Raw genomic sequence first — 115,343 nt, forward strand, 5'->3', positions numbered from 1 at the left:
GTACTGTCGGTGTTGGGACAACATCTACGATTACAATTTCCTTAATGCCGACCTCTGATGCATTTCAGACGGATAACAATCAAAGTGATCCAGAAACAACTTAGTAAAATGACGTGTACTATAGTAGCCGACTTGCTCGGCTACTTCTTGCACTTTTAGACCAGGGTTTCTCAACAGCAGTTCCTTCGCTTTGACCATTCGAATATGCGTGAGATACTTTGTAAAGGTTTCACCCATTTTTTTATGAAATAATGAGCTTAAGTAATTCGGAGTGACATCCATATCCATAGCAATTTGCCCAATTCCAATATCTTTCATATAATTCAAATTCACATAATGTAATACTCTTTGAACAAGATCCCCCTGCGTTAATTCAACTTGCGATTCTTCAGCCAAACGATTCTCTTGAACACTTTGGAGTACCTTCATACATTGATCTATTGGCATCGTAAATTCCAGTTTGCATCCTAAAGAAATGTTCAATGATTCAAGGAGATGCTCCAAAGCCTTAGGATCCTCATGAGCTAGAGATTTCATCAACGGCTCTAAATGCTTCAATTCATTCGTATATTGAAAAAAGTCCTTCATGCTCGCAAGCTTACACAGTCTATCAACTCGCGTACTAAGATCTCTATAGTAAGGTTTATCCGTAATTATCCGTACTTCCTCTTCCAACCGTAGTCTTCTGGAAGGTAAGACACGGAGTAATGGTTGCAGCCCCTGAAGTACCAGCAATCTATGTTCAAGATCAAATAACTCCATAAAGCTCTCAGACTGGATTCCCGATATTATACAAAGGTTTGTCTCAAAGTCCTTCATTAACTGATTCAGCACGACATTCAGCTGTGGCGAATAATCTTTCATTCGCTGTTCTACATCTTTATGCCATCCTATAATCTGAGCTATACTCCCGTTTGGAAACGTAAAGAAGGAAATTACATGTTCTAACTTAGAAAACGGTACTTGTCTGGCAAACGTTTCTTTGAGCGTTCGAATCCATTGTAAGCGAAGCTTTGCCTTTTCTTGTTCAGAGATAGGACTGTCTATTGAAAACAAAGTTAAAGAAAACAGATAATCTTGTATTGGGGATTTCAGACTAATCTCTTCTATGGTTCGGGTTTGATGCAACAATGAATTGATAGCGGTTTCAAAAAGATTAGATATTTGCTTGGCTTTTACTTCATGCTCCCTAGTAACCTTGTCCATAATATGCTTTAAATCATCTGGTCCAAGCGGTTTCAATAAATAGTCTACCACTCGAAGTCGTAAAGCCTCCCGAGCATATTCGAAATCCGAGAAACCTGTAAGGACAACCCACTGTGTATGAGGCGATAATCGGCTTCCTTGATCCATCGCTTCTAGTCCGTTCAATCCAGGCATTCGAATATCCACAAAGACGAGCTCAGGATGATACTCATCCACTAATCTTACTAACTCAATTCCGTTCTTTGCTTCAACAATCTGAATGTTTAAGGAAGTTTCCTCAATCATACTACGAAGCGCCAATCTAATTAATCGCTCATCATCAGCTATGATAACTTTCATCAGAGATACCTCCATTGCTATTTCAATCTATGATGTGGACAACCGTCATATGAATAATACCAAGAGTTAGGTTAAACAACAATTCACTTTAAAAGGATACGCAAAACAGCCTTGTTCAGTACGGAAAGAAACATACTGAATAAGGCTATTCTATTCTGGCGCTTACTCGATCACAAATCTTCCAACCGTCTCATTCATCATTTCTGCAATATTCGCCTGGTGCTCAGAAGAAGCAGCCACATCTTCAAACGCTTGTAATGTATCTGAAATGTGATTTCGAATGCCACTTACATTGTCCGCAGACTGTTGAGATACTGCGGCAACATTCGTCATCGCTTGATCTACCTCTGCCATTGATAGCTTCAGTCCGTGCATTGAAGATACCATTTCACCTGTGATCTCATGAAACATATCGGCATCATTTTTATATTGCATACTTACTTGCTCGAAACTCTCATAATCACTTATCACCGTCGAATCGATAAAATCCAGTAGCGCTTGTGATTGAAAGGACACATTCTCAAAAGCATCTTCCACTAGCAGTGTCATTTTCTGAATTTTCCCCACCGATTCCTCCGACTGTACAGCAAGTTTGCGTACTTCATTAGCAACTACAGCAAATCCTCTTCCCTCATCCCCAGCTCTTGCTGCCTCAATGGAAGCATTCAAGGACAATAGATTCGTTTGAGCTGCAATCTCCGAAATGTACCCGGCCATTTCTCTTACTTCATTAACAACTTTCCCAGCCTCGATCGCGTGCATAATGGAATTTTGTTTCTCAGCATACAAACTTGTCGCATATTGAATCGATGCTACAGCCTTTTCCTTCGCGGAAGCTGCCTGTACCAGAATTTCTTCGGAGGTATTTAGTGCTACTCCCGCCTTATTACTTAGCAGATCTGCATTGGAGATAATCTCTTGTACTGTTGCATTTACTTCTTCTGTTGTAGCACTTAAAGATTCACTTCCAGAAGCAACCTCTTGCGAGGAATTATAAATTTGATCCATTGTAGCATTTACTTCCTCAACTGTTGCAGATAATTCTTCACTAAGTGCACCTAACTCTTGTGCTGAAGAAGAAGCACTAGCTACGATGGTTTGTACTTGCTCTGCCGAATGATTAAGCGACTTCACGATTCGACCAAATTCATCTTCAGCATCAAACTTAGCTCTTTGAGTCAGATCTCCTCGACCAAACGCCTCTGAAAAGTTCAGGATAATGGTTACTGCTCGTGAGAAATATCTTCTCAAGGACAAATATGAACCGATTGAAATCAGGATAACGAGAAAAGCAACAATGATATTGACCGTAAGTCCTTTTTGAAATAGCTTCTTATTCTGAACATCTGCATTTTGGGCACTTCCTAAGTTCATTCCAACTAATTTTCCAAGGTCTTCATTTCGTTTCGTATTTAACGCTTCAAGATTTGAAGTGGTATCTTCACTAGGATCATATGTAGGTGTATTCAGCATCTTCTCAAGCATCGGAAGCTGAATTTGCCGATACTGTTTCGTTAATGATAAAACTTCAACATAAATCTCCTTTTCGTTTGGGAGGGAACGTGTTTCTTCATACTTATTCAAGATTCCATTGTTTTCAGCTTGAAGCTCAACAACTTTCTGATAACTCTCTTGAAGTTCGCTTGGATCATGACTAGCGATCATCTTATTCGTTAAGGTTACTATTTCATGATTATTTGATTCGAATTTCCCAAGTGCATAAACTGACGTAAGATCGTTCTTATACATACTTCTAGAGTTCGCATACATATTGCTGAAATACACACTACCAACGATCGCAATGATCAGAGCACCTAACAGTAATATTGAATTAGTAACAGTAATTTTGCCTACGATAGTCCAATTTCTCATTTTCCTCATGCTTTGCACTCCCTATGTACTTTTAATTAAGCTTTCATATTCTACTACTGGCATTGGTTTCGCGAAATAGTATCCTTGTGCGATTTCACAATCTATTTGTTTCAAAAAATCAATTTGCGCCTCTGTCTCAACTCCCTCTGCCACAACTTTCATATTTAAATCCCTAGCTAGCTTGACCATACTGGCAATTACTATCTTCCCTGTCTCATCATTTGACTTACTCATCAGAAAAGCCCTGTCTAACTTAATGACATCCGCAGGGAAATATTGCAATACATTTAAGGAACTATAACCTGTCCCAAAATCATCGATAGCTATGGAAAATCCTTTACGTTTCAACTCCAACAAAATATCTCTAACAAACTCTAAATTTTGGAATACAATAGACTCGGTCAGCTCTAACTCTATCAATCTAGCAGGTACCTGGTACCTGTTAATAATATTCGTCAAATGGAGCAGGAAATCATTATGGTATAGGGTTATAAGCGATATATTCACTGAAATCGGAAGTGGCTGGATTCCTTCCTGGATCCATTTACTCAACATGATACATACTGATTTAAACACCATTAAATCTAATTTCACAATAAAGCGATTCCTCTCAAATATGGGGATAAATACTGCAGGAGATATAAGTCCTTTCTGAGGATCATTCCATCTAACCAATGCCTCAGCGCCATGAAAACTGTTCACTCGCAGATCCATTTTCGGTTGTAAATATACTATAAATTCACCATTTGTCATGGCAGCATCCATCTTTCTTACGATGTCTTGCTCTTCGTGTATCTGCAATAACAATTGTTCGTCAAAGAAAGTGCATGAGCTCTTGTATCCACCTTTAATGGACTTACAAGCGATTCCTGCTCGGTCAATACATGTGAGGATATCGCTCTGACGATCATCTATACAGTAAATTCCACAATTAATCACTAGCCTAAAACCTTCTTCATTTCCAAATGTATAGTCGCTCATTTGTTCAGTAAGTACTTGTATACGGATGATTAATTCCGCCTTATTATCATACGAAGTGAAAAGAATAAAACGATCACCCCCTAAGCGTCCAATGACATCCTCGTCTAATGTGTTTGCTGTTAAGCTATTAGCCACTTGAATCAAAATGCTATTTCCTTCATGAAAACCGACAATTTCATTTATGTATTTAAATTGTTCAATATCAAATTGCAACACAGCAAACTTTGTATTCGGTTTCTCTTTAAGTAAATACTGAGCATCTTTAACAAATTTATTAGTTCTAGAAAGATGTGTTAACTCATCCTCAAAGGCAATCCTCTCCATCTGTTTCCTAATTTTGCTCTTATTTAATAGAATGTTTACAAATATGATCAATAATAAGACAAACATGATTACACATAATAGAAAAGTCGCCTGGCTCATTTGAGACGCTTTGGCCATGATCACATCTTTCGGTATCACGGAGAGAATATACCAGTCCTCAACCCCCTGGATGCCCGAATAGCCAACCATTTTGCTATCTCCGTTAATCCAAAATATTCCTACTCCAGATTTTTTTGCGGTTATGTTCTCTTTAAAGATTTGCAGTTGTTTCTTATTTCTAGAATCAATACTTATACTTTCGAATATGTTATCAATGGACTTATCCTCTTCGAGATTCTTCGATTGGATAATGACTTGTCCCTTTTGATCAATGATTTGAGAATAACCATGACCTTTAAAAAAAGAAACTGCAAGAGCATCATAAAGATCCTGTGTATATCTGCTGGCAGATAAAGCACCCTTCACTTCACCTTTAAACTTAAGTGGACTATTGATCGTAATAATTTCTTTATTGGAGATCTTATCTAAGAATGGATCAGAAATACTGCTAATACCCTGCAGAGCTTTTTGAAACCCTACTTCATCTGATACATCAAACATTGTCCCATCCGATGCGTAAGCTTTACCATCTGGGCTGTTGATGCTAATTCGAATAAAATTATATTTTTTATCAAAGTGATGCAGATATTTTTTGGTCTTATCCCAATCCATATAATTGATTTCCGAAATAGAATCAGCAATTCCATCTAATGAATCTAATCCACCCTGTATCATATTTCCAACCGATTTACTCGCATGTATCGTAGCTTCTGATGTAGCAGCAACCGCTTCTTGCTCATAAGAGTTAGCAGTCCATTTTATGAAATAGTAAGAACACCCCCAAAATATCAACGTTGCCATTATGACGAGGCCTATCATTCTCCATACTCTCAGTGGTTGTGTCTGATCCATGTACTATCATCCTTTTTCCGATTTATTACGTTTTTTTATTAGAAAACGAGCAAAAAAAAGCCGCTATCAGAATGATAACGGCTGCATATGCATCAAAAAATAAGAGCATGAAACTCCCACTGCATGCAACCGGCTGTCATATCTATAAATAGATTTAGACCCTATGGCTTTGTGTCCCTATTTTTCAATAGGTTTACCAATATTTTGTTTTCACTATTACTAGTCCTAAATACTCTATTAAAAATATGTTACCTCCAAAAGACCTATTTCCGCTGTGATTTAATTTTTTTGAATGGGAAATTTTTCACAAACGTCAATGTTAACTTTAATATAATATTTATTAATGTAAAGCAACAATTCTGCGAACAATTATAAAATTAGATACTAAAGCCCAATGTAACATATATATATGTCACATTGGGACTTACTTCTCAACACGAACTATGTTTGTCTTACAAACGCATAACGAAGAACAGCTTCTTCTAAAATATCAATCCCCATAATGATATCATCCAAGTCTGTATATTCATTAGGATGATGACTAAGTCCATCTACAGAAGGAACAAAGATAAGCCCTACTGGGCAAAGTTTGTTCATGTTCATGGCATCATGCCCTGCCCCACTAATCATCCGTTGACTCGATATCCCCTTCTCTTCACAAATGGATTCTAGAACATGAGTGATCTCATCCGATAATAGGACTGGTTCCTCGGAGATGATTTCCGTACTCGCAATTTCAAGTTGTCTGCTCTCTTGTACTGAGGCTATCGTCTGATACAAATGGTCTAACACACGTTGCCTGGATGCCACGGAAGTAGATCTGATATCAATTTTAGTTTCCACTTCTCCCGGAACCACGTTCATGGCTCCATTTAAGATTTCTATCACCCCGAGCGTCGCAACCGTTCCAAATTCTTGTTCGAGTTTGGCTGCTTTTTCAAGCTCTAACGCTATTTCAGAAGCACCCAGAAAAGCATCTCTTCTCATATTCATAGGTGTCGTTCCGGAGTGAGATGCTTTCCCTGATATTTGAATATGAAGCCTCACGGGCGCAGCAATTCCAGTCACAATTCCAATTCTTTTATTATTGTTTATTAAGACAGGACCTTGCTCAATATGTAATTCGAAAAACGCTTTTAATTCCTCATTAACTCTACTCGCCTGATCTATACTGTTATAATCAAGTGCACATAGCGAAAATGCCTTTTCCATTGTAATACCGTCTTTGTCCTTCAAAGACCTATATTTCTCCTTCTGAAATAACCCTGACATTATTTTGCTGCCTACTGTTGAAATACCAAAACGCGAGGATTCTTCACAGGCAAATGAGATAATTTCGATCGGATGATCCGTTTCAATCCCTTTTTCGTTTAGACGTTTGATCACTTCCAAAGCAGCCGTTACACCTACTACCCCATCGTACTTCCCACCTTGGTATACCGTATCCAAGTGAGAGCCCATTACAACGGGTGGGAGCCCTTCTATCTTTCCATTTCTTCTAGCAATCACATTTCCGCAATGATCCATCCGAATATCTAAATTTTCAGCCTTGCACATCCGCATAAAAGCACTCGTACATGTCTGCTCTTCATTTGTATAGGCAATTCTAGTGATGCCCTTCTCACCCGAGTTATATTGATTAATATTATCAAATAAAGCCTGATATCTTCTCTTTCTATCCATGCTAATATCTCCAATCCTGGGTATTCATGATTATGGTTTCATCAAAATTCGTGAATGATATACAATAGAGGTAGTGCTAATCTTTAAAAATTACTTACTTGATGAGGTGTATTGGATAGTGATGAAAAAGACCGTTATTTTTAAAGAAAATGATCAATTTACAATTAAAGCTGATTTTTATGAAACAAACCGTTCCCAAGCCCCTGCTATTGTATACATTCACGGAGGCGGCCTGCTTTGGGGTGATCGAGAAGATCTATCCGAGGAAATGATACAACTTTACACTAATAATGGCTTTGCGCTATTTTCGATTGACTATAGATTAGCCCCTAGGTCAACCCTATCTGACATCCTTGAAGATGTCCAAGATAGCCTTCTTTGGTTAGAAAAGGAAGGACCAAAACAATTCTCCATTGACCCCTCGAGGATCGCTGTAGTGGGAAGCTCAGCAGGTGGTTTCCTTGCACTAAGCACAGGAATGTTTACCCATAAGCCACGTGCGATTGTTTCCTTCTATGGATATGGCGATATTAGCGCTCCATGGGCACTCGAACCAAGTAAATTCTATTGTGAAAAGGATATCGTCTCCATGGAGATTGCAAAAGGTACAGTGTCCGATCAAATCATTACGAGCGCAAGCGTTGACGAGCGTTTTCTTCTCTATTTATATGCAAGACAATCCGGTCGTTGGATCGAAGAAGTGACAGGCTTGAATCCTTCTCTACATAAGGAAGAACTTCTCAAATTCTGTCCTATTCATCATGTAACTAAGGAATTTCCCCCTACATTGTTACTTCACGGAACGAACGATGTAGATGTGCCGTATGAACAATCGGTATTCATGAGAGCTGCGCTAGTGAAAGAAGGAGTACCGGCAAAGCTTATTACTATTCCAAACGGAGAGCATGTATTTGAAAAAGATTTCGATAACCCTGTTGTACAAAATGCTCTTCATCAGGTGATTGATTTCCTTCAGCTTCATCTTGCTGAGTAAGTCTGTAGAAGAACAGGAAAATCCGGCACTAAAATAGTGCCGGAAAATATAGGAGACCGCATGAATTATTTCTTGTTTAATTCGTGGAAATGCGTCCATAAATGATCGCAATCTTCTCTAGCTTCCACTTTAATCATATTAACAACACTCTCATCATGACCCACAAAATATTCGCGAAGGTGAATGTCAGAGAAGCCATGCTCTTTCGCATCATCTCTTGTGCTGCAATAATGAACTTCTTTAACACCTGACCAAATAATAGCGCCCATACACATTGGACACGGTTCACAGGTGGCATAAATTACACAATCCGATAAGTCCATCGTGTCTAGCTTTTTGCAAGCTTCTCGGATAGCTACCATTTCCGCATGTGCGGAAGGATCCGTGTCTCTCATCATTGTATTGCTGACCGCTGCAATCACCTCATCGCCTCGGACAATCGTTGCACCAAACGGGCCTCCAAATTTCTTGTTCATACCCTCGATCGTTGCGTCTACAGCCAATTTCATGTAATCCATTTCAAATTCCTCCTCTAGTTTAATTGGGATGATTTTAGTGTTTTGCTAAAGATGGTGTATAGAACAAACGAAACAATTAAGCCACTAAAGAAAGCAAAATCATTCATCCTAACTAGGAAGGGGATACCCTTAAGAAATGCACCAGACATAGGAAGGATGAAGCTGACTGCTAAAACAGCCATCGCAACAGGATTGTAACCATTCTTATATTCACCATTGCTACCTGCTGGAACATAGATATGGTCAAGATTTAATACTCTTTTCCGATGAATAAAGAAGCTTGAAAGCATAATACCCGCAATTGGACCAAAGATGGATCCAATAAAGCTATAGAAGTAAAATAAGGTCGTCGTACTTTCTACAAGCTTCCATGGCAAAATCAAAGTTCCAACAACGGCTGTTAAGACACCTGCAGTCTTTACAGTGAATTTTTTCGGGAAAAGAGATGACATTTGCAAGCCAGCTGGCAATAGGTTTGCAAACACTACGAAGGCGATTGCTCCTACGTTTAGCGCTAGAATCAATACAACAACCGCGAAAGTGTTTTCAATTTTATCAATGGCATGAACGATATTGAAAATCGGTTCACCAAACGCAATTTCAGTACCCGCGATTAAAGCCACACAAGTGATGGCAAAAAGAATATATGACAAGATAAACCCTACTGGCAATCCAATCATAGCCGCTTTTGGTGATTTCGCACGATGTGTGAAGTCCGACATATTCACAACAGGACCCGCCCAGTTAGATACCAATGCACTCACGCAAGCAATAAAGACTAATGGACTTGAGCTTGGGTTCGCTGGTACATACTCTAAAATCGGGCCAAACCCTCCAGCAATCTTGATCGCCCAAACAGCAGCACCAATAATAAACACATACACTACTGGGGAAGACCAGTTACCGAATTTACCTAATGTTTTCATTCCACCTAAGAACAACAGAACCGTTGCTGTCCAAAGAATCGCATAGGAGATCATTGTCGGGAATGCTAACCCGAATAGTGTGAAGCCACCGCCTAAATCCATATAATTCGGAATAAATCTAGCAAATATAACATTTAATGATTCTGCACCAACAACGGTAGTGGTTCCAAAGAATACTAATCCGGCAACAAGTCCTCGTATCAATGCCGGTATAATTGCTCCTTTTACCCCAAATGAATCACGAAGCAACATCGCGAATGGCAGCCCATATTTGGAGGCAGAATATCCGTTTAAAGCATAAAATGCGGAGACAATAATGGCCGAAAGCATAACGGCAAAGAGCACCTGTGTTGTATCCAATCCTAAGACGAAGAAGCCTGCAACTGTCATATACGACATAATATTATGAACAGCACCCATCCAAAGGGTTATATAGTTGGACATTCCCCAGTCTCTTTGCTCAGGCTTCTTGGGCAGTAATTCCTCACCGTAACCGTATGATTTGTACCTATCATAATTTTGTTCCAACTTTGCTTGATCCATATCTACACTTCCCCTCGCTTAAATTACTTCACGATATGAGTGCCTGCTTGTTCATTCATCGCATCCTTCAAGCTTTCCGGATTCGTAATAATAACTCGCGTTCCACTGTTCTCTAAGAAGCTTAAACTTGCCTCGATTTTAGGCAGCATACTTCCTGCCGGGAAGTGATTTTCTAGCACATATTGTTTAGTCTCATCAACCGTCATTTTGGAAAGCTCTTTTTGATTCGGCTTACCATAGTTGATGCATACTCTAGACACTCCTGTTGTAATAATTAAGGTCTCCGCATGAATTTGTTCTGCTAAAAGACTCGTTGCAAAATCCTTATCGATGACTGCATCAACACCTTTGTACGTGTTATCATCAGACTTCACGACTGCGATACCTCCACCGCCTGCAGCGACAACGACAAAGCCCCCGTTGATTAATGACTTAATCGCGTCTTTCTCCACAATATCTATAGGTCTTGGGGATGGAACTACTCTACGGTATCCTCTGCCAGAGTCTTCTACAAAGCTCCATTCCGGATGTTCTTTTTTCATTTCTTCCGCTTGCTCTTTGGAAAAGAAGGATCCTACTGGTTTCGTCGGATTCTTGAAATTAGGGTCTTCTGAGCTTACTTCGACTTGTGTAATCACCGTAGCCACATTCTTGTGGATCCCTCTAACTGCAAATTCATTAATTAAAGCTTGTTGAATTAAATAACCGATTCCACCTTGTGTATCGGCTCCACAATTCACTAGTGGAACAGGAGACATGCCGGCAATTTCATGTGCAATCTCAGATCTTCTTAGTCCAAACCCTACCTGTGGTCCGTTACCATGAGTAACGACGACATTGTAGCCCTCTTGCACCATATCAACAATATTGACGACAACTTCTTTTACTGCTTCAGATTGGTCATGAATCGAATCCAGGCCGTTTTCCTTGACCAATGAGTTCCCGCCAATAGCAACGATTACAGTCTCTTTCATCTGATGCCTCCTATGTTGCAATTTTTATGCGCTAACCGAGTAACTCAAGAGATTGCTTTTTGTGTGAGTGGTATAACGGATTCGTTGGATCATTCTTAATCGCGTTCTCGATAGCCTCAATGGCCTCTTTATGCTTACCAAGCGATCTTAGACTGTTCGCCTTATGGAAGGAGAAGTCATATCTATTCGGCTGAAGCGCTAGCAGCTTATCCATCTCGATAACTGCTTCTTGGTGTCGCCCAAGTTCTCTTAAATAATTGGATTTGTGGTAGCGATAGAACGTTTCATTAGGTGCCAGCTCACAGGCTTTATCATATTCCTGAAGAGCTTCCTCCGGTTTTTTCCACAGTCTCAAACAATTCGCTGTGTAGAAATAAAATTCTAAATTAGCTGAATCAATATAGATAGCGCTTTCATAGCATCGAAGTGCCTCTTCATATCTCTTTAGTTCTTGCAAGAAATACCCTTTATAATAGATGAAATCCAGGTTGTCAGCATCCACTTCTAGCGCTCTATTGATGATGGATATAGCTTCTTCATATTGATCGTTGTTAGCGAGAGCCTTTGCCTGCTTCACATATTCGTTATTTTCTTGGAAGCTTTGTTCTAGAATCTTCACGACTTTATGCTGACCGTTCTCTTCGGCACGTTGTAGGGATGAGAGCCCATCTCGATCAGGCAAATGCACATCTGCTCCTGCATGAACAAGCGCTTCAATAATGTCAGAATATAGTCGTCCGCCATTCCCCAATATGACTGCTTCAAGTAGGGCTGACCAGCCTAAGTCGTTGACATGATTCACTGGAACCCCAGCACCAATACACACTTCTACTGTTTTTAAATAGCCCTTTTCGCTCGATGGTAACAGCGCTGTACCTCCAAATCGATTCACGCTCTTCAAATCAGCTCCACCAGCAATCATGAGACGCAGGATTTCATAAAAGCCATTTGCTGCTGAGCAAATAAACGGTGAGAGTTGTGTAATATCTCTAGTGTTCACGTCACTTCCTGCTTCTATTAATCTTTTAGCAATGGCGATTTGATTGTTTTGAGTTGCCGCCATTAACGCTGTTCGCCCTGCAGCATCTTTATAATCAACACTGGCACCTTCGACTAATAGTTTCTCAACAGAAGCCAGTTCTCCCTGTTCACTCGCCTCAATAAGTTTTGTATTCAAGGATAGACTATCCAAAATTGTTCACTCCTTCACAGCCTAGCACGAAGATGTTCGTCTAGTTCGAAATAAGAATGGTGGGCTAAGCAAGCTAGCCCTCTTCTTATTTAATATTTTCACTTAATGCAAGTAATGCTTGTTCAAATGCTTCGATTGGAGGGTTAACGATACCTGCACCAATCATTCCAATCCCCGCATCTTTATGTGCAATGGCTGTATTAATAATCGGCATAATTCCTGTTTGGATGACTTTTTGAATATCAATACCTGTTGGAATCCCTATAAAGTCAAGCATTGGAATCGTCACGTTAGGATTTTCAGTGGTTGTGATTTCCGCCATTTTTGTGGTGTAGCTGATTGCATCATCAACGGTACCCCCCACAAGCGAAACAATAGCCGGTGCAGTTGCCATAGCAAATCCGCCAATTCCATAGGTCTCCGTAATCGCACTGTCACCAATATCAAGACCAGAATCCTCAGGTTTGTAACCAGCGAACATAGGACCAATTACTTGTTGTGCAGGACCTGTAAACCACACGTTTCCAGCGATTCCACTCACGCGGATACCGAATTCCACTCCGTTACGAGCCATTGTGGTAACAATGGTACTATTCTCAATACCATGCGCAGCATCAAGGGCACATTTACAAAGCGCCATCCATGTCGGACCCGAGAAATAGTCGCTGCTGCTAACGAATTCAAACACCTCTTTTTTCTGTTCAACAGTGAAATCGGTTTGGATAATATAAGGCGTTAGTGCTTGAATGAGCAGGGTTGTTCCAGCTACATTTCGGTTATGACACTCGTCCCCCATATGAAGGGCTTGTGAGAGCATTAGGCGCAAGTCAATCCCATTTGGATTAAGTTTCATCGCATCTCTTAAAATAGGACCCAATACATCTCGCATCCAAATCAAACGCTGGATAACACTCTCGTCATTGGCACCCATGCGAAGGATTTTGGACATTTGTTCACTTAAATTTGTATAGGCAATATTTCCATAAGTTTTATTCTCAACAATATGCATAAACATGGAAGCCGATGTTACACCAGCCATGGAACCAACACAGTTATGTTCATGACATGGCGAGAAAATAATCTCTCCTGACGCGGCTAGTACAGTTGCTTCGTCAATATTGGGGGCAAGTCCTTCAAATACAATAGCCCCTGTTACCGCACCTTTCATCGGACCATTCATTCGTTCCCAAGTGATTGGCGGGCCAGCATGTAAAATCGTATTTTTCGTCATACCAGGAACCACATTGATCGCTTGGTCAAAGCCAATCAGTACCGGTTGCGAGTTAATAATTCGCTCAACAGCCTCTTTGTTAGCAGCTTCAATCTTATCTGTAACACTTGGGTCTTCAAGCTTATCCAGCGCAGCAATTAATTCTGGATTCCCTCTGCCTGGCGGCGTCCACTCCAAGTGAGTTACATTCGCGTTTTGTTTTAACAAATCATCTCTAAAGTTCGCAATGCCTACATTTATGACATTTAGTTTATTCGTAAAAAGTTCATTGATTTTACTCATGACTATTCTCCTTTCACAACGAATTCTCTTGCTAGTAGACCTGCGTTCTGACTGCTGCTAGCATGTGTAGCACCAGAAGCTAACAATTTATTTATTTGACCTTCAATATTTTGACTATCTAGCTCTGTTCCAAGAATGTATCCAATAATCTCTAGATGTCTTCCTTCATCTTCAGCGGCTTGCTTCGCTTCGATAATCGCTGGAAGCATTGCGCCTACAGGATCTTCGTGCGCTCCGAAGCCTAGAACAAAGTCCATCACAATAACACCGACAGAAGGATCTTTTGCTTCTTGAATAAATCTTTCAATCCGAGTGGATGGATCTATCATTGGATGTGGTTTGCCTTGTGTAAATTGGTCGTCTCCGAAGTCAATAAAGGTATGATCTTGGCTTACTCTAACATCTTTTAAGCGATATTCAGGATCTCTCTGAATGTTACTGTAGACATTATCGAATTTCTCCATAGCAATGTGCATCGCTTCATCACAGAGCGTACCGCCACTGAATAGTCCACGGATATATTTTTGCTGAGGATTTAACTTCGCACGCACTTCTTCAATAAGCGGAAGATTTAACGCACGTTTGTTAAGCTTCGATTCGTCTGCTCCAGCTAAAAGTACCGCTTTAAGTGCCGCTTCTTTTGACATTTTTGCAAAATGACCGCCAGCTTGGGTGACCTTTTCTTCATTCCCACCCACAAACCAAACCACGACTGGTTTCTTACATTGTTTAATTTGTGCAAGTACTTTCTCTTCTACACTTGGTGCTGGTGGTTTAGATACGAGAACAATAACCTTTGTTGCATCGTCCTCTTCTAACGCTTTAATTCCGGCCAGCATCATAATGCCGCCAACCTCTTCACTTAGATCTCTACCGCCTGTACCTATCAACTGTGTGATTCCACCGCCAAATTCATGAATACGAACCGTTACCTCTTGGCTACCTGTTCCTGATGCGCCAACGATCCCTATATTGCCTTTTCTCACGGCATTCGCAAAGCACAAAGCGACATTACCAATAATCGCAGTTCCACAGTCTGGCCCCATCATTAGCAAGCCTTTTTCTTGGGCTAAAGTCTTTAATTCAATTTCATCTTCAATACTTACATTATCGCTAAACAGCAGGACGTGAAGATTATTTTCAAGAGCTTTTCTTGCTTCTCTAGGAGCGTAGCTCCCATTTACGGCAATAATCGCTAAGTTAGCTTCAGGAGTACCGTTTACAGCTGAGGTAATTGTTGAGTATTTAACCTCACTCTTTCCTTTAGAGGAATCTTTCTTTTTCGTTAACAAATCATTGATGCTTTCGAAAGCACCCTCACATAGTTCTTCAGAGGCAGCCTTCACAATAATCACTAAATCACTTGTTTTGGCACTTTCTACTTCAGGTGTCATCAAGCCCACATTTCTAATGACCTCTTTATTCATTTCAGTACCCATTGCAATAATGGCTTGTTCTACGATTTCGATCTGATTCGCTTTTGTTGAGAGTGACATCAAAGATACGGAATCGATATACGTGTTTGGTTTTACTAAAACTTGAACAGTCATACTTTTACCTCCCATTTACATGTTCATTTCCAGCCCTGCAATAATTCCTATGGCTATATCTGTACCTGACGTGGAGCCTATAGCCAATACCCTACGTAAAGAACAGATTAATTCTTCTTCACTACCTCTAAATAAAGCCTCCATTAAATCAATAATGGAATCTCTTACCTGGCCAGCGGCTGCTTTTGCTAATGCCATATAGCTGATATCATTGGTTAAAGCTTTCGCATGTAAGACGACTTCTTCACAAAACGAATGGTGTGAAAAGTATTGATGATTCTCGATGTTAAAGACGGTAAACAATCCCACCAAGAAATCATCGCCGGCTGGCGTTAAGCCTGGTCCAAGGCCTATGAGCGAAGCTGCATGTATGATTGCAGTAGCCATTCGCTTATTTTGCAATTCCGATACAAGTAACTGCGTCCGTTCATGAAGCATTCTAGACATTTCATCGTCAAAAGGATTGCCACTTTTGAAAGCCCTTTCAATTCTGCTGTTATTTCCGTGAAGTTTGATATATTGCTTCATGGTGGATAAATTCTTTTCTAAGACATCCGCTACTGAAGGGTATTCGGGCAATATACAAGTCCAATTCTTAATACCTTCTATTGTTATAGACATCTTATTAGCAATCGACAGAACCGAATGATCCGAACTTACAAGGTCATTCACCCTAATATCTGCTTCTTCAAAGTCTTCTAAGTCAATAATAAGTGTATTAGGCGCATTATCGATTCCCTTACACGCAATAGTATACAAATCACCACTATCCAAACATTGAATATTGAGTGTGCGATTAAACGTGCTATGAACAAAACCATGAAACTTATGATGAATGATTCGTTGAATAAAATCTCCATCACCGGATTTCGCAAATCTCACTAGAGTCACCTCTGTTTTAATTCCTTATATTTTCAAAAAGGTGATTGACCTCCTTTTCACTTCAACAGATGGATGAATGCATTGAATCATATGATTTGGTTACATCGTACAAAGGCAACGACGAGCGTAACTACCTTACGCACTTAATATATAATATACTGGTAGGGATCGTCATCGTTTAAGCGAACCAAAAAGAGTGCATCCTATTTGTGCATGTTATACAAGCGAATGTGTTAAAAGTGTGTCTGAGGAGCGTGCCAAAAATTGCTAACCGTTAAAGACTTAATGAAGATCAAGGCTATAGAGGGAATAAAAATTGTTGCAGGAGAACAAGGCATTGATAAATCCATATCCATCGTTAACATTATTGAGAATCCTGACGCCTTTGACTGGCTTTCACCTAACGAACTACTCTTATCAACAGGCTACATTTTTAAAAATAATGCAGAACTACAAAATCGAATTATTAAGGAACTTGCGGAGCTGAACTGTTCAGGATTGGTTGTAAAAATGAAACGGTACTTTGACAAGCTTCCTCAGAACATGATTGATGAAGCCAATAAGTATGGGTTGCCCCTTCTGGAACTGCCTTTTGAATATACACTCTCTAACATGATCTCGATCATTAATGAGAAGGTTTCCGGAAGATATGATCTGCTCAATAGAAAAACTTTAGATATACATAACTTGTTCTTCAAAATCACCCTTGAAGGCGGCGGTATTGAAAAGATAACCTCCATGTTATCTGAAACGATTAGTAATCCTATTATCATCGTAGACAAGGATTGGCGATTACTACATCACACAGAGCATGCGAAGAACAACAGCCCACTCGAGTATTATCTTGATTTTTCAAATCGACAGCCTGTTTTTAATAAAGCGTTCATCGATACCATTCCCACCAATCTAAATGAAATGAAAAAGTCTATTAAGAGGACCTATCGTTCAGAAGGTGCGGAAATAAAATGTCGGGTCATTCCTGTCGCTGCTTCTAACTATATTTATGGCTATATTGTGATTTGGCAGACAGTGCAAGAGCTATCCGAATTTGATTACATTATTTTGCAGCAAGCCTCCACCATCATGGCACTTGAGCTGATCAAAGCAAAGGAAATTAGCGAACTTGAAATAAGAATTAAGCAGGACTCCATTGATGATTTACTTTCGGGGAAAATATCATCCCATGAAGCGCTGCAAACCTTATGTTATTTACATGGATTAAATCCGAGCTATATGTATTACAGTATGGTGATAAATATTGAAATGAATGAAGCAGACAAGTTTGAAGATATGATTATCGGAAAGTACAAAATGGAGTCCATTGCAAAAAAATGTGTGGACATCATTTATGACTTGTCACATAAAGCGATTGGAGAAATAAAGTGCTTTTATAGAAATAATAGAGTCATCATTCTAGTAGGGCAAAATGAAGAAAGACCTCCTGTTGCGATTAGTGATGCCAAGTTATATGCAAATGAACTGCTTGAGGTACTTATTGAAAGAACGAAGGAAACACTCCTAATAGGCATTGGTCAGCAATACAGTACAATCAGCTCGCTGCATAATAGCTTTTCTGAGGCGAACGAAATGATTAAATTGATGCAACAAAAAAACCTTCAAAACAAGGTCTCACATTTCGAAGATTATTCGGTTTACCATCTGTTGGAAGCTAATATCAAAGTCGTTGCCTTAGAAGAATTTTTTCGGAAGTGTCTAGGTAAAGTGTATGATCATGATCAATTACATGGTACAAGCTACATGTTAACTTTAGAAAATTACTTTATTAACAATCTGAATGTCACCGAAACTTCAAAGGCTATGTTTTTACACAGAAACACACTTATCTATCGCATTGAGAAAATAAAGGAAATCCTAAATCTGGACCTAAAGCATTCAGAAGAATTACTACGAATTCAAATAGCGCTAAAGATATTTAGTATTTTAAATAAAACGATTTAAAAAAACTCCCCATACAGCAGCAGGGTTCATTATTTCACCTGTCTACTATATGGGGAGTTTTCTTAGACATACTTATCTCGGCCAGACAACATTCCAAACGTCATCACGAGTCCAGAAATAACGATCAGTGTGATCAGTGGAATCGTCCACACTTGGGTCATATCGTATAAATACCCGATCAATATAGGTCCTATGGCTGCAAGCATGTATCCAGTGGATTGAGCCATTCCAGATAATTCTGCAGCTTGATTTCCGTTTCGGGCACGAATTCCGATATAACTTAGCGCCAATGGGAAATTCCCTCCCAAAGCGATACCAATTAAGATAATACTTAGGATCATCATGGAGTAAGATGAGCCCATCCATAGGCCACCATAACCAACAATGGAGCACATGCCTAATGCGAATGCAATCCATACTTGAGAGCGTAGTCGTCCTGCAAGAATAGGAACAAGAAAACTAACAGGTACGCCAACAATTTGTGTGAAGGATAATAACCAGCCTGCTGTACCCCTACTTATGCCATAGTTATATAAGATTTCAGGTAACCAAGACATCGTTATATAAAATAATGAAGACTGAAATCCCATGAATAGCGCTATTTTCCAAGCGAGTGGTGAACGCCAGATTTGCTTAGCACTGATCCTTACACTTTTCACTGCGTTATCTTTGGCTGGATTTAATCTAATTAGAAGGATCCATACCACGATCGCTATGATTGTCGGAATTCCCCATACGATTAAGGCTCCGTCCCACCCAAGCTTTAGACCATGGGCTAGAGGAATACTAATACCTGATGCTAACGATGCGAACAATCCCATTGAAGTGGAATAGATACTTGTCATTAGACCGAACTTTTGTGGGAATTTCTCCTTCACAACTACCGGCAATAGAACATTTCCGATGGCTATACCTACTCCAATCAATAGCGTACCAACGAAAATAAAGAGTGTCATTGAAATGGAACGAATGCAAATTCCGACCAAAAGAATAACCAAACCTAACAATAGCGTCTTCTCGTTGGATAAACAAGCAGCGATTCTAGGAACGAGAGACGACATAACAGCGAAGGATATCAAAGGTATACTCATTAATAAACCTGCACTCCAGTGTGCAAGCCCCACATCTTCTTGAATAATACCCACTAATGGACCTACCGATGTAATCGCAGGGCGTAAATTAAAGGCTACCAGAACAATCCCCGAAATGAGTAAAATGATATATAACGAATTCTTGTTGTCTTGTGTCTGTGGTGAATGCAAAAACTAAATCTCCCCTCAACTAATCAAATGCCAAATGATCTTCAGAATGTAGCATTAGTTATAACATATAAGAAACGAGTTTAAAAGTATAAAGTAGCAAGGAGGCGTACCCGTTTCGCATACAAAGAGATAAAAGCGGAAGCGTTCACCTAAGCGAACACGTTAATCCTAATTAAAAGACAAAGCTGTACCAAGTAGCCATTTTCATGACTTTGGTACAGCTTCTTTGTGCTGATTTTATGTTTAGATTTCGTACCACTTGATCTCATTCGCTTCCAGCTTGAGTGAGAAGCTAGAGCCATCACCACGATAAACGACAGTTTCCTGTGGCTCATAAGTGTTGTTCACGACGCAGTATTTACCATTTTTAACATAGGCATGAACCTCAACATTATAGTTTTCACTGAACCAGCGATTTAGCTCGTGGTCGCTGTGAGTGCTCCAGAGAATTGCACGGTAAAGTAAGCGACTGTTCTCAAAACTATAAGGCAATCCACTGATGTAGACAGATCGTCCACTACCGAATTCATTCACTGCAAGTTGAACTTCTTTATCAACCTGACGAAGGACAGTGGTGCCTTCGAGAGCGAATATATTCTTCTTTCCTTCACCGAAATCGATAATCTTCTTTCCTTTATCATCTACTCCGAAGTCTTCAGTAATAAAATGATCCTGCTCTTCCCAGTTATATTTATCATAACCGAGAGTGAATCCTTTTTCTTGCTCTACACCGAGGATGCTTGCAAGCTGGAAGTACCTTCCGTTCGCTTGATGAGCTGCGGGTTCGCCCACTCCAATGAATCCTCCGCCCTCATGAACAAATTGCTTCACTGCTGTTACAATATCTGTATCCAGCCACCAATCCCCACCTGTGTAGGCCGTATCGCCATCCCCTACATTCAAAATGACATCGATTCCTTTAAGGATAGAGGGGTCATTCTTAATATCATCAAAGCTAATGAATTTGACATCAAAGGGTGCACCAGATAACGTCTCTATGATCCCTGCATAGCTATAATTTTGTTTTTGATAAAGGGCATGATGAACCATATGATTACCCCATGCACGCATTTTACCCCAGCAGTTGAGTACTGCAACGGTTTTGACACTGTACGGTGTTGTTCCGTGTACATTATCATACAAAGTACGGAATTCATCACACACACTCTCGATGTAGCTCATGAAATCCGGAAAATCCAGTGCCAGCTTCAAATATCCACCATAACCAATTCGGTCAATCGGCTTACGAAGGATCGCTCGTCTTGCTGTGACCCAGTTTACTTTGGCTTCACGTACAGGATCTCCACCCTCATAGAACGTATCCGGGAAGAAATACGGTAGGAAACGTCCCTCTGTATAATTCACACCAGGTATATCGCTAATCAGCCGAAGGGTGGAACCATTGCCTACACTACCGACAACAGCATCTACCCCAATCGATGAGAACTCTTCCATAAATGGCTCGGTACCAATCCAGTGATCACCAAGAAACATCATGGCTGTCTTTCCATATTCGTGAGTAATATCGACTAATTCCTTAGCAAGCACGGCGACCTCACGCCGCTGAAATGCCTGAAAGTCTTGGAACTCCTTGGTCGGAATGCGATAGTTATTATTATAGTAGCCCTGATCAATGATATATTCGGCTCTAAACGGATAGCCCATCTCTTGTTCAAATTGTTCAAGAATATAAGGACTAACCGATGCTGAATAACCATACCAATCCACATATTTCTCACGTGCAAGCTCATCGAAGACGAGTGTGAATTGGTGGAAGAAAGTCGTAAATCGAATGACATTGACATATGGATGTTCATCAATAAATTGACGTAGTCGTTGCATTGTGAACTCACGCGACTTCGGTTGGCGAACATCAAAGGTGATCTGAGGCTCAACATTTTCCCAACCATTCGTGACCGCATTGTACATATGAACGGGATCCCACATAATATAGGCTAGAAAACTAACCGTGTAATCGTGGAAGGGACTTGCTTGAATAATAACACTGCCCGTTTCTTCGTTATAGCTCCATTGCTCAGTCGATAGCACATCTCCTGTGGTACGATCGATAACTTCCCACCAGCGCTTGATATCGTCACGAGTATTCACTTTCAGCATATCTGGATAAAGTCCCTTCATTAAAGGGATAATTAGACTAGAGCCTTCAGCTGTATAAAAAGGCGTCATAAGATACATCTGCTGGATTTCATCCGAATTTGCTTTTGCCCATCCATTTTCTTTACGAGTGGTATAGTAAGTGGAATACACCTTAGCATCGATATCCCGTAATTCTGCGGGAAAGTCAGTACCATCGCAATCACGTACTGCATCCGCGCCCCAGCGCTTCATAACTTCTATCGTTTCAGGAATAACATCCAGATCTGTGGGTATCGTGACCCGTCCTTTGTTCATCTTTCATAACTCTCCCTTTACTTAAATTTCCGATTATAGAACCAGAGAAGACCTATTAGAAGTGCCAGCCCCAGTAGCATAATTCCGAGCCCGGGTGCACCAATATTTTTTTGCCCAATAATAACGAGTACTAGCGCGAAGATGAAGACAATCAGCATCAACAAATTGCGTAACGGATTACTCATGGTATCACCTTAACCTTTCAACCCGCCCATGGTCATGCCTTGGGTAAGCTTCTTTTGTACTAACATATAAAGAATAAGGGTTGGCAGCATGACTATTACTAGACCTGCATACATTTGTCCATATTCGACAGCTGATTTCTGAGCAGCCATGAGATTCATTAAACCAACTGGTAATGTTCGAAGTCCTGGCTTCGTCAGTAAAGTCATCGAAATGATATATTCGTTCCAGAAGGAGAGGAAATTAAACAAGATAACCGTTACAATGCTAGGTTTAGCCATTGGCATAATAACCTGCACCATCGTTCGGAAATAGCTTGCACCATCTACAGAAGCAGCTTCTTCAAATTCCCTAGGTAATGATTTAAAGTAGCCCCCCAATAGATAAATCGTGAACGGAAGCGCCATTGCAGCATAGACAAGTGCCAGAATGAATAAATTATTCAGGAGTATCGGCTGTCCAAATAAATTGCGAGCGACCTTGTCACCGTTATTGAGCATAAGGAAGATCGGAACAACAATATAATTCACATTGATAAATAATCCTGCCATAAACATCAAATTCAAGATGACGCTTCCCTTGAATTTATAACGTGCAAGCACATATGCAGCAGGTAAGGCAATGACCAGCAGAAGCGCGATCGCAATCACAGTTACGATTACGGAGTTGAACATGTAACTGCCCATCTTAGCTTTCTGCCAAGCATCCGCGAAGTTTTGTAGATAAATTCCTTTTGGAAGAGCCCAAGGATTAGCATAAAACTCTACATTCTGTTTGATGGAGGCCATAAACGCCCAAGCTACAGGGACGATGATGATAATTGCTAGTAGGATCAGCACAACATAGATGAGGACCTTATACAACTTATCGCCGGCTCCATGATGTGTGAGTTTATTATTATTCAAGTTGTCCCCTCCTTAATATTCCAAATGTTCACGTCTAGTGACTGCGTTTAGGATAGCAGCTAGTGCGAATGAGAACAGGAACACAATTACACCGATTGCCATACCGTAACCATACGAAGAGTTGGTATACGCCTCTTTGTACATATAGCTCAAGAATACCTCAGTAGAACCGTCAGGCCCGCCTCCGGTCATCGCCACAACAAATAGGAAGCTCATATTGATTGTGCTGATGACGAAAAAGGTAAGGGTTGTACGGATATTTGTCCAGATTAAAGGGATCGTAATAGTGAAGAATTGATGTATCCTACTTGCACCTTCAAGGTCAGCGGATTCATATAAGCTTTCAGGGATATTTGCCATACTTGCCATATACATAACCATGTAATAACCGATAGCCTGCCAGATCATAGCGCCTGCGAGTGAGAAAATAACGATTTTCTGATCACCCAACCAAAGTGTTGGGTCTGATGTTGCTTCGCGGAATAAATTTAAGAATGCATTTAGCAGTCCGCTATTTGGATCATAAATTGCAGAGAATATTGCACTGATAACAACAACAGATAGAATGTTCGGGATGTAGAAGATAACTCGTAATACATTTTGTCCTTTTAGATTTTCTCGTGAAAGCATGGACGCGAACACTAGAGCAAAAGCAAACGTAATGATCGTAACTAAAATGATAAGTAGAAGACTGTTCTGAAACGCTTGATAAAATTTATCACTTTGAAAAAGCTTCTCGAAATTTTGCAGCCCTACAAAGGTTTTGTCATCTGTGTATCCACCCCATTTGTACGTGGACATACGGAATACATTGATTGTAGGTATAATTAGAAAAACAACGAATAGGATTATGGCGGGAGCAATACAGAAGAAAATAAAACGCCCTTGTCCTTTCTTGATTTCCATTGGTCCATCTCCTTCTTAAGGTAAAAATAATGGTGGCAGCTTCGCGCATGCCACCATTGTTCACAGATTGAATTGGTATCCAGCATTGCCTTTAATTATTTCAACGCTCCACGTAACTGATCGCTTGCTTTCGTAATCGCTTCAACCCACTGTGCTTGTGTCTTAGCCTTAGTCACAAGGGAATCCACGGTACCAAATACGGTATCCGAAATACTTACCCCTTCAACCGGATCTGTTGTAGCAAATGCCCCCATAGCTGCCTTTGCACCACCATCATAGATGCTATAGAAGAGTTTATTGTCACCTTCCAATTTGCCTGCCATACCGTTAATAGGTTGGACTGCACCTACTTTAGCAAAAATGCCTGCTGCTTCATCTGAATAAAGATAAGCAATAAATTGTTTTGCAAGATCTGCATTTTTAGCTTTCGCAGGAACCCAGATTTGTTCAAAGAAGGTGTAGGAGTATCTATCACCACCAGCTTTTACAGCTGGTAGAGCAGTGAATCCCCATTTAAATCCTTCAGCACGAGGTGCTTGACCCATTTCACCAACAACCCATGTACCGTTTGGCATGAAGATAGCTTTGTTATCAAGAATAAGCTGTTGATTCTTAGTGAAGTTGTCTTTATTTCCATTCGCCGGAACTGTTTTTTCAGTATAGGAAGCTAACTTATTAATAATATCAAATGCTTGTGTTGCTTCTGGTGTTTGCCATATTCCTTCTGTGTAATGCGTCGCTTTGGTGAAGAAATCAGGACCCCCAACTTCGTTAAGCAAAGCATAGAAGAATGAATCGAAATAACCGGTCGTTGGATAGGAGAACAATGCAATTCCATCAGCCTTAGCTTTGTCTCCTAATGCCCACATTTCATCCCAAGTCGTAGGGACCGCCCAGCCTTTCTTCTCAAGTAAGTCAGCATTGTAGAACAGACCCGTTGGGCTATAGAACATTGGCATTAGGAAGGTTTTCCCATCACCATAAGGGTTCGTAATAGTTGTATCCGTAAACCCAGGAATAAGCTTGTCCTTTACGGTAGCACTCTCACCGGGAACAGTCATTGAAAGTACGTCTGTAAGATCAGTGAGGTTATTGTCCTTAATGAAGGTTTCTGTCAAACCTTTAGGCTGACCTACGGCAAGATGGATGACGTCAGGAAAATCTCCTGATTTCATACCAGGTCCGATAACATCTTCAAGGCTTTTGTCGATCGTTGATTCAACTTTCACACCAGGGTTAGCTTTTTCGAATCCAAAAATTACCTCTTTCCATACATCAGATCCGTAAGCGGTTTCTAAAGCGGCTAGCTTAAGAGTACGAGTTTCGGCAGTCGAATTAGAGTTCTTCGATGTGTTGGTGGCATCTGTAGATGTGGAACTAGAATTACTTTCAGTATTACCACCACAGGCCGCAAGACTTAGAGACAGTGCAGCTGTAAGTGCAAGGCTAAGAACTTTTCTCATAATAACCCTCCATATTTATCTTTTTATTGATGCTGTAAACCGCATACATAGGAGCTTTCTTACTCATTCATCTTATCCGATCGTTCGAGTTTCTTTCAACAAACATGTTGCCGTTCATTTTATATATCTTGCTTTATTAGAATTTTTTTATAAATTATTGACTATTTCAATTTATTGTTATGCAGTCTAGTAATTGTGGTAAAGTAAGCTTATATCAACGCAAAGGACTGACCTTATTTGGGAAATGTACGTTATTCGCTACCTGGTAAAGGACGTGGAGAAATTCCCGCCAAGTTAATCTATGTCAGTTCCTCTATTTATGAAGGTGATTGGTACAGCATGCGTCATTCTCATAATTTTTCCGAGCTTTTTTATGTCCGAAGCGGGCGGGGAAACTTCATTGTAGAGGATGAAATCTATCCAGTGAAGCAAGACGATCTAGTTATTGTGAACCCGAATGTGGAGCATACCGAGCTATCGGTTAGTAGTGATCCACTTGAATATGTCGTGCTTGCGGTTGAGGGGATGAGCTTTGACTTTGGCGATCGAAGTGCTAGCCGTAATCATGAGATCATCAATTATCGTAATCAGAGGGATGAGTTATTCTTCTATTTCAACGCCATGCTTCGGGAAACGGAAAATAAAGATGCAAACTATGAGGCCATTTGTCAAAACTTACTAGAGGTTGTAGTCACTATATTAATGAGAAACTCTGGCCATCCATTTTCCGTCGTGGCTACTCAAAAGGCTAACAAGGTATGTAGCAGGATCAAACGTTATATTGACTCTAACTATTCAGAGGAGATTTCACTTGACTATCTGGCAGAAAAAGCACATTTCAGCAAGTATTATCTGGTGCATACCTTTGCAAAATATTATGGGATGTCACCCATCAATTATTTAATTGATGTCAGGCTTCGTGCCAGTAAGGAGTTACTAGAAACCACGGATCTCTCCATCTCTCAAATTGCGGAATCTACTGGTTTTTCTTCCCAAAGCTATTTCTCACAAAGCTTCCGCCGAAGCTGTAATCTAACTCCACGCGATTACCGACTTCAGACCAAGAGACGAGTTCAATGACGGGCGTAGAATTGTTTAATAATTCCGCGAAAAAATCCTGAAAATCCAAACAAAAAATTTATATCCCTCATGGAACAGCGCGCACCGATTGAGTATCGGCACGCGCTGTATTTCTAAGCTAGATAAAGAGAAATATTTAATTGTTTGATTTTCTCAATCCACTCTTCTGATAAACCTCTATCGGTTACAATCGCATCAAAATCATTTAACGAAGCAAAGTAAGTGGATTTAACCATATCAAACTTAGAGGAATCAATCACTAAAATTTTCTCAAGGGCACAATTAATTGCCGCATTCTTTGTGTCCACTTCACAACTGTTCGTGCAAGTAATGCCTAATTTAGCATTAACTCCAGCAGCAGAAATAAATGCTTTTGTTGTTCGTGTTCTACTTATTAAATCCAACCCTTCTCTGCTTTCAAACATTTGAAGTTCTGGACGGTAATGACCACCAATAAGAATAAAATCCTTAAATCCTTTTTTATGAATCTCAATTAATGCGTTCATAGTACAGCAAACAATTTCCACAGAATGATTTGACGGAATATGTTCGATGATTTGAGCGGTTGTTGTACCAATATCAATAAAAATAATATCGTTAGGCTCGATTAGTGAAGCTGCTAACTTACCTATATTATATTTTTCTGATGCTCGATTATTTTTTTGAGTTGTCAAATCATATTCATCTTGTTTATTCTCATTAGGGTCAGAACCATTATAAATAACCGCACCTGAAACAACTTGAACGATTTTATTTTCTTTTAGATATTTAATATCTCGGCGAACAGTCATTTCTGTGACATCAAGTTGATGTGAAAGTTCTTTGATGGATGCGCCACTTTTATTTTTTAGGATTGATACAATTGTATTTACTCTCTCTTGCTTATCCATACCGGTTCATCCTAACTACTAATAATAAAGTATAATTATCAGAATTATACCATATCTAATACCCCAATACTTCCTGCCCTTTTACAATTTTAACTATGGCACTAGTTCCTAAACGGTCTGCACCCAAATCGATAAATGCTTTAGCATCATCCAAAGAGCGAATGCCTCCAGCTGCTTTAATCTTCACATTCTGACCTATGTTCTGTGCAAACAGGCTGACATCCTCTTTAGTTGCTCCAGCTTTTGAAAATCCAGTGGATGTTTTGATATAATCAGCACCAGCTTTTGTAACAAGCTCACATACTTTCACTTTTTCCTCTTGGGTGAGCAAACAGGTTTCAACAATAACCTTTAATACTCTACTTCCACATGCATTTTTAATGGCACGTATTTCGTCGCAAACTTCCTCATAACGTCCACTTTTTAAGAAGCCCACATTGATCACCATATCAATTTCCGATGCTCCATTTGTAATTGCGTCCGTTGCTTCAAATACTTTAACAGCTTGTGTACTATAACCATTCGGAAATCCGATAACTGTACATATTGCTATTTTGCCTTCAACATAATTTGCAGCTTCTCTAACATAAGCACTTGGGATACAAACACTGGCCGTCTGGTATTTCATCGCATCGTCACATAAATTCTTTATATCATCCCATGTAGCAGTAACATCAAGGAGGGTATGATCTACTTTTCCTAATATATCTTTAACATCCATTCTGTTCACTTCTCCCTTAATAATTAATTATAAAACATTTGAAATGTTAATATTCTAACAATTGTTATTGCACTACAAAGAACTAATTTTTCCATAGTTATTGATGGATGAATAACCGATCACTGGGTGCGAGCAACTGCAACTAATTAGTGCTCCTAATATGTATCGGTAAAAGTTGCAATTCCTCTGTTCCCGCTACAAATCAGGTTTTCCCCCAATAACTCACAAGAACAATTACTTGTTCTGAATCACACTCCTCCTTCTAATAACTCCAGGATATTTCATTTGTTATATTACCAATATATATTGTTATATTAATAACATATGTTTGAATTATAACATAATTATGAATATAGTCAATTATAGTAAAGTTGAAGCCCTTATTCGTGTCATACACCAATACATAGGCAGGAGCATAGACTTTAGGTATCTGTTAATTAGAGGTATCTAAGGAGGTTAATAAGTGGGATATTTTTACTTCAGAAATCCGTACTATGTGTGCCCATGTCGTAGTTTCCCCCCATTCCAACCAATGACTCCAGGTGGCATGCAATCAGGCGGACCCATGCCCATATATCCTGGAAGCGGCACCCAACAACCAGGAATGCAGACGCATTCTAGTGGTGGCCCAGTATTTGCATATCTAACCATCACTGATATTCAACCTTTCCTCGGAAAATGGGGGATTTTCACCTTAAGTAGTGGTCAAAAGGTTGTAGCCTATGTCAATACTGTTAATGCTGATTCAATTAGCGTGCTATTTGCAGATGGCAAAAGTGCTGTCATTGACGTAAAAATGATATCCATGGCTGAAGGGCCGTTTCCCACAATGCCAGCTACTCCTGGTAGTGGATCTGGCGGGGGACCTGGTAGTGGTTCCGGTAGTGGTTCTGGTAGCGGCCCTGGTAACTGCACTTGGAAAGAAATCCCCGGCCTTGGTTGGATTTGCATATAATAACTCACGATCCGTCTATGGAATTTTTCCTTCTGACGGATTTTTTGTGTTGTTTTACTAGATTACTTGTTGATATACGAAAAGGCCGCCGGATTATTTCCGACGACCTCTATAACTTCTCTTCAAGTTAAGTTATGATGCTGAGCAATAACCCCTTCTTGAGTTTGCTGATCCAACTTATAACATATCAAAGCAATCACGCATGCTGATATCGCCAGGATGGAAGCAGCTATAGGAAGGGAGATTAACCCTCCATGCTGGGCAACCACTCCACCAATTGCGGATCCTCCTGCGATTCCTAGGTTAGACGCTACTGGATTCAACGATGCAGCAAGGTCCTTCGATCTTGGTGAATACTGCTTGGCCAAATCTATCAAATAGAGCTGGGCTGGTGCGCTAACAATACTCGACATTACGGCTAGCATCATTAGTACGATCATTCCTAGAATCGAGATCGATGCGGTCAAACTAAAGACGATATAGACCACAGCTTGGATAAGAAATACGAATCTAAGCTTACTTACCGCATTTCCGGTTGCAACCTTGCCTCCAATCCAGTTGCTGACAATCGTGGCAATCCCGTATACAAACAGTACGCCACTAACCGAGCTCTTAGGAATATTCATCACTTGCTCCAGCAATGGTGTAATGTACGTGTACATCACAAACACCGCTCCCACTGCCGTAACTGGAATGAGAAACGCAAGAATAATGCGTCCATTCGTGAGCAGTTCGATCTGATCCTTAAGTGAGCTAGGTACAGGCTTCGGTAGTTTGCGTGGAATATAGGCATAATTTAGCGCTATGGCAATTCCGGCTAATACCCCATTTAGTACAAATGCTGCAGGCCAGTTGAAATACTGCCCTACAAAAGTGCCGATCGGTACACCAAATACATTCGCAACAGCGAAACCGCTCAAAATTGTAGCGATCGCTTTGCCTCTTTTCTCCGAGTCCACCGCTTCATTCGCTACCGTAATGGCTACAGAAAGAACAAAACCACATAGTACGGCAGTAACTATTCTAGTCACTAGCAGCATACTGTAGGTTCCAGTTATAGCACTCCACAAATTCAGCAGCAGAATCAATACAAGCGATACAAGAATCGTAATCCGTTTCGGGATACGGCTGAACAAAGACATCATAATGGGTGTGCCAATGGCATAAGCGATTGCGAAACCAGATACTAACCCCCCAGCTGTCGCAAGCGTTACTCCTAGGCTCGAGGATATTTCCGAGAGTAAACCAACAATAATATACTCCGTCGTACCCAAAATAAACGCCATAAAAGTAAACGAAAAAATCAATGCGTTCTGTCGTGATGTTGTCATGGTGCTCTCCATCCTATTTATCTCTATTTTTATATGAACATACTTACTCATAATACTCATTTAGACTATATTGAGCAATCCTATTTTCATAAAAAAAGAAGCTTCACACAAGTTCAAAGAACTCATGAGAAGCTTCTAGCTTTACATCATAGAATTATTTTGCTTCAAAGAGCTGTTCAAAAGGTCTCTAACTCATTTCACCTACAACTTTAACTCTTAATCGGGTTGCATTTTCCGGATGATAAGCAAGTGGTGTCTCTTCAACCTCAACCAATTTAATCGTCGTTGGATCGGCTCCTGCCATTACCGCTTGTTTCACCGCTTTTTCCTCAGCATCTCTTAATGACTGCTCTCGCGGCTCTCGTGAATAAATATATATTTGTTCATACTGTCCGCTAATTTGAGAAATTGATGCACCGATGGCATTGGCAACTCCACCGTTCTCTACTTTAATAATGCTGGCTACGCCTGGAATCTCATCTGGAATAATAACACCGCCCCCGCCTACGAGTACAATCTGTACATCCTCGGAAGAAGTTTTCATCTTATCAATCGCCTTGGCTATGATCGAAGAAATTACGGATAGGACTTGTTTGGAAAATTGTTCATCAATGTGACTTACTAAGCTTTTATCTCCCACATCAGCTAGCCCAAGGCGAACCGCAATATCCGTCGTAGTCAGGGTGCTTCCACCAAATACGAGTGCTTTTTCTGTGATCTTATAGCCCACGCTATCCGGCCCAACTGTAATCTTTCCATTGTCTACGCGAACAATACTTCCGCCGCCAAGTCCTACAGAGATAATGTCTGGCATTCTAAAGTTCGTGCGAATATCTCCTACTTCCACTGCTACAGAAGACTCTCTTGGAAATCCATCCTGTAAGACACCGATATCCGATGTGGTGCCACCAACATCGAGTACCATCGTATTTTTAATGTTCGCTAAATAAGAAGCTCCCCGGATGCTATTTGTTGGTCCACAGGCAATCGTAAGGATCGGAAATTGCTTTGCATATTCAATCGACATAAGTGTACCGTCATTTTGGCATAAGTACACCTCCGCGCCTTGAATCCCTTCTGCTTCTAACGCATTTTCAAAACCTGTGCTAGTGATCTCGATGACTTTGCATAAAGCCGCATTCAGTATAGTTGCATTCTCACGTTCAATCAGGCCAACAGACCCGATCAAGGAGGAGCAAGAAACCGGATAAGTTTTCCCGTATGCTTCCCAGATTAAGTCTCGAACCTTGAGCTCCTGATCATTTTTGATGGATGAGAACACACCAATGATCGCAATAGATTCTACTTTATTTCGCCATTCGACTAGAAGCTCTTTAATCTCCCCCTCATCAAGCTCACTGAGCAACTTACCATCATATTCATACCCACCATGAACTAATGCATAGTTTCCTGATAGTTTTTCCACCATGTCTTTAGGCCAAGCCGTATATGGCAGAACAGAAGCGGTAGCAGGGAATCCTAACCGAATCACACCAACTTTGGCTAATTTTTTCCGTTCCACAATGGCATTAGTACACTGTGTTGTCCCAAGCATTGCATGTGTGATTTTCGTTTTATCAATACTCGCTTCCTTTAATACATTACGCAGTGACATCTCAATCCCCGTTTTTATATCCAGTGTCGTTGGGGATTTAACGCTATGAATTAATCGGTTATGCTCGTCCAAAATAATGGCATCTGTATTCGTGCCACCTACATCTATTCCAATTCTAAACATGTTTAGCCACCGCCTTACTTACCAATTCTTCAATAGGAGCATAATCGTAATCATACCCAAAGTATCTCGGTCCTACCGTTTCGATTCCTTTTTCCGTTCTCCATTTGGGATGTGCTGGCAAGCCAATGACGCGTACGCGTTTTCCATATTTCAAACTTTCTGTTGTAACAGGCAATAAAGTTTCATAATCGACTAGGCATATTAAATCCGGTGTCATGGCTATAACCTGACCATTCTTCTCGGCAAGCAAATTCTCATTTTGGAAATAAACTTTCATTTGCTCATCTTTATTTCCTTCAATGCCCTCTAGGTTCATTTCCCCTAAATTAAAGCCACCCTTGGTTTCCCGGATGACATCTGTTATTTTCCCTTGGAACAGCTCGTGACCGGATGTCAGGTTTAGAAGCTCTTCAAGCTTCACTTTTGCATCTCTGTTGTTGGAAGAAATGATCTCTCCGATCTGCTCAGATAGCGTCACGATGTTATGGACACCGCTGTTCTTAATTTGAGCCCCCGTCGTTGGATACAGACTTACCAAAGCACTAGCGCCCATCTCCACTGTAGCTGTACGGGCTAACCGTTCGGTCCATTTATTATCGATCGTCTCAAAAATACCAATGTTTCCTTTTTCATCCGAAATTGCGAGCGGCGCAGCCGAAATACCATCCAGGTTAAACGTCACCATCTGCAATTCAGGAAATGCCCTCCCCATCCCATCGCAATCAATAAGCGGTAAATTCAGCTGTGCTGCAACGACGATCGGAATCATCGAATTGACTCCGCCTGCTTCCATCGGAAACGTGCCTGTAATTTTTTCTCTGCCTAAATATTTGGCCAGCATCTGAAATACCTTAACAAACTCATCGCCTTTCGGAAATTTCTCCACTAATACAGAAGGAGCACCCATCATGGCGGAAGGAATGAAAAAGTCTTCATCCTCGATTTCATCCACAGAATAAAGTCTTACAGGTCCGTACTTTTCAATAGCCGAAAGAGCCATGAGTTTACCGATGTAAGGATCTCCTCCTCCACCTGTGCCTAAAAATGCAGCGCCTACGGCAATATGTTCAATCGATTGTTCATCTAAATATCTCATTTATTTCCCTCCAATATGACAGTTTTTGAGGCAGTAAATCGGTAGCAGACAATATATAAGACAAATGAAATGACGATACCGAGTAATGGCTGATTTGATAATTGAGGTAAGCTTGGGAAAAAGGACAGCACAACGGGCATACAAGCAATAATGGATCCGACCAGCCAAGAAAATACCCCTAGACGATTAACTCCCTCTGTTTCCTTCCAACGGTTCTTATCGCCTTTATTCATGATCCAATAGGATGCAATCATTACCCCTGCTACCGGCGGAACCATAGCTGACAAGATCGACATCACTGGCGTGAAATAATTCAAGATACCAATCACAGCGAGTACAGTCCCGATGAGTCCAGCAATCCCTACTGCCCATTTTTCTTTTTCTTTAGAAATATGCAATACATTGGTAAGCGCAAATCCACCCGAGATTGCGTTGACCATATTCGTTTTCCAAGCAGCCAGAATCAAAACAGTACCCCCAATAAAAGGCGTTGTAATATTTATAAAGACGGCCGCAATATCGCTAGTCTGGTAAGCAATCGATAAAATAGCACCCACACTAATCATCAGTACGCCAGAAGGAACAATTCCGATTAACGCTGCTTTTAATACGTCAGAACGTTTTCTTGAGAACTGAGAGTAGTCGCCTGCAATGACAGCCCCTAAGGCAAATGAGCCTATTGTTACAGCTAAGCCATCCATGAAATTCATATGCTTCTCAGGCTGGTAGCTCCAAATGTTCTGCACGGAATCCATAGTGAACACTTGAACTAAACCAAATATGCAAATCACGATTAATAAAGGTACTGCAATATAACTAAGTACTCTCAGCACTTTCATTCCGTACATTGCTGAGATCACCATAACCAAACCGCTAATTAAAGAAGCAAGGGGAACTGGGACTATCACTCCATACTCCGCCAGCAGGTTCGCCAGTGCCGCCCCGCATACATTAGCCTGAATCCCGAACCAACCGAGGCAAGCAATAGCGAGAATAATGGATAAAATCGTTCGCGAGCCTTTTTTGCCAAAGACTTGGGCTGCGACTTGAACGGTTGTTTTCCCAAGATCCGTACTCTGAATCCCCTGAAGTATCATAAGGACAACGATAATGGCGTACCCTAAAAAAGCGATCAATAATGTCATAGGTAAGCTCATACCAGATATCAACGTATTCCCAACCAGGAGGCCAGGTATACTGATCACCGCTCCGGCCCATACCATCCCCAGAGTGAACCAAGACTGAGGTGCTCCGTCCTTTCTCATATTAGTTCTCCTCCTCGAAAAGTAATTTTTCTTATTATAGAAGGAACCATGGGATTACGTCTTTTTCTAAAATAAAAAAAAATCCGTGATTTTTGTCTTATTCGACAAAAACTACGGATTATACTAGCTATGTGTGAGTCGATAAATCATGCAAGCGATATACACATCGTAAGATTCGGAGTTGACGGTTACATCATAACCTATTAATTCACTGATCTTTCTAATACGATATTTTACTGTATTTTTATGAACAAACAGCATTTTCCCACAGTTATCAAAATTCCCCTTTGCATCTAACAAGAAGGTTATGAGTGTTTTTATCGACTCTGGATCACCTAGAATGGGATCAATCACAGACATCCATTCTTCAAGGATTTCTTCTCCCTGTTCACTTAACTCAATAGCTTGTTTCATAGAACGCATCTCGGCTGCTGTGTACAATTTACGATGCTCATACATCAGATGGACTTTCCGTCCCACACTGTTCACCAGCCGATACATGCGTCGTACGTCTTGTGTATTTCTCATTCGGGGAGCATAGACCATTTCGGATATAAGTGGAGCTGAATTCGTCGTGTCAATATACTCCGCTGCAATTTCATACTCATTGTACTTGTAAGAGCAATTTCCCATGAGGGCTATTATACAATGATCGATAGTTTGAATGACCGCCGTTTTATAATATTTGAACAAATGCTCTTCCAGCTCTTCACGAATTTGTTTCTCTTGCGATAAATCGTGAATATATACTAACCACATCATCTGAATGGAAGAGACATCAATGTGGAGAAAATGAGCCAGTCTTCGCATTTTTTCGCTTTCATCATTAATAATTGCTTTTACCAAGGCATATTCGCTAACCTCGTTATGCTTATCCCCCCACAAATTGATCGCTACTTGTACAACCTCGCTGATTTTATCGATGGTCTTCGCAGGTAATTTTGAGTTCTCTTTAATCAAAAATAAATGCAGCGCTTCTCCGTTTTTTTGATGAATACTCTTGTATTCCACATAGCAATTTGAAACAGGCTCTGCTTGTCCTTTCGTCATATTCATCAAATAGGGGGCGTAGGTCTCAATAATATACCCCACGTTTAACGATGAATTACGGGGCCACATTACTTGATTTACGATATCTAACTGGGTGTTCGTCAGGATGACGTTCGCTTTCAGCCGATCAGACAATATTTTCAGCGTAATTTCGACGCTCCGTGAGTGTTCTGGCAAAAGGGATACTTTCTCTAACGCTTCATTTACAAAATTATCATTGATCGTCTGATTGTTCAGAACAATCGCTTCCATCACTTCATAAATCACTTCGTTGTAACGAAGTGAAAAATCATTTTCCGGCATACAAATGATGATGAAATTTTTGGACTCTGCTAATTGCAGTACCTCGTCAGCTACTTCAGGAATGATAATTCCTACATAGTATAAGATCAACCCTACTTCTCCAAGCTCGTGCAAGTACTCAATCGTTTCACACTGTTTCTCTACACTGTCCTTAATGGAGTAAAAAGAGCTGATCACTATCTCTTCCGCATACCACTCTTCTTGAATGGAATGGACAATTCGAGAAGAATAATCCGCATTTGAAACCTCTAGTACGGATAAAGAAGAAATGGTGCGGTGTAGATTATTATTTCCAGTTAGCACCTTTGCTCCTCGAAAGGAAGGAAGTTGCAGCATATCTTTTACAGTTATCCCCATATCTTCACCACTTCTACTGTATTGTTATCTCATGTTGCCATTAATAAAGCTTTATACATCTTATTTTAGCACTTCAAGCTATAAGCTATGTATATTGATTTCGCTATATGTATTCTCCTTTCTTCTGTGCAATAAACGAAAAAAAATGATACTATGTATGTTGGGTAAAAGGTCTTTGCTATAACTTATATGTTTTTATATATCGCAACAAGAGGAGATAATATGAGTAACGAACAAAACTTTTGGCTTGATTTACCGAAGCCGTTTTTTATATTAGCACCAATGGAAGATGTCACAGATGTTGTATTTCGTCACGTCATTAGTGAAGCTGCCAAACCCGACGTGTTTTTCACAGAATTCACTAATACAGAAAGCTATTGTCACCCTATAGGAAAAGACAGTGTACGTGGTCGATTAACGTTCACAGAAGATGAGCAACCGATTGTCGCTCATATTTGGGGTGATAAACCTGTATTTTTTGAACAGATGAGTATTGATATGAAAAAACTTGGTTTTCGCGGTATCGATTTAAACATGGGATGCCCTGCACAAAACGTCGCATCCAATGGAAAAGGTGCTGGATTAATACTACATCCTGAGGTTGCAGCAGAAATTATTCAAGCAGCAAAAGCCGGTGGATTGCCGGTTAGTGTTAAAACAAGATTGGGTTACTCTGAGATTGATGAGTGGCGGGATTGGTTAACACATATATTGAAGCAAGATATTGCGAATCTTTCCATTCACCTTCGTACAAAAGAAGAAATGAGTAAAGTAGATGCACACTGGGAGCTAATCCCTGAAATAAAAAAATTACGCGATGAAATTGCTCCAAATACGTTATTAACTATAAATGGAGATATCCCGGACCGCGCAACAGGATTAAAGCTAGTTGAACAATACGGCGTTGATGGTGTCATGATTGGCCGCGGCATCTTCACCAATCCATTTGCTTTTGAAAAAGAACCTAAAGAACATAGTCCAAAGGATTTTCTCAATTTACTTCTATTACAGTTGGATCTTCACGATAAATATTCAAATGAACTCGAGCCACGTTCATTTAAACCACTTCTTCGCTTTTTCAAAATCTATGTTCGTGGATTTAGAGGCGCAGGCGAATTAAGAAACCAATTAATGGATACAAAATCAACAGATGAAGTACGTCGTTTAGTAAAAACTGTTTTAGAACAAGAATTAGAATGAGGCATATTAAACTGTGAGTTGCCCCGTCAATTAGACAGTACAAAACTATCTAATGCTTAACAGAATGAAAGGCCTCTCGTGTTCCTACGAGAGGCCTTTCATTTTTACCCTATACGGTCAGAAAGTAGTCCTCAATTCTAGTAAAATCAACTTACCCCCATATGGCAATGGAGATGATCCCACAGGTAATCACAGCCGACATGATAATCCTGCGCACTCCTTGCTTCTCTTTTAGTACAAGTATGCCAAGAATCGTACCTACAACCGTTCCAATTTCTCGTATTGGCGCAATTGAAGCTAGTGGAGCAAGCTTCATCGCCATCAGAAACATAAAATAAGAAGCTGGCGAGCAAATACAACCAATCAAGATCATTTTCCAGTTTTGTTGCCATTCCCTTATAATTTGTGCACGACCGGCTCTTATAACCATGAAGAAAGCGACGATTACATAATTAATATTGGATAATTCAAGCGTTGATAGTGGAGATAATTGCTGGACAATTAGTTTGTCCATTAATGTATAGCCCGCAACACACATCCCTACTACAATTGCATAAAGAATGGATATAGAATGAGTCGTTTTCCCTTGATTTGCATGACGATTAACGATTCCACTAATAATAAAGAGCCCTACTATGATACAACAAAAGCCTATCCAGCCTACTAGAGTTAAGGAATCCCCGAATAACACAACACTTAACAAGGTCACTAGCATGACACCAGTACCTCGCATGATTGGATAGGTCTGCGATAAATCACCATAGGAATACGATTTAGAGAGGAAAATGAAGTACGACCCTTGAAATAACGCAGATATCGCCATATAGCCAAGTGTCTCCGCATGAAGCTCAACTTGGAGCAGCTCAATAATAAAATAAGGTAATAGAGCAAGTGTACCAACAATATGAATCGACCAGAGAAATACGTATTTATTCAGACTTCTCTTTGTAAATAGGTTCCATACCGCATGGGTAATACCTGAAAATAAAACTAAAAAGAATGCCATTGAAATCATAGAAATATCCTCATTTCACTTATGCGCTAACTCATATGTCCAGTTGCATCCCATCAAATGCTACTGTAATCCCATTCGGTTCAAAAATATGAACCAAATCTTCATGCAACAGATGAGCATTATGAGAGAAATGAGTGACTACGATTCGCCCTTCTGCTTTCATAACAAAATTCTCGATTAACCATTCCCGTGTTTTTAGAGTATCTTCAACATTCATGTGAACTTCATAATTTGGGGCATTCCCAGTCGTACATTCTAGAATAGCAAGATCCAGTTTTTTTCCTTTCAACCAGTCCCAAGTCTGTTTGGGAAACCAACCGCTGTCGTGACCATAGAAAATGGCTTTTTCATCCTTTTCTATGTAATACAATAAACAAGTTTCTTTAGAATCATGATTGGCAAGCAATGGCGTAATCGTAGCTGTTTGTGTTTGTACGGTTTCAAAGGGCTTCAAGTTATGAAATTGGAAGCGATGCCTTTCCGTGGCAAGCAATTGACTACAGTGCTTAATAGGCAAATCATGACCGTATAGATGAAGTTCTTCCTCTTCATTAAATTGAGCATAACCAAGCGCACGAATCAGTAAATCTTCAGGATACAAATGATCGGAATGTGAATGTGTAAACAATAAATCGCGAACCTTATCCATATCTACAGAATCACGAATGGAATGATGTAAGGTGTCCGCCGGAAAATCAATCTTAAGTATTTCATCAATCAAGACCGAAGTGCGTGTACGAATATTTTTTCCACCACGTACTTTGGCATGCTTGCAAGTCTCGCAATGACAGAATAACGAGGGAATCCCTTCAAATGCAGCCGTTCCATGAAAAAGAACCTTCATAAATATTCCACCCTTGTAGTAGAGAACAATAGGATTATCGTCCTATTGTTCTCTCTGAGTAACTCTAGCCTTTTTTACTGAATGTTCGAATCATCCAAATACTTTATCCATTGCTTCGTGTATTCCGCTTGAATTTTATCGAGACCAGCTTTCTTGGCCTTTTCCATAAATAACTTCAGGCCACCTTCAACATCCTTAACCATACCGTCATTCAAAGGATATAAGTATTGCTTCTCAACTTGTAGAAGAGCTGCCTTCTCTGCTTGATAAGACGTCCAATCCTCTCCGAAGCCTTGGAAAATATTAGGTTTCGCTATTTTATCCATTTCATCGAACATGTCCAGTACTGCTTGATAGCTCTTATCAAATAACATGAACTCCGGATTTCTCCATGCCCATCCATTCATCCCTTCTCTTGTGAAGCCGTTTGATTGGGCATCACCAAGCATTTTATAATATTTTCCATCCTCAATCTCAAAATTTTTGCCTTCAATACCGTATTGCGTCAACACATTGTAGCGTTTATCCGTGACCAATTTCTCATAGAAAGCAAGAGCTCTCTCTGGATTTTTGCTGCTGCGTGGAATTGCAAAGCCATTATGAATCGGATGAACGGGTGAAGAGAATCCTTTCATATTTGGATATGGGGAATAGCCTAGCTCCCAATCCGGGTGCAGTGATTTCACTTTGACAACAGCATCACCAAAGCGGTTTGGATTCTCACCTCCCAATATTGCTGCGGCTTTACCGGCGGCAAATATATCAGTACCACTATCTTTAATGTTCAGCATATTCTTCATAAAGAACCCTTTTTCTTGCCAACTTCTGAACATTTTCAAATCTTCCAAATGCTGCGGAGAGCCCCAATAGCTGGTCACCTCTCTTGGAGTGTCATACATGATGTTAAGTCCATATGGAACCTTATCGTTAGTATTCACAGTTTTAGTTGTCATTTGTCGGACGGAATCTGTATGACTGACCTCAGTATCCGCCAGAGGCAGCATATCCGGTTCATTCTTGCGTATGCCCTCCAAATACTGCTCTAAAGTTTCGAGTGATTCCGGCTTTGGCAAATTATACTTTTTACGCAAATCTTCCCGATAGGCAATACCATCATTTACATATTCTTTCCAGATCGCTGGAACGGTGTAAATTTTCTTGTTAACCTTGACTGCTTCCCAGAAATCCTGTGGTACATATGCTTGTAGCTTAGGTGCAGCCTTCGGTAGGAGATCATCTAGCGGAAGGAAAGCCCCTTTCATCGCATATGACTGGTAATTTGTCCATTCTGCCGTAAAGATCAGGTCAATCGGCTGCCCTGAGGACAATAGAAGCTTATACTTCTGATCCCAGTCTGTCCAAGTTGTGAAGTTAAATTTGACGGTTGCATTCAACTCTTCTAATGCCATTTTGTTAACTTCATCTTCAATGATCTTTAAATCCTTTGGAGCATCACCCAGCATATAGAACTGAAGCTCCACTTTCTTGGATGTGTCGATTCCAGTCACTTCTGATGTTTCTGGTGCTGAGGTACTGGTATTTGAATTCGAATTCTTTGTTGGTTCTGACGATGCCTCCTTAGTATTCGTGCTGTTACTACTGCAGCCAGCAAACAAACTTGCAGTTAATAATAAAGAAGTGCCGATTGTTAACAATTTATTTCCTTTTCTCATACTAACCCTCCCCTTAATTAAATGATCTATGTCAGCCGATCGCATCCGAGCTTCTTTCGTTTGCTTTCGGTACTAACCCTTCACCGCACCAATCGTTAATCCCTTCACAAAATATCGCTGCACAAACGGATATAGGAAAATAATTGGTCCTGTAACGACGATTGCCATTGCCATTTTGGTCGACTCTGTTGGAATGTCACGTCCTAGGGATACCCCAGTTCCAGTGGCCATTTGAGAAACGAACATCATCGTATTTATCGTGTTATACAAGTAGTATTGAAGCTGATACATGCTAACGTCATTAATGAACAAGGAAGACATGAACCAGTCATTCCAGTACGTCAGAGCAAGGAACAAACCGACAGTCGCTATGCCAGGCATCGCTAGCTTCAGCACAACACTATAGTAAATCCTGAAGTCGTTCGCGCCATCGATTTTGGCTGATTCGAATAATTCTTCCGGAACTGCAGCTTTGATAAAGTTTTTCATTAATATAATGAGAAAAGGTGTCATAAGACCAGGTAATATCAGTACGGCATAGGTATCTGCCAGCCCAAAGTACGTAGTCAGCATGATATACCAGGGTACAAGTCCCCCTCCAAACAGCGTTGTGAAATAAATGAAGAAGGACAATGGATTGCGGTACTTGAAATCTTTCCTCTGCAGAACATAACCTGCCATCGTAATGAGGAATAATCCCAACAGCGTTCCAACCACGGTTACAAAAATCGTAACACCATAAGCCTTGATTAGCTGAGTTGGGAAGATAAACACCATCTCATAGCCTTCCAGCGAGAACACTTTAGGAATCAAGTGAAAACCATCGCGAATAATGGATTCATTGGCTGTCAATGAGCCAGATATAATCAGAAGAAACGGAAACAGACAGAGCAAAGAAAAAAATGTAATGATCAGGTAAGCCACCATGCGGAAAACCCTAGAACTTAGAATGTTGTCATCCAATTTAATTCCTCCTCCCTATGTTAGAACAATGCATAATCATCATTTATTTTCTTGATGATATAATTCACTGTCATAATCATTACAAATCCGAAGATAGACTGATACAAGCCAGCTGCAGTTGCCATACCAATATCAAAATTAACTTTCAAAGACCGATAAACATAAGTATCGACAATGTCCGTAACGTCGAAGAGCACTCCATTGTTCCCGACAAGCTGATAGAACAAATCGAATTGACCTTTCATAATACTTCCGAGAGCAAATAAGAGCAGAATAATAAATGTTGACTTCAGCATTGGTATGGTAATAAACCAGATTCGCTGAACAATATTTGCGCCATCAATTTTGGCAGCTTCGTAATACTCATCGCTAATTCCCATGATGGATGCAAGATAAATGACCATAGAATAACCCAAGTTTTTCCATATATAAAATGCTGTAATCAGAAATGGCCAGAGCCATGGTGTGTTGTATATGTCTACTGGATCAAGTCCTAACGATATTAATAACTGATTAACAAAACCGGAATCAGCATTAAACATGTTGAATGCTAAAACACTGACCAGAACAAACGAAACAAAATAGGGTAGAAACATAATGGATTGTGATAGTTTTTTAAATAACTTACCTCGTACTTCACTTAATAGGATGGCTGCCCCTATAGATATCACGTTACCTAAAATGATAAACACCACGTTGTATCCAAGCGTATTTATTGTCAATTTCAACAGAATTCCAGATTGCGTTAAAAATTTAAAATTATCTAATCCTACAAACGGACTTCCAAATAAACCACCTGCAAAATCATAACTTGTGAATGCATAATAGATGCCGACCATTGGAGCATAAGAATTAATTAAGAAAAAAAGCAGTGTCGGTGCTATCATCAAAAACATGATCTTATTCTTATTTAATTCATATAAAAATCCTTTCTTCTTAAACATGACTGACCTCCTTCTGAAATGGAATTCCTCGTGAATCTTTCCTCCAAATCATAGAAGGAGCCGATTGGATAATATACTGAACAATGACACAGATCGCTGTAATCTCAGTACTTGTGGAGTATGAACTTTCTGTACTTTTGTGAATATTCACTACATTTAGCCTAATTTAGGCTGCTGATTTATAAATTTGATTGAAAGCTCCAGACTGATGAATTATACTCAGACCACAATGAAAGGGGTTTCAAGAAATGGTAAACCAGTGGTCTAAAGAGCATAAAAAAGTTTACAGCCGCATACTGCTTGGCTCTATTGGATGTGTTGTTATTACCCTTTTGATAACTACAACTATTCTTTATATGGACTTCACAACCATCGCACTTAAACAAGTGTATCGTTCCGATTCTAATAGTCTGAATCAGATTAAAACAGAATTATCTGTTATGACAGAGACTGTTACCTCACTGTCCTCCCAGATTTACTATGATTCCGCGGTATCTAAATTGTTGTATTATCCGGACTTAAATATTTATGATGTCATTTTTGCACAGCAACAGCTTGATAACTATCGCGCATCTTTACCATTCATTGAATCCATTTATGTATATAATGCGAAATCTAATCAGTTCTATATTAGTTCCAATAATTCACGAAGCGGAATTCAACCGAAGAACGAACTTGATGATGATGGAATTCTAGACCTTTTTAAGAATTTCAAAGAACATCGTCCCTTTCAACCGATTCCTAGAACCTATAACATCGGTTTGACTGAGTCCACTCCAGTATCAAGCTACACTTACTTATGTTATAGCGTCATTGATGATAATAACGATTTAAACACAGCTGTTGTTGTCAATATCTCGGCATCATGGTTAGGCCTGCGAATGGATCAATCGGGGGAAGAGATATCGGAGAATAACACGTTTATCATTAATCAGGATGGAATATTATTTTCCAATAATGACAAGCAAGCGATGCTAACTGATCTATCCGATAAAACCTATATACAGAAAATTATTCAGGACACTTCAGAATCGACTTATTTTCTAGACACTGTAGATGGAGTTAAATCTTTAATAACATTTACTTCACCGGATTCATTAGGTTGGAAATATGTTCGAATTACCCCTTATAGCAATATCACTCAAGAAATAAATGAAATGAGATATCGAATACTCTTTATCTGTATTGGCATTCTTCTCTTAGGATTATTGGTATCGTTAACGCTGTCCCATAGTGTTTATCGCCCGATTGACAAAGTCATACGCAAGTTCAAAACCCTGGAAACAGAAAGACGTAATCATCAGCATATTCTCAAGCAGGATTTCCTTAGAAATACAGTTTTAGGTAGAGAAACGAATAATGCTGAGATGTTGCAGCAAAAATTACATTACTTCAATTCAGAGCTTATGGTTAATAATAATTCACTAATTATTTTGGTAAGGATCGATCAGTTCCCCTCAGTCCTTGAGAAATACAAAGAAGATATAAAATTGCTTAAATATGCCATAATGAACATTTGTACGGAAATTGCCTCACCGAAATTTCAAGTCGAAGCCATTGATATGGGGGATGATAGTCTTGTACTACTGCTAAACTTCCATGATCTGCTTTATTCAATGGAACGAGACTCGCTGATTGAACTGGCGGAGCTTATGCAGCTATCAATCACCAAACATTTAAAATTATCCATTACAATTACCTTTAGTCCTGTGAAGGAATCCATCGAGCAATGCATTTTAGTCTACAAGCAAGTACTTGAAGCTTCTTATCATCGACTATTCAAAGGATACGGCAGCATCCTCTTTTCGGTTGACATTATGAATTTAAAATCTAAAGAATATTTGTTTCCCGTTCACAAAGAAAAACAGTTCATTGAATCCTTAATGTCAGGAAATGTGGAGAAAGCACGTAGCATCTATATCGATATCGTAGGAGAAATATCAGAATATTCATTTACTGTTGTTCAACTTGTCATATCGCATTTAGCACTTACAGTTAATAACGTCTTGCGAACATTAAAAAAGAACAACGCAATTTTAACATTACCCGAATTCGATACAACTTTTTTACTACCCAATCATGTTGAAACCATGGAAGAAATCAATGCTCCATATTTCAAGATATTTGAAGAAATAAGTCAAAAGCTTGAAGAGAAACGAAATACAAAGCAAGAGGAACTCGTTAAAAATGTACATCATATTATTGAGCGAGATTATAGTAATTCCAACCTATGCATAAATTCAATTGCAGACGAGCTCTCGATGTCTCCAATTTATTTGAGCCGGCTATATAAGCAGTTAACAACAAACGCTTTATCAGATAAAATTAACGAACTGCGGTTGGATAAAGCTAAAGAGCTGCTGAAGACCTCTGAATACACCATTGTTGATATCGCCGAAAAAACTGGATTTACTAGTAGTTCATATTTTTATCGTTTATTTAAGAATAGTACTGGTATAACCCCGAGCGATTATAGAAAAAAGATAAAGGTCATCCTATAATTCTGTGCATTAAACGAAAAGAAATGATACTATGTATGATGGGCAAAATGTTGCAAAAGAAGGAGAACTTATGAGTAACGAACAAAATTTTTGGCTTGATTTACCGAAGCCGTTTTTTATATTAGCACCTATGGAAGATGTCACAGATGTTGTATTTCGTCACGTGGTTAGTTCAGCTGCAAAACCCGATGTGTTCTTCACGGAATTCGCAAATACAGAATACTACTGTCACCCTAAATTAAAGGTAAAGGAAAGTGTGCTTACTCGATTAAGGTTCACGGAAGATGAACAACCGATGGTCGCTCATATTTGGGGCAATAACCCGGAGTATTTTGAACGAATGAGCATGGATATGAAAAAACTTGGTTTTCGTGGTATCGATATAAACATGGGATGCCCAGTAAAAAACGTCGCAACCAATGGAAAAGGTGCTGGATTAATTCGACATCCTGAAGTGGCAGCAGAAATTATTAAAGCGACTAAAGCTGGTGGATTGCCGGTTAGTGTTAAAACAAGATTAGGATATAGCGAAATTGATGAGTGGCGCGATTGGTTAGGAAATGTATTGAGACAAGATATTGCGAATCTGTCCATACACCTCCGTACAAAAAAAGAGATGAGCAAAGTAGATGCACACTGGGAGCTCATCCCCGAAATCAAAAAATTACGCGATGAGATCGCCCCAAATACGTTGCTAACCATTAATGGGGATATTCCTGACCGTGCAACAGGCTTAAAATTAGTAGAGCAATACGGGGTTGATGGAGTCATGATTGGCCGCGGTATTTTCAAAAATCCATATGCTTTCGAACTAGAACCTAAAGAACATAGTGTGGAGGAGCTTCTTAAGCTTCTACTTTTCCATCTAGATCTTCACGATAAATATTCAAAAGAGGTTGAACCACGTCTATTTAATCCACTTCGAAGCTTCTTCAAAATCTATATTCGTGGATTTGACGGAGCCGACGAACTAAGAAATCAATTGATGGAGACGAATGCAACCGATGAGGTACGTCGTTTAGTACAACCTTTTCTGGATGCAGATTCTGAATAATATGTAATGCAAAATAAATGGCCTCAGTTCTGAATTTCATCAGACTGAGGCCGTTTTTATTAAAGATGTCTTACTTCCACTCCAGCTTTGGCAGTATTTCTTTTTGCAGCTCACACATTTCATCGATCATCGCACAAGCTTGATAGTAGGTTGGTGCTTGCGGATCAAGCAGGATCGCTTGCAGCAATTTTGTTCTCGACTCTTCAAGAAACGCCTCAAGTAACAGCTTATGGATTGTACCTTGAATATGGATCATTCCGATAATGGCAGTTGGCAGTTCAACCGTCATTGGCTTAAATACGATACCCTTTTTATTAACGATCGCTTGTGTTTCAACAACCATATCCTCTGGAAGTCCTTTAATAGCGCCGTGGTTTGGCATATTAACAGCATTCAACTCGATTTCATCGTCGAAGAAAATCGCTTCAATAATTGGTATTGCGTATTCATTACTAATTTGAACCTTATCTTTATCAAATAGATAAGCCTGCTCAGACCACTGCTCTTGATTCAGCGTATTCTCGAATAAGCCTTTATCCAAAGTACTGCCACTTGCACAGTATACAAATTCAGGTGTTCTGGAGTCCTTCTTCCACAGCTGCTCGCTCATTGGATTGTAACGGAACTGCAAAGGTAGTCCAGCATAGAAATCCTCTGCCCAAGAAATATACTCTCCACAATGGTTAGTCCCGGGGTAAGGGTAGTAGCCATACGTATGGTACAAGGTTCTGGACAATCCAATATGATCGAAATGTGCCAAACGGTTAGCTTGCTTTTCTTTGTCATGGAATAGAGGGTATAAATCCTCTCCCGTACTCTTGTTCCAGATCTTCGTAAAGAAGCCAAAGTGGTTTAATCCGCCGCCTTCAACTGCAATATCTTTACTATCCATCTCCAGGAATTCAGCTAGCTGATGAATCCCCATGTCTAAACCATGGCACAAGCCCACCACTTTGATTGAAGTTAATTTGGAGATGGCTTCCACTAGCTTCGCTTCCGGATTCGTATAGTTAATCAGCCAGGCATCTGGACATACCTTCTCCATTGTCTTTGCAATTTCCAGCATCGGACCTAAATTTCTCAAGGTGTGGAACATTGATCCTGGTCCGCCGTTTTCTCCATATAGCTGTTTGCTACCGTAACGGCGCGGAATGTGGAAGTCTTGTGACCAGTAATGATATCTTTCTACCTCAATCGCAACGATGGAGAAGTCAGCCTCTCTTAAGGCATCTTCCAAATTCGTCGTTTGCCAAATCTTCGCAGGATGAGAAAATGCCGTAAACATTTCGGTTGCATACTTGTACGTTCTATTCACATTCTCTTCTACAATATCCATAAGTGCGATTTCGATTTCTACTTGATTTCTCAAACGTTCTGATAACACGAGATCTTGAAGTGCTCCTAGTCCAAAGGAAACACTTCCTGCTCCGATTAACGCAACCTTCAACTTTTTCATGGTCTTCAAGCTCCTTTTGCCTTTTTATAAACGTTATAGCCGGCACCAATCATTCCGGCATCAGGTCCAAATTCAGTTAACACGATTTTAATGTTCTCTTTTAAGTGTGGAAGAACTTTCTTTTTAGCGCTTTCAATAACGCTATCAATCAGCCACTGGTTGTGATGAATGACCGCTCCTCCGACAACAATAATGTTCGGATCAATGATTTGCATCAAATTAACTATTGCGTTGGAAAAGTACTCCACCCACCTGTCAATCACTTCTATCGCTTGCTGGTCCCCCCTATGATAGCGTTCAAACAGCAAACCCGAGGTGGCATCGCTGCCATATAAAAGCTTACTTTCCGCTTCAAGAGCTGTGCCACTGCATAGAGATTCCAAAGTACCGTTATACAGCGTTGAATGATTTCTTTTGCTGTCGGAAATAATCATGCTTCCGATCTCACCCGCATATCCATGAGCTCCTTGTATGATTTTTTTATCAAGTATGATACCGCATCCAATGCCTGAACTAACCGTTATATATATGGATTGGCTATAAGGCTTGGCAGCTCCATGATCCGATTCAAGCACGGTGATCACGTTTACATCATTCTCAAAAGACACTTCATAATTCGGAAAGAACGCCCTGATAGTTTCGATACTCACATTCTCTAGGCAAGGAATATTGGTTATATCTCGAATAATCTGTGTTTGATCATTCCAAGGAATCGGCAATGCAATGCCTATCTTACTTGCTTGCTGTTCGTGGTTGACTTTAGCGATCATTTCCTTGACGGTTTTGAAAATTTCGTCAGCATCTTGGAAGCCTCTTGTTAATGCCGACTCCTTCTGAACAAGTTCAAGGTGCTCATTCACTAATCCAACCCTTATATTTGTACCTCCAATATCAACACCAATAACGAAGTTACCCATATTACGCTCCTCAACTATGATGACTGATCCATATATTTGGCGGCTGCAGCATCTAAAAAGAAATCTATATGATCATAGCCGAGCAATTGCTGAGCAGGCAGCCGTGCGTCAGAGTTTGTGAAAATCTCCTTCACGATATCAGCTTTGCGCTCTCCAGTTATGACGACAACCACTCTTTTACTACTTGCAATCTGTTCCAAACCTAATGTAATGCCTTGCTTTAATTCAGTCTGCTCATGAAAATATTTTTGAGCGACAGTCTTTGTTGTTTCCGACAGCTCCACAACACTGCTGTAATTTAATACTGGGCTACCAGGTTCGTTTAATCCGATATGCCCATTCATACCTACGCCCATCAAGCTGAATGTAATTGGGTGTTGTTCGATAAAGTGATCAATTCGCAAGCATTCCTGCTTCATATCCGGCGATGTTCCATCAAAAAACACAATCTGTCTGCTATCCAGTGAAATCTGCGAGAACAGATCTTGATTCAACATCTGATAGCAGCTTCCTTCAGAGCTTTTGTCAATGCCAACCCACTCATCCAAGCTAACAATGTTAAGTCTCTTGATTTTCAATTGGAGGTCCGCATCATTGGAAAATTTCTGATAGCTTTTTTGTGGAGTACTCCCTGAAGCCAGGCAGAACACGGGATGCTGATCGTTAAATAAACGATCTTTCATCTCTTTGGCAATTTCGTTTGCTACTTCTTCTTCGTTATCAAAGATTCTGATCATATTGTTCACTTCCTTGTTGTTTAATCCGAAATGACGTTCATCATCTCTTGCTGGAGAATAAGTATCGCTGCTCCCATTGCTGTTGATTGATGTAAGTCACTCACAGAAATTTGTGGAGTCCACTCCGTATATTGCTCGACATAGCTTTTCGTACGATCCAATATACGTTCCGGGAACAGTGCTACCGTTTTACCGCTAATAATGACCTGATCGATATCCAGAATGCTGATTATATTTGTAATCGTTAAAGCCAGATTCTTCGAAACATAATCGATGCAAGCTTCTACGTCATTAGCTGAATTCAAATCATATGCGCTTAGCAAGTACTTAATGGCTAATCTGCTTTCCAGCCAACCGACTGATGATGGAGTCCGCTTGTATTCTGAATCAAAGCACATATACTCCAGCTCGCCTGCTCTTGCATTAACACCGCGGTGTAGCTCTTTGTTAATGATCAAGCCGCCCCCAACGCCATCACCTGCAGCAACATGAACGAGACTCGTCAGTGCTTGATCTGAGTTTTCAAGATTCCGAAATTCCGCCACAGTCGCTGCGTTCACATCATTCTCCAGAAGAATAGGCAAATTCACTTCACGCTTGAGATTTTCAATAATAGACTCATACTCAAAATCGTTTTCTTTATTGTGATGAGTTCTCATCCGAATCGTTTTCTTTCTTATATTGATCGCGCCATCAACGCCAATACCAATCCCCAACACAACACTATTCGTTTCCTTCGCTTTATTCTTTAAATGTTCCACAAGCTTTATAAATACCGAAGTGAACTGTTGACTATGGAACGGAATATCTGTTTCAATCGAATACGAATCTATGATCTTGCCGTGTAGATTAATAAGTAACGCCGTAATCGTATTGCCAATAATCTGTATTCCGATTGTCGTATAGCTGTTTTCATTAAATCTGTAAACCGTACGTTTTCTTCCCAAGCCGCCAGAACCTTCTCGACTTTCACCAGTGGCAGTCAATAAACCAATCTGTTCAAAAAAAGTGACAATCTTGCTTACAGTAACAAAGCTCATTGCTGTTTTTTCTGAAATCTCGACTTTCGCTAGCTCAGGATGTTGAAGCAAAATATCGAAGACTATTTTCCTGTTCTCATCTTTAATATCATTGGGCAGAAATGATTTCATAGGTCCTCCTCGTTATATTATTAATATAATTAATAAATGAAGTTAAATAATTAATCAAAAAAATCAGGTCAGCACTGACCTCTTGAATTCATTATATATTCACTGTAGTGAACGTTCAAGTGTATTTATTTAACTTCCTTAAATTTATCTATTCTCTATCTTAATATCACCAACAAGGCATGCATTTGGTTACGCCACAAAAAGAAGCCTCTCATGAGTTCAATGAACTCACGAAAGGCTTCTAATCAATCCTATTTCAAGGCTTAATCAGCCTTATTACATCATGCCGCCCATTCCACCCATGCCGCCCATATCAGGCATACCTGGTTTTTCTGGTTCTGGCTTGTCAGCAATTACTGCTTCAGTAGTCAAGAACATAGCAGCTACGGATGCAGCATTTTGAAGCGCGGAACGAGTTACTTTAGCAGGGTCAACGATACCTGCTTCGAACATGTTCACCCACTCGCCAGTAGCAGCGTTGTAGCCGATGCCGATAGCTTCTTTTTTCAAGCGATCCACGATAACGGAACCTTCTTGACCAGCGTTAGCTGCAATGGTACGAACTGGTTCTTCGAGCGCGCGAAGCACGATGTTAACGCCTGTTTTCTCGTCGCCAGTTACATCTACAGCAGCAACAGCATTATATACGTTCACAAGAGCTGTACCACCACCAGAAACGATACCTTCTTCAACCGCAGCGCGAGTTGCGTTCAGGGCGTCTTCGATGCGAAGTTTACGCTCTTTCAATTCAGTTTCAGTTGCAGCGCCAACTTTGACAACGGCTACGCCGCCAGCCAATTTAGCCAAACGCTCTTGCAATTTTTCTTTGTCGAACTCGGAAGTTGTTTCTTCCAGTTGAGCACGAATTTGGCTTACACGAGCATTGATGTCCGCTTTGTCGCCGCTTCCGTCTACGATTGTTGTGTTTTCTTTAGTTACGCGTACTTGACGTGCGTTACCCAGTTGTTCAATGGAAGTGCTCTTCAGATCAAGACCGAGTTTCTCAGTGATCACTTGACCACCAGTCAGGGCAGCGATATCTTGCAGCATAGCTTCGCGACGGTCGCCAAAGCCAGGAGCTTTAACAGCAACAGCGTTGAATGTTCCACGCAGTTTGTTCACGATCAACATGGCTTGTGCTTCGCCTTCGATATCTTCAGCGATAATAACAAGCGGTCTAGCTTGTTGAACGATTTTTTCAAGCAATGGAAGGATTTCTTGAGTGCTGCTGATTTTTTTATCAGTGATCAAGATGTATGGGTTCTCCAGAACAGCTTCCATTTTGTCCGTATCAGTAATCATGTACGGGGAAATGTAACCGCGGTCGAACTGCATACCTTCTACGACTTCAAGTTCAGTAGCGAATCCACGGGATTCTTCAACAGTGATAACACCGTCTTTACCTACTTTTTCCATAGCTTCAGCAATCAATTGGCCCACTTCTTCGTCAGCAGCAGAGATAGCAGCTACTTGAGCGATAGCTTGGGAATCTTCGATTGGCTTAGCGATTTTTTGCAATTCTTCAACTGCTGCACGAACTGCTTTGTCGATCCCTTTGCGAATAACCATTGGGTTAGCGCCTGCAGTTACGTTCTTCAGACCTTCACGGATCATAGCTTGTGCCAGAACCGTTGCAGTTGTAGTACCGTCACCGGCTACATCGTTAGTCTTAGTAGCAACTTCTTTAACCAGTTGAGCACCCATGTTCTCGAATGCATCTTCAAGTTCGATTTCTTTAGCGATAGTTACACCATCGTTAGTGATAAGCGGGCTACCAAATTTCTTCTCAAGTACCACGTTGCGACCTTTTGGTCCAAGTGTAACTTTTACCGCATTTGCCAAAGCATCTACACCGCGCAACATAGAGCGGCGTGCTTCTTCACTAAATTTAATTTCTTTAGCCATTGTGTAATTACCTCCTAGAATTTTTTGTGTATCACGTTACTTTAAGTAGTTTAGATTTAGCTTATAATCGACTCTCGCTTAGTCAAGAATCGCGTGAATGTCGCTTTCTTTCATAATCAAATATTCTTTACCTTCGTATTTGATTTCTGTTCCTGCATATTTAGAGAAAAGAACACGGTCGCCTTCTTTTACTTCGAGTGCTACACGTACTCCATCTTTCAAAGCTCCGCTACCTACTGCAATAATAGTTCCTTCTTGTGGCTTTTCTTTCGAGGAGTCCGGAAGCACAATCCCGAATGAAGTGGTTTCCTCCTGCTCGCTCGGTAGCACCAATACGCGTTCACCTAAAGGTTTGATCATGAAAAAATAGCCTCCTTTAAAATTATGTTATTTTGCTTCAAAACATAGTTTAGAACTTACCTGTCTTACTTCAAAATCTCTGGTGTTTATGAAAAATATCAATTGGACGCTATGAATATCTGGTCCATCTCATATTTTCCATAAGCATTAGCACTCGACAGCTTGTAGTGCTAACAACAATTTTTATGATACTCAACTTGAGCCCGGATTTCAAGTCCTTTTACACAAATTCGCATTTGTTTTCGTAAAAAATAACGTTTCACTGGTTGTCCTAGGCACACACTCTATACATTCTATCCACAGGGTGTGAAAATATGCGTATGATTTCAGTAGTCTCAACTGTACCACCTACGCCCGAACATTTCAAAAAACGGGGGTTTAAAACAAAAGAACTGTCTCTTTCGTAGAAAAATCTACTTAGTGACAGCCCTCTTATCATCATTCCTCACTCTTGGTGTACTGAGCTTCCCTTGCCGCATCCGCAGCAAGCTGTTTGCGATAGACGAAGGCGGACAGGAATACGCTAAACTCATACAACACAAGCAGTGGGATCGTCACCAGAAAGTCTGAGATGAAGTCCGGAGGAGTGATGACTACAGCAATAAAGACAAGCGTGAAATATGCGTATCGACGCATTTTACGCAAGCGTATCGGGTTAAGAACCCTCAGTTTGGTCAGAAACATCACCAGCAGCGGTAGCTCAAACAACAGCGCTAAAGGTAGCACCAGACTGAACATGAAGTTGAAATATTGCGCAATTCCGTAGGTCTCTTCCAGTCCCATACTCCGGGTGATAGAGATTGTGAACGAAAGCGCCATTGGAAATACAACATAATAAGCAAAAGAAAGACCGATTAGAAAAAGAACAAAAACATAGGGTACATAACGTAGTGTTGCACTACGCTCTTCCGGTCGTAAGCCCGGACTAATAAACGCCCACAACTGGTAAGCAATAAAAGGAACTGAAATGACTAATGAAACCGCCATTGCGATCTTCATATACATTCCGATACCATCCCAGAATGAGAACGCATGCAGAACAAACCCTTGCGCTAGATCTGTACTAATTAAATAATCGTAGATTGGCTTGGCACAGAACAGCCCCCCTACCAATCCCAAAACAAATACAATCAGCACATAAATAATCCGTTTACGCAGCTCGGTGAGATGATCCACCACCGACATTTCTTCCGATTCGAGAGACATCCTGACACCATCCCATGACAAGAATAGAAACGCCACACCGACTTTATGTATAGCTGTGCCCGTTTCTGCAGAAAGCAGCAACCAAATTGAAAAAGGGACATCTCCTAAGTCTATTAGACTTGAGAGATTGCCCCATTGTTAAATCTTTTATTATTCCGGCAGGCGTTTGTCCTGAGGAATATCTGCAGCGACCGTCTGCGGGGCCGTCGGCACAGGAGCTTCGCTCTTCTTCACCGGATCACCATCACCAATGATTTCACGTGCGCCTTCTTTAAATTCACGGAAGGTTCGTCCAACTGCGCGGCCTAACTCTGGCAGTTTATTCGGTCCAAAGAGGAGCAGTGCCAGTATAACCAACAAGATAATACCCGGAGTACCAATTCCACTAAACATTATTATTCCTCCTTGTCCGTCTATCCGATCATGGTATCGATTACGATAATCTAATAATACCATAACTTATGTCACAGTTACATCCACTATCTTCTATAAATAGTTTATCCTTGTGACGTGACAAGAATATGACAATGTTATTGGCGGTATTGGCCAGTTACCATGAGTAACGCTTCAGGTAGTTGATCCATAATGGCTGCTAAATTCTCATGAACACCCTTCGGTGTGCCCGGTAAGTTGACAATCAACGTGCGTCCACGAATGCCGCATATCCCGCGGAACAGCATCACCGCACGGTTTTTTTGCATCACCGTACTTCGCATCGCTTCAGAAAGTCCAGGCACTTCCCGTTCGATTACACGCCGGGTTGCCTCTGGAGTCACATCGCGTATCGCTAAATCCGTACCTCCGGTAGTCAATACCAGATCTGCTTGAAAATAATCTGTGAGTTCTATCAAAGCTGCGATAATCTCATCCTGTTCATCGGGCACGATCCGATATTCAACGATCTCGCCTCCAAGTTCCTCTTCCACCAGCTCCCGAATAACCTGGGCGCTCGTGTCTTCCCGTTCGCCCCTGGCCCCTTTATCGCTGGCCGTTAGGATTGCTGTTTTCCACGCCATAGGTTTGTCCTCCCTCTCTATGTATAATTGGCTGTACAGTGCAGCCCACTTGCTTCAGCGCATCGAACGTCAGCTCTGATCATGGTTCAAGCGCGTAATCTCCATTCTTGCCCCCACTTTTAGACACTAAGAGCGTTGGTCCGATAATCATGTCCTTCTGAAGAGCCTTGCACATGTCGTACACCGTTAGTGCTGAGGCAGAAACAGCGGTCAATGCCTCCATTTCAACTCCGGTCTTTCCGGTAGTATGGACTGTTGCTTCTATATAAAGTTCATCTTCGCTGTTATCGGAGAAGCGGATGTCAATACCGGTAAGTGGGAGCGGATGGCACATCGGAATCCAGTCAGACGTCTTCTTGGCTGCCATAATTCCAGCAATCTGCGCAACGGCAAGTACGTCTCCTTTACTGATCTTGCCTTCCTTGATGGCACTAAGCGTCTCAGTTGCCATCTTGATCTTACTCCGCGCGACAGCTGTCCGCTTCGTAATCTCCTTTTCGCTCACATCCACCATACGAGCTCTTCCCTGCTCGTTAAAATGGGTCAATTCCACGGCTCACTCTCCTTTTCGGCAGTGCACTATGCCATTTTCAGTAATCAGCATGTCCATAAAGGCATCATGCTCATCCATGGGCACTTTCGGAACCAGTTGCATACCAAAGGCTAGCCCGATCCAGACAGGGGGCTTCGCAGCGGCATACTCTTCCGTCTCCCATGACGCACGCAATCGATCATAGTATCCTCGGCCGTAACCAAGCCTGCCTCCCTGAAGATCAAAAGCCAGCCCCGGAACAAACACAACATCCGGTAGTGTAACAACTTCAATCTCTTGTGAATCTTTGCCGGATACAATAGGTTCATGGATACCATACGCCCCCGGCTCAAGCTCACTCCAAGCGTTTACCATATGGACACTCATTGCACCACTTGCCGGAATGACACGCGGCAGCAGTACCCTACGCTGGTCCTTCCACGCCTGTGTAAGAAGCGCGTTGGTATCGAGTTCAGAACGGAAAGATACATAGGCCATCAGTGAGGCTATGTCTTTCCTCTTCAGCCACTCTGATGCATGCTTGCAGACCAGAAAAGACAATTCCCTTCTCTGGTCCGAGGAGAGCTCGTTTCGGGCGATGGTCTTCTCAGTTCTTAGTTGTTGCTTTGCTTTGGAGATCACCGACTCCTTGCTTGACATCGTCGGCCACCCCCATATATTTATCCCAAGCTTATCCTTGTTTGTAAATCCAGTTTACCACTCTTCTCCCCGGTTCGCCAAGGTGGATAGGACTGTGTTTCTGGGCCAGGTCGTTATTCTCTGCTTCCGATATATCGAGCTCTCGCTTGGGAAACGCTTTTCATGTAAACTATAGAATAAGTTGTTCATACGGCTGAGGTATAAATGCCAAGGCGAAATATGCAAGGGTGGAGGTTTCATCGTTATGCTTCTTCAAGCGACAGGAATTACAAAATCATATGGTATACAGAACGTACTAGACGGCATAAGCCTTCAGGTAAATGAAAAGGAACGTGTCGGACTCGTGGGTGTTAATGGTGCCGGCAAATCAACTTTTCTGCAAATTCTGGCTGGTGAAATGTCCTATGACAGCGGTCAAATTCATAAATCAAAAGAAACTACTATCGGGTATTTAGCCCAAAATAGCGGACTTCAATCTGACAAAACCATTCATGAAGAAATGATGGCAGTTTTCGCACCGCTGATCGAAGCCGAGGCTGAGCTAAGAGAGATGGAAGTAAGCATTGCCGATCCTAAGCTGGCAGAGGACCCAAAACGGTACGAAGAACTGCTCGAAAGATATGCCCGCCGATCAGATTGGTTCAAGGATCACGGCGGTTATGAAATGAATACACGAATCCGCAGTGTCCTGCACGGCATGGGCTTCGGCGAGTTCCCACCGGATACACCTATCTCCACACTTAGCGGTGGCCAGAAGACTAGACTCGCATTAGCCCGCATTTTGCTTCAGGCTCCCGATCTTCTAATGCTGGATGAGCCGACGAACCATCTGGATATCGAAACATTAACATGGCTTGAGGATTATCTTCGCAGTTATGCTGGCGGAATTCTGGTCGTATCTCATGACCGTTATTTCCTTGATCGGCTTGTAACTACTATTGTAGAGATCGAGCGTCATCAATCTCGGCGTTATACAGGCAATTACAGCCGATATGTAGATTTGAAGGCTGCCGAATATGAAACACGGATGAAGCAGTATGAGAAACAGCAAGATGAAATCTCAAGAATGGAAGATTTCGTTCAGAAAAATATTGTGCGAGCATCTACCACGAAACGTGCGCAGAGCAGACGCAAAGCGCTTGAGAAGATGGACCGTATTGATCGACCGATGGGCGATCTGAAGAAAGCCAGCTTCTCCTTCGAGCCTGACTTCATGTCTGGTAAAGAAGTGCTGCAAGTCCGTAATGTTGCGGTTGCCTTTAATGATGGTCCACCTTTGTTCAAGGACGCTTCTTTCGAACTGCGCCGGGGAGAAACTGCTGCACTCATCGGTCCCAATGGTATTGGCAAATCTACACTGCTGCAGTGTATGACCGGAACCCGCGAGCCTTCAACTGGAACTGTGAATTGGGGGACTAAGGTAAAGGTCGCTTATTATGATCAGGAACAGACTCGCCTCAATCCAAAGAACACAGTAATGGAAGAGCTATGGAGTGAATATCCAATGATTGAGGAAGCCAGAATCCGTACGATCCTTGGCAACTTCCTCTTCAGCGGTGAAGATGTTCTTAAGAAGATATCCGCGCTGAGCGGCGGCGAAAAAGCACGCGTTGCATTATCAAAGCTCATGTTGCGCGGCGCAAATATGCTCATCCTAGATGAGCCAACCAACCATTTGGATTTAGTCAGTCGTGAGGTTTTAGAATCAGCTTTAATTGATTTCGAAGGCACATTGCTCTTCATTTCTCATGACCGTTATTTCCTCAATAAAATGGCGGAACGGGTGCTTGAGCTTCATCCCGAGGGGATCGATCAATACCTTGGCAACTACGATGACTATATCGAGAAAAAACGAGAATTAGAAGAGATTGCGAAAGATGCCGCCGAATTAGCCGCCAAAAACGTCAACAAGGATGCTGCAGTTCCTGAAAAAAATGCTGTTTCCTCCTTCGAAGCGGACAAGCAAGCCAAGCGTGAAGAGCGTAACCGGAAGCGGCGCATTGCTGAGCTAGAGGAAGGCATTGCTTCACTAGAAGAGTCGATCGCTTTTATAGAGAATGAAATGACTAAACCTGAAGTTTATCAGGATTATTTAGCACTTCAAGGTCATGAAGAGGATCTGAAGAACAAAAAAACTCAGCTTACCGATTTATTTAACGAATGGGAAATCCTTGCTGACGAATAATGTAAAAGCCACTTCATAAATTTTTTTCATATTTCTTATTTTGTTCATAAACAGTTATCCACAGCTCTATACACAGGTTTCGTGTATAACTCCCTACTAAAAAAGCCCCTTAGGGGCTTTTTTTATGCGTTAAATCAGTATTTCCGAATTACAGGAATTATTATCCACCGAATTATCCACATTATCCACAATTCCCACAAGGTTTCATTGCGAATAAAAATGGTTATAAGGGCATTTTAAAAAGAGCTGACATTGCTGATTTTACGCACTTTTTACACAATTCGTAGAGAATATGTGGATAACGTTGTCCACAACTTGACAAAAGACATAACCCCACCTAAAACTTGTCATCATAAGCTAAAAAAGAACCCGCTATCTCTAAATCAGACAGCGGGTAGATGTATATTAAACGATTTGTGTAGAGAGCAGGGCAGCGTTACAGGCTGCAATATAGGCAATCCCTGCTGCCATGATAATATCTTGATGCGTAGCTGTGCCTCTAAATTTAAGACCTTCCCACTCTACCATCACAGCCGCCTCTGCCTGGGCGTTCTCTCCACTTCCAAGTGAATGCAGCTCAAGTCCCGCAAAATCGATGTCCTCTGAGATGCCTTGCCCAATAGCAGCGATAATGGCTTCAAGCGGACCATCTCCAGTACTAGTATGAGAAGTTTCCTGTCCAGATTTCAAATGGCGAACCGTAACCGCGGCTACCCGGCGCTGGGCACTGCCTGCCAATACCTGAACCTCACCCAGTTCATAGACCTGAGCTTGCTGTCCAGTTGTACTGCTCACCATTTGCAGCAACTGGTCATCACTGACTACCTTTTGGCGGTCAGCGGTCTCTTTAAACGATTCATAAAGTGCATCCAGCTTCGCAGGCTCCAGCGTAATACCATACTTCGCCGCCCGGTCCTTCAGCGCATGTCTGCCAGAATGCTTGCCCAGAATGATCATGCTACGCGGGATACCCAGCCGCTCTGGGTCCATAATCTCATAGGTGCTACGATCCTTCAGCAAACCATCCTGATGAATCCCTGACTCATGCTGGAAGGCATTTCTTCCGACGACTGGTTTGTTATAGGCGATTGGAAAATGCATCGCTCCGCTGATCAGCCGCGAAGTATCATACAGCTTATCAAGCACAATGCCTGTTTCTGCTCCAATCGCATCCCCGCGGGTTTCGAGCGCCATCACAAGCTCTTCCAGTGCGCAGTTCCCGGTACGCTCGCCGACTCCGTTCACAGTGACTTCGATCTGCGTCGCACCTCCATCAATTGCTGCCAGACTGTTGGCTACAGCCAGCCCCAAATCATTGTGACAGTGGGCACTGTAGCTTACCGTTTCTCCACCTCTTGCTCCAAGCCGCACACGTCGGAACATTTCCCCATATTCATGTGGCAATGCGTAACCGACCGTATCGGGCAGATTGATAATAGAAGCGCCTTCCTCAATAACAGCTTCAATCATTTCAATCAGATCATCGATTCCTGTTCGCGCAGCATCCATCGCCGTGAATTCAACGACGTCAGAGAATTGACGTGCATAAGCCGTCATCTCGCGGGCTTTGGCTACGACTTCAGCTCTGCTCATACGCAATTGATGCTGCAAATGAATATCAGAAGAGGAGATGAACAGGTGGATCCGCCGGCGTTCAGCATCTTGGGTTGCCCGGACTGCCGCGTCAATATCCCCTTTAACCGCCCGTGCAAAACCGCAAATTTCCACATTTTGCACCTTACGAGAAATTGTCTGTACTGCTGCAAAATCACCAGGGCTCGATATCGGAAATCCAGGCTCCATCACATCAACACCCAGATCCGCAAGCTTATAGGCCAGCAGTATTTTTTGCTCTGGGGTTAGACTTGCACCCGGAGCCTGTTCACCATCTCGCAGAGTCGTATCGAAAATTTGTATACGTTTCTTTACTGGAATAATCATCTGAATTCCTCCTGTTTTCCTCTTATTAGATTCCTTACCCTAACCTATGCTTCAGCGCAGATCCACACGTCGACTTGTGGTCCTGCTAAATTCCCCACCCACTGCTGCCGGCAGCTGATACGAATGAATCCTCTGCACAATTTGGAATGTGCAGAAGGTTCACTCTTGGCGTCTTATATAGCGCCTGAGTCCATAACCCGAGTCGCTTCAATAAGTACGCAAAAACCCGCCGTCTCTAATAAAGAGACGGCGGGTTACCCCTCCGCGGTACCACTCTTTTTGACGCATAGGCTATTCATATAATCAAGCCGTTAAGATGCGTCCAGCTCTTCTTCCCGGTCCATCCTGAGGGAGTCAGGATATTCTTGAAAGGTCCGATAACGGGGACAGCCGTAGGCAGCGTACTCTTATTTCCGCCGCTCCGCTCCCGGGCGAGATTCAAGACTTTCGGTGACTGCGTCGCACCACCCCGCAGCTCTCTGTTCACCGTCATTCCCTACTACTCCCGTTCTTAGCGTGTATTATATACATTCTCACTACTCAAAATCCATACAAAAAAGCCTGCCATCTCATTCAAGAGACGACAGGCTGTTAACCTTCGCGGTACCACTCTTGTTGATGCTCTGTACCGGTTAAGTTACTGCCGATTCCAATTGAACATCCACTCTACGGTCCAGTATGTTAGATACTCGACCACCCTTTCACGGAGGTTACCCGTAGACGGTGTACGAACGTTCCGGCGACAATTGCCGGTAATGCTTCCACCGTTCCGCTCCCAGACGAGTTCAGGTCCCCTTCGACTGCGTCGCACCTACCCGCAGCTCTCTTATCCCAGAGTATCCTTACTACTTCCGCTCATCGCGTTTCCTTGTATAATTGAACTGATTATACTCGTTAGCTCCAAATGATGTCAATAGGCGGATACAGACCATTGTTCCAATGAGAATCCAGGGTCTGCAACCATATCCAGCGGAGTACCGCCATCATGCTGCCACTTCACGTATGCAGCAGCTCCAATCATAGCTGCATTATCCGTGCAGTATACCGGAGGTGGAATAATAAGCTCAATGCCCTCCGCTTCACAGCGTGAGATCAAAGCCGAGCGCAGGCCAGCATTAGCAGCAACACCTCCACACAGCAATAACTGCTTGGAGCTAGTAGCTTTAACAGCGCGTACCGCTTTTTCCACCAGCACCTCAACCACAGATTCTTGGAACCCGCGGGCAATGCCTGCGACATCTGGCGTGAGACCCTTCATCTTGCTCTGATTCACAACGTTCAGCACAGCCGACTTTAAGCCACTGAAGCTGAAATCATAAGAACCCGGCTCCAGCCATACTCTTGGTAACGGTACAACCTCAGTCGCCTCGCGGGCCAGACGATCCACATGAGGTCCGCCGGGATAAGGGAACCCTAGTGCCCGTGCTACTTTATCATATGCTTCGCCTACGGCATCATCACGGGTGCGCCCGATAATTCGAAACTCACCCTCCCGCTCCATATGAACCAGTTCAGTATGTCCACCGGACACCACTAGTGTCATGCATGGATACTGTAACTCTGCCACTAAACGGTTAGCATAAATATGTCCTGCAATATGATGTGTACCAATTAGCGGCTTACCCCATGCGAGTGCAAGGCTCTTGGCAGCTACTACCCCGACAAGTAAAGCCCCCACCAAACCTGGGCCTTGTGTAACCGCCACCGCCGACAACTGATCTGGTTTAACCCCTGCTGTAGCGAGTGCTTCTTCTATCACCAGTGTAATTACTTCCACATGCTTACGGGAAGCTACTTCTGGTACTACGCCGCCGAAGGCGCGATGTGTCTCAATCTGACTCGAGATGATGTTGGATAACACTTCAGAGCCATCTTTGACTACAGCGACCGACGTTTCATCACAACTCGTCTCAATAGCAAGTATTAGTACAGGCTGAGCTGCGCCCGTTTCTGTCTTCATTTCAAGTCCACGCTTCCTTCCATATTCCCATGCTCCTCATACTCTGGCAGATCCGCCCACATAATGAGCGCATCTTCGCGATTATCGGAATAATATCCTTTGCGTGTGCCAGCAGATCGAAAGCCTTTTTTACGATATAAATTCTGTGCTACCTCGTTCGATACCCGTACCTCAAGTGTAATAGACTTCATCCCCACATAAGATGCCGTCTTCATCAGCTCTTCGAGCAAACGCTCGCCCCATTTACGTCCACGATAGGCTTCGAGCAGGGCTATATTCGTCACATGCGCCTCATCCACGATGGCCCACATACCGGCATAACCGATAATATGACCTGCCAGCTCCATAACCATATATTTTGCAAAATGATTATGCGTCAGCTCGTTGCGAAAAGCTTCCTCTGTCCAAGGCATCGTGAAGGCTTCCCGTTCAATGATAAGAATGTCAGGAATATCCGTAAGCTTCATCAAACGAAAAACAAGTTCAGCCTCTTGAGCTATCATTGATTCCGCTTCCGTCATGGTTTCTTTAAGCCCCCTTCTCTGCTTAACCGCAGATTGGCCTCCGCTTCTGAGATCTGAGTATAGTTAGGGATCAAGCTATGGATATCATCTTTCTCTACCTGAAGCCGCGCTTCTCCAAGAAATCCTGTCCAGCGGCCTTCCATTTCATAAGGAACTGCAATAGAAACACCAAGATCCTTCAATGGACGAAGCGATTCCTCACTGCCATGAACGGCAGTCTCCCCAACAAACCAAAGAACAGCGGGCTTATTGCCCTCGACTGAAGCCTGTCCTAAACGTTCAGCTAAGTACTCCACCCAATCTGCCATCAGGCGGATGGCATCAGGCTCAAGACGGCTAGGAGCATTATTTCCCTCAGCTGCGAATAATCCTGTATACACCTGTCCTCGGCGCGCATCCATTAGTGGAATGATCCAATCAGGCCCGTAGCTGCTATTCTCGGTAGTTTGTTCCGACGCTTTGGTCATCACGTTATTCTTGAGGGCTGTTTGATATCCGCCCCATGCTACTGCATGTAGACTCGAAATACCGACAACTGGGACATCCCATGCCCATGCCAGCGTTTTGGCAGCGGTAACTGCGATACGCGTCCCCGTATACGATCCAGGACCCACACCAACAGAAATCCCGCCCAGCATTGCAGCAGTAGTTCCTGTTGCTTGCAGCGCCTGCTCAATGATCGGGAGTAAATGCACCGAATGATTCCGTTCTCCAGAAGCATTTATTTCATGCAGTAGTTCCCCATTCTCTGTAACTGCCACGCCTAATACTGCAGTTGATGTATCCAGCGCTAAAAGCCGCTTGCGCGGCTCTGTATTCTGATTCGTCATAATCCTTAACCCCACTTCTGGATCAGCTGCCGGCAAAGCTCACCATACGGCTCCCCGATTCCGGTCACCGTAATCATTCTTTCATCTGGCCCCACTGTTTCCATGTATATATGCATATGCCGCGGCGGCATTAAATCCGTAATAATACTGCTCCATTCCACCAAGCAGACCCCTTGCCCGTAGAAATACTCATCAAGTCCAAGCTCGTCCGCTTCCTGAAGCGAAATCCGATATACATCCATATGATATAGGGGCAGACGGCCCTCGTACTCTTTAATAATTGTAAAAGTAGGACTGTTTACGATCCCCTTTACGCCGAGATGCCGAGCGTACCCTTGCGAGAATGCTGTTTTTCCTGCGCCCAGATCGCCGTCCAAACCGATAATCATCCCTGGCGTTGAAGCAGTAGCTAGAGCAGCTGCAAGCAACTCCGTATCCTGGAGGCTGTAAGAACGGTAAGTGAACACCGTTTCGTCTGTATTGTCCAACTACAACTACCACCTTTTAAAATATACCTGCCAAAAACCATTACTATTAATTATATCGGTATGCTCCATCCATCGCAACAACTGTCCCAATTCAATCTCCCATGCCAGTATGCCAACAATAGAAAAAGAGACCTCTACGCAAAAATAAGCATAAAGAGTCTCTTTTATAAAAGTGTAATTTAGCTTATCTCAGGTCTTTGAACAAACCTTGTTAATGATCTTGCTCCTCTAACCGTTCAACGCCTACCGTATGCGTATTCGTTGGTCGAGAGCCCACTTGAACCGTAGCCATTCCGTTCTGTGCATCCACATGCTCAATCCATACAGGTTCTCCATCCAAATGTACACTTACCGTCTCTTTAGAAGCATAAATATCCTGTGCTCGTTTGACGTCCACCACTGTTCCCCTCCTTTATTTTACCTAAATCTCACGATTCTAATGGCGAAGTTTCTTCGAGGGTTGATTCCGCATCAAGCTTCTCCGAGTCCGAGACCTGACTTGCTTCCGGTGGAGCTATAATGCTGTCCCAATCCACAACTGTCGCTGGAATATCCTGCTCGCTCAGCGCATCGATCCACTCATTTCCACGCGGTTCCATGACTTAGTATTCTCCTCCTCAGCTTTATTAGCCTGATTTTATATTTTCCCATGCTTCACAAAAAATGCACCCGGCTAGAAAAGCCTGTCCTGCCTCATACTAACCCAAAGCAAATAACTTAGATCAGGAGGCGTTTCTCATGCATACCGTTTGGAAAGGAGCCATCAGCTTCGGGCTAGTGCATGTTCCGGTTAAAATGTTCTCCGCTACGGAAGACAAGGACATTTCTCTGCGTTATATCCATAAGGAATGCGGCAGCCCACTGTCGTATGTACGTAAATGTCCGGTGTGTGACAAAGAGGTGGCTTGGGAAGAAATCGGCAAGGGGTATGAATATGAAAAAGGGAAGTTTGTTCTATTCGACAAAGAGGAACTGGATCAATTGACCGACGAAAGCAGCAAAAGCATTACCATACTCGACTTTGTTGATCTGACGGAGATCGATCCAATTTATTTTCAAAAAACCTATTACTTATCTCCGGATCAGGCTGGTACAAATGCATATCGGCTTCTTATGGAGGCCATGCGTCAAACTGGTAAAATTGGCATCGCCAAAATATCGATTCGTTCAAAAAGCAGTCTGGCTGCTATTCGTGTGCTGGAGGATTGCCTCGCCATCGAGACTATTTTTTATCCTGATGAAGTGCGACCGGTCTCGCAAGTGCCTGGCCTGCCCGAAGCAGGGACAGTGAATGATAAAGAGCTGGATATGGCCAAGCTGCTCATTTCACAGCTATCCACGCCTTTTGATCCGGCAAAATATACCGATGATTATCGCCAACGTATGCTTGATCTAATCTCACATAAAATTGCAGGCGAGGAATTTCATATCGCTCCTGCCAAACAGGAAAGCAATGTAATTGATCTAATGGCAGCATTGCAGGCCAGTATTCAGGCTGTACAGCATATCCCTACAGATCCGGGTCCTTCATTAACAGGTACTAAGAAAACAAAAACTAAAGCAGCTCCGGCTGCCAAAAGAAAAACAGCCAAGTCTAAAGCAGCAGCTGAGCCTGCCGATCAGCAAAACGAGTCTTCTGGAACTATTCCTGTCATCGCACCAAAACCGAAACGCCGCAGCCCAAAAAGTAAAACAACCGTATCTTAGGAGGCTCTGCTGATGAAGCTTCAGCCTATTATTCCTTTTGAACCCATACTGGCTGGGCAGCTTCCAGCAGGCAACCAGTGGATCGCACAGATTAAATGGGATGGCGTTCGCATGTTGTCCTATTACGACGGAAGCACTACTCAGCTTATTAACAGACGTGGAAATTACCGTACAGCGCAATACCCTGAGCTTACTGATGTAAATACTTATTGCAAGGCTCATTCCGTTATTCTTGATGGTGAAATCATTGCACTCAAGGACGGCAAGCCCTCATTTCACGAAGTTATGCGGAGGGATAGCTTAAAGAATGGCTCCACCATTTCCGTCGTTAGGTATCAGGTTCCTGTCATTTATATGATTTTTGATATTCTGTTTTATAATGGCCAATCGACGATGGATCAGCCTTTATTCTCACGGCAGCAGCTGCTAAACGATATTCTGCTGCCGCATCCCCATGTTCAGGCCGTACCCAGTTATACCGATCCCACAGAATTATTCGCCGCTGCTCAGAGTCAGAGCTTAGAGGGAATCGTCTGTAAGGATATCAACAGTACTTATGCTCCCGGTGGAAAAGATAAACGCTGGCAGAAACGCAAAATCATTTCTGATCTTACGGCAGTAGCCGGGGGTGTAACGTTCCGAGACGGCATCGTCAATGCGCTACTTCTTGGGCTGTATGATGATAAAGGAAATTTGCATTATATCGGACATGCCGGGCCAGGAAAATTGACTGTACAGGATAAACGCGACTTAACTGCAGAGGTACAGCATTTAAAAATAGATCAAATGCCCTTTACAGCTGATCCCCAGCGAGGGAAGGGTGCTTTTTGGATAAAACCGAAGCTTGTCTTCAAAGTTCATTTTTTGGAATGGAATACCTCAGGCACTCTTCGTCAGCCGGTTACTCAAGCTAGGGTAGATCTTCCTCCCGAATCATGTACTTTGGAGCAAAAAGGATAAACTCTTTCCAAAGAAACGTCCTCCCGAATTTATCGAGAGGACGTTTCTTATTGCGCTGTAAGATTCGTTACAATGGTCTCCAGCTCTGCTTTTGTCTGCGCAGTATTTTTCGTATTCGTAAGCTTGTAATCAATACTTCCATCCGCACTGGACCATACAAGCTGGACTTTTAGATCTCCATGGTGAGGACCAAACAGCGTGTAGACTGCTTCAACCCCGTTGATGGTCAAATTTTCATCCTGGTCACCAGGCAGCTGCGCTAAAGTAACCCCTTCCGGAAGCGTATATGCTGGAGCTGATTTTAGATTCAATCTCTCCCCATTTCGCAGATAAGTGATAGAGGTTTCTGTATCGCTCCATTTTAAGCTTTGTGAAATCACTTTTTTACCAGCAGCTTGTGCTTTAGCTTTTACCTGATCTCTGAGGGTCTTATACTCTGTACTGAAAAACTTCGGAAGCACTGGATTTAAAACGACATCCTGCAACTTATATTCGTCTGGTAGAGCAGCGGGTATCAGAAGTGAATTCCCAGTTAATGAAGATAGCTTCTGTGCTGCTTCGTTTATAGAGCTGAATCTGTATGGCATATAGCTTACACTCAAATCTTCCTCTGGATTAGATTTTTTGTCATTAACATAGAGAGCCTTAATTTCTCCCGCTTGTAGGGGAACAGCATATTCTTTGGCAATCAAATCCTTAATCGTTGGCGATACCGGTGGTGATTTCTGCTCAACCGGAACCGTACCTTTACTTTTATTATTGCTCCCCGCAGGCACTGCGCCTGCTGTTCCACTTACCGCACTCATTAACACTATCAGGCTCAAAGCCGTGATGGCCGCACTTTTTTTAATCATCTTTATAATATCCTCCTTTAACCCCTTGGTTATTTGATCATGCTTTTAGCTACAGCCAACATTTCATTTGTCGTCAGCTTACTGACCCGATTGTCTGAAAGGGTATATTGTATCGCGCCTGATTTATCCAGCCACACTAGCTTAGTGTTGAAACTTGCTTCTTTAGCCGAATCAGTTGTAAGAATTACTTTCCTACCGTTGACCGTCAGTTCTTTCTTAGTTTCCGAAGCTCGTACAAAAGGCACAGCTCCTTCGGGAAGTTTGGCGGGCGGCACTCCAGTTACAATGCTAAAATTGGCTTTTCCTTTGGCATACAGCTGCATAGACAAGTTCGTTTGGCTCCAGCTGATGATCTTGCTAAACAACTGTTTGTTGGGATCACCTGCCGCCGCTACTACCTTTAGATCCTGCTCTAATTTTAGATACAGCTCTGAATCGTTTGCTACAGACGGTGGATAAATGATGGCTGTCGCCAGAGCGAAGCCCTTAGGAAGATTTCCAGGCTGTGGAGTAGCTGGACCCTTCAACGCTTTGAATTTAGCAGCAAAGGATTTGTAGTCTTTAAAAACAAATCCTTTGCCAGAGAAGCTGATCGTATCCTGAGGGTTAGAGACTTTGTCACGTACGTAGTAGGCCAAGTACGTACCTTCCTTCAATCCCGCTACCAGGGCCTGCAGTTCCTTCTGGAGCTTCTGATCGGTTGGTACTGCAGTCTGCTGCCCAGAGGCAGCTGCGACCGAAAGAAACAAGCCAGGCGCAACCCCACTTACAACTACTCCTGTTCCTAACAAGGTTGCTGCCGAGAGCGCGATCAGTGTTTTTTTGAGTTCATCATTTAGCTTCAATTTCTAACATCCTCTCCTTCTAATAGGGTGAATGTAAGCTCACCCTGTTTTCAACTACACTTCTATAACACTCCAGCATGAGAAAAAGGGACTTTTTCTCACAAAAAAAAGAGGCCGCCCCAAGCAACCATCATGGCTTTTGGGACAGCCCCTTTTTTTGTTCTTAACATTACAAATGACGCGCCAAGTGATGCAATATGTGAAGCACCTATAGAGTAATTGGGGAATTTCTCCCTAAAATTCAGAGATTTCTGTTCATCGGACTTATAATTAGGGAAAACTTCCCTGAAATTTGGCCTATTCGGCAACGAATAAAGAAATTCCTATGATTATTAGGGAGGAATTCCCTGATTTCGTTCATTTAGAGCGAATATCGGTTATTTTTAGGGAGTTTTTCCCTAATTAGTTTAAAGCACGTAAATCACACATAGCACATCGCCCACCGCCCCAACCAGTAGCATAGAACACTACGCGTGGCATATCGTCACATAGCACAGTAAAATCCATTACTTTTCCTATTCCATAAAAAAAGCTGCCTCCCAAGTAGATTTCACTACTTTTGAGACAGCTTCTCATATTGTACGGATAGAACAACAGTAGCTAGCGAATAAAACTATTGGCAATCACTTGCCATTGTTCACGAGTTAAACTGTTATTCAATCCATCATTTAGACTACGAATCGTCTGGCTGGCTTCATCATACCAATACAAACGATTCTGGGAAGACCAACCTTTCGACCCTTTTTCAGTACCCGCCGCGATAAATACTGCCTCTTTCCCCGTGCCTGTCACAGACCATTTTTCGGCAGTCTGACCTTCCAAGATAGACACTTGCGTTATACCACCCATATAGGCGCTCTGACTTAAGGATAGTTCAATTGTTTGATCCTCCTTATGGTAGGAAACCTCAGCACTCTCTATGGCATTCACAGCGATCTTCTCTATAAATAGCTTTTGGCCTGTTTTATCGACCTTTGCTTTTTTTTGAAATTGTTCAAGCATTTCTTTATATTCCTTGTCTATCGGCCAGTAAGGAGGAGCGGCTTTAAAAGTGGCGTACTCAAATTCATAACCATTAGCGAGTATGGAAGGCAGCTCGGGCCAGAAATCGCCAGTCCCTTTTAATTTTTTTACGAAATCTTGATATTTAGAATACACCGGAGAACTGAAAGCGAACTGCAATTGATTTCCATAGCCTAAACCTTTGGCCAACTTAGTAAACTCAGTATCATTCACATAATAAGCAGCCATTTCTCCAGCATTCAAGTGAGCAAGCACCTGCTCATTATAAGTCGCTAATAAACTCAAATACTTCTCTATCGCAGGAGAGGTCGAAGGAATAGGGGTATTATAGTGCACCGTCTGTACAATAGCCTTCCCTCCGCTGTTCACTAGCGTAATAGCTCCATCCGGAGGTTGCGTGATATCAATTGTAGACTGGCTACCATGCTCCGTTAAACCTCCAAGTCCAGACAGCTGAAGGGCACCAAATCCGATCATCCCCAGCAATATAGCTGCGGAGACCCCTGAGAGAAGTCTTTTCCTAAATTTAGATGGAAGCGGGATAGTCTTCTCTTGCATCTGCATAACGGGAGCTCCCGGTTCTCCGAATGACTCCAGCTCGTCTCTGAGGTTCGTCATTTCTCCGTCCATCGTTTTCTGTTGATCATGAATTGCCATTACCCGATTCATAACTGCTGCTTTTACATCTAGTTCGTCGCAGTTCCCCAATGCGTCCATTTTCTTTATCATTTTCTCTTCAACACAGCTTCGTTGCCCCACCATTCCGTCCCCCCTTTTTGAGCATTCATCATTTTGCCAAGCTTCGTAATCGTACGCCTGTATTTCTTCTTCACAGCATCAGTATTCTTATCGAGGATCTCCGCAATTTCCGGGAAGCTCTGTTCCTCAAAAATTCGCAGCACTAACAAGTTTCGCTCCTCTGTCTTCAGCTTCGCGAGGGCAAAAGTCAGATGCTCGTTAAATATGTAACGGTCCATCAACTGTTCCGGGCTTTCTGCAGGAGGATCCGGTTGAAAAAGCGCCATAATCTTCAAATGTCTTTGACGTTTGCGGATCAGGCTGAGGCAATGATGATAGGCAATTTTATATAGCCAAGAAGAAAAGCTCGTGATAGGGCGATATGTGCCTATGTGCTGATATGCCTTCACTAGAATATCCTGTACCGCATCCTCCGCTTCTGTTCGACTCCCAAGCAGCCGGCAGCAATAGCGGTAAATCGGCTTTTGAAAAGCTTCGACGATAAGGGCATAGGACTCTACCTCGCCTGCCTGTACCCGAACGACGGTGTGTTCGATCCCGTCCAAAATCAGCAAACTCCCCTTTCACATAACCGTATAACCTTATAACTCTTATGATCATCCAAAAGGGACACTTTGGAAATATATTTTTCATGAAAAGGAACAGACTGGCACATAATACCCTCATTCCTATAACAGAGAGGAGGTTCAGGATGCCAGCAGCCATCAAAGGCACAATTACTGTAGACGGCCAAGAGATAACCATCACCAACCCAGAGAAGCTGCTATGGCCGGATTGCGGGATTACGAAGCGGATCTATCTGGAAAAGCTCGCCGCCCTCTCTCCCTACCTGCTGCGTTATTGTCGAGATCGGCTGCTAACCGTAATACGTTATCCGCATGGTATCTCTGGAATGTCCTTTTATCAGAAAAATGCACCTGATCCTCTTCCAACCTTTGTCCAGACCGCTGTTCACGAGAATATTAACTATATCAAGCTGCAAGGTTTACCTGAGCTGATCTGGCTGGGTAATCTGGCTGCTTTGGAGTTTCATCCTTCTTTGCATTATGTAGGTAGCGAGCTGCCTTGTGAATGGATGATTGATCTAGATCCGTCGCGTGAGGTCGAGCCCCGTATCATGGAAGCAACTGCAATCGTAGGGACGGTCCTAACCTCCCTTGGTTTATCCTCTGTGCCCAAAACCTCCGGGGCTACCGGGGTGCAGATCATCGTTCCTATCGAGACTGGTGTTACTTTTGATGGATTGCGAAAAATCGGACACTTTGTGGGGCGTTATGTCACTGAAAAGCACCCCGATTTATTCACCTTGGAGCGTCTGAAGAAGAATCGGGGAGATAAAATCTATTTTGACTACCTCCAGCATTACAGTGGCAAAACATTAGCTGCACCTTATACACCACGTGCCAGGCCGCTTGCTACAGTATCCACACCATTGCTCTGGAAAGAGGTTCAGCAAAACGTATCTCCTACTGATTTTCATCTGCTCAATATTGAGGAACGCCTGCAACAGATGGGAGATCTTTTGGAAAAAGTGCCACCGCAGCCCGTCAAACAACTCATTGCTAAGCTTCCATAGGGATGGAATGCCACGAATAATGAGCCCCAAAACAGCAATAAGCCCGCAGCATCATTTCATGCTACGGGCTTATCAGGCGTCCCACTCAAGGACAGAAGGTATATTGTATAAGAATACGGCATATCGAGTCTTGTTCACCGTATTTATTGCTCCATTATTCGTAAAAATACCTTCTTTCAGTTAATAGTACTAAAGTGCCAAGCTAAAACGCCTGCGGCGTCCTTTTAGGATGGTAAGCTAATGAATTGCTTTCTTCTTGAAACGGCCACCTTTAACATCATGAATGTTACCTATTGCGATGAATGCACCAGTATCCCAATCCTCAACAATGGATTTAAGCTTAGCTTCTTCCAAACGGGTGATAACCACGAAGATCACTTTCTTATTCTCCCCGGAAAATCCGCCTTCTCCATCTAAATAAGTAACACCACGTCCAAGACGTTCCGTCAAGGCTTCACCGATATCACGGAATTTATCACTAATAATCCATACCGATTTCGACTGATCCAGACCCTCAAGTGTAATGTCAATTACCTTGAATGCAATGTAATAAGCAATTAGTGAGAACATCGCATTATTCCAACCGAACACAAATCCAGCTCCGGATAAGATGAACAGGTTGAAGAACATAACAACTTCACCTACAGAGAAGGGAAGCTTCTTGGCTACTAGAATCGCAACAATTTCTGTACCATCTAGTGATCCGCCAAAACGTACAACTAGCCCTACACCTACACCAAGAATGATCCCCCCAAAAACGGCAGCAAGCATTGGCTCAACCGTAAAAGCATTCACATGATGCAACATTGAAGTACCAATAGACATAAGCACAATTGCATATAAGGTAGATAAGGCAAAGGTCTTACCGATTTGCTTATAACCGATTAACAAGAACGGAAGGTTTAACAGCGTCAATAAAATCCCCAAAGGAATGTCGAATAGATGTGATAAAATAATGGAGATACCGGTAATCCCACCATCAATCATTTGATTCGGTACGAGGAATATCTCAAGTGCAACAGCCATCATTGCTGCCCCAATGGATAACATGATCATTCGCTGCGCGAACTTAGCCATTTTATGTGTTCCGGTCTTCTGCAGCTTGTTCTTTTCCTCTTTGGCAATCATTTGTGGACTCACATTCATAGAACTCCCCCTACAATTTAACAGTATAGTGTTGAAACATTCGGAAGTATAATTATAATCTATACTTTCTTACATTTCTTCTTATACAATTATTATATCACAAAATAAGCCCTAATAATGAATGGAACACGTTATATCCTTCGAAAAATTCAGATTTAGTCCTCTTTCCGCTCATAATAGCGGAGATAACAACTGACACAGCCCTTCACCGAGTTTGACAATTCGCCCTCTCTCCTTAAACTTTACAGGATCAATAAATTCACTGTGCTTTTGATCCTTCTCAAACCCTGTGACTAGAGGAGATATAGCATCAGGATGTAGCAGCACAGCAGTCAATTCAAAGTTAGAATAAAAGCTGCGCATATCCAGATTTGCACTCCCCACTGTAGCGAGCAGATTATCGATAATCATGATTTTGGCATGCATAAATCCTTTAGTATAGCGGTAGAATTTCACTCCAGCGTCTTGTAAATTTTCTAAATATGACAAAGAAGCATGATAGACAAGCACATTATCAGGCTTCGCCGGAATGATAATTCTTACATCCACTCCACGAAGTACTGCACTTTTCAAGGCCCGGCAGATGGCAGGATCAGGAATAAAATACGGTGAAGTAATCCAAATCCGCTGTTTAGCTGCACATAAGGCGGCAAAATACATCTCTTGAGAGGCGTCCATTGCAGCATCCGGACCACTCCCAACAATCTGCACGGCTTCTTGTGACTCACAATTATGTTTTGGGAACAGACGCGGATGGCTCGTACTTTCGCCAGAGGCCAGTCTCCAATCCTTTAAGAAGACATACTGAATATAATATACTGAGTCTCCTTCGAGACGCAGATGGGTATCACGCCAGTATCCCATTTTGAGATCCTTCCCCAAATAATCATCCCCTATATTCATTCCACCCGTGAAGCCAACAAGGCCATCCACCACCAGGATCTTCCGATGATTACGGAAATTAAAACGACGGTCCAACAGAGAACTAATCGGAGGTAAAAAAAAGTGGAACTCCACCCCAGCATTTCTCATCGTTCGAATAAACCTACGACTTAATTTATGACTGCCCAGACCATCACAAAGCAAGCGTACCTTAACGCCTTGACGCGCCTTCCGAATCATAACATCTTGAAATTGCTCACCGATCTCATCATCACGATAAATATAAAATTCCATATGTATATGTTCTTTCGCTTCTTCCATAGCTTCCAGCATAGCATCATACGCTTCTCTCGCAGATGATAATACCCTGCTCTTGTTATGACCAGTAATTGGTCCTTCTGCGATCTTAGAAAGCAAACCCAATAGACCCTTATTATTCTCAAACTGAGCGTTCCCACTCTCAGTAACATCCTTTACTACCTTAATATTGCCAGAGACATGCGAACGAATTTCACGAAATAGTGTAGTACATCTTTTGTTTAATTTTCGATTCTGTCTATAATCACGGCCCAGAAAATAATAGAATGCCAGACCCAGCGGCGGACAACAGAATGAAATGAACAACCACGCCAAAGCCCTTTGCGGGCGACGAAACTCCATAAATACAATTACTGCGACCTGAATAATAAAAAGACTTAGAATTATCGCAAAGATCTTCAATGCCCTACCCCCTCCATTAATAAAACAGTTGCAATAGACTCGCTGCGACGACTCTAGTACAGGTTTTGCCGTAACTCTCTTTCTTTATTCAAACAAACCGTTGTCATGTTCCCGAAAGATATGGAATACATAGAGTAGTAAGACAATTCGGGATGAGCCTAATGCAAGTAAGGTCGTTAGCTTCGTGTATCGTAAGGCGGCTGCCATATGCCGCAGAAAGGAGAAGCCATGAAGAGTCAGCCAGATCATAACCGGATTACGCTGCTCGTCGTAAGGGATGCCGGACGCCCAGTCAAACAACTCCAGATCTCCAAGCCACTTGCGTTCGCCCTGCCGGCAGCAGCAGCCCTGTCCCTCTCCAGTCTGGTCACCTCTATGCATTTCCATGCCTCGCAGTCGATCTCACAACTGGAAGCTGAGGCAGCCGCACTATCACTAACCAATCTCCGCATGGAAATGAAGGTCGCTGACAAGGATAAGGATCTAATGCAGCTTCGTACTCAAGTCAGCGAGCTATCAGAAGAGGCAGATCATATTAAAGACAAGCTGAAGAGTGTAAATGCGCTGGAACAGGAGTTGCAGTCTTTGATCAACAAAAGCAAAGGCTCCGCCGCTGAAACAAAAGAATCAAAAAAGGGATCAACCGCTTCAAACTCAACCTTAGGCTTATCGAGCCGTAACGCTGTGCCAATCCCAAATGAGACATCTTTTAAAGCTACAATCACATCACAGGTAGGCGGAGAATATATCGCGTCTTATCAGAACGAATCGCTGAATCTAGTGGAGGAAACAAAAGACGATTTTGAAGAGATCCACGGTATGCTCGATGAAATGGTGGAAAGTATTACTCAAACTATCACTCTGGCGGAGCATGCGAATAACGTTCAAGCAAATCAACAGGCAAAAAAAGCTCAAGCTGAAAAAGCCAGACTAAATGCAGCGGTACTCTGGCCTACCGATTCTAGGGTCATCTCCTCAAGCTTCGGCTACCGAACAGATCCTTTCAAAGGCTTATCCGCGTTCCATTCAGGTGTCGATATTGCCGGGAACTTAGGCGATCCTGTATATGCCGCCTTAGACGGGGAGGTCGTTACCTCCGAGCAGATGGGTGCGAGAGGCAAGTATGTCGTGATCAAGCATTCGAACGGGCTTGAAACCTGGTATATGCATCTGCAGGCAATGAATGTATCTGCGGGAGACAAGGTTAATAAGGGGCAGAAGATCGGCTTGCTTGGAAACACTGGTCGAAGCACAGGACCTCATCTTCATTTCCAGGTAGTGAAGCAGAATAAAACTGTGGATCCATTGGATTATGTTAAACCCTAAACGTTAATGTAAAAATATATGAAACAGGAGGAATTTATACATGTGGAATAAGCGGCAGCAGCGTGCCTCTATCAAGTCTACTGACTCTCTGATTGGGCATGGGGGTACGCTCGAGGGTAAAGTACATTGCGATACGAACCTGAGGATTGAAGGTACCTTTAGCGGAGAAATTATATGCAGTGGTATAGTCACTGTAGGTGAGGAAGGCACGGTGCGCTCCAGTATTAGAGCAGAAGAGATCGTTATCGCTGGTAAAGTATATGGAGATGTTACCGCAGACCGTAGGCTCATTATGACCGGTACTGGCGAGCTGCACGGTAATATTTCTGCAGGAGCACTCAGTATTATGGAAGGCAGCCTGCTTAATGGGTCCATCGCCATGCAAGAACAGCCCACCTCTGAACAAGCAGGTGAGCTCAAAAGTAATACGAAAAAGGACAAGACAGCAAAACGTTCCTCCAAAGCAGAAGAAACGCTTGAAGCCGGTTAATCCTATTTTTATCCAGCAACGTCCCGTTTACGGAAGACAAACCAGGAAACTGCTAAGAATATAACATAATACACTGCCAGCACAGCAATGGAGAAGCCTAGTGTAGCACCACCTGGACCAATATCAGATCCCATGTAGACCCTTAGATCCATATGAGTGAAAATTAAATATCTTGCCCATTCGAACACATCCGGATTAAGCAAAGCAGCGAAAATACCTTGGGCAAACATGATAAACATAGATAACCCTATCGCCAATCCACTTGCACGGAATACGGAAGAGATCATAAAAGCAAGCGTAACCGTCAAGAAAAGAGTGACATAGCGGCATAGGAGATCTATAAAGGAATACTCAGCAGGACTCCAAGCTGTAATCGAAGACAGTGTGTCTCCAGTTGGAGAGGCGAAGATAAACGATGAAGCTAAACCAAAAACAATCAATACTGCAGTACAAAGCAAGCTAAACAACACAATGCTAATGTATTTCGAGAGCAGGATCTGGGAACGGCTCCACGGGCGAATCAGCAGCATTTTGATGGTTCCCCAGGTAAATTCGCCCGCTACGGAGTCAGCGGCTATAACAACAACGAAGATCGTATTCAGGAAGAATACAACACTCACTATCATTTGGAAGCTGTCCCAAACGCCTAAGCGTGATGCAGGGTTATCCGTTGTGAAATACATAAGAGCCGGAAGAAACGCACTAAACACTGCTAGAATAATCAGCATAATCCATGTGCGAGCACGACTATATATCTTGATATTCTCATTATGTATCAACGCTGTAAAATTACTCAATTCCTTCACCTCCTGTAACCTCTAAGAATTGATCCTCTAGCGTACGGGCAAGTGATTTGATACTGTACACTTTAATCCCACCAGCCACTAGTCTGGCATTAAACTCAGCAATTTCTTCACGTGCCGCCTCAACTACAAGCCCGCCGCTCTTTAATGTTCCTTGTCCAATGAGAGCAAGTGCAGCTTCGGCATCGTCAACCTCAAACAATGTTTCTCCGATAGGCATTGTAACATTGCCTACCTCTTTTAGCTGTTTTACCTCAAGCAGTTGCCCATTCTGAATAATGGCTACACTGTCACACATGAGCTCCATTTCGGAAAGTAAATGGCTGGAGACAAATACGGTTGTTCCTTCTTCACGACAGAGTAGGCGCAGATAGTCACGAAGCTCACGTATGCCTTGTGGATCAAGCCCATTGGTTGGCTCATCTAGAACCAGTAGCTTTGGTCGGTTTAGTAGCGCCTGAGCTACTCCAAGTCTCTGACGCATACCTAGGGAATAAGTCTTCACTTTGTCATGAATTCTTTGACCAAGCCCGACCAGCTCCACAACCTCATCAATCCGTTGCTTACTGACTCCCGGTACCATCCGTGCAAATTGTCTAAGATTCTGATACCCGGACAGAAACTTGTACATTTCAGGATTCTCAACAATAGCCCCAACACTTGCAATAGCCTCTTTATAATTATTTTTAATACTATGACCACTAATCAGGACGTCCCCACTGCTAATGGAAATTAATCCCACCATCATTCGTATTGTTGTCGTCTTTCCTGCTCCGTTTGGTCCCAAAAACCCGAATATTTGACCCGGTGGGATATCCAGCGTTAAATTGCTCACCAGCGTCTTAGAGCCTATTTTCTTGGTAACTCCCTGCAGACGGGCAACAGGTTCAGACAGTATTTCTGTATTTGACACAGTATCACTCCCTTTCATTTACAAACAAGTTTACCATACCGTTTTTTTCAGAAAATTACAAAAAAGAAACAGTCTAACGTTCTTTAGACCGAGGATTCGTTTCGATTTGAACAAAAAGGACCTGGCCTCCCGCAAACGAAAGAGTCCAAGTCCCTTATATACTTCATTCAATATTACCTGTTTTCAGAATGCAGGTATTTAGCCACCTACACGTGCAAGCTCGCGCATATTCGCTTCAAATGCAGCCATCAAAGCAGCCTCGCCGGTCAATCCGGTTTGCTCCACTTTGCGAATCTGCTCCATCATCCGTTTGTAATCCTTCGGAATGACACGAACAAACTTCGGCAAGCTATCTGCCCACTGATCCAATACCCGCGCTCCCGCCTTACTGCCTGTAAGCTCTACATGACGGCTAATCAGCTCGCGCAGTTCTTCGATCTCTTCTGGCTCTTCCACTCTCTCAAGAAGTACCATCTCGAGATTGCAGCGGCCGATGAAGGATCTCTCTGGATCGTAAACATAAGCGATACCACCTGACATCCCTGCCGCAAAGTTACGGCCTGTTTCACCAAGAACAACCACACGGCCTCCAGTCATGTATTCACAACCGTGGTCACCCACACCTTCTACAACAACATTCGCTCCAGAATTACGAACGGCAAAGCGTTCACCGGCGATACCGTTGATATAAGCTTCTCCAGCTGTTGCTCCGTAGAATGCAGTATTTCCGATAATGATATTGTCCTCAGCTGCAAAGGTAGCTTTTGGAGATGGTTTGATAATAATCTTACCACCCGACAGTCCCTTACCAACGTAGTCATTGGAATCGCCTTCCACCGTAAGTGTGATCCCCTTAGGCACGAATGCACCCAAGCTTTGACCAGCAGAACCGGTGAAATGAAGACGAATCGTATCATCAGGCAAGCCGGCTGCCCCGTATTTACGTGTCAGCTCGCTACCAAGGATGGTTCCAACGGCACGATTAACGTTCGTAATCGGTAACGATGCTTCTACAGCCGTTCCAGATTCCAGTGCAGGTGCAGCCAGATCCAGCAGTTTAGAGACATCAAGCGTCTCTTCCAGACCATGATTCTGACGTTTACTGCAGAAGCGTGTGCTTCCCTCTGGCATTTCCGGTACATGCAGAAGACTACTCAAATCTACGCCCTTCTTCTTCCAATGCTGCGAAGCTTGAGCAGCGTCTAAGCAATCTGTACGGCCAACCATCTCTTCAATCGTACGGAAGCCAAGACTCGCCATAATTTCGCGTAAATCCTGTGCCACAAAGGTCATAAAGTTAACTACATGCTGTGGATCACCCGTAAAGTTCTTACGAAGATCTGGATTTTGTGTCGCTACACCAACCGGACAAGTATCCATTTGGCAGACACGCATCATGATACAGCCCACAGCTACTAACGGAGCAGTAGCGAAGCCATACTCTTCAGCACCCAGTAATACAGCTACGGCTAGATCGCGTCCGCTAAGCATTTTTCCGTCTGTTTCCAGTACAACGCGGTCACGCAGATTGTTCAGCATCAACGTCTGATGCGTTTCGGCCAAGCCAAGTTCCCATGGAAGACCTGCATGACGAATGGAGTTCATCGGAGATGCACCTGTACCCCCGTCATAGCCACTTACCAGGATAATATCAGCGCGCCCTTTGGCTACGCCAGCAGCAATCGTACCTACTCCGACTTCAGAGACGAGCTTAACATTAATGTTTGCACGTGGATTGGCATTCTTCAGATCGTAGATCAGCTCTGCCAAATCCTCAATCGAATAAATATCATGATGCGGCGGAGGTGAAATCAAGCCCACACCAGCTGTTGAACCGCGCACTTCAGCCACCCATGGATAAACTTTACGTCCTGGAAGCTGTCCGCCTTCCCCTGGTTTAGCACCCTGAGCCATCTTAATCTGGATCTCATCAGCGTTAACAAGGTAGTTAGATGTAACTCCAAAACGTCCGGAGGCTACTTGTTTAATCGCACTGCGACGGGAATCGCCGTTGCTGTCCGGGATATAGCGGGCTGGATCTTCTCCGCCCTCACCAGTATTACTCTTACCACCGATCCGATTCATTGCAATAGCGAGGGTCTCATGCGCTTCCTTACTAATGGAACCAAAGGACATCGCCCCCGTCTTGAACCGTTTCATAATGGACTCCACTGGTTCTACTTCTTCTAATGGAATCGGTTCATAAGCTGACTTGAACTGTAATAAGGAACGAATCGTCAGATGCTTCTCACTTTCACCTTGAACAAGTGCAGCATATTTCTTATACAACTTATAATCCCCACTACGCACGGAGTGCTGAAGCAGATGAATGGTCTGTGGGTTGAACAAATGATCTTCCCCATCGTTTCGCCATTGATAATCACCACCGGAATCAAGCACTTTATCATTTCCGTCTTTTTCCGTGAAAGCACGGTTATGATGGATAAGTGCCTCGGTTGCTACTTCCTCCAGACCAATACCGCCGATGCGGGAAGGTGTCCAAGTAAAGTAACGATCCACGAATTCCGAGTTCAGACCCACAGCTTCAAAGATCTGCGCGCCCCGGTAGGATTGAATAGTCGAAATCCCCATTTTGGAAAGAATCTTAACTACGCTCTTAGTCGCAGCTTTAATATAGTTCTTCACAGCCTTCTCATGCGAGATTCCCCGCAGTAAGCCTTGGCCGATCATATCATCCAAGCTTTCAAAGGCCAGATACGGATTGACTGCACTCACACCATAACCAAGCAGAAGTGCATAATGATGGACTTCACGAGGTTCACCGGATTCAAGCAAAATACTAACTTTTGTCCGTGTTCCTTGCCGGATCAGATGGTGATGCAAGCTCGATACCGCAAGTAGAGCAGGAATCGCAGCATTCTCACGGTCCACACCGCGGTCCGTCAGAATCAGAATGTTATGACCTTTAGCCATAACGCGATCAGCAGCCTCGTTCATACGATCAAGCGCGATACGCATTCCTTCTGCTCCGAGCTCAGCTGGAAAAAGAATCGGAATAGACATCGACTTGAAGCCTGCACGACGAACATGACGAATTTTAGCAAAATCTTCATTCGAAAGAATCGGTGTGTGCAGCGAGATTTGGCGACAGCTTTCTGGTTCTGGTTTAAGCAAGTTACGCTCTGGTCCAATTGTAGTCGTAGTAGAGGTAACCAGCTCTTCGCGAATAGCATCGATTGGTGGATTCGTTACCTGAGCAAACATTTGTTTGAAATAATTATATAGACGCTGCGGACGGTCTGAAAGTACAGCGAGCGGCGCATCATAACCCATGGAACCTACAGCTTCAGCGCCAGTAGATGCCATTGGTTCAAGCACCTTGCGCAAGTCTTCAAAGGTATAGCCGAACGCTTGCTGCAGCTGCTGAACATTGTCATGCTTAGGATTTGGTAGCTCAGGCGCATCTGGAAGCTCTTCGAGACTAATCAAATGCTCATCCAGCCATTGGCGGTAAGGCTTCTCAGTCGCGATAGCCGATTTGACTTCCTCATCGGAGATAATACGGCCTTCCTTCGTATCCACGAGCAGCATGCGTCCAGGCTTCAGGCGGTCTTTATATAGGATGTCCTCTGCTGGAATGTCCAGTACACCCGCTTCGGAGGATAGAATAATCATGTCGTCCTTTGTTACATAATAACGAGCAGGTCGCAAGCCGTTACGGTCCAGAATAGCGCCGATTTGCACACCATCTGTAAAGCCCATTGCAGCAGGTCCGTCCCATGGCTCCATCAAAGTGCTGTGGTATTCGTAAAAAGCTTTCTTGTCGGCGTCCATACTATCATGATTGCTCCATGGTTCAGGAACCATCATCATGGCTACTTGTGTCAAGGAGCGTCCACTCAAATAAAGAAACTCAAAGGTATTATCGAACATTGCAGTGTCCGATCCATCCGGGTTTATAACAGGTTTGATCTTGCTCAGATCTTCGCCGAACACTTCACTCTTGAACAGCGACTGGCGGGCATGCATCCAGTTCACATTTCCGCGCAAGGTATTGATCTCACCATTGTGGATCATAAAGCGGTAGGGATGCGCACGTTCCCAGCTTGGGAAGGTATTCGTACTGAAACGGGAGTGAACTAACGCGATTGCTGATTCCAGCTCTTCGTTCTGCAAATCCAGGTAGAATTGTCCGACTTGTTCTGTAGTCAGCATGCCTTTGTACACGATCTTACGACATGACAAGCTTGGGATATAGAAGGCTTCAGCCTCTTCTACACCGCCGTAGCGAATCGCAAGCTCTGCACGTTTGCGGATGACATAAAGCTTACGCTCAAAAGACAATTCGTTCGTAACCGAGGCCGAGCGACCGATAAACACTTGGCGCACAAAAGGTTTTGCAGCCTTCGCGGTTTTGCCAAGCATTTCATCATAGGTAGGTACATCACGATAGCCGAGTACTTCCTGACCTTCTTCAACAATAATTTTGCTTAAGAGAGCCTCATGTTGAGCCCGAACTTTCTCGTTATGAGATAGAAAAATCATGCCTACGCCATAATGGCCTTGTTCCGGCAAAGCAAAGCCAAGCTTTTGGGCTTCACTAGCAAAGAAACGGTGCGGAATTTGAAGCATGATACCTGCTCCGTCACCAGAGTTGGGTTCGCTACCTTGTCCGCCACGATGCTCCATATTAAAGAGCATTGTTAAAGCGTTACTAACAATATCATGGGACGGTTTGCCTTTAATATGGGCTACAAATCCCATGCCGCAAGCATCTTTTTCGAACTGGGGATCATACAGGCCCTGTTTTCCGGGCAGTTCAGTGTGTCTCATCGAACGCAACCTTTCTATTATAAAGTATGGCGTAATCTTTGGAAAATTTTTCAGATTTAAATTTTAATAATTATTCAAGCCAGATTAGTGCTATTATTTTATCACCGAGGTGACAACAGCGCAATTTAAACTTTTTTATGATGCTGATTAACATTTCTTTTTGCGACACAGCTTTAGTGGACAAAAGTTTAAAAAACTCATCTATGTATAATTATGCATAAATGACGCATAAGAACTTATACAATGAAAGCGTTTCAAGAATTTTCATCACCCTTGAATGTTTGCAAGAAAAAGGGTTCTATGATTTAAACTCAAAAAAAGCGTCTCCCGGAGGAGACGCTTTTTAATTACTTTTTTTCAAATTATACAGTCATAGCTTGTTCACTGTTCATTCCAGCTTCATTGTCCCGACTGCGGGTCATGAAGTAAGCGAAAGTAAGAGCAAGGAACCCAAGACCGAAGATTGCAAGCACACCTACGTCACTCCACATTGCACTGAAGTCCCCTGTAGAAATTACTGATTTAAGACCACTAACTGTGTAAGTCATAGGAAGCAGTGGGTTAAAGAATTTCATCCAGCTCGGGATCAATTCAAGTGGGAATGTTCCGGCACTAGTTGTTAATTGGAAAATAAGAATAACGATAACAACAAAACGTCCCGGTTGATCCAGCCAAGTAACAATGGATTGAACTACCCATGTGTAAACTAGACTAGTCAAGAATGTAAATAGGAAGAATAGCGGTACACTTTGTACTTCTAGTCCAAGTCCGTACAATACAACCACAGCAGCCAGCATAGACTGGATAAAGCTCATGATTGAGAACGTAAGCGTACGGCTGATAAAACGATTCATACGGCTTGCGCCTATTACAGCTGATTCACGCATTGGAATAACAATCGTAGAAATCAGAGCACCTACGAACAACCCAAGAGATAAGAAGTAAGGAGCAAATCCTGTTCCGTAGTTTGGTACATGATTTACTACTTGATCCTCAACCACAACCGGTTGTGCGAACATTTCCATCATTTTATCTGACTTATTCACACTGCCTGTTTTTTCAGCAGCATCTCCAAGCTTAGTTGCCAGTTCTGTTGATCCAGATTTCAGATCATCCATACCATCTTTCAGCTCGCCTGCACCGTCAGCCAGTTTTTTCGAACCATCTGCTACAGCACTGATACCGGAACCTAGTTCGCCTACACCGCTTAGCAGTTTTGAGGTACCATCGCCAAGTGCTTTACCACCTTCAGCCAGCTTGCTGCCTCCAGCTGCAGCTTCTTTAAGCTTCGCACCAAATTGTTGCATCCCTGCATTCAGCTTATCGCCACCCGTTACAAGTGCAGATGCGCCTTGTGCCAGTTTTTGTTGTCCTGTCAAAAGCTGTGTGCTACCAGCATTTAATTGCTGTGCTCCATCATGCAACTGAGTTACACCATCAGCTACCTGCTGTGAACCCGAATGCAGTTGAGTTGCACCTTGTGCCAGTTGCTCTTGCCCACTGTGGAGTGCAGTAGCACCCTGTGCCAGTTGCTCTTGGCTTTGTTGCAGTTGCTCACTACCTTGTGCAACAGCTGCACTAGCTGCTAGGAGCTTCTGTACGGCTGGATTCTGTGCCAACTCAGGACTAGCCTGTGCCAATTGCTGCAACCCTTGAGCGACCGCTTTAGCGCCCTCAGCAACCTTTGTGCTACCTTCTGTAGAAGCCTGCAGGCCCGCTTCCAGCTTCGCGCTGCCATCAACAGAAGAGGTTAAACCTGCTTCCAGCTTCGCGCTGCCGTCAACTAAAGACTGTGTTCCTGCTTGTAGTTTAGTAGTACCATCCACAGCAGACTTCGTTCCTGCTTGAAGCTGTGCGGCACCTGTTACAGCTTGCTTCAAGCCATCACTAAGCTGTTTACTGCCGGCAGCACTTTGTGCAACTCCGTCTTGAAGCTGCGTATGTGCAGTAGACAATTGTTGCAATCCGCTTGCCAACGTGGTTGATCCTGTTTTAAGCGCCGTAGCACCTGCATTCAAATCAGTCACGCCTTGTGTAAGGGGTTCTACACCATTTTGAAGTTTACCTGTTCCATCTGTCAGGACAAGTAGATTATCTTTCAGCTTCAAGGCTCCGTCATCTAGCTTACCAGCACCATCTGCGATCTTGGAAGCTCCATCTCCTGCTTCGCCCAATCCATCAGATACTTCTGTAATCTGATTGAATACAGACTCCACATAAGCCTCTGTTACCTTAGCGGATACTTTAGATTTAATTTCTGATACAGCCGTTCCACCGATCTGTCCGGCCAGAAAGTTGTAGCCTTCATTTGGCTCATAAATAATTTTTGCCGGTTGTGGTTCATCATCCAAAAGCGTTGTTGCTTTAGCAGAGAAGTCTTCTGGAACAATAATCGCCATATAATAGGTATTGTCCTTCATTCCTGCTTGCGCTTCTTCTAGTGAAACAAAGTTCCATTGAAAGCCATCGGTTACCTTAAGCTCCTCAACCAGATCATCTCCGGCCTGAAGTTGTTTTCCTTCATAATTAGCACCGACGTCTTGGTTGACCACAGCAACCGGTAACTCATTCATCTTGCCATACGGATCCCAGAATGCCTTTAGGAAGAATCCGCTATACATCACCGGAATAAATAGGATGGCAATCATCGGAATCAGCACCTTTGGATTTCTCAGTGCTGCGCCAAGATCCTTGGTAAATACGGATAATGATTTCATTCTGGTTCTCTCCTTATGAGCTTATGCTCTCTTTAAAATGCTTTGTTTGCGAAATATTACGTAACACTAGGTGACCGTTTTCCCCATTTGGTCAATTCAGGGGATAAAAAAACGCCTTTCGGCTCTTCTTCAATGCCTAAAACAGCTTGGAAATTGTTAAGGGAAAGCAATCTGATCACGCCATCCCTATCCTGAATCAACGCTTACTGTGCCAATCCTTCGGCGAGAAACAAATGAAAGTACATCTTGATCTGTTCCTTGTCCAAGGGAGTATGTGTTTTATTCAGTTCAGCAGTCAATACAATATATAGCCTGAACATGACTACAGATACGATTTTAGGATCGCAAGGTTTGATTTCTCCCTTTTCAAGGGCTTGTTGCACCTCCCGTTCTAAATATTCTAAAACTAAGTTCTCGATCTTCTCGAGCCCTTCTCCTGCCTGCGGCGTTCCGAATTCGCGACTCTCCTGGGAAAGCTTGATGAATAGCTCCTGCTCACTTCGAAATTCCAGCAGGGCATCCAGCACACGATGCAGGTTATCAAAGAAAGGTCTGTCTCGCCTGATCTCGCGATCAGCAATCATCTTCATTTCTACCATCATATCGCGCAGGATCTCATCAAACAATTGCTCTTTGTTTGTAAAAAAGGTGTAGATGGTTCCTTTCCCGACATTTGCGATCTTAGCAACCTGATCCATGGTAGTCGCCTTATAGCCGAATAATGAAAATGATTTTGCTGCGGCCTGAAGCACCTGCTGTCTTCGATCCACCACTGCCACCTGTGCCCACTTCCTTTCTCCAGAAAATATCATTACCGCTGACTATCTGACCACTTTACTAATCCGGTCAATTGGTCATTCATTACTTTAACATGTAGCTTTGCAGTTTGCAATACTTTAGAAAATCTTTTATTTTTTTATTTATTGCAGGGTTTTAACTTTCTATTTACGTCTTATTTGTATAATGTGAGTAGAGAACAGTTTTCCCTCATCTATTTAAGAAGAAATTCCGCATTTCTATTGAAAAGGAAAGTAGCAGGTGAACTTATGCGAAAGAAAAGAGTACTGCTGTTTTCGGAAGGCTTCGGTACGGGCCACACAGGAGCAGCCTATGCTCTGGCCGAAGGAATAAAGCTGCTGAATCCGGATGTCCAGTGCCGAGTCATCGAGCTAGGTAAATTTCTTAACCCGATGGTCGCCCCATGGATTCTTTCCGCTTACCGAAAAACAGTTAGCAGCCAGCCTAAGCTGGTCGGCATGATGTATAAGACACAATATCATAAATCATTGAACCCGTTGACTAAGATGGCACTTCACCGGATTTTTTATACACATGCCTCTCAAGTGATCGAACAGCTAAAGCCTGATTTGATTATTTGCACACACCCCATTCCGGCCGCTGTCATTTCCAGACTAAAGCGTCGTGGATTGGAGGTTCCGCTGTATACGTTAATTACAGATTATGATGCACATGGTAGCTGGGTAAATTCCGAGGTCAATCGTTATCTCGTCTCTACCCCACGCGTCAAATCAATTCTAACAGGCCGAGGGATTGCTCCTGAGCTTGTAACGGTCACAGGCATTCCTGTGCATCCGAAGTTCTGGGAACGATCCAACAAGACGCTGCTCCGCAAGGAACTAGGTCTAGCCGATATCCCTACTGTTCTCATAATGGGTGGAGGCTGGGGACTGATGTTCGGCAAAGAGATTATGAATTCACTCACAGCCAGAATGGATAACATCCAACTCATCTTCTGTATGGGCAGTAACGAGAAGCTTATAGCCAAAATGAAGTCCAATCCAAGGCTTAATCATCCTAACGTCAGGATTCTTGGATATACCAGTGAAATCAATAAACTTATGGATGCTTCCGACCTTCTAATCACAAAGCCTGGCGGTATGACCTGTACCGAAGGTCAGGCTAAGGGAATCCCAATGCTCTTCTATAAAGCTATTCCAGGTCAGGAAGAGAAAAACTGCCAATATTTCGTAGAGCTAGGGCTAGCAGAGGTACTTGACTGTGAGGTAGTGAATAAATGGTTCTCTATGATGCTCCGTGAGTATTCTGTTCTCGAAGAACAGCGTAAACGCCGTCTAGCCCCTGATAAACATCAACCGCAAAGCTGCGCGACTACCGTTCTGCAGATGTTAGGCAACCCCGCAGACAAAACAGCTGATATCAGAGGAGCAAGATCTCAAGCCCGAGGCGAAGAGCCTGTGTGCATTACACCATAAAGATAAGCAGGTAGCCAAGGAAATCCCCCGGCTACCTGCTTTTTTTGTGTAAACATGTGATCCGGATTTATTAAATTTCTATACTTTCGCCAGCTTTAAGCGGAAATCCCTCTATCCCCTCTTGTCGCAGACGATCACAGAAATCCATAGCATCCTGAGCAATATCCGGAAATGTATTGTAATGAAGTGGTATGACCTTGTCCGCTTGAAGCCAGCGCGCAGCAAGGAGCGCATCATCCGGCCCCATGGTCAGCATATCGCCAATTGGCAGAGCCGCCAAATCAATCGCAGTTCTTTCACCAATCAGACGCAGATCGCTGAATAGTGCGGTATCGCCTGCATGAAATAACGTCTTCCCCTCAATCGTCAATAAAATACCTGCGGGCTGTCCAGCATAAATCCAAACGTCGCCTTCCTGAATCGATGAGGAATGAAACGCCTGAGTATATTTAACGGTAATGGCATCATAAATATGACTGCCGCCTATATTCATATGTTTAACCTTGGCACCCTTCATTCGGCAGTATTCTGCAAGCTCAAAAACTGCAAAGATCGGACAATCATTCTGTTTGGCAATTTGCACAGCATCACCTAAATGATCCGAGTGACCGTGAGTCAGCAGGACAGCATCTACAGTAATGTCATCAGGTGAAATACCGGAGTTCGGATTTCCTGACAAAAAAGGGTCAATAATAACTTTCGCTTGCTCTGTTTCTACCAGCAGCGCTGAGTGTCCGTAATAAGTGATCTTCATGACAATTCTTCCACCTCCAGGGTTATATAGTCTAGTTTACCCTATAAATAGCTGAGGTTCACAGATAAGGTCAATTATTTATAAAACGTATGATTACCAATGGTCTTCACATACTCCTGCGAATGATGTACGGTAAGATCCTGCGCAAGCTTAAGCGATAGGAAAAAATAAGTACTATCGGGAACTTCCTTCACCCCAGAGAGCGCTGCGTTCACCGCTTTAATACTATCATCATTAGGCTTGACACGTTTAAGACGCCCGTTAGCTACAGGACTGAATTGATGCTTTTGATAAATGACCTTATATATCGTGTCGGGGAAATTGGCTGACCGTAGCCTATTCAGAACAACGTTGGCAACTGCCACCTTGCCCTGGTACGGTTCACCTTCCGCCTCTGCCATTACAATTTTTTGTAGCAGAAGCAGTTCTTCTTCGGATACTGCGTAGCGCCGGGTTGCTTTACTTTGCTGCTCCTGGCTTAATAGCTCGGTCCGAGAGAAGTATAATGTTGTGAGGGGATTTTTCTGAGATGCCGAGACTGTCTTAACCACAGTCTGAGCGCTCTTTTTCGCTGTCGCTTTCTGCGCAGCTGAATTAGATTGTGCTACATCAGCTTTTACCCGAACTATGGAAGCCTGCGATGTATTTTGTGACTTTATTTTATTCTTACTAAGCCATTCTACACTCTGCTCTGGTTTCCAAGTGGAACTGAACAGGTTAACTGTGCTGTAAAGCTTATTCGTTTGTGAAACTTTTGTAGTGCCCCTCGTCTTACTAGATTTTGATTCTTCTTGCAAATAATTAATTACCGATGCTCGGCTGGTGGATTGCAGCTTATCCATCTGCAGACTATCTATTTTCCCCTCGGCAACCTGATTAGGCTGCATTAAGCTTATGGCAGAGAAACACACTAGTATAACGCCAACAAGCAACGCGATACAGCGGTTTTGTTTAAAGATTAACATGATATTCCTCCTATTTCACGGCACATTCCTATTGTATGTAACCGAAAACGGAAGCTTTGAAAACTTAAATACCGATTTTAAAATGTAATATTTTCAATCATTTCATACATAGGAATGGCATACATTCTGGTAGCATACAACACAAAACTATCAATCGTCCAGTCTCTATGAAAGATTTTTGATCTTTTTTCATCATCCAATTTCAGTAAATTTTCCAGCAATTTATCATCAAATGAAATTTTTCCAAGGTACTTTCGAGCCACTGTGAGATGTGGTTTGTACTCCCTGGATTCGGCCGAAAAACCTAAAGGAAGTGTAGCAGTGTGTACTCTCGCAGCCAGTAAATTCAGCTCTTCTAGTTCGCCAGAAACCCCTACCCATAAAACTTTTGGAGCCTTTGGCAGACCAAATGTATTCCATTTGTCTAAGGATAGTTTGAAGGGGCGGCATTGCTCTGACATCTGCTTCAACGACATGATTAAATCCGGGATTTTCGTCTTTGGGGTGTCTCCTAAAAATTGCAGGGTAATATGATAATCCTCTGGATGAGTCCATTTTGCAAAATGAAACTTTTGAGATAGGTTAGAGCACTCTTCCGCCACAACTTGCCCAAGTTCTGAGGGTAATTTCACAGCAATAAATAATCGTTCTGAATCTTTATCCGACACGTTAGCATCCATATCAATTTCACCTTCTCCTATAGATTTGGTATCCTTATCCTATAACATTATCCATTTTCATCAAACCTTAGAGCAGGAGGAATACATCATGACTAAGTCCATAGTATGTCTACAACCACTTACAGCCGAGCAACAAGAAAGGATCAAAGCAGCAGCCCCCGGTTATACATTCATACAAGGAGACGGCAAAAATCCGGATTTACAGCTGCTAGCTGATGCTGAAATCGTAATCGGCTGGGCTAAAGGCATCGCCGATACGCTTCTTCGTCCAGATTCGCCCCTTCGCTGGGTCCAATCCTGGTCTGCTGGAATTGAGAAGCTCCCGTTAGAGCGTTTTAAGGAACGTGGAATCCTATTGACTAGTGGGAGCGGAGTGCATGCAGAGCCTATTTCTGCGGTAATCTTTGGCTTCATGCTTCTCTTCACACGTAATTTGCATACAGCTGTTCGCAATCAGATGAACCGCCACTGGAATTCTGACGGAAGTGAGAGTGAATTGTTCGGAAAGACAGCCGTTATTGTTGGAACTGGAGCCATCGGCAGCGAAACTGCCAGAATCGCTAAAGCTTTCCGGATGAAGACGATCGGAGTAAGCCGCTCAGGCAAGCCACTCGCTGATTTTGATCAAGTATATACCACTGACCATCTGCCAGAAGCTGTGAGCCAAGGCGACTTCATCATCAATATTCTCCCTATCACCGATGAAACTAAGCAATTATTTAATACTGCGATCTTCTCTGCCTTTAAACAAGGCTCCTATTACATTAACGTTGGACGTGGAGCGACTACTGATACTGAGGCTCTAATCCACGCACTGAATCGCGGCCAGCTTCGTGGTGCGGGATTGGATGTATTCGAAACCGAACCCCTCCCGCAGGATCATCCACTTTGGACTATGGAGCAGGTAGTCATCACTCCTCATTCTGCTGGCATAACCGATCAATACGCTAATCGAATCGTAAATATTTTTACCGAAAATATAAATTCCTATTTATCTACTGGTACTCCATCCCTAAATCTCGTTGATTATGCCCGCCAATATTAAATTTAGCATTTGATTATTAAGAACACTTGTTCTATAATAAAAAAATCCAGGAATCAAACATAAAGAGAGGTTAGCGAAATGGATGTTACTGTCACACAATACAATGAGGAATGGAATCTTATCTTCCAAGAAGAATCTCGCAAGATTAAAGAGATCTTCGCTGATGCACTTATTGATATTCACCATATTGGCAGCACTTCTGTTCCTGGGCTAAAAGCTAAACCAATCATTGATATGATGCCTGTTGTACGAAATATCGAAGTCATTGATGACTTCAACGCGCAAATGACAGAGCTCGGTTACGAATGTATGGGCGAGTTCGGTATGAGTGGCGAGGCAGCAGAACAATACGGTAATCTAAAAGAGGATCTTGCGAATCAATTTCCGAAGGACATTGAAGCTTATATGGATGGGAAAGAAGCATTTGTAACCGAACTAGAAAGAACAGCGCTTGAATGCTATTCAAATCATTAACTATAAACTGATCATACAAAATAGTCCCTGCATGTCTATTAGACAATCCTAATGGACATGCAGGGACCCTTATTTCATACCTGGATCGCAGCGCTCTTAATTAGAAGCTATGATCTCGTCAATATAGGCTGTAGCGGTTCCAGCCGTAGAAGGTGTAACAAACTGAATGCCAATGGCATCTACTTTCTTCAAATTCTCAGGCGATAGATTGGAATTGTTGCTGAGATCAATCGTGAACTCCGTGAATCCATCCTGATCAGCTATCTTCGCACCCGAATCCACCCATATTGCATAGCCACCTAATTGAAGAAACGGCTTCGCTTGAACATCAGGCTGGTCAGAGACGATTCTAACTTTAGCAGTAAGCTTGGAGAATGCACTCAGATCAAGTGCAGCTACTTTTGATGCTGCTATAAAAGGATCTTTATCCTCTCCATTCCATGCGAAATCAAGCTTCAAAGATTGATTACCTTCAGCATATACATCAGAAGATACTGTGGCTGTACCAGAATTGATAGCCCAACCGTCATTCCCCGTCTCGAAGCCATAGTGAACATCCGGGACAGCTTTCTCCAGAGATACTTCCTTCAAATAAAGCTTCGCAGTTCCTCCATCATTGGAAACATCCTCAATTTTAATCCCAATCGTCTTTACAGCAGCCAAATCTACGCCCACCCCTGCTGCTGCAGTAGGTAGTGAAATAGATAAGGTCGTATAACCCTTAGAATCTACAGGCACAGGATCACCGCTGTCGCTCCATTTCCAGTCCGCACCTGTCTTGATGAATAGACGCGCTTTAGCTGCACCACTCGAGAGCTTAACCTTAGCGCTGATCGTATCCAGCCCTGTAATATTCAGCTTCTCAGGATTAATAGCAAGTTCAAAGGATTCTTTGGAGCTGCCATTTGCATCATTGCCAGTATTAATCAAATCAAATTGTACACTTGCCGCTTCTTCATTGGCATCAAATGTTGGAGGTTGAGCGTTGGCAGACGAACCGTTTGTTGTAGCCCATCCTGCAATATCAGCTTCTGTAGCGAAGGCGTACAACACGCCAGGCTCATGTCCCTGGGAACCTCCATTTCCTTCTTCCGACATATCCGGAAGTGTCCCGTCATAGACCGCTTGAATATCGTCAAAGTAGAGCGAACCTTCGTGGCTCTGTCCGTCCATCGCATTCACATACAAATTAAAGCTCTGAACTTGCTTCAATCTTTCCTGTGTAAGCTCTCCGGCTTTTCCCCAGCTCATCTCCGTCAAATTCTTCAAACTTAATACTATTTTACCGTTCTTGTCTGGATTAATGACCGGATAAGCTTCGAAATATCCTCCATCAATGACAAGCTGCATCACTAGCTTAAGCGGCTCACCTTTCTCAGCATAAGCGTTGTCTCCATCGGAAGCTACCCACATACTGAGTGCATTATAGTCGGACCAGTCCAGCGAACCCAGACTTTTACCTACTCCGGTATAACCTGCATTATTAATCGTATAGTGCAGTTTCATTCCGTAATCCCCGGATGCCTTATGTTCGGAGCTTAAAGATACGCTCACATCATCTCCGCCAGCCTTAGGATATTTGGCTACCAGCGCTTCATCACTTGAGCCATAAGATTCAAAATTATCTACCAGTGCTTTGTCAGCAACAGGTGCAGTATACGTATTATAAAGACCGATATTATCTACATAGATTGGCAATTCACCTTCCACTTCCAAACCACTGCCAACCAGAGATATCGCTAGACCAGTGGCTTCGGCTGATTTAGCGGCATTATCCAGATCAATCGAAACATCAAATTCATAATACTGTGATCCACCCACGTTAACTTTCTCAAGATCGGACAAAGATTTATAGGATGAGTCCATGCCATACTTTGTATCCCAATCTGGTGGCAACTGAATCACACTGCGTACCGCAGCATTGTTTGCCTCATTCTGAGCAGCCTCCGGAATTAACACGGAGAACTTCACACGTGTAACTTGAGACAGGTCCACTCCATCCAGTGCAAGATCATTCAATTGCAGCTTCAGTTCCTGCCAAGTATCCTCAGCAGACAGCCCTTCAGTAATGTTAATAACAAGCTTACCGTCAGCATCTAGTGACGCATGCTGCAAGACCGTCTTGATCGTCTCTGCGTTATTGGCGAGCCCTGACCAAGTACCATTGTTTTGGATTTGCTCCAAATCCTTGTCAGTATCAAAAGTAAGTACCTTTATTGGCGCTTCATTGATTTTTAAGAATACAGAATTAGTCTGTGTAAGTGTAGCATCTCCAGTTCCATATGCCCTCACTGTAATCTCTGCTGAACTGCCATTCAGACTAGCGTCTGGCTGCCATGAAGCGCTATAGTAACCGTCCGCACCGAGCGTCATTTCCACCTCTACTCCAGAATCACCCACAGTATAAGTCACTTTGCTAGGCACTGCATTTAATACCTTGGCCCGAATGACGGTTACGGCATCTGTTACTGTACTGATATTATTCGGAGTTACAATGTGGAGGAAAGGTTTCTTTCCTGCCACTTCAACCTCGAGATTGTACTTATTATCATCTTTCACATCGCTCGCAAAAGCCGTGAAATCATCTTTATAGAAATTCACAAAATCAGGAAGCAACTCATGATCTGCTTTGTTAGGAACATTCTTATAAGGAACATACAGATTATTACCTTCACCAAAGTTCGCCCAAGTCAGCATATAAGATATTTTTGCCGCATCAGGGTCAGCCTTGATCGCATTCAATACTTTAGTGAACCATTCCAGCTCATTATTGCCTGTTGTTTTCATACCAGCAGCACTATAACCATACTCAGATAGGGTAACAATCTTACCTTTGTCTTGAGCAAGCTGAGAAATCATCTTAAGGTCTTTAACAAGACCATTGAGGAAAGCCTCCGAACCCGCATTCTCCTTGTTGTCATACTGATCCATTCCAAGAATATCAACAAATTGATCACCTGGATAAGTCGTTAAATATTCACTTTCATTTCCATTAAAAGATCCGTTTGGTGAGAATACATAAAGGAAGTTATGAACGCCTTTAACATCACGTAGGTATTCAACTGTATATCTGTACAGTTCCGCGTATTCACTCTTTGTCGTTGTAGCCGCACCCCACCAGAACCAACCTCCATTTTGTTCGTGGAAAGGACGGAACAGAACTGGAATCAGGTTGCCATCGTCATCCTTAAGATTGTTCGCAAAATCAGAGATGCGATCCAGATATTTATTAAACTCTCCATTCTTATCTCCGCCCGGCAAAATCCGTGATACTACCGAGCGCGTTGCTCCTTTGGAATTCCCTGTATCGTTAAAGCTTCCACCCGTAACAAAATTGTACGGATGTGTACTTAGCGTTACAATACCACCCAAATCATGAGCCTGCTTCATGGCAGCAGATAATCCTAATCTACTCGCTTCATAATCTCCGCTAACTCCAGGAGGATTCTCATATCCATCTAAACTAAGGGTGTCCCAACCAAAAACCCCAGGATAATCACCAGTGGAGCTGTATACGTCAGAAATAACATTTCCGTTCTTATCCTTTCCGGCAAAAGAGACGGTAGTATCATGTTGATGACCGAACATAACTTGTTTACCGCTCATGCTATCCAGATAAGCAAATAACGATTTGGTAGCAGCCGATGCATCTACGTCAACGATATGAACCCCAGCTTCTGGTGTTGCCGTTGGAGCAGCCGTTGCTGTAGGTTCCGGAGTAGCCGTCGGTACTGGCGTTGCTGTAGGCTCTACACTAGTTCCACCTGAGCCCCCAGGCGCCGGTGTGCTTGTTCCCTGTCCTACAAGAACTCCATCCTTCACAGTGTATGTTCCTTCTACTATAGTCACTCCATTTAAGACTACAGAGGAAGCACTTACTACAAGCTTGCTAATGGTACCTTTTGTTGTAATCAACGTTCCCGTTGCACCGTTACCAATCACAAGCTGATCGATTGTAGAACCTGAGCCTACTTCTATAATAGAAGCACTATCAATAGTCAGTTGAGTGATGACCGTACGATCCTCTATAACGACCCGGACTTTTCCTTCAGGACGATTCACTTTTACAGCAGCCAATTTAGAATTTTTTAAATGAATCGAATGCTCGCCACCACCAGATATAAGTACACTACCTTGTACTGTTACATTCTCCAAGACACTCTCACCATTACTAATACCGGAGGTAAGATAAAGGTTGCCTGATGCAGCTACATTCTTTAGTTCAACCCCACTTTGGTTAATGACAATATTCCCATGGATATCTCCCCCAGTGAATGTACCAGCTGTGTTGTAGTAGCCGCTAATCAATCTGTCAACGATAGTGACTACCTCCGCCCTTGTAATTGGGTCGTTCGGACGAAATGTACCATCTGGATATCCGGATAGAATTCCACTCAATGCTAGGGTAGCCTCTTTAGCGTAAGCGCTAATGGATGCTTGGTCTGTAAAGGCACTCGCTTTAGTGCCTGGCTCCAGTGAAAAAACAGAAGCAATTAATGTTGCAGCATCTTGACGAGTTACTTCAGTATCCGCTTTCGCTTTATTATCAGGAAAACCTTTGTAATAGCCAGCTTGCTTCGCTATAGATAAAGCGCTTGCATACCAAGCTTTAGCAGGTACATCCGAGAATGACATTTCCGAAAGAGTGCTAAATCCAAATAGCTTATTAATAATACTTACAAGCTCAGCACGCGTTACTTTATGATCCGGCTTAAAAGAGCCATCCGGATAACCTTGAATAACACCATTACCCTGCCACTTCTCTACACTTTCTCCAGCCCAGTGCGCCTTGAGGTTTTCATTTGTTTTTCCGTTAGCTAGCGCAGGCACAGCCATTGTAACAAGCATTACTGCTGTAAGAAATAGAGCAAAGCTTTTTTTGAACCTCTTCATTCGTTTTACCCTCCCGTTTTGTAAAGGTTTTCATTATTACTCAAGCAGAAGATTTGGCTTCTTTATCAACCTCCCCATTTATTACCAATAACATTTTAGTTATTATATTAGCACTAAAGTAGCATGCAAACAATAACTTATTTTTATAAATAGCTATTTTGTTATAAAAAACACTGAATATCAGTGTTAACAAGCATAAATATAGACGAATAAGTAATAACAAAACACTAACAAAATATTACCCGTTCTATAAAAAACAAACAAAAGGCCAGTCTCCAATGGATTGGAGGCTGGCCTTAACTTAATCTTCTCTTTTATCTAATCCAAGTCATAAATCGATCCGACTTTCAACCCGTATAGCTCATTGTATATTTTCTCAGCAAAGGCATCCGTCATCCCTGCGATATAATCAATCACCATATGTTCCCACGTCCAAATAGGATTCGCTTGTTTCTGATCCTTCTCAAAGCGTTGCAGCCAGTCCGATGGAATAATCGCTTTGGATGTCTGCGGATCAAGAAAAGCTCCCCATAGACGGCGCAGAATCCATTCACTACGTTTCTGAAGCCGCTGTACTCGTAAATCACGAATCATCGTGACCCAAGCGAAGCTTTTCAGCACACTTACGGTCCGTAGCATATCCTCATCTTCTTTTCCTTCCTTTATAAAGGTGACCTTCTTCCAGTCTCCATCAGGAATCACCCCAAGACTTGCGACAAAGGTGCTAACCCAATAAGCCTTAACTTCACGCCGAGTTCTGGAATAGTCGTTCTCGCAGGTTGGCATCTTTTCCATCCATACTCGAAGAAATGAACTAAGCACCTCTTCGACCTTAGCGCGGATACCTTCCTCCTCCCAACCCTTCCAGAAGAAATCCTCTAACGTTGAAATTTTCTCTACGATCAGCCGCTGAATATAGGAATCGTGCATAAAGTGTTCATGCACTTCAATCTTTCCAGCCTTAATTCCATCCTCCAAATCATGTGCAGAATAAGCGATATCGTCGCAAAGGTCCATCAGCTGAGCTTCCAACGTTTTCTTACCTGCAGGAATTCCCCACTCTTTGCGAATCTCCGAAATATATGCCCATTCGTGAAGGTACATCCCCTTCTTCAGTGAGGTGCCAGGAAACGGATATTTATTAATTCCGAGAAGCACTGCATCCGACAGATTTAGTCCATCAATGTTCTCACGCTTCTCCAGAAACATAATCAGCCGATAATTATGAGCATTGCCTTCAAAATGCTCATAGCGCTGCTTCATCTGCTCATGAATGAGCAGCCTATCTGCACCCGTTGCTCCTGATTGCAGGGCAGCCTCATTCGTCTTCTTTTCAATAAGCTGGTCCAGAATGTTATCCAGTACCTCTTCCCCTTTATGCCCGAAAGGAGGATGACCAAAATCATGAGCAATGGCCGCGCATTCTACAACCTCTGGATCTATTACAAGTCCTGGGTTCTCAGCTTTACTTGTCTCCACCTCTGGATAAGATCTAAGCAGACTTTTCGCTGCCTCACGTGCAATCTGAGCGACTTCAAGTGAATGAGTTAGACGCGTCCGGTAATAATCACCCGTGCCAGCCCCGAACACTTGAGATTTGCCTTGCAGCCTACGAAAAGTAGGCGAATGAATCAAGCGTGAATAATCACGCTCATAAGCAGCTCTCGACGTTTCTAGGCGGGTAATTTCCGGATATTGCCGGTGTTCTCTTTTTTCAATAAGTGTCATATTCCCACCCCTAACCAAATGTCTATATATTGAACTTCATTATAAGGCATTTTCATAACAATTTTCACATCAAAATACAACGTTATCCCAATCCCAAACTGCAATGGAAGCAATCCACCAATCTAAAAGCAATTGAAATGGAGATATTAATCTTCGTAGGCAAAAAACATCTAGGAGGAATCTACTAAATGATAATGAAGAAATTGTCCGTAGCACTTCTATCAACTTGCTTAATGCTATCCGTTGCTTCTGCGGCTTCTGAAAATGGATACATTCATTAATCTTAACATTCATTAATCTTAACATTCATCACTATAACCACTGCCAGTTGTACTGACTCATACTCGCAGGAAAAAGACTGATCATTTTTTACAAAACTGAAACTATGAATATTTTAACCCTCCAAAGGAGCATTCTAAAATAAAAAAAAACAGGTGAATTCATGAAAACTAGCAGCAAAATTATGATGACTACCCTCTCTCTCTTGTTATGCTTCACGAACTCTGCTCTAGGTAGCCCGAGCAAGAACCGCGACTACTACGAAAAAAGAGGAGACATGATTTGGGAAGTACATACTAACCAAAAAGTGATTGCATTAACGTTTGATGACGGTCCTGACCCTTCTGAAACCGATCAAATATTAAAGGTATTGAGTCAATATCATGCGAAATGCACCTTCTTTGCCATAGGAAAAAGAATTGCAGCGTATCCAGATGTGGCGAAACGAGTCATTTCCGAAGGACATGAATTAGCTAACCATACCTACAATCACGTCTATTTTAGAAAACCTATTAATAAAGCCCAGTTTGAGCGGGAACTTAATTTAACCGAAGAAGAAATTATAAAGGTTTCTGGAAAGCATAGTGCTTTGTTCAGACCCCCGGGTGGCATGTATGATGAGACACTTGTTGATACCTCAAACAACATGGGCCTAAAGCCTATTTTATGGTCCTGGCATCAAGATACACGTGACTGGAATCGCCCTGGCGTGCAGAGTATCGCGAACAAGGTTATTCGAAATGCACATAATGGTGATATCGTCCTGTTTCATGATCATGTGCATGGACAATCTCAAACCAGAGAAGCGCTCAAAATTATTTTGCCGGAATTAGAAAAGCAAGGTTTTCGATTTGTCACCGTTTCAGAATTAATCAAATTATCCAATACACAACAGGCAGGTAAAGCACAATAGCCTAATTGCACAGGACTTCAAAATAAGGTAGTCTTGTCCTATTATGAAGTTCTGGAGGCTTTTGTCATGTCTGATAACACATCCTATACGACTGAGGAAATTGCCCGTTTACTGAAGATCTCGAAATTAAAAGTATATGATCTGATTAAAAAAGGGGAGCTTCCCTCCTACCGTGTAGGAAAACAGATGCGTGTGGATCAATCCGATTTAGAAGCCTACAAACAGAATGCTCGAAGTGGCATGACCCTATCGACATCGCCGCTGACTTTTACTGGAGCAAATCTAACACAAGTTGCCACACATTCTGGCCAATTTAATAGTAAAGCTACAGGACACAGCCTCGTGATTACGGGTCAGGATATGTCACTCGATATTCTGGCCACCTATTTGGAGCGTTGCCTGCCCACTGAGCGCCCTCTTCGTTCTTACGCTGGCAGTCTAGATAGTCTGATTGCCATGTATCAGGGCGAGTCTGACATCGTCAGTACGCATCTGCTCGATGGGGATACTGGAGAATATAACCTTCCCTATATTCGTAAAATCCTTGTAGGCTTCTCTTATGTTGTAGTTCGTCTGTTGACCCGAAGTGCAGGATTGTATGTTCAAAAGGGAAATCCTAGAGGTCTTCATGAATGGTCCCATCTGCAACAGGATGGACTTAAACTGATCAATAGAGAACGAGGCGCTGGTGCACGTGTGTTATTGGATGAGCAACTCCGATTGCACGGCATTCCTGCTACAGGCCTATCTGGATATGAGCAGGAGGAGAATAGCCATTTAGCGGTCGCCGGTAAAGTGGCACGAGGGGAAGCTGATGTGGCCATCGGTACCGAGAAAGCTGCTAAGATTGTCGATGGCATTGATTTCATTCCCTTGATTCAGGAGTCTTACGATCTAGTGATGCTTAAGAAACCGGAGCATGAGCAATGGATCGCCATAGTGATTGATATTTTACGCTCGCCAGCCTTTCAAAGTGAGCTTGGGTCCATTCACGGATATGATCTCACGGAAACCGGGACGATTATTTACGAAACCTGATAGTCATAGGCTTGCTTGCTTCTTATTAAAGAGGTTTTGTTTTAACGGTGCGTTTCTAAAGAAAAAAACCTAGTCCATCCAGGTTACTCCTGGATGGGCTAGGTTTTTTTAATTTATCAAGATTTCCAATCGACATTCCCATTGAAGTCAGCGGAGCGATCTATGTCGAGCATAATTAAGTACGCCGGTTCACAAACATCAACATCACAGCAGACATAACAATAATGGAGCACACCCACATCCAAGCAAGAGTCATGTTGCCGCCATCCACCGCGACATAGATCGCTGTAGGTACAGTCTGCGTGCGGCCAGGAATATTCCCAGCTACCATGATCGTTGCGCCAAATTCTCCTAAACCGCGGGCAAAACCTAGAACATACCCAGCAGCGAGTGACCGACCTGCAAGGGGCAATGTGACATAACGCAGTACCTGCAGTTCGCTCGCTCCCTGCGCACGCGCCGCATCTTCAAGATCCGCTTCCACGCCTTCAAAGCCCGCCTTCACCGTACGGTAAACGAGAGGAAAAGCTACGACAACCGCGGCGATAACCGCAGCCCCCCATGTAAAAAGGATCGTATGCTCCGTCATTTGTTCATACCATCTGCCAATCCAGCTGCGACGACCTAAGACGACCAATAACACAAATCCGACAACTGTCGGCGGCAATACGAGAGGAAGTAGCATTACAGTCTCAACCAAGCTATAACCAGGAAATTTCCGACCTGCCATAACCTTGGCAGCGGCCGTTGCAAGAATAAATACAATGATGCTGGTAATTACTGAAATTTTAACGGAAAGCCATACCGGGGCGAAGAAATCAGTCCAATTTATTTCCATCCTTATTCCCCCCGCTTCTACTCATGATTTCTTATTTAAGGAAGCAAGAAGCCAAAGCTTGCAAAAATATCACTAGCCTCTTTGCTTTGAAGATAATTGTAAAATTCTTTAGCTTCCTTCTGATTCTTCGAATCCTTCACGATACCCGCCGGATAATTAATGGCTTTGTGAACATGCGGGCCTACGGTAAGAGCGATCTTCGTCTTTTTTGAAGTCAATGCATCTGTCTTATATACAAAGCCTGCATCGACATTCCCCGTTTCGACGTAAGACAGAACCTGACGTACATCCTTCGCAAATACAAGTTTGTTGTGCAGCGTATCCCATACCTTCTTCGCAGTTAACGATTGCTGAGCATATTGGCCTGCGGGCACAGATTCAGGCTGCCCTACCGCTACCTTTTTAAAGGATTTGTCCTTAAGTTGAGTGATCGTATTTAATGTAGCTTTTGAATTCGAAGGCACGACTAGAACCAACTGATTCTTAAGCAGAACCTTATGGTCAGAGATCAGTCCAGCATCCACTAACGCATTCATCTGCTTATCCCCTGCAGAGAAGAACAGATCCGCCGGAGCACCCTGCTCAATCTGCTTCTGTAATGTGCCAGATGCAGCATAATTAAAGACCAAATCAATATCGGGATGCTTCTTCTCATAGAGAAGCGCCATTTTATCTAAGCTATCCTGCAAGCTGGCTGCAGCGGATACTATAATCTCTGTCTTCTTGGCGGCTGCCTCCACCTCCAACCCTGTGCCCGCAGATAAATTCACAACCAAAAAAATTGCTAATACACCAAAGATTCTGACTGACCATTTCTTAAACATTTCCATTCCTCCCATTTCCACATGTATATATGTAGATGCTATTCTAGCATACGTTTTTTCGATTTTCTATAGATTGAGTTGTGTTTGGATATGTTTAGTTATATATTGTTATAATTAGATAGTTAGAAATGAGTATCTTGGACTTACTCGCAAAAAAAGGATGCCACCGGCAACCATTTAAATGGTTGCTCAAGCACCCCATCTTTCGAATTGAACGAAGGTCAAATGAGCGTATCACTATTTATAGTGCGAACTCCATTTTTCCAACTGCTGCCTGATTACTTCACGGTAATAGTACGGTTCAATGATTTCCGCTTCCTCTTCGAATCTCTTAATCCAGCGGACAAATCCTATATCTTGTTCCACGGCAACCTTAAAGTGAAAACATCTAGATTGACGATCCACTTTACTTGGCTTAAAAGGCAATTCGTCCTTCTTAATTCCTTCCATTACCCGTTCCGAGAATTTCACTTTGAATTCTACCTGTAAACTATCCCTATCGAGTGACCATTTCTGCTTCATAAAGGCTTGCACATCAAACGCTTCCTTCGAAAAAAAACGATTTAATGGCTTCACATTAGAAAAATCGTTGATATGATATGTACGAATAACACCCTGACGATGACAAAATCCAATAAGATGAAAACGACTTTCCAGCGGGACCAGACAATAAGGATCAATGGTTATCCCTTTCTCTTCTAATGCATTCTCACTATAATTCGCTTGAATACTCTTTTGCTTTAATAAAGCCTCCAGGATCGGAGTAAGAAATGAGTGTTGTTCCATATGCGAACTGCTTCTTTCTGCCCACCCCACCCCTACTTCTCTTCTTGCACGTTCTATTGTTTCTTCTCTCTCCGCCTTACGTTTATATTCAGCTGCGACTATTTTTTCATACGCGCTTTCAAAATCTATGGGTAAAGCTGGTTTTATATCTTCCATAATATAGCGTAATTGCGAAAATGCGGATGCTTCTTCTTCCGACCAATCCAAGGGATAGAGTGCAAAATTCCCAATAAAAGCATAACCTTTTCCATGCCCCAGGTGGGTTATGGGAATATGCATGGCGCTAAGCGCGTCCATATCCCGGTAAATCGTTCTCTCGCTGTTGCCGCAGCGTTCCGCCAATTCACGGGCTAATATCCCTGGCTTGGCTTGAACAAGTGTAATAATGCGCATCAGTCGGATTAATCGGTCTGTCATATTCAGTTCCCCTTGATTTATGGTTAAATAGACCCATTATTTTATGAAAAAAAGTAAAATTGTGATAGAACTTTTTTACTATGTTACCACATTTTATATTACAATTCTTCTTATAATTTTCCGCTGAATCCGCTGAAAAATCCAATTTATGTATAGGTCTTTTTTCGCTTATGTGCATCCTCGTGCAGTGAGTCCTATATTAAATTCCACCAACGGCTTTACTTCGTTGCTGATGCTCGAACCCGATCTGTTTATACAACATTTCAGCCTCTTTAAGCAGCAAAGGATCTCCAGAGCGTACTGCGAGTAGCAACATCTTATCCGCATGTCGATTAAGCATTTCGTGAGCTTCACTATGCTGGCCTTTACTTCGTAGTGCCTCTGCTTCTTCAACCGTTTCAGCCGTCTTCAACAATTCCAGATGCTTTTCAACATAAAAGCAGCAAGTATCGCTCAGAATGCGCGTATGATGCGCGTACTCCAGCTCAAGTACCTTCACGGGAAGTTCACGAACACGCTCTACGGTTGGTTTTTTATACTTCCACTGTAGGGATAATGCTTCATATTTACCTGCTACAGAACTAGAAGTAGTGAACTCCAATCCTATGAATTTGCGTTGTCCTGTTTTTATTTTTCCAAGCTTAAGCAAGAGTGAATTTCCTTCTCCAGCCTCCATTTCACATCCATAACAGCGCTTAAAAGTTACATGTGGCTCAAGCCAAACTCGTAGTTCAATATCACGTGCAACCACTTTGTGGCTGCTTGGTCGGCTATTTTCTGAAGGCAAATTTCCTTTCCATTCGACAAGTAAAACAACATCGCGATTTCCACCTGCAAAAATACGATCTTGACCCCACGTAAATATAGGAGTAATACTTTCCATCATATTTTCCACCTCTTTCTTTTTTTGGGTCTTCTATTAATGTACCAATAATGGCGGACAACTCCATGTCATGGAATGTATGTTCGGTTCTATATTATCGACAAAAAAAGAGCCATTCTACATACTAAGTAGACTGACTCTCGCAAAAACAGCCCCTTTTGTCTGTTTATGACGAAAATTTTATGTTTTTAACTTTAACGACTCTGAAGTTTAGGCTGCACTCGCTCCCGCTTAAAAAATAGTCCCAGCGCCCATTTGGCACAAAGCAGAGAAAATATAAAAAATAGGACTGCCCAAAATATGGCCGGCACCGATGTCATCCTTGCCAGGTTACTGGCATCTCCCGCACGAGATGGAGATACAACGGCCGCATATACAAGAAATAAACTTCCCATTACAGACTCTTCCAAGGTCAAAAAAGCTAATAACAAATAATAATATTTGCTGGCCTTTTTCCACACCACCAGCATTAAAACATTCAGCGCAATAAAACCACCTAACCACATCATTCCGAAGCTTCCCCGCACGTACATTACCAGCATAATCAATGCTACAGTAGTAGCTAAGATAAGTCCCCAATCATGCCGTCCTTTACTGTAGAGATAGAAGAGCAGCAATGCGAATAAGGAAGCCAGCACATACCCCGATAGCGATACCAGTATCGCTCTGCCTCCATCTTGAATGGCTGAATAGGTGACCCCACTATGATTCGCGTATAGTTCAATCCGCAGCACACTGCCAGACAGCAGTAAAGTCACCAGCGCATGACCAAATTCATGAATCATCGTGTCCAAATTCCGAAACAAAGATGAGAATGGAATCAACCTCGTTAAAAAAGCAGATCCGACCAAAAATAACATTGTCTTAAGCCATTTATTCATTCCGCAGCAGCCCCTTTCCGTCCAAAGTATACGATAAATAGTCCCTCTTCTCAATCATGTTGAGCACAGCCAAATCGTTCCTTACAAGGAAGTGTCACCTCACTTCAAACAGGCAAATATACTGACCCAAGAAGCCCTATTCACGTTTAGCGTACGCTGTCAGAAGCTGTCAAGCTGTGTTAAAATAAAAGAAATACAAGCCTAAATTGGGTGGTGATTATATAGATGAAACAACGTAAATACCGTAAATATCTACAGCTGTTATGTTCGCTCCTGCTTCTGCTGACCCTTTCCATATCTCTTCCGGCCCCAGTAGCACAAGCCAATATATTCAGTGATATCTATAATGGATTCAAAAGCTTCTCTGAGCTTCCAAATGAAGTCAATGAATTGAAAGAAGGATTTCAGCAGACAGCTGAAGAGCTACAACAGGCGAAAGATAAGCTTACGAATACCATGCAGGAAATGGAGGCCTACCGGACACAGAACGAAGCCCTGCAGGAGCAGAATCGCCAACTAACGCAGATGGTTGATGAGTTGCAAAATGACCGGACGGCACGCGAAGAATATTATCATAAAATCAAAGTGACTATTTTTACGGGGATTGGTCTAATTCTGGGGTATTTTATACTCATCCGTATTGTTCGTTTCAGCATGCTTCACCGTTCTAGAAAAGGAGACCGCCTGCGCTAATCTCGAATATTCAGTAAAGATCACGTCTACAGCATGAGGGAGATGAAATATGAACATCGATGTCCAAGATGAAAGCGACAGCGGGAGCGGACAAGCCGTAGCCTTCACCCTTGGGGAGAAGGAAGAGGTTCATGTGCTGCACCCACAACAAATTATCGCTTATCAAGGGCCTGCCACTGGACGGGCAGACAGATTTATGGATGTAAAGGGCATCTATCGCAAGCGAAAATTGATTCGTTCGGATATGTCTGGCCCTTGCCATTTTGTCGCCGCCCTTCCACCAGGTTATCGGGTAAAGATTCTGCAGCTTGATGGAAAGAGCGATTTATTGTACGACTTTAAACATCTCTTCTTCTACAGCAAGGGAGTTACGATGGATACACGAGTGCTAAGTATGAAGAATGTGCTCGTTACACGAGATATTGTGAAAGTGAAATTTACGGGTAACGGCATCATTGGCATATTGACTGAAGGTACGGTATGTGAAGCTGAGCTTCATCCTTACAATCCGCTCTATGTGGATGCAGGCAGCATTATTGCCTATCCTGAAAATGCAAAGCTGGAGCTTACCGTTTACGGCAACCATTTAGCTAGCCAGCATATGAGTTATCATTGGAAGATGACGGGCCACGGCCCTGTGTTGTTTCAGGCCGGCCGCCAGAATCGCCGATTTGAAAGAGATAATAACGATGATGGAATTATTAAACGATTTCTGCGCGAAGCCGTGCCATTTGGTGGAGTATTTATTAAATAGAATGCTTCAAAAAAAGAGCGCCATGCGTTAACAATACGCAGGCGCTCTTTGTATATTCTATCCTTATAAGGATGTTGTCTTAGCCGATAAAGGCATTCAGCATCCAAGCATGTTTCTCAATGCTGCTTCTGATGCCAATCAGCAGATCTGCAGTTGGTTGATCGTTCAATTCTTCAGCAGTAGCAATTGCATCTTGCAGTTCTTTAGCAACAGTCTTAAAGTCTCTCACGAGCTCAAGTACCATACCTTTAGCATCTTCTCCGCCGCGAGCTTCTTGTAAGTCGGACAATTCAAGATATTGCTTCATTGTGGAGGCTGGTTGTCCACCAATAGAAAGCAAACGCTCAGCCAAATCATCTGCATAACCAGCAGCTTCATTGTATAGCTCTTCAAACTTCTCATGAAGTGTGAAGAATTGAGATCCGCTAACATACCAGTGATAATGATGAAGCTTTACCCCGAGCAGGAACCAGTTCGCAGTTTGGCGGTTCAAAGCAGCTTGCAGTTCAGTATGGTTCTTTAATTGTGTTGTCATTAATAAAACCTCCTATGGTTCATTTATTATAATTGTATTTAGACTCGTTCTAAATCTATATACAATTTAACACACTCTTTCGTGTTTTGCAACTATTCTGGAGATTATATGTTGTGCCGATTCTAGCACAGCTTATGTTATGAAGCCTATTATGTGTGTCACACTTTGGTAAAAGAGTCTCTTCTCTAGATTAAAGAAACATCCTCCTCCGCGGTCTTTCCTTTCCTGCTGCGGAAGAAAGCCCTCATCTCATCACGCTTACTCTTCGGACTTAGGACATACACAGTATCCCCAGGCTCAATAACAGTACTTCCATGCGGAGTGACAATCTTTTTATTGCGGATAATTGCCGTAAATAAGATATCATCTGGCAGACCTATTTCTGAAATCTTCTGTCCAGCAATGGGCATATAAGGGTTAATTCCAATATGGTTAAACTCCGAGTCTGTCTTGCCAAGAGCAACCAGCTCCATCAGGGAAGGCTGATCTGAATCTTCTTGCCCCACAAGCTTCAATCGGGATGCTAGCGGGGAAATACTAGTTCCCTGAATCACCGCCGAGGTCAGTACGACAAAGAATACAACATTAAAGAATAGTCGTCCGTGAGGCAGATCAGCCAGCAGCGGATAAGTCGCTAACACAATCGGAACGGCTCCACGAAGTCCGGCCCAAGAAATCAAAGTCTTCTCGCGGATCGTAAATTTGGAAAAGTGCAGGCTTATAAATACACCGATTGGTCTAGCTACAACCATCAGAATGACGGATAACAAGATACCTTGCCATGCCACTTCCGCCAGCTCCTGTGGAAATACTAACAAACCAAGCAGTATGAACATAAATATTTGCATCATCCAAGCAAAACCATGACTAAAATTCATAATGGTACGGTGATACATTAGCTCGGAATTCCCAAGCGTAAGGCCCATAACATAAACAGCCAGCAACCCGCTGCTATGTACCCATGCTGATAAACCATAGGTCAGAACAGCAAAGCCAATCGCCATTACTGGATAAAGACCTGTAGAATCCAGGTTAATTCGATTGATACAGAAAACTGCGATCTTCCCCAGCACAAAACCCAGTACTAAGCCAATGCCCATCTCCCATATAAAAGACAACAGCAGCCCCCATATCGCCATATCCGGATGCTGTATCCATTCGATTAGCGAGACTGTCAAGAATACCGCCATTGGATCGTTGCTTCCTGATTCTGCTTCTAACGTCGAGGTCAGACGTTTATCAATGTTCTTACCGCCGAGTACCGAGAAGACTGCAGCCGCATCTGTCGATCCAACGATCGCTCCAAACAGAAAGCTTTCTGGCCATGACACATCAAGGATCAGCTTAGCGAATACCCCTACAATGGCTGTTGTCATGATTACGCCTACCGTTGATAAGGATAATGCCGGCCGAATAACAGGTTTAATATCCTTAATATTCGTCTGCATGCCACCTTCGAATAATATGACAACCAATGCGAAGATCCCGGCCATTTGCGTTAAGGAAGCATTGTTAAAAAAAACAAATTGGCTTAGCACCATCCCCGCAGCAAGAAACAGCACTAAAGCTGGCATACCAAATTTAGTGGAGAACTTGGTGGAAAATACGCCTACAAGCAGGAGTGCTGCCAGTAATAATATAATATTATCTGCAAGTTGGGACACCGATTATTCACTTCCCTTTCTCTTCTAGCTTTAAAATATAAGAAGCTTCCTTATTTATGTACTTTATTACCCTTTTCGATATCCTTTTGAGACATTGAATAATATAAACAAGATTGGAGATTTCATTCCCCGGGCCTTATACTTTATGTAAATGCTTTCTCCCCATCGTGTGTACATATAGGAGGTTGAATGTTATGCAATTGAGATTAATTAAACCTGCGGAGCTAGACCAAGCGGCTCTGCTCGCAGATTCTGTCTTTCGTGAACCGGGTGCCACTTCAATGAAAGAACTGTTTCCACTTATTTTCCGCCCTGGACTCAGTCATTCCTACGCGGCTATTGCCGATGACGGAACGGTTGCTGCTTTCATGGGGCTCGTACCCTCCACGATCAAGACTGGAGATGCTGCTTTCATGAATGTTTTCTCCATAGGTGCTGTCTGCACCGATCCCGCTTTTCGGGGCCAAGGACTGGCGGGCCAACTTCTACAGCTATGCCAGACTCACGCTGCCGAGGCCGAGGCATCGCTGATTTTTGTCTCGGGTGATCGTTCGCTATACACCCGAGCAGGGTGCGTACCGTTCGGAGGTACGCAATTTGCCGAGCTGAACGCAAGCTCAGCTCAGGCACTTGCAGCCGCAGCAGGAGAAGAATGGACGCTGCGGCCAATGCAGCCGGGCGACTTCTTCGCCGTCTACCGGCTGCTCAATGAACGCGAAGCCGGACATGTATATAGTCCGGGTGAGCTGGCGCTGCTGCTAGGGACCGAGGCTTACGCGGGTGTGATGGGCTTGGCCCAGCGCACACTCGTAGCCGTTCGGGACGGCAGCATCGAGGGGTTCGCCGCGGTGGCTGTGCCCGCGGCGGCAGACGTGCCAGCGCCGAACGCGGCGACGGCGGTGGAATGGGCCGGCCAGCCGAGCGCGGTAGCGGCATTGCTGGCCAAGGCGGCCTTGTGCGGCGGCGTTGGCACGCTGCAAGTGCCTGTGCCGTGGCAGGAGCGCGGCTTGCTCGCGCTCCTGCGGGACGCCGGCGCCAGCTTAAGCGGCGGCGCGAACAGCGGAACGGTCTGCATCGCAGACCGGGAAGCGCTATTGCGGCAGACTGAAGGCTGCCGCAAGGGCCTCGACTTGTCGTCCGTGCAGGACGACAAGGAGCTGATCTCGCTGCTCTTTGATCCAGCGAGTTCAGAGGATTCCGATGCTATTCATTTGCCGTATATGTCTGGACTTCGTTTCATTTAACGGATTTAAACAACAATAAACGGAAGCCGTCCTTTTAAGGACGGCTTCCGTTACGATGCTCCTAATTCCGCATGGTGTCTCTGCCGCGAGCTACTTGGTGTATTTTGCAGGTTCTTTAGTATGCGCTATAAACGATTATATAAATTCAAATGATACCCTTATTCTCTGGAATACACCTGCAGCTCTTGAATGGACCAATAATTCCCGCCGGATCCGGTCTGTACAATTTTGACATACCTCGTCTTCACTTTAGAAAAGGATATCTTAGTAAGCTCTTTCGAACCTTTTCCAGACGTGAGTTTGTTCCAGTTTTGAGTATCGTCAGAAATATAAACTACATAGTCTCTTGGATAATCAAAAGGTGAAAGCGTGCTGTCCAAATCTATTCTTTCAATTTCATGTGCTTCACCCAGATCAATCTGAAAATACTCTCCGGAAGCCTGATGTTTCCCCGTATCCCAGCGCGTGCGCCGATCCCCATCGATGGCCAGGTTCGGAGCTGATGCTGCCGTATTCACATTTGAGGATACCTTCCATTTAGTACGATCCAGAGGAACCAGTCCGGTGGCTGTAATCTGAACTTTATCGGACAGTAAATTAGAGCCGGATACCCTTACCGCGTAGGTATATAACGTCCCTTCATGTAAATTATGATCCGTATATTCTGTAAGCTTCACATCGGTGGCTACCACCTTCATTTCCCCGCCGCTACCTTCAGCGCGAAGCAGCTCATAGCTTGCTCCTGGTGCCTCCAACCAATTTAATTTTACAGCTAAACCTTTTGTTGCTGCGGCTTTGAATCCTTTAGGGGCCGACGGCTTTACTTCAGTAGAAGGTTGCAAAATATACTGCACAGCCTCTCCCGGAGCAAGTGTCTCCGTAAAGGTTAGCGTGGGAGTAGCCTTTTTGCCTGTTACATAACTTCTTGCTTTTTCATACGTATCCCCGTTTCCAAAACGTTCCCCTTCATACACCCCGTTTTTCGGCATAGTCACATTTACACTCACAGTCTGTGAAGTAGACTCAAAGTTAACGAAATTAACCAATACCTTATTTGAAGTCGCCCCGCTTCCAGCAAGAGGCTTCAATGTAGAAGTATCCACGGCCCGAACATATACCAGCTTGTCGGCTAACACATCTTTGTTTGCAACTTGGTAAGTTAATGGAGCTCCATGTGTAGCATAGGCAAGACTGAGCCTTCTCATGATGCTGACACGTGAATCCTCATTTTCTTTTGTATAGTAAATCTCTGTGGTTGCCGGATCATGCTCTTCTAAATTAAATCCGTATTTGAATAAACTGAAATCCTTAAAAAAAGCAGCATGCTGCACAAACATATCCGCATAACCAATATGTGCACGCATGATCCGGTCGAATACAGCCGCTGTCCGCTCCGTTGCCCCGTATTGATAGGCATCCACATGACTGTCCGAGGTACCAAATTCAGTGGTCAGCATTTTTTTGCCAAGTCCATTGTCTGCGCCAGTGAAGGTCTTCAAATTCTCAGTAAAGCTTCCTCCATTACTAAAAATATAAGAGTCGCCGTAGGAGTGTCCATTGGTCAAATCCGTAACCTTCTCCAGCTCCATACGTTGCTCTGGATCACGTTCCCAGCCATCCGGATCTCCACATTCCTTCCCGGTTCCCTTCTGATTACCACAGGAATCTTCACTGTAGCTCGGCCAATACGCCCAGCCCGGAGCAACAGTTTGTAAATGGGGCGCGATTTGCTTACCCTTTTTATTCAACCAGTCCGCAATCGCCAGGTTAACTGCCTTAGAACGATTGAATAACCCTGGCTCATTATCTACCTCATAATATTGAAAATAAGGGCTATATTGTTCAAAATAATCTGTCAGCTTTTTCTCCGCATCAGCAGGCAACGATCCATCTGCTTTAAGCTTAATATCACCAGTATGCAAATACAGAGCAACCGCCTGCATGTTGTAATCCTGCAATACCTTGTAATATTCCAGCATATCTGAGCAGGATCTCCCGACATCACTGGCACAGCTGGTACGCATCACATTGCCGCTATAAGCCATCCCTAGCCATTTGATAACATAAGGCAAGTGCGTAACCGCACCTTCATCAAAGTAAAACTGCTTATTATTCACTACTGTTCCGGTCAGTGTATAGCTGCCATGAATAGGCTCGGAAATTGGAGCGTTAAGAGATTCTAAACGGAGATTATCCCAAGTCCACCAGGAATATTCATCTTCTTTGTCACTGCAATATAAACAGCGAACCGTTTGCAGCTTCAATTCGTTCGTTCCCAGCTTCAATTGCTCCTTGGGAATGTATAATTCATAGGATTTTTGAAAGCTATATTCACTTTCTGTGCCCGATACGCCCGCAATTTGAATGATCCCTGACAATTGATGATTGGAAAACACACTCATTTGCGGCACGGATTTATAAGCATCCAGAATTCCTACGCTAAATAAGACCCCATTCTCCGGGATCTTATTTAGCTGATAGGTGATCGTTAATTCCGGCTGGGTCTTTCCATTCAAGCCTGCAGGCAAGCTCTGAAGAGCCAATGATTTGAGCGCTGAAGAAGGAACATTAAATACCTTCTTACTCCCAGAAGTGCCACTCGCAGCGAACTCAGCTGCTGAGCCATCATGTTGTCCCAGATTCCAGAGAACAGTACCATCCGGTATTTCTGCTGCAACATCACTTCCTGTAGCTAATCTTGGTATATTGGCACCTGCCTTATAATCGTTCGTCTTATTCGTTCCGAAAACAGAGACAGACAACAGAAACAAGACGGTTAATGCGGTGAATTTCAGTAATAACAGTAATGGTTTGTTTGCAGTTATCCTATTTTTTCTATTGGATATTCTCCTCGTTATTCCCATCCATAGGTCCTCTCTTTCTTCCGGAATGTCTAACCCTATCATTTCATTAGATTAAGGAAGGAACAATGCCCCTTGTGGAATCACCTGCTGCTTCTGGCTGGAACTCTCCCACAGCAAGCGAAGATTAGCATCTCCTTCATTCTCATAATATTCAATTTGGATATCATAAAGTGTTCCGGCTGTGAGCGGGATACTTTCTTTATGAAGGGTTGCACTTTGATTTTTCCAATTATCGATGATCAGCTTTCCGTCAATCCAGACACGGACTCCATCATCAGAGGATGCCGAAATCGTATATTTTTCACTGAATTCGGGTTTGAGCTTCCCTTTCCAGCGAACAGAAAAATGATCTTCATCTATCTCCTGTGCAGGTGACCCGCCATGCCAATTAAAATCAATCTTACGATCATCGCGGATAAGTACCGCTTCTCCCTCTAAACCAGTATTGTTATAGTATTCTCCAGTTAAACCCGCTAGGGTTACCGGGATTACCGGTGCTATCGAAGGGCCTCCTGTTGTGAGAACGTAATCCTCTCTCGATACTATAAACGAGTCATTCATAAAGCTTTTAATTGACTGTAGCGTATTATTTTCTGTCAGTAATTTTCCCCAGGTCATCATATAGACCCATTTATTTTGTTTCTCGGTTAATACTTCCGGGTTCGGCAGCTGTCCACTCTCCCCGATTCCGATAGGTTTACCTTCAGCAAGTGCGAGCAGATCCTCATAGTAGGACTGCTTATAATCGTTATTGTAGATATCCGCAGCCAGAACATCGAGTTTATCCCCACCGGGATAATATGCAGCATAAGGATCTGACCATTCATTCGGCGCATTCGGATTCCACACCCACAGTAGATTATTTAGCTTGTGTGTGTTTACAAAACGATCATAGACAATATTCCAAAGCGCTGAAAAATTGTCCTTTTTCCCCCACCAAAACCAACCGCCGTTCATTTCATGGTAAGGTCGCCATAAGACCGGAACTCCGGCATCACGCAACTGACCCAAATACCCCGCAACCTCGTCTAGATCTGAGATTAGCCTCTTATACTGAGCCGTCCCAGGTGTAACATAAGCATTAAATTTCTCTTGACTGAGACTTCTGTTTACATTGGACCATTCTGGAGAGGTTCCCGGCAAACTCTGATGGAATGTCATGGCTACAATACCACCCTCTTGATGCCACTCAATTGCACTGTCTATAACAGCTTGCCGCTGTTCTGCGATCGTCCCTTCGGGTTGATTATTAATTGCCCCCAATTCATAACCATGTAGAACGGCATTTTGTCCCGATGTATTCTTCAGCTTATGAACCAGTTCATCTGGACTTTCTAGATAATCATGCTGGCCAGACAGGATCCCTTTGCCACGTAGATTCACCAAATTACTCAGCAGTTGCTTGGCTTCTTCAGAAGCTGATGGATTGCTTGGTATAGCCGGAGGAGGAGAGGAAGAAACACTCATAGCCTTCGGAAGACTCTTAACCTCTCCCCAAGGCAGCAAGGAAAAAATAATAAACACCGGTAATATAGTAAACAACAATCTGTTTTGCTTATAATATTTACGCAAATAAATCCTCCTTTCGGTAGCTGTACTGCCTCCACAGGTGCTAAATAAACATACCTGTTATCGGACAATCGTCTTCTGACCTAATGAGGACTATAGCTTAGTAGCTCTGCAATAACGCAGAGCCACTAAGGATCGACCTGTAATTTTCATCAATCAGGAGACATCCGGAAGATAAAGTGCACTTGCTGGAACTGTCTCTTTAGCTTGACTAGCACTTTCCCACATCAAGCGGACTCTCGCATCGCCTTCATTTTCGTAATACTCCACCTTGATATCGTATAGCTGACCAGCCTTCAGCGTTATATTCCCCTTACGCTCAGTACCACTTTGCTTAGTCCAACTATCAATCACGGATTGCCCATTCACCCACACACGGATGCCATCATCTGAGGTAGTGTAAAATGTATATTGCTCATCATAAAATGGCTTAATTTTACCGCTCCAACGTATGGAGAAACGATCAATCCCGAGGGCGGCATCCGGC

95 protein-coding genes, 1 riboswitch and 1 other annotated feature (2 of these 97 only partly in view) are annotated in these 115,343 nt (G+C 42.8%); of the genes, 22 read left to right on the plus strand and 73 right to left on the minus strand.

All coding sequences use genetic code 11. The annotated features are described in order from the left end of the window. Nucleotides 1–104 carry the 3' end of a cache domain-containing sensor histidine kinase gene (locus MKY52_RS03965; RefSeq protein WP_341049969.1) on the plus strand. Its footprint begins 1,693 nt before the window's first position, so the window shows 104 of its 1,797 coding nt (coding positions 1,694–1,797); its start codon lies beyond the left edge, outside the window; it ends in the stop codon at nucleotides 102–104. Here MKY52_RS03965 and MKY52_RS03970 read toward each other — a convergent pair. The 4 genes from MKY52_RS03970 to MKY52_RS03985 all read right to left on the minus strand — a co-directional run bounded on the left by MKY52_RS03970 (nucleotide 31) and on the right by MKY52_RS03985 (nucleotide 7,356). Further along, nucleotides 31–1,545, minus strand: coding sequence for a response regulator (locus MKY52_RS03970; protein WP_341049971.1), 1,515 nt, complete (start codon nucleotides 1,543–1,545; stop codon nucleotides 31–33). The two genes, MKY52_RS03965 and MKY52_RS03970, sit on opposite strands and share 74 nt — an antisense overlap. Before the next feature lie 162 nt (nucleotides 1,546–1,707). Beyond that, nucleotides 1,708–3,426: a methyl-accepting chemotaxis protein gene (locus MKY52_RS03975; protein ID WP_341049973.1), complete on the minus strand. Its 1,719-nt coding sequence runs from the start codon at nucleotides 3,424–3,426 to the stop codon at nucleotides 1,708–1,710. 12 nt (nucleotides 3,427–3,438) lie between these two features. Beyond that, entirely contained in the window at nucleotides 3,439–5,673 is a 2,235-nt protein-coding gene (locus MKY52_RS03980) for a bifunctional diguanylate cyclase/phosphodiesterase (protein WP_341049975.1), read from the minus strand. A gap of 121 nt (nucleotides 5,674–5,794) precedes the next feature. After that, nucleotides 5,795–5,881: riboswitch (cyclic di-GMP riboswitch) on the minus strand. A gap of 233 nt (nucleotides 5,882–6,114) precedes the next feature. Continuing rightward, nucleotides 6,115–7,356, minus strand: coding sequence for a Zn-dependent hydrolase (locus MKY52_RS03985; protein WP_341049978.1), 1,242 nt, complete (start codon nucleotides 7,354–7,356; stop codon nucleotides 6,115–6,117). Between the two features lie 121 nt (nucleotides 7,357–7,477). On the opposite strand from MKY52_RS03985, the gene MKY52_RS03990 reads away from it, so the two are divergent. Further along, nucleotides 7,478–8,350: an alpha/beta hydrolase gene (locus tag MKY52_RS03990; RefSeq protein WP_341053334.1), complete on the plus strand. Its 873-nt coding sequence runs from the start codon at nucleotides 7,478–7,480 to the stop codon at nucleotides 8,348–8,350. 65 nt (nucleotides 8,351–8,415) lie between these two features. Here the strand turns inward: MKY52_RS03990 and MKY52_RS03995 are convergent, their stop codons facing one another. From MKY52_RS03995 to MKY52_RS04025, 7 genes are all read right to left on the minus strand, one after another. Further along, the gene (locus tag MKY52_RS03995; RefSeq protein ID WP_042124600.1) at nucleotides 8,416–8,868 is read right to left on the minus strand and encodes a nucleoside deaminase; all 453 of its coding nucleotides are present in this window, start codon (nucleotides 8,866–8,868) and stop codon (nucleotides 8,416–8,418) included. A 14-nt stretch (nucleotides 8,869–8,882) separates the two neighbouring features. Continuing rightward, nucleotides 8,883–10,337, minus strand: a complete 1,455-nt coding sequence (locus tag MKY52_RS04000) for a cytosine permease (RefSeq protein ID WP_341049980.1) — start codon at nucleotides 10,335–10,337, stop codon at nucleotides 8,883–8,885. A gap of 23 nt (nucleotides 10,338–10,360) precedes the next feature. Continuing rightward, nucleotides 10,361–11,311: a carbamate kinase gene (gene arcC, locus MKY52_RS04005; protein WP_341049983.1), complete on the minus strand. Its 951-nt coding sequence runs from the start codon at nucleotides 11,309–11,311 to the stop codon at nucleotides 10,361–10,363. Between the two features lie 31 nt (nucleotides 11,312–11,342). Continuing rightward, on the minus strand, nucleotides 11,343–12,503 hold the full coding sequence (locus tag MKY52_RS04010) for an ankyrin repeat domain-containing protein (RefSeq protein ID WP_341049985.1): 1,161 nt from the start codon (nucleotides 12,501–12,503) through the stop codon (nucleotides 11,343–11,345). Nucleotides 12,504–12,588: 85 nt separating this feature from the next. Next, a complete protein-coding gene (locus tag MKY52_RS04015) occupies nucleotides 12,589–14,016 on the minus strand; it encodes a YlbE family protein (RefSeq protein ID WP_341049986.1) in 1,428 nt (475 codons plus the stop codon). 2 nt (nucleotides 14,017–14,018) lie between these two features. Beyond that, nucleotides 14,019–15,566 carry an acyl-CoA synthetase FdrA gene (fdrA, locus tag MKY52_RS04020; RefSeq protein WP_341049987.1) on the minus strand — a complete coding sequence of 516 codons (1,548 nt, stop codon included), beginning with the start codon at nucleotides 15,564–15,566 and terminating at the stop codon, nucleotides 14,019–14,021. Between the two features lie 15 nt (nucleotides 15,567–15,581). Next, nucleotides 15,582–16,448: a DUF2877 domain-containing protein gene (locus MKY52_RS04025; RefSeq protein ID WP_341049988.1), complete on the minus strand. Its 867-nt coding sequence runs from the start codon at nucleotides 16,446–16,448 to the stop codon at nucleotides 15,582–15,584. 264 nt (nucleotides 16,449–16,712) lie between these two features. Here MKY52_RS04025 and MKY52_RS04030 point away from each other — a divergent pair, with 264 nt between their 5' ends. Continuing rightward, nucleotides 16,713–18,407, plus strand: a complete 1,695-nt coding sequence (locus MKY52_RS04030) for a PucR family transcriptional regulator (protein ID WP_341049989.1) — start codon at nucleotides 16,713–16,715, stop codon at nucleotides 18,405–18,407. 62 nt (nucleotides 18,408–18,469) lie between these two features. Here MKY52_RS04030 and MKY52_RS04035 read toward each other — a convergent pair whose 3' ends face one another. The 6 genes from MKY52_RS04035 to MKY52_RS04060 form a co-directional block, all read right to left on the minus strand. Beyond that, the gene (locus MKY52_RS04035; protein ID WP_341049991.1) at nucleotides 18,470–19,669 is read right to left on the minus strand and encodes a CynX/NimT family MFS transporter; all 1,200 of its coding nucleotides are present in this window, start codon (nucleotides 19,667–19,669) and stop codon (nucleotides 18,470–18,472) included. Nucleotides 19,670–19,912: 243 nt separating this feature from the next. Then, nucleotides 19,913–22,081 (minus strand): 1,3-beta-galactosyl-N-acetylhexosamine phosphorylase, encoded by a 2,169-nt coding sequence (gnpA, locus tag MKY52_RS04040; protein ID WP_076117996.1) that lies wholly within the window; start codon nucleotides 22,079–22,081, stop codon nucleotides 19,913–19,915. Between the two features lie 17 nt (nucleotides 22,082–22,098). Further along, entirely contained in the window at nucleotides 22,099–22,266 is a 168-nt protein-coding gene (locus tag MKY52_RS04045) for a DUF6903 family protein (RefSeq protein ID WP_170880250.1), read from the minus strand. A gap of 9 nt (nucleotides 22,267–22,275) precedes the next feature. Next, nucleotides 22,276–23,169 carry a carbohydrate ABC transporter permease gene (locus tag MKY52_RS04050; protein WP_042124581.1) on the minus strand — a complete coding sequence of 298 codons (894 nt, stop codon included), beginning with the start codon at nucleotides 23,167–23,169 and terminating at the stop codon, nucleotides 22,276–22,278. A 12-nt stretch (nucleotides 23,170–23,181) separates the two neighbouring features. Beyond that, nucleotides 23,182–24,075: a carbohydrate ABC transporter permease gene (locus tag MKY52_RS04055; RefSeq protein WP_076283951.1), complete on the minus strand. Its 894-nt coding sequence runs from the start codon at nucleotides 24,073–24,075 to the stop codon at nucleotides 23,182–23,184. Between the two features lie 95 nt (nucleotides 24,076–24,170). After that, the gene (locus MKY52_RS04060; protein ID WP_341049996.1) at nucleotides 24,171–25,538 is read right to left on the minus strand and encodes a carbohydrate ABC transporter substrate-binding protein; all 1,368 of its coding nucleotides are present in this window, start codon (nucleotides 25,536–25,538) and stop codon (nucleotides 24,171–24,173) included. Nucleotides 25,539–25,775: 237 nt separating this feature from the next. Here MKY52_RS04060 and MKY52_RS04065 point away from each other — a divergent pair, with 237 nt between their 5' ends. After that, a complete protein-coding gene (locus MKY52_RS04065; protein WP_076283949.1) occupies nucleotides 25,776–26,618 on the plus strand; it encodes an AraC family transcriptional regulator in 843 nt (280 codons plus the stop codon). 113 nt (nucleotides 26,619–26,731) lie between these two features. On the opposite strand, the gene MKY52_RS04070 is transcribed toward MKY52_RS04065, so the two are convergent. Beyond that, the gene (locus tag MKY52_RS04070) at nucleotides 26,732–27,508 is read right to left on the minus strand and encodes a DeoR/GlpR family DNA-binding transcription regulator (RefSeq protein ID WP_042185310.1); all 777 of its coding nucleotides are present in this window, start codon (nucleotides 27,506–27,508) and stop codon (nucleotides 26,732–26,734) included. Nucleotides 27,509–27,563: 55 nt separating this feature from the next. Further along, complete coding sequence (gene deoC / locus MKY52_RS04075) at nucleotides 27,564–28,229, minus strand: deoxyribose-phosphate aldolase (protein WP_076283948.1); 666 nt, start codon at nucleotides 28,227–28,229, stop codon at nucleotides 27,564–27,566. 565 nt (nucleotides 28,230–28,794) lie between these two features. On the opposite strand from deoC, the gene MKY52_RS04080 reads away from it, so the two are divergent. Beyond that, nucleotides 28,795–29,184, plus strand: coding sequence for a hypothetical protein (locus MKY52_RS04080; RefSeq protein ID WP_341049997.1), 390 nt, complete (start codon nucleotides 28,795–28,797; stop codon nucleotides 29,182–29,184). A 122-nt stretch (nucleotides 29,185–29,306) separates the two neighbouring features. Here MKY52_RS04080 and MKY52_RS04085 read toward each other — a convergent pair whose 3' ends face one another. The 5 genes from MKY52_RS04085 to MKY52_RS04105 form a co-directional block, all read right to left on the minus strand. Beyond that, nucleotides 29,307–30,515, minus strand: a complete 1,209-nt coding sequence (locus MKY52_RS04085; protein ID WP_341049998.1) for an MFS transporter — start codon at nucleotides 30,513–30,515, stop codon at nucleotides 29,307–29,309. A gap of 187 nt (nucleotides 30,516–30,702) precedes the next feature. Further along, on the minus strand, nucleotides 30,703–32,253 hold the full coding sequence (locus MKY52_RS04090) for a hydantoinase/oxoprolinase family protein (RefSeq protein WP_341049999.1): 1,551 nt from the start codon (nucleotides 32,251–32,253) through the stop codon (nucleotides 30,703–30,705). Next, a complete protein-coding gene (locus MKY52_RS04095; protein WP_341050001.1) occupies nucleotides 32,246–33,349 on the minus strand; it encodes a DUF917 domain-containing protein in 1,104 nt (367 codons plus the stop codon). The genes MKY52_RS04090 and MKY52_RS04095 overlap by 8 nt, the downstream gene beginning before the upstream one ends. Further along, on the minus strand, nucleotides 33,346–34,614 hold the full coding sequence (locus MKY52_RS04100; RefSeq protein ID WP_341050002.1) for a cytosine permease: 1,269 nt from the start codon (nucleotides 34,612–34,614) through the stop codon (nucleotides 33,346–33,348). The genes MKY52_RS04095 and MKY52_RS04100 overlap by 4 nt, the downstream gene beginning before the upstream one ends. A gap of 123 nt (nucleotides 34,615–34,737) precedes the next feature. Beyond that, on the minus strand, nucleotides 34,738–36,324 hold the full coding sequence (locus tag MKY52_RS04105) for a PucR family transcriptional regulator (RefSeq protein ID WP_042124567.1): 1,587 nt from the start codon (nucleotides 36,322–36,324) through the stop codon (nucleotides 34,738–34,740). 222 nt (nucleotides 36,325–36,546) lie between these two features. On the opposite strand from MKY52_RS04105, the gene MKY52_RS04110 reads away from it, so the two are divergent. Next, nucleotides 36,547–37,524 (plus strand): tRNA dihydrouridine synthase, encoded by a 978-nt coding sequence (locus MKY52_RS04110; protein WP_341050004.1) that lies wholly within the window; start codon nucleotides 36,547–36,549, stop codon nucleotides 37,522–37,524. A 151-nt stretch (nucleotides 37,525–37,675) separates the two neighbouring features. On the opposite strand, the gene MKY52_RS04115 is transcribed toward MKY52_RS04110, so the two are convergent. From MKY52_RS04115 to MKY52_RS04135, 5 genes are all read right to left on the minus strand, one after another. After that, nucleotides 37,676–38,539, minus strand: coding sequence for a DMT family transporter (locus MKY52_RS04115; protein WP_340974358.1), 864 nt, complete (start codon nucleotides 38,537–38,539; stop codon nucleotides 37,676–37,678). A gap of 31 nt (nucleotides 38,540–38,570) precedes the next feature. Beyond that, the gene (locus tag MKY52_RS04120; RefSeq protein ID WP_341050005.1) at nucleotides 38,571–39,383 is read right to left on the minus strand and encodes an MBL fold metallo-hydrolase; all 813 of its coding nucleotides are present in this window, start codon (nucleotides 39,381–39,383) and stop codon (nucleotides 38,571–38,573) included. 74 nt (nucleotides 39,384–39,457) lie between these two features. Further along, entirely contained in the window at nucleotides 39,458–41,056 is a 1,599-nt protein-coding gene (locus MKY52_RS04125; protein WP_341050006.1) for an extracellular solute-binding protein, read from the minus strand. 72 nt (nucleotides 41,057–41,128) lie between these two features. Beyond that, complete coding sequence (locus MKY52_RS04130; protein ID WP_341053336.1) at nucleotides 41,129–41,983, minus strand: carbohydrate ABC transporter permease; 855 nt, start codon at nucleotides 41,981–41,983, stop codon at nucleotides 41,129–41,131. Between the two features lie 56 nt (nucleotides 41,984–42,039). Then, nucleotides 42,040–42,963 carry an ABC transporter permease gene (locus tag MKY52_RS04135; protein ID WP_341050007.1) on the minus strand — a complete coding sequence of 308 codons (924 nt, stop codon included), beginning with the start codon at nucleotides 42,961–42,963 and terminating at the stop codon, nucleotides 42,040–42,042. Between the two features lie 248 nt (nucleotides 42,964–43,211). On the opposite strand from MKY52_RS04135, the gene MKY52_RS04140 reads away from it, so the two are divergent. Together MKY52_RS04140 and MKY52_RS04145 are read left to right on the plus strand one after the other, a co-directional pair. Next, the gene (locus MKY52_RS04140; RefSeq protein ID WP_341050008.1) at nucleotides 43,212–45,464 is read left to right on the plus strand and encodes an AraC family transcriptional regulator; all 2,253 of its coding nucleotides are present in this window, start codon (nucleotides 43,212–43,214) and stop codon (nucleotides 45,462–45,464) included. 70 nt (nucleotides 45,465–45,534) lie between these two features. Continuing rightward, nucleotides 45,535–46,518 carry a tRNA dihydrouridine synthase gene (locus tag MKY52_RS04145; protein ID WP_341050009.1) on the plus strand — a complete coding sequence of 328 codons (984 nt, stop codon included), beginning with the start codon at nucleotides 45,535–45,537 and terminating at the stop codon, nucleotides 46,516–46,518. Nucleotides 46,519–46,588: 70 nt separating this feature from the next. Here the strand turns inward: MKY52_RS04145 and MKY52_RS04150 are convergent, their stop codons facing one another. The 11 genes from MKY52_RS04150 to MKY52_RS04200 form a co-directional block, all read right to left on the minus strand. Beyond that, nucleotides 46,589–47,974, minus strand: coding sequence for a family 4 glycosyl hydrolase (locus MKY52_RS04150; RefSeq protein ID WP_341050011.1), 1,386 nt, complete (start codon nucleotides 47,972–47,974; stop codon nucleotides 46,589–46,591). A gap of 5 nt (nucleotides 47,975–47,979) precedes the next feature. After that, the gene (locus MKY52_RS04155; RefSeq protein ID WP_341050012.1) at nucleotides 47,980–48,891 is read right to left on the minus strand and encodes an ROK family protein; all 912 of its coding nucleotides are present in this window, start codon (nucleotides 48,889–48,891) and stop codon (nucleotides 47,980–47,982) included. A gap of 14 nt (nucleotides 48,892–48,905) precedes the next feature. Then, on the minus strand, nucleotides 48,906–49,628 hold the full coding sequence (locus tag MKY52_RS04160; protein ID WP_341050013.1) for a 6-phosphogluconolactonase: 723 nt from the start codon (nucleotides 49,626–49,628) through the stop codon (nucleotides 48,906–48,908). A gap of 20 nt (nucleotides 49,629–49,648) precedes the next feature. Then, the gene (locus MKY52_RS04165; protein WP_341050014.1) at nucleotides 49,649–50,779 is read right to left on the minus strand and encodes an ROK family protein; all 1,131 of its coding nucleotides are present in this window, start codon (nucleotides 50,777–50,779) and stop codon (nucleotides 49,649–49,651) included. 276 nt (nucleotides 50,780–51,055) lie between these two features. Further along, nucleotides 51,056–52,684 (minus strand): chaperonin GroEL, encoded by a 1,629-nt coding sequence (gene groL / locus MKY52_RS04170; RefSeq protein ID WP_042185277.1) that lies wholly within the window; start codon nucleotides 52,682–52,684, stop codon nucleotides 51,056–51,058. A gap of 78 nt (nucleotides 52,685–52,762) precedes the next feature. Beyond that, the gene (groES, locus tag MKY52_RS04175) at nucleotides 52,763–53,044 is read right to left on the minus strand and encodes a co-chaperone GroES (protein WP_036676506.1); all 282 of its coding nucleotides are present in this window, start codon (nucleotides 53,042–53,044) and stop codon (nucleotides 52,763–52,765) included. Nucleotides 53,045–53,482: 438 nt separating this feature from the next. Further along, nucleotides 53,483–54,250 carry a twin-arginine translocase subunit TatC gene (gene tatC / locus MKY52_RS04180; RefSeq protein WP_042193366.1) on the minus strand — a complete coding sequence of 256 codons (768 nt, stop codon included), beginning with the start codon at nucleotides 54,248–54,250 and terminating at the stop codon, nucleotides 53,483–53,485. A 150-nt stretch (nucleotides 54,251–54,400) separates the two neighbouring features. Next, nucleotides 54,401–54,643 (minus strand): twin-arginine translocase TatA/TatE family subunit, encoded by a 243-nt coding sequence (locus tag MKY52_RS04185; RefSeq protein ID WP_042185275.1) that lies wholly within the window; start codon nucleotides 54,641–54,643, stop codon nucleotides 54,401–54,403. Between the two features lie 137 nt (nucleotides 54,644–54,780). Then, nucleotides 54,781–55,266, minus strand: a complete 486-nt coding sequence (locus tag MKY52_RS04190; RefSeq protein ID WP_020429419.1) for a MogA/MoaB family molybdenum cofactor biosynthesis protein — start codon at nucleotides 55,264–55,266, stop codon at nucleotides 54,781–54,783. 79 nt (nucleotides 55,267–55,345) lie between these two features. Next, nucleotides 55,346–55,819 carry a cyclic pyranopterin monophosphate synthase MoaC gene (gene moaC / locus MKY52_RS04195; protein ID WP_042185273.1) on the minus strand — a complete coding sequence of 158 codons (474 nt, stop codon included), beginning with the start codon at nucleotides 55,817–55,819 and terminating at the stop codon, nucleotides 55,346–55,348. A 3-nt stretch (nucleotides 55,820–55,822) separates the two neighbouring features. After that, a complete protein-coding gene (locus MKY52_RS04200; protein WP_341050015.1) occupies nucleotides 55,823–56,458 on the minus strand; it encodes a 5-formyltetrahydrofolate cyclo-ligase in 636 nt (211 codons plus the stop codon). A 244-nt stretch (nucleotides 56,459–56,702) separates the two neighbouring features. Between MKY52_RS04200 and MKY52_RS04205 the strand changes: the two genes are divergently transcribed. Beyond that, the gene (locus tag MKY52_RS04205) at nucleotides 56,703–58,643 is read left to right on the plus strand and encodes an ABC-F family ATP-binding cassette domain-containing protein (protein ID WP_341050016.1); all 1,941 of its coding nucleotides are present in this window, start codon (nucleotides 56,703–56,705) and stop codon (nucleotides 58,641–58,643) included. Between the two features lie 405 nt (nucleotides 58,644–59,048). Here MKY52_RS04205 and MKY52_RS04210 read toward each other — a convergent pair whose 3' ends face one another. From MKY52_RS04210 to MKY52_RS04240, 7 genes are all read right to left on the minus strand, one after another. After that, a complete protein-coding gene (locus tag MKY52_RS04210; RefSeq protein ID WP_341050017.1) occupies nucleotides 59,049–60,584 on the minus strand; it encodes a 2-isopropylmalate synthase in 1,536 nt (511 codons plus the stop codon). Nucleotides 60,585–60,823: 239 nt separating this feature from the next. Beyond that, nucleotides 60,824–61,106: a binding site (T-box leader), on the minus strand. A 388-nt stretch (nucleotides 61,107–61,494) separates the two neighbouring features. Beyond that, entirely contained in the window at nucleotides 61,495–62,544 is a 1,050-nt protein-coding gene (tsaD, locus tag MKY52_RS04215) for a tRNA (adenosine(37)-N6)-threonylcarbamoyltransferase complex transferase subunit TsaD (protein ID WP_341050018.1), read from the minus strand. Further along, nucleotides 62,541–63,065, minus strand: a complete 525-nt coding sequence (gene rimI, locus MKY52_RS04220; RefSeq protein WP_042185263.1) for a ribosomal protein S18-alanine N-acetyltransferase — start codon at nucleotides 63,063–63,065, stop codon at nucleotides 62,541–62,543. Before rimI ends, tsaD begins: the two co-directional genes overlap by 4 nt. After that, nucleotides 63,062–63,898, minus strand: a complete 837-nt coding sequence (gene tsaB / locus MKY52_RS04225; RefSeq protein ID WP_341050020.1) for a tRNA (adenosine(37)-N6)-threonylcarbamoyltransferase complex dimerization subunit type 1 TsaB — start codon at nucleotides 63,896–63,898, stop codon at nucleotides 63,062–63,064. Before tsaB ends, rimI begins: the two co-directional genes overlap by 4 nt. A gap of 5 nt (nucleotides 63,899–63,903) precedes the next feature. Next, a complete protein-coding gene (gene tsaE / locus MKY52_RS04230) occupies nucleotides 63,904–64,386 on the minus strand; it encodes a tRNA (adenosine(37)-N6)-threonylcarbamoyltransferase complex ATPase subunit type 1 TsaE (RefSeq protein ID WP_042185258.1) in 483 nt (160 codons plus the stop codon). 211 nt (nucleotides 64,387–64,597) lie between these two features. Beyond that, nucleotides 64,598–64,783, minus strand: a complete 186-nt coding sequence (locus MKY52_RS04235; protein WP_042193364.1) for an H-type small acid-soluble spore protein — start codon at nucleotides 64,781–64,783, stop codon at nucleotides 64,598–64,600. 31 nt (nucleotides 64,784–64,814) lie between these two features. Further along, nucleotides 64,815–64,985, minus strand: a complete 171-nt coding sequence (locus tag MKY52_RS04240) for a hypothetical protein (RefSeq protein WP_156113056.1) — start codon at nucleotides 64,983–64,985, stop codon at nucleotides 64,815–64,817. Between the two features lie 139 nt (nucleotides 64,986–65,124). On the opposite strand from MKY52_RS04240, the gene ku reads away from it, so the two are divergent. Together ku and MKY52_RS04250 are read left to right on the plus strand one after the other, a co-directional pair. Beyond that, complete coding sequence (ku, locus tag MKY52_RS04245; RefSeq protein WP_341050021.1) at nucleotides 65,125–66,093, plus strand: non-homologous end joining protein Ku; 969 nt, start codon at nucleotides 65,125–65,127, stop codon at nucleotides 66,091–66,093. Between the two features lie 12 nt (nucleotides 66,094–66,105). Beyond that, a complete protein-coding gene (locus MKY52_RS04250; RefSeq protein ID WP_341050022.1) occupies nucleotides 66,106–67,053 on the plus strand; it encodes an ATP-dependent DNA ligase in 948 nt (315 codons plus the stop codon). 47 nt (nucleotides 67,054–67,100) lie between these two features. Here the strand turns inward: MKY52_RS04250 and MKY52_RS04255 are convergent, their stop codons facing one another. The 4 genes from MKY52_RS04255 to MKY52_RS04270 all read right to left on the minus strand — a co-directional run bounded on the left by MKY52_RS04255 (nucleotide 67,101) and on the right by MKY52_RS04270 (nucleotide 71,082). After that, nucleotides 67,101–67,907, minus strand: coding sequence for a hypothetical protein (locus MKY52_RS04255; RefSeq protein WP_341050024.1), 807 nt, complete (start codon nucleotides 67,905–67,907; stop codon nucleotides 67,101–67,103). Between the two features lie 29 nt (nucleotides 67,908–67,936). Continuing rightward, entirely contained in the window at nucleotides 67,937–68,752 is an 816-nt protein-coding gene (locus MKY52_RS04260) for a hypothetical protein (protein WP_341050026.1), read from the minus strand. Between the two features lie 600 nt (nucleotides 68,753–69,352). Next, on the minus strand, nucleotides 69,353–70,537 hold the full coding sequence (locus tag MKY52_RS04265; protein ID WP_341050027.1) for a hypothetical protein: 1,185 nt from the start codon (nucleotides 70,535–70,537) through the stop codon (nucleotides 69,353–69,355). Continuing rightward, entirely contained in the window at nucleotides 70,501–71,082 is a 582-nt protein-coding gene (locus tag MKY52_RS04270) for an RNA polymerase sigma factor (RefSeq protein ID WP_445670776.1), read from the minus strand. Before MKY52_RS04270 ends, MKY52_RS04265 begins: the two co-directional genes overlap by 37 nt. Nucleotides 71,083–71,225: 143 nt before the next feature. On the opposite strand from MKY52_RS04270, the gene ligD reads away from it, so the two are divergent. Next, nucleotides 71,226–72,110 (plus strand): non-homologous end-joining DNA ligase, encoded by an 885-nt coding sequence (gene ligD / locus MKY52_RS04275; RefSeq protein ID WP_341050030.1) that lies wholly within the window; start codon nucleotides 71,226–71,228, stop codon nucleotides 72,108–72,110. A 237-nt stretch (nucleotides 72,111–72,347) separates the two neighbouring features. Here ligD and MKY52_RS04280 read toward each other — a convergent pair whose 3' ends face one another. Both MKY52_RS04280 and cls read right to left on the minus strand, forming a co-directional pair. Continuing rightward, nucleotides 72,348–73,187 carry a YitT family protein gene (locus tag MKY52_RS04280; protein ID WP_231573468.1) on the minus strand — a complete coding sequence of 280 codons (840 nt, stop codon included), beginning with the start codon at nucleotides 73,185–73,187 and terminating at the stop codon, nucleotides 72,348–72,350. A 240-nt stretch (nucleotides 73,188–73,427) separates the two neighbouring features. Further along, complete coding sequence (gene cls / locus MKY52_RS04285) at nucleotides 73,428–74,858, minus strand: cardiolipin synthase (protein WP_339800823.1); 1,431 nt, start codon at nucleotides 74,856–74,858, stop codon at nucleotides 73,428–73,430. 207 nt (nucleotides 74,859–75,065) lie between these two features. Between cls and MKY52_RS04290 the strand changes: the two genes are divergently transcribed. Beyond that, complete coding sequence (locus tag MKY52_RS04290; RefSeq protein WP_341050032.1) at nucleotides 75,066–76,184, plus strand: peptidoglycan DD-metalloendopeptidase family protein; 1,119 nt, start codon at nucleotides 75,066–75,068, stop codon at nucleotides 76,182–76,184. A 40-nt stretch (nucleotides 76,185–76,224) separates the two neighbouring features. Then, a complete protein-coding gene (locus MKY52_RS04295; protein ID WP_341050035.1) occupies nucleotides 76,225–76,674 on the plus strand; it encodes a bactofilin family protein in 450 nt (149 codons plus the stop codon). Between the two features lie 8 nt (nucleotides 76,675–76,682). Here MKY52_RS04295 and MKY52_RS04300 read toward each other — a convergent pair whose 3' ends face one another. The 5 genes from MKY52_RS04300 to MKY52_RS04320 form a co-directional block, all read right to left on the minus strand. Then, nucleotides 76,683–77,471, minus strand: coding sequence for an ABC transporter permease (locus tag MKY52_RS04300; protein WP_042185240.1), 789 nt, complete (start codon nucleotides 77,469–77,471; stop codon nucleotides 76,683–76,685). Then, nucleotides 77,464–78,375, minus strand: a complete 912-nt coding sequence (locus MKY52_RS04305; RefSeq protein WP_339804174.1) for an ABC transporter ATP-binding protein — start codon at nucleotides 78,373–78,375, stop codon at nucleotides 77,464–77,466. The genes MKY52_RS04300 and MKY52_RS04305 overlap by 8 nt, the downstream gene beginning before the upstream one ends. 213 nt (nucleotides 78,376–78,588) lie before the next feature. Beyond that, complete coding sequence (gltB, locus tag MKY52_RS04310; RefSeq protein WP_341050038.1) at nucleotides 78,589–83,184, minus strand: glutamate synthase large subunit; 4,596 nt, start codon at nucleotides 83,182–83,184, stop codon at nucleotides 78,589–78,591. Between the two features lie 362 nt (nucleotides 83,185–83,546). Beyond that, entirely contained in the window at nucleotides 83,547–85,901 is a 2,355-nt protein-coding gene (locus MKY52_RS04315; RefSeq protein WP_341050041.1) for a YhgE/Pip domain-containing protein, read from the minus strand. Nucleotides 85,902–86,104: 203 nt separating this feature from the next. Beyond that, entirely contained in the window at nucleotides 86,105–86,680 is a 576-nt protein-coding gene (locus MKY52_RS04320) for a TetR/AcrR family transcriptional regulator (RefSeq protein WP_179085738.1), read from the minus strand. Between the two features lie 267 nt (nucleotides 86,681–86,947). Here MKY52_RS04320 and MKY52_RS04325 point away from each other — a divergent pair, with 267 nt between their 5' ends. Continuing rightward, complete coding sequence (locus tag MKY52_RS04325) at nucleotides 86,948–88,135, plus strand: MGDG synthase family glycosyltransferase (protein WP_076299152.1); 1,188 nt, start codon at nucleotides 86,948–86,950, stop codon at nucleotides 88,133–88,135. A 70-nt stretch (nucleotides 88,136–88,205) separates the two neighbouring features. Here the strand turns inward: MKY52_RS04325 and MKY52_RS04330 are convergent, their stop codons facing one another. The 3 genes from MKY52_RS04330 to thpR all read right to left on the minus strand — a co-directional run bounded on the left by MKY52_RS04330 (nucleotide 88,206) and on the right by thpR (nucleotide 90,534). Then, nucleotides 88,206–88,889 (minus strand): metal-dependent hydrolase, encoded by a 684-nt coding sequence (locus MKY52_RS04330; protein WP_042185230.1) that lies wholly within the window; start codon nucleotides 88,887–88,889, stop codon nucleotides 88,206–88,208. Between the two features lie 74 nt (nucleotides 88,890–88,963). Continuing rightward, nucleotides 88,964–89,854 carry a cell wall hydrolase gene (locus MKY52_RS04335; RefSeq protein ID WP_341050042.1) on the minus strand — a complete coding sequence of 297 codons (891 nt, stop codon included), beginning with the start codon at nucleotides 89,852–89,854 and terminating at the stop codon, nucleotides 88,964–88,966. A gap of 77 nt (nucleotides 89,855–89,931) precedes the next feature. Next, the gene (gene thpR, locus MKY52_RS04340) at nucleotides 89,932–90,534 is read right to left on the minus strand and encodes an RNA 2',3'-cyclic phosphodiesterase (protein ID WP_076283913.1); all 603 of its coding nucleotides are present in this window, start codon (nucleotides 90,532–90,534) and stop codon (nucleotides 89,932–89,934) included. Nucleotides 90,535–90,622: 88 nt separating this feature from the next. On the opposite strand from thpR, the gene MKY52_RS04345 reads away from it, so the two are divergent. Together MKY52_RS04345 and MKY52_RS04350 are read left to right on the plus strand one after the other, a co-directional pair. Beyond that, the gene (locus MKY52_RS04345; RefSeq protein ID WP_341050045.1) at nucleotides 90,623–91,579 is read left to right on the plus strand and encodes a D-2-hydroxyacid dehydrogenase; all 957 of its coding nucleotides are present in this window, start codon (nucleotides 90,623–90,625) and stop codon (nucleotides 91,577–91,579) included. A 78-nt stretch (nucleotides 91,580–91,657) separates the two neighbouring features. Further along, complete coding sequence (locus tag MKY52_RS04350) at nucleotides 91,658–92,053, plus strand: GrpB family protein (protein ID WP_341050047.1); 396 nt, start codon at nucleotides 91,658–91,660, stop codon at nucleotides 92,051–92,053. Between the two features lie 96 nt (nucleotides 92,054–92,149). Here MKY52_RS04350 and MKY52_RS04355 read toward each other — a convergent pair whose 3' ends face one another. Together MKY52_RS04355 and MKY52_RS04360 are read right to left on the minus strand one after the other, a co-directional pair. Then, a complete protein-coding gene (locus MKY52_RS04355; protein WP_341050049.1) occupies nucleotides 92,150–96,946 on the minus strand; it encodes a glycosyl hydrolase in 4,797 nt (1,598 codons plus the stop codon). A 318-nt stretch (nucleotides 96,947–97,264) separates the two neighbouring features. After that, nucleotides 97,265–98,674, minus strand: coding sequence for a deoxyguanosinetriphosphate triphosphohydrolase family protein (locus MKY52_RS04360; protein ID WP_339245170.1), 1,410 nt, complete (start codon nucleotides 98,672–98,674; stop codon nucleotides 97,265–97,267). Between the two features lie 442 nt (nucleotides 98,675–99,116). Between MKY52_RS04360 and MKY52_RS04365 the strand changes: the two genes are divergently transcribed. Both MKY52_RS04365 and MKY52_RS04370 read left to right on the plus strand, forming a co-directional pair. Then, nucleotides 99,117–99,866, plus strand: a complete 750-nt coding sequence (locus MKY52_RS04365; protein ID WP_052404165.1) for a polysaccharide deacetylase family protein — start codon at nucleotides 99,117–99,119, stop codon at nucleotides 99,864–99,866. A gap of 66 nt (nucleotides 99,867–99,932) precedes the next feature. Beyond that, nucleotides 99,933–100,904, plus strand: a complete 972-nt coding sequence (locus MKY52_RS04370) for a helix-turn-helix transcriptional regulator (RefSeq protein WP_341050050.1) — start codon at nucleotides 99,933–99,935, stop codon at nucleotides 100,902–100,904. Nucleotides 100,905–101,079: 175 nt separating this feature from the next. Here MKY52_RS04370 and modB read toward each other — a convergent pair whose 3' ends face one another. The 5 genes from modB to MKY52_RS04395 all read right to left on the minus strand — a co-directional run bounded on the left by modB (nucleotide 101,080) and on the right by MKY52_RS04395 (nucleotide 105,533). Further along, on the minus strand, nucleotides 101,080–101,742 hold the full coding sequence (gene modB / locus MKY52_RS04375) for a molybdate ABC transporter permease subunit (RefSeq protein ID WP_341050052.1): 663 nt from the start codon (nucleotides 101,740–101,742) through the stop codon (nucleotides 101,080–101,082). A gap of 35 nt (nucleotides 101,743–101,777) precedes the next feature. Continuing rightward, complete coding sequence (gene modA / locus MKY52_RS04380) at nucleotides 101,778–102,566, minus strand: molybdate ABC transporter substrate-binding protein (protein ID WP_341050054.1); 789 nt, start codon at nucleotides 102,564–102,566, stop codon at nucleotides 101,778–101,780. 237 nt (nucleotides 102,567–102,803) lie between these two features. After that, nucleotides 102,804–103,769 (minus strand): helix-turn-helix transcriptional regulator, encoded by a 966-nt coding sequence (locus tag MKY52_RS04385; protein ID WP_341050056.1) that lies wholly within the window; start codon nucleotides 103,767–103,769, stop codon nucleotides 102,804–102,806. Between the two features lie 199 nt (nucleotides 103,770–103,968). Further along, entirely contained in the window at nucleotides 103,969–104,655 is a 687-nt protein-coding gene (locus tag MKY52_RS04390; protein WP_076299145.1) for a hypothetical protein, read from the minus strand. Between the two features lie 191 nt (nucleotides 104,656–104,846). Continuing rightward, entirely contained in the window at nucleotides 104,847–105,533 is a 687-nt protein-coding gene (locus tag MKY52_RS04395; protein WP_076283905.1) for a M50 family metallopeptidase, read from the minus strand. 225 nt (nucleotides 105,534–105,758) lie between these two features. On the opposite strand from MKY52_RS04395, the gene MKY52_RS04400 reads away from it, so the two are divergent. Both MKY52_RS04400 and MKY52_RS04405 read left to right on the plus strand, forming a co-directional pair. Further along, a complete protein-coding gene (locus MKY52_RS04400) occupies nucleotides 105,759–106,226 on the plus strand; it encodes a hypothetical protein (protein WP_042185202.1) in 468 nt (155 codons plus the stop codon). 49 nt (nucleotides 106,227–106,275) lie between these two features. Further along, on the plus strand, nucleotides 106,276–106,980 hold the full coding sequence (locus MKY52_RS04405; RefSeq protein ID WP_042185200.1) for an AIM24 family protein: 705 nt from the start codon (nucleotides 106,276–106,278) through the stop codon (nucleotides 106,978–106,980). Nucleotides 106,981–107,059: 79 nt separating this feature from the next. Here MKY52_RS04405 and MKY52_RS04410 read toward each other — a convergent pair whose 3' ends face one another. Beyond that, nucleotides 107,060–107,515, minus strand: coding sequence for a Dps family protein (locus MKY52_RS04410; RefSeq protein WP_341050058.1), 456 nt, complete (start codon nucleotides 107,513–107,515; stop codon nucleotides 107,060–107,062). A 185-nt stretch (nucleotides 107,516–107,700) separates the two neighbouring features. Beyond that, on the minus strand, nucleotides 107,701–109,179 hold the full coding sequence (locus MKY52_RS04415) for a potassium/proton antiporter (RefSeq protein WP_341050060.1): 1,479 nt from the start codon (nucleotides 109,177–109,179) through the stop codon (nucleotides 107,701–107,703). Between the two features lie 194 nt (nucleotides 109,180–109,373). Between MKY52_RS04415 and MKY52_RS04420 the strand changes: the two genes are divergently transcribed. Next, entirely contained in the window at nucleotides 109,374–110,423 is a 1,050-nt protein-coding gene (locus MKY52_RS04420) for a GNAT family N-acetyltransferase (RefSeq protein WP_341050061.1), read from the plus strand. A 158-nt stretch (nucleotides 110,424–110,581) separates the two neighbouring features. Here MKY52_RS04420 and MKY52_RS04425 read toward each other — a convergent pair whose 3' ends face one another. The 3 genes from MKY52_RS04425 to MKY52_RS04435 all read right to left on the minus strand — a co-directional run. Beyond that, nucleotides 110,582–113,287 carry a discoidin domain-containing protein gene (locus MKY52_RS04425; RefSeq protein ID WP_341050063.1) on the minus strand — a complete coding sequence of 902 codons (2,706 nt, stop codon included), beginning with the start codon at nucleotides 113,285–113,287 and terminating at the stop codon, nucleotides 110,582–110,584. A 51-nt stretch (nucleotides 113,288–113,338) separates the two neighbouring features. Next, nucleotides 113,339–114,859 carry a glycosyl hydrolase gene (locus MKY52_RS04430; RefSeq protein WP_341050065.1) on the minus strand — a complete coding sequence of 507 codons (1,521 nt, stop codon included), beginning with the start codon at nucleotides 114,857–114,859 and terminating at the stop codon, nucleotides 113,339–113,341. Nucleotides 114,860–115,012: 153 nt separating this feature from the next. Next, nucleotides 115,013–115,343 carry the 3' end of a glycosyl hydrolase gene (locus tag MKY52_RS04435; RefSeq protein ID WP_341050067.1) on the minus strand. 1,220 nt of this gene lie beyond the right edge of the window, so only the last 331 of its 1,551 coding nucleotides appear in the window; its start codon lies off the right edge, out of view; the stop codon is at nucleotides 115,013–115,015.

The sequence above is a fragment of the Paenibacillus sp. FSL P4-0184 genome (genome assembly GCF_038004625.1).
GTDB lineage: Bacteria > Bacillota > Bacilli > Paenibacillales > Paenibacillaceae > Paenibacillus_AQ.

What these genes read in the sequence shown, in the direction of transcription:
- MKY52_RS03970 (WP_341049971.1), bottom strand. Translation starts at nt 1,545, where the DNA reads ATGAAAGTTATCATAGCTGATGATGAGCGATTAATTAGATTGGCGCTT.
- MKY52_RS03975 (WP_341049973.1), bottom strand. Translation starts at nt 3,426, where the DNA reads ATGAGGAAAATGAGAAATTGGACTATCGTAGGCAAAATTACTGTTACT.
- MKY52_RS03980 (WP_341049975.1), bottom strand. Translation starts at nt 5,673, where the DNA reads ATGGATCAGACACAACCACTGAGAGTATGGAGAATGATAGGCCTCGTC.
- MKY52_RS03985 (WP_341049978.1), bottom strand. Translation starts at nt 7,356, where the DNA reads ATGGATAGAAAGAGAAGATATCAGGCTTTATTTGATAATATTAATCAA.
- MKY52_RS03990 (WP_341053334.1), top strand. Translation starts at nt 7,478, where the DNA reads ATGAAAAAGACCGTTATTTTTAAAGAAAATGATCAATTTACAATTAAA.
- MKY52_RS03995 (WP_042124600.1), bottom strand. Translation starts at nt 8,868, where the DNA reads ATGGATTACATGAAATTGGCTGTAGACGCAACGATCGAGGGTATGAAC.
- MKY52_RS04000 (WP_341049980.1), bottom strand. Translation starts at nt 10,337, where the DNA reads ATGGATCAAGCAAAGTTGGAACAAAATTATGATAGGTACAAATCATAC.
- arcC (WP_341049983.1), bottom strand. Translation starts at nt 11,311, where the DNA reads ATGAAAGAGACTGTAATCGTTGCTATTGGCGGGAACTCATTGGTCAAG.
- MKY52_RS04015 (WP_341049986.1), bottom strand. Translation starts at nt 14,016, where the DNA reads ATGAGTAAAATCAATGAACTTTTTACGAATAAACTAAATGTCATAAAT.
- fdrA (WP_341049987.1), bottom strand. Translation starts at nt 15,566, where the DNA reads ATGACTGTTCAAGTTTTAGTAAAACCAAACACGTATATCGATTCCGTA.
- gnpA (WP_076117996.1), bottom strand. Translation starts at nt 22,081, where the DNA reads ATGAACAAAGGACGGGTCACGATACCCACAGATCTGGATGTTATTCCT.
- MKY52_RS04045 (WP_170880250.1), bottom strand. Translation starts at nt 22,266, where the DNA reads ATGAGTAATCCGTTACGCAATTTGTTGATGCTGATTGTCTTCATCTTC.
- MKY52_RS04055 (WP_076283951.1), bottom strand. Translation starts at nt 24,075, where the DNA reads ATGGAAATCAAGAAAGGACAAGGGCGTTTTATTTTCTTCTGTATTGCT.
- MKY52_RS04060 (WP_341049996.1), bottom strand. Translation starts at nt 25,538, where the DNA reads ATGAGAAAAGTTCTTAGCCTTGCACTTACAGCTGCACTGTCTCTAAGT.
- MKY52_RS04070 (WP_042185310.1), bottom strand. Translation starts at nt 27,508, where the DNA reads ATGGATAAGCAAGAGAGAGTAAATACAATTGTATCAATCCTAAAAAAT.
- deoC (WP_076283948.1), bottom strand. Translation starts at nt 28,229, where the DNA reads ATGGATGTTAAAGATATATTAGGAAAAGTAGATCATACCCTCCTTGAT.
- MKY52_RS04080 (WP_341049997.1), top strand. Translation starts at nt 28,795, where the DNA reads ATGCCCATATATCCTGGAAGCGGCACCCAACAACCAGGAATGCAGACG.
- MKY52_RS04085 (WP_341049998.1), bottom strand. Translation starts at nt 30,515, where the DNA reads ATGACAACATCACGACAGAACGCATTGATTTTTTCGTTTACTTTTATG.
- MKY52_RS04090 (WP_341049999.1), bottom strand. Translation starts at nt 32,253, where the DNA reads ATGTTTAGAATTGGAATAGATGTAGGTGGCACGAATACAGATGCCATT.
- MKY52_RS04095 (WP_341050001.1), bottom strand. Translation starts at nt 33,349, where the DNA reads ATGAGATATTTAGATGAACAATCGATTGAACATATTGCCGTAGGCGCT.
- MKY52_RS04100 (WP_341050002.1), bottom strand. Translation starts at nt 34,614, where the DNA reads ATGAGAAAGGACGGAGCACCTCAGTCTTGGTTCACTCTGGGGATGGTA.
- MKY52_RS04105 (WP_042124567.1), bottom strand. Translation starts at nt 36,324, where the DNA reads ATGGGGATAACTGTAAAAGATATGCTGCAACTTCCTTCCTTTCGAGGA.
- MKY52_RS04110 (WP_341050004.1), top strand. Translation starts at nt 36,547, where the DNA reads ATGAGTAACGAACAAAACTTTTGGCTTGATTTACCGAAGCCGTTTTTT.
- MKY52_RS04115 (WP_340974358.1), bottom strand. Translation starts at nt 38,539, where the DNA reads ATGATTTCAATGGCATTCTTTTTAGTTTTATTTTCAGGTATTACCCAT.
- MKY52_RS04120 (WP_341050005.1), bottom strand. Translation starts at nt 39,383, where the DNA reads ATGAAGGTTCTTTTTCATGGAACGGCTGCATTTGAAGGGATTCCCTCG.
- MKY52_RS04125 (WP_341050006.1), bottom strand. Translation starts at nt 41,056, where the DNA reads ATGAGAAAAGGAAATAAATTGTTAACAATCGGCACTTCTTTATTATTA.
- MKY52_RS04130 (WP_341053336.1), bottom strand. Translation starts at nt 41,983, where the DNA reads ATGGTGGCTTACCTGATCATTACATTTTTTTCTTTGCTCTGTCTGTTT.
- MKY52_RS04135 (WP_341050007.1), bottom strand. Translation starts at nt 42,963, where the DNA reads ATGTTTAAGAAGAAAGGATTTTTATATGAATTAAATAAGAATAAGATC.
- MKY52_RS04140 (WP_341050008.1), top strand. Translation starts at nt 43,212, where the DNA reads ATGGTAAACCAGTGGTCTAAAGAGCATAAAAAAGTTTACAGCCGCATA.
- MKY52_RS04145 (WP_341050009.1), top strand. Translation starts at nt 45,535, where the DNA reads ATGAGTAACGAACAAAATTTTTGGCTTGATTTACCGAAGCCGTTTTTT.
- MKY52_RS04150 (WP_341050011.1), bottom strand. Translation starts at nt 47,974, where the DNA reads ATGAAAAAGTTGAAGGTTGCGTTAATCGGAGCAGGAAGTGTTTCCTTT.
- MKY52_RS04155 (WP_341050012.1), bottom strand. Translation starts at nt 48,891, where the DNA reads ATGGGTAACTTCGTTATTGGTGTTGATATTGGAGGTACAAATATAAGG.
- MKY52_RS04160 (WP_341050013.1), bottom strand. Translation starts at nt 49,628, where the DNA reads ATGATCAGAATCTTTGATAACGAAGAAGAAGTAGCAAACGAAATTGCC.
- MKY52_RS04165 (WP_341050014.1), bottom strand. Translation starts at nt 50,779, where the DNA reads ATGAAATCATTTCTGCCCAATGATATTAAAGATGAGAACAGGAAAATA.
- groL (WP_042185277.1), bottom strand. Translation starts at nt 52,684, where the DNA reads ATGGCTAAAGAAATTAAATTTAGTGAAGAAGCACGCCGCTCTATGTTG.
- groES (WP_036676506.1), bottom strand. Translation starts at nt 53,044, where the DNA reads ATGATCAAACCTTTAGGTGAACGCGTATTGGTGCTACCGAGCGAGCAG.
- tatC (WP_042193366.1), bottom strand. Translation starts at nt 54,250, where the DNA reads ATGTCTCTCGAATCGGAAGAAATGTCGGTGGTGGATCATCTCACCGAG.
- MKY52_RS04185 (WP_042185275.1), bottom strand. Translation starts at nt 54,643, where the DNA reads ATGTTTAGTGGAATTGGTACTCCGGGTATTATCTTGTTGGTTATACTG.
- MKY52_RS04190 (WP_020429419.1), bottom strand. Translation starts at nt 55,266, where the DNA reads ATGGCGTGGAAAACAGCAATCCTAACGGCCAGCGATAAAGGGGCCAGG.
- MKY52_RS04200 (WP_341050015.1), bottom strand. Translation starts at nt 56,458, where the DNA reads ATGTCAAGCAAGGAGTCGGTGATCTCCAAAGCAAAGCAACAACTAAGA.
- MKY52_RS04205 (WP_341050016.1), top strand. Translation starts at nt 56,703, where the DNA reads ATGCTTCTTCAAGCGACAGGAATTACAAAATCATATGGTATACAGAAC.
- MKY52_RS04210 (WP_341050017.1), bottom strand. Translation starts at nt 60,584, where the DNA reads ATGATTATTCCAGTAAAGAAACGTATACAAATTTTCGATACGACTCTG.
- tsaD (WP_341050018.1), bottom strand. Translation starts at nt 62,544, where the DNA reads ATGAAGACAGAAACGGGCGCAGCTCAGCCTGTACTAATACTTGCTATT.
- rimI (WP_042185263.1), bottom strand. Translation starts at nt 63,065, where the DNA reads ATGACGGAAGCGGAATCAATGATAGCTCAAGAGGCTGAACTTGTTTTT.
- tsaB (WP_341050020.1), bottom strand. Translation starts at nt 63,898, where the DNA reads ATGACGAATCAGAATACAGAGCCGCGCAAGCGGCTTTTAGCGCTGGAT.
- MKY52_RS04240 (WP_156113056.1), bottom strand. Translation starts at nt 64,985, where the DNA reads ATGGAACCGCGTGGAAATGAGTGGATCGATGCGCTGAGCGAGCAGGAT.
- ku (WP_341050021.1), top strand. Translation starts at nt 65,125, where the DNA reads ATGCATACCGTTTGGAAAGGAGCCATCAGCTTCGGGCTAGTGCATGTT.
- MKY52_RS04250 (WP_341050022.1), top strand. Translation starts at nt 66,106, where the DNA reads ATGAAGCTTCAGCCTATTATTCCTTTTGAACCCATACTGGCTGGGCAG.
- MKY52_RS04255 (WP_341050024.1), bottom strand. Translation starts at nt 67,907, where the DNA reads ATGATTAAAAAAAGTGCGGCCATCACGGCTTTGAGCCTGATAGTGTTA.
- MKY52_RS04265 (WP_341050027.1), bottom strand. Translation starts at nt 70,537, where the DNA reads ATGGTGGGGCAACGAAGCTGTGTTGAAGAGAAAATGATAAAGAAAATG.
- ligD (WP_341050030.1), top strand. Translation starts at nt 71,226, where the DNA reads ATGCCAGCAGCCATCAAAGGCACAATTACTGTAGACGGCCAAGAGATA.
- MKY52_RS04280 (WP_231573468.1), bottom strand. Translation starts at nt 73,187, where the DNA reads ATGGCTAAGTTCGCGCAGCGAATGATCATGTTATCCATTGGGGCAGCA.
- MKY52_RS04290 (WP_341050032.1), top strand. Translation starts at nt 75,066, where the DNA reads ATGCCGCAGAAAGGAGAAGCCATGAAGAGTCAGCCAGATCATAACCGG.
- MKY52_RS04295 (WP_341050035.1), top strand. Translation starts at nt 76,225, where the DNA reads ATGTGGAATAAGCGGCAGCAGCGTGCCTCTATCAAGTCTACTGACTCT.
- gltB (WP_341050038.1), bottom strand. Translation starts at nt 83,184, where the DNA reads ATGAGACACACTGAACTGCCCGGAAAACAGGGCCTGTATGATCCCCAG.
- MKY52_RS04315 (WP_341050041.1), bottom strand. Translation starts at nt 85,901, where the DNA reads ATGAAATCATTATCCGTATTTACCAAGGATCTTGGCGCAGCACTGAGA.
- MKY52_RS04325 (WP_076299152.1), top strand. Translation starts at nt 86,948, where the DNA reads ATGCGAAAGAAAAGAGTACTGCTGTTTTCGGAAGGCTTCGGTACGGGC.
- MKY52_RS04330 (WP_042185230.1), bottom strand. Translation starts at nt 88,889, where the DNA reads ATGAAGATCACTTATTACGGACACTCAGCGCTGCTGGTAGAAACAGAG.
- MKY52_RS04335 (WP_341050042.1), bottom strand. Translation starts at nt 89,854, where the DNA reads ATGTTAATCTTTAAACAAAACCGCTGTATCGCGTTGCTTGTTGGCGTT.
- thpR (WP_076283913.1), bottom strand. Translation starts at nt 90,534, where the DNA reads ATGGATGCTAACGTGTCGGATAAAGATTCAGAACGATTATTTATTGCT.
- MKY52_RS04345 (WP_341050045.1), top strand. Translation starts at nt 90,623, where the DNA reads ATGACTAAGTCCATAGTATGTCTACAACCACTTACAGCCGAGCAACAA.
- MKY52_RS04350 (WP_341050047.1), top strand. Translation starts at nt 91,658, where the DNA reads ATGGATGTTACTGTCACACAATACAATGAGGAATGGAATCTTATCTTC.
- MKY52_RS04355 (WP_341050049.1), bottom strand. Translation starts at nt 96,946, where the DNA reads ATGAAGAGGTTCAAAAAAAGCTTTGCTCTATTTCTTACAGCAGTAATG.
- MKY52_RS04360 (WP_339245170.1), bottom strand. Translation starts at nt 98,674, where the DNA reads ATGACACTTATTGAAAAAAGAGAACACCGGCAATATCCGGAAATTACC.
- MKY52_RS04365 (WP_052404165.1), top strand. Translation starts at nt 99,117, where the DNA reads ATGAAAACTAGCAGCAAAATTATGATGACTACCCTCTCTCTCTTGTTA.
- MKY52_RS04370 (WP_341050050.1), top strand. Translation starts at nt 99,933, where the DNA reads ATGTCTGATAACACATCCTATACGACTGAGGAAATTGCCCGTTTACTG.
- modB (WP_341050052.1), bottom strand. Translation starts at nt 101,742, where the DNA reads ATGGAAATAAATTGGACTGATTTCTTCGCCCCGGTATGGCTTTCCGTT.
- modA (WP_341050054.1), bottom strand. Translation starts at nt 102,566, where the DNA reads ATGTTTAAGAAATGGTCAGTCAGAATCTTTGGTGTATTAGCAATTTTT.
- MKY52_RS04385 (WP_341050056.1), bottom strand. Translation starts at nt 103,769, where the DNA reads ATGACAGACCGATTAATCCGACTGATGCGCATTATTACACTTGTTCAA.
- MKY52_RS04390 (WP_076299145.1), bottom strand. Translation starts at nt 104,655, where the DNA reads ATGATGGAAAGTATTACTCCTATATTTACGTGGGGTCAAGATCGTATT.
- MKY52_RS04395 (WP_076283905.1), bottom strand. Translation starts at nt 105,533, where the DNA reads ATGAATAAATGGCTTAAGACAATGTTATTTTTGGTCGGATCTGCTTTT.
- MKY52_RS04400 (WP_042185202.1), top strand. Translation starts at nt 105,759, where the DNA reads ATGAAACAACGTAAATACCGTAAATATCTACAGCTGTTATGTTCGCTC.
- MKY52_RS04405 (WP_042185200.1), top strand. Translation starts at nt 106,276, where the DNA reads ATGAACATCGATGTCCAAGATGAAAGCGACAGCGGGAGCGGACAAGCC.
- MKY52_RS04410 (WP_341050058.1), bottom strand. Translation starts at nt 107,515, where the DNA reads ATGACAACACAATTAAAGAACCATACTGAACTGCAAGCTGCTTTGAAC.
- MKY52_RS04420 (WP_341050061.1), top strand. Translation starts at nt 109,374, where the DNA reads ATGCAATTGAGATTAATTAAACCTGCGGAGCTAGACCAAGCGGCTCTG.
- MKY52_RS04425 (WP_341050063.1), bottom strand. Translation starts at nt 113,287, where the DNA reads ATGGGAATAACGAGGAGAATATCCAATAGAAAAAATAGGATAACTGCA.